At 68.7% G+C, this 96,744-nt stretch carries 90 protein-coding genes, 2 tRNA genes and 1 riboswitch; of the genes, 45 read left to right on the top strand and 47 right to left on the bottom strand.

Annotated features, from left to right (window positions below; translation table 11 throughout):
• The 9 genes from AC1D2E_RS04785 to AC1D2E_RS04825 all read left to right on the top strand — a co-directional run.
• Positions 1–1,903 (top strand): YadA family autotransporter adhesin (locus AC1D2E_RS04785; protein WP_478196358.1); only part of this gene is annotated, 1,903 nt, incomplete at its 5' end.
• A 384-nt stretch (positions 1,904–2,287) separates the two neighbouring features.
• A complete protein-coding gene (locus tag AC1D2E_RS04790; protein ID WP_478196359.1) occupies positions 2,288–3,208 on the top strand; it encodes a hydroxymethylglutaryl-CoA lyase in 921 nt (306 codons plus the stop codon).
• Between the two features lie 82 nt (positions 3,209–3,290).
• On the top strand, positions 3,291–3,779 hold the full coding sequence (locus AC1D2E_RS04795; protein WP_478172391.1) for a YbaK/EbsC family protein: 489 nt from the start codon (positions 3,291–3,293) through the stop codon (positions 3,777–3,779).
• Positions 3,780–3,832: 53 nt separating this feature from the next.
• The gene (locus AC1D2E_RS04800; RefSeq protein WP_478196430.1) at positions 3,833–4,033 is read left to right on the top strand and encodes a DUF1289 domain-containing protein; all 201 of its coding nucleotides are present in this window, start codon (positions 3,833–3,835) and stop codon (positions 4,031–4,033) included.
• Positions 4,030–4,671: a 2-hydroxychromene-2-carboxylate isomerase gene (locus tag AC1D2E_RS04805; protein ID WP_478196360.1), complete on the top strand. Its 642-nt coding sequence runs from the start codon at positions 4,030–4,032 to the stop codon at positions 4,669–4,671. Before AC1D2E_RS04800 ends, AC1D2E_RS04805 begins: the two co-directional genes overlap by 4 nt.
• A 141-nt stretch (positions 4,672–4,812) precedes the next feature.
• Complete coding sequence (locus AC1D2E_RS04810) at positions 4,813–6,504, top strand: MFS transporter (protein WP_478196361.1); 1,692 nt, start codon at positions 4,813–4,815, stop codon at positions 6,502–6,504.
• 241 nt (positions 6,505–6,745) lie between these two features.
• On the top strand, positions 6,746–12,631 hold the full coding sequence (uvrA, locus tag AC1D2E_RS04815) for an excinuclease ABC subunit UvrA (protein ID WP_478196362.1): 5,886 nt from the start codon (positions 6,746–6,748) through the stop codon (positions 12,629–12,631).
• A 234-nt stretch (positions 12,632–12,865) separates the two neighbouring features.
• Positions 12,866–13,912: a histone deacetylase family protein gene (locus AC1D2E_RS04820; protein WP_478196363.1), complete on the top strand. Its 1,047-nt coding sequence runs from the start codon at positions 12,866–12,868 to the stop codon at positions 13,910–13,912.
• Positions 13,913–14,019: 107 nt separating this feature from the next.
• Entirely contained in the window at positions 14,020–14,976 is a 957-nt protein-coding gene (locus AC1D2E_RS04825; RefSeq protein WP_478196364.1) for a Bug family tripartite tricarboxylate transporter substrate binding protein, read from the top strand.
• A gap of 9 nt (positions 14,977–14,985) precedes the next feature.
• Here the strand turns inward: AC1D2E_RS04825 and AC1D2E_RS04830 are convergent, their stop codons facing one another.
• Positions 14,986–15,828: a GNAT family N-acetyltransferase gene (locus tag AC1D2E_RS04830; RefSeq protein ID WP_478196365.1), complete on the bottom strand. Its 843-nt coding sequence runs from the start codon at positions 15,826–15,828 to the stop codon at positions 14,986–14,988.
• A 51-nt stretch (positions 15,829–15,879) separates the two neighbouring features.
• On the opposite strand from AC1D2E_RS04830, the gene AC1D2E_RS04835 reads away from it, so the two are divergent.
• Both AC1D2E_RS04835 and AC1D2E_RS04840 read left to right on the top strand, forming a co-directional pair.
• Positions 15,880–16,098: a SlyX family protein gene (locus AC1D2E_RS04835; RefSeq protein ID WP_478196366.1), complete on the top strand. Its 219-nt coding sequence runs from the start codon at positions 15,880–15,882 to the stop codon at positions 16,096–16,098.
• Between the two features lie 88 nt (positions 16,099–16,186).
• Positions 16,187–17,044 carry a DUF4399 domain-containing protein gene (locus AC1D2E_RS04840; protein ID WP_478196367.1) on the top strand — a complete coding sequence of 286 codons (858 nt, stop codon included), beginning with the start codon at positions 16,187–16,189 and terminating at the stop codon, positions 17,042–17,044.
• Here AC1D2E_RS04840 and AC1D2E_RS04845 read toward each other — a convergent pair.
• The 3 genes from AC1D2E_RS04845 to AC1D2E_RS04855 form a co-directional block, all read right to left on the bottom strand.
• Positions 17,031–17,819, bottom strand: a complete 789-nt coding sequence (locus tag AC1D2E_RS04845; protein WP_478196368.1) for an HAD-IIB family hydrolase — start codon at positions 17,817–17,819, stop codon at positions 17,031–17,033. The genes AC1D2E_RS04840 and AC1D2E_RS04845 overlap by 14 nt on opposite strands.
• Positions 17,820–17,968: 149 nt before the next feature.
• Positions 17,969–19,597: a peptide chain release factor 3 gene (locus AC1D2E_RS04850; RefSeq protein ID WP_478196369.1), complete on the bottom strand. Its 1,629-nt coding sequence runs from the start codon at positions 19,595–19,597 to the stop codon at positions 17,969–17,971.
• A gap of 96 nt (positions 19,598–19,693) precedes the next feature.
• Positions 19,694–20,332 (bottom strand): hypothetical protein, encoded by a 639-nt coding sequence (locus AC1D2E_RS04855; RefSeq protein ID WP_478196370.1) that lies wholly within the window; start codon positions 20,330–20,332, stop codon positions 19,694–19,696.
• A gap of 95 nt (positions 20,333–20,427) precedes the next feature.
• Positions 20,428–20,497: riboswitch (S-adenosyl-L-homocysteine riboswitch) on the top strand.
• A gap of 63 nt (positions 20,498–20,560) precedes the next feature.
• Here AC1D2E_RS04855 and ahcY point away from each other — a divergent pair.
• From ahcY to AC1D2E_RS04875, 4 genes are read left to right on the top strand one after another with little or no spacing between them, the layout of a single operon-like run.
• Positions 20,561–22,000 (top strand): adenosylhomocysteinase, encoded by a 1,440-nt coding sequence (gene ahcY, locus AC1D2E_RS04860; protein WP_478196371.1) that lies wholly within the window; start codon positions 20,561–20,563, stop codon positions 21,998–22,000.
• Positions 22,001–22,008: 8 nt separating this feature from the next.
• Entirely contained in the window at positions 22,009–22,806 is a 798-nt protein-coding gene (locus tag AC1D2E_RS04865) for a TlyA family RNA methyltransferase (RefSeq protein ID WP_478172378.1), read from the top strand.
• Positions 22,784–23,617: a methylenetetrahydrofolate reductase [NAD(P)H] gene (gene metF / locus AC1D2E_RS04870; RefSeq protein WP_478196372.1), complete on the top strand. Its 834-nt coding sequence runs from the start codon at positions 22,784–22,786 to the stop codon at positions 23,615–23,617. The genes AC1D2E_RS04865 and metF overlap by 23 nt, the downstream gene beginning before the upstream one ends.
• Complete coding sequence (locus tag AC1D2E_RS04875) at positions 23,614–24,267, top strand: septal ring lytic transglycosylase RlpA family protein (protein ID WP_478196373.1); 654 nt, start codon at positions 23,614–23,616, stop codon at positions 24,265–24,267. The genes metF and AC1D2E_RS04875 overlap by 4 nt, the downstream gene beginning before the upstream one ends.
• On the opposite strand, the gene AC1D2E_RS04880 is transcribed toward AC1D2E_RS04875, so the two are convergent.
• Positions 24,264–25,214 carry a 23S rRNA (adenine(2030)-N(6))-methyltransferase RlmJ gene (locus tag AC1D2E_RS04880; protein WP_478196374.1) on the bottom strand — a complete coding sequence of 317 codons (951 nt, stop codon included), beginning with the start codon at positions 25,212–25,214 and terminating at the stop codon, positions 24,264–24,266. The two genes, AC1D2E_RS04875 and AC1D2E_RS04880, sit on opposite strands and share 4 nt — an antisense overlap.
• 241 nt (positions 25,215–25,455) lie before the next feature.
• On the opposite strand from AC1D2E_RS04880, the gene rplM reads away from it, so the two are divergent.
• The 3 genes from rplM (at position 25,456) to erpA (ending at position 26,781) form a co-directional block, all read left to right on the top strand.
• On the top strand, positions 25,456–25,887 hold the full coding sequence (rplM, locus tag AC1D2E_RS04885; protein WP_478196375.1) for a 50S ribosomal protein L13: 432 nt from the start codon (positions 25,456–25,458) through the stop codon (positions 25,885–25,887).
• A 12-nt stretch (positions 25,888–25,899) separates the two neighbouring features.
• Positions 25,900–26,292 (top strand): 30S ribosomal protein S9, encoded by a 393-nt coding sequence (gene rpsI / locus AC1D2E_RS04890; protein ID WP_093109516.1) that lies wholly within the window; start codon positions 25,900–25,902, stop codon positions 26,290–26,292.
• Between the two features lie 117 nt (positions 26,293–26,409).
• Positions 26,410–26,781: an iron-sulfur cluster insertion protein ErpA gene (gene erpA, locus AC1D2E_RS04895; protein ID WP_478196376.1), complete on the top strand. Its 372-nt coding sequence runs from the start codon at positions 26,410–26,412 to the stop codon at positions 26,779–26,781.
• Positions 26,782–27,007: 226 nt separating this feature from the next.
• Here erpA and AC1D2E_RS04900 read toward each other — a convergent pair whose 3' ends face one another.
• The gene (locus AC1D2E_RS04900) at positions 27,008–28,114 is read right to left on the bottom strand and encodes an anhydro-N-acetylmuramic acid kinase (protein WP_478196377.1); all 1,107 of its coding nucleotides are present in this window, start codon (positions 28,112–28,114) and stop codon (positions 27,008–27,010) included.
• A gap of 39 nt (positions 28,115–28,153) precedes the next feature.
• On the bottom strand, positions 28,154–29,506 hold the full coding sequence (locus AC1D2E_RS04905; protein WP_478196378.1) for a peptidoglycan DD-metalloendopeptidase family protein: 1,353 nt from the start codon (positions 29,504–29,506) through the stop codon (positions 28,154–28,156).
• Between the two features lie 157 nt (positions 29,507–29,663).
• Between AC1D2E_RS04905 and tyrS the strand changes: the two genes are divergently transcribed.
• Positions 29,664–30,896: a tyrosine--tRNA ligase gene (tyrS, locus tag AC1D2E_RS04910; RefSeq protein WP_478196379.1), complete on the top strand. Its 1,233-nt coding sequence runs from the start codon at positions 29,664–29,666 to the stop codon at positions 30,894–30,896.
• 1 nt (position 30,897) lies between these two features.
• On the opposite strand, the gene AC1D2E_RS04915 is transcribed toward tyrS, so the two are convergent.
• Positions 30,898–31,506, bottom strand: coding sequence for an OmpA family protein (locus tag AC1D2E_RS04915; protein ID WP_478196380.1), 609 nt, complete (start codon positions 31,504–31,506; stop codon positions 30,898–30,900).
• Positions 31,503–32,006, bottom strand: a complete 504-nt coding sequence (locus tag AC1D2E_RS04920) for a FecR family protein (RefSeq protein WP_478196381.1) — start codon at positions 32,004–32,006, stop codon at positions 31,503–31,505. Before AC1D2E_RS04920 ends, AC1D2E_RS04915 begins: the two co-directional genes overlap by 4 nt.
• Positions 32,007–32,146: 140 nt before the next feature.
• Here AC1D2E_RS04920 and AC1D2E_RS04925 point away from each other — a divergent pair, with 140 nt between their 5' ends.
• Positions 32,147–33,067 (top strand): cation diffusion facilitator family transporter, encoded by a 921-nt coding sequence (locus AC1D2E_RS04925; RefSeq protein ID WP_478196382.1) that lies wholly within the window; start codon positions 32,147–32,149, stop codon positions 33,065–33,067.
• A complete protein-coding gene (gene dtd, locus AC1D2E_RS04930) occupies positions 33,064–33,504 on the top strand; it encodes a D-aminoacyl-tRNA deacylase (RefSeq protein ID WP_478196383.1) in 441 nt (146 codons plus the stop codon). Before AC1D2E_RS04925 ends, dtd begins: the two co-directional genes overlap by 4 nt.
• A gap of 97 nt (positions 33,505–33,601) precedes the next feature.
• On the opposite strand, the gene ybeY is transcribed toward dtd, so the two are convergent.
• Positions 33,602–34,054, bottom strand: a complete 453-nt coding sequence (gene ybeY / locus AC1D2E_RS04935; protein WP_478172366.1) for an rRNA maturation RNase YbeY — start codon at positions 34,052–34,054, stop codon at positions 33,602–33,604.
• Position 34,055: 1 nt separating this feature from the next.
• Positions 34,056–35,003: a PhoH family protein gene (locus AC1D2E_RS04940; protein ID WP_478196384.1), complete on the bottom strand. Its 948-nt coding sequence runs from the start codon at positions 35,001–35,003 to the stop codon at positions 34,056–34,058.
• Positions 35,004–35,039: 36 nt separating this feature from the next.
• Here AC1D2E_RS04940 and ruvA point away from each other — a divergent pair, with 36 nt between their 5' ends.
• Positions 35,040–35,612, top strand: a complete 573-nt coding sequence (gene ruvA / locus AC1D2E_RS04945) for a Holliday junction branch migration protein RuvA (protein WP_478196385.1) — start codon at positions 35,040–35,042, stop codon at positions 35,610–35,612.
• Positions 35,613–35,831: 219 nt separating this feature from the next.
• Here ruvA and AC1D2E_RS04950 read toward each other — a convergent pair whose 3' ends face one another.
• Positions 35,832–36,266 (bottom strand): hypothetical protein, encoded by a 435-nt coding sequence (locus AC1D2E_RS04950; RefSeq protein WP_478196386.1) that lies wholly within the window; start codon positions 36,264–36,266, stop codon positions 35,832–35,834.
• Between the two features lie 86 nt (positions 36,267–36,352).
• Between AC1D2E_RS04950 and ruvB the strand changes: the two genes are divergently transcribed.
• On the top strand, positions 36,353–37,408 hold the full coding sequence (ruvB, locus tag AC1D2E_RS04955) for a Holliday junction branch migration DNA helicase RuvB (protein WP_286525515.1): 1,056 nt from the start codon (positions 36,353–36,355) through the stop codon (positions 37,406–37,408).
• A 12-nt stretch (positions 37,409–37,420) separates the two neighbouring features.
• Here the strand turns inward: ruvB and AC1D2E_RS04960 are convergent, their stop codons facing one another.
• On the bottom strand, positions 37,421–39,142 hold the full coding sequence (locus AC1D2E_RS04960; protein ID WP_478196387.1) for a lysoplasmalogenase family protein: 1,722 nt from the start codon (positions 39,140–39,142) through the stop codon (positions 37,421–37,423).
• Between the two features lie 112 nt (positions 39,143–39,254).
• Between AC1D2E_RS04960 and AC1D2E_RS04965 the strand changes: the two genes are divergently transcribed.
• On the top strand, positions 39,255–40,133 hold the full coding sequence (locus tag AC1D2E_RS04965) for a UDP-2,3-diacylglucosamine diphosphatase (RefSeq protein ID WP_478196388.1): 879 nt from the start codon (positions 39,255–39,257) through the stop codon (positions 40,131–40,133).
• On the top strand, positions 40,130–41,299 hold the full coding sequence (locus AC1D2E_RS04970; RefSeq protein ID WP_478196389.1) for a glycosyltransferase: 1,170 nt from the start codon (positions 40,130–40,132) through the stop codon (positions 41,297–41,299). The genes AC1D2E_RS04965 and AC1D2E_RS04970 overlap by 4 nt, the downstream gene beginning before the upstream one ends.
• 20 nt (positions 41,300–41,319) lie before the next feature.
• Here AC1D2E_RS04970 and AC1D2E_RS04975 read toward each other — a convergent pair.
• Positions 41,320–41,396: transfer RNA gene (locus AC1D2E_RS04975), tRNA-Met, on the bottom strand.
• Positions 41,397–41,455: 59 nt separating this feature from the next.
• Between AC1D2E_RS04975 and AC1D2E_RS04980 the strand changes: the two genes are divergently transcribed.
• Positions 41,456–43,003, top strand: coding sequence for a sigma-70 family RNA polymerase sigma factor (locus tag AC1D2E_RS04980; protein WP_478196390.1), 1,548 nt, complete (start codon positions 41,456–41,458; stop codon positions 43,001–43,003).
• A gap of 3 nt (positions 43,004–43,006) precedes the next feature.
• Here AC1D2E_RS04980 and AC1D2E_RS04985 read toward each other — a convergent pair whose 3' ends face one another.
• From AC1D2E_RS04985 to AC1D2E_RS05000, 4 genes are read right to left on the bottom strand one after another with little or no spacing between them, the layout of a single operon-like run.
• Positions 43,007–43,786, bottom strand: coding sequence for an enoyl-CoA hydratase (locus AC1D2E_RS04985; RefSeq protein ID WP_478196391.1), 780 nt, complete (start codon positions 43,784–43,786; stop codon positions 43,007–43,009).
• A gap of 39 nt (positions 43,787–43,825) precedes the next feature.
• Positions 43,826–45,619: a M61 family metallopeptidase gene (locus AC1D2E_RS04990; protein WP_478196392.1), complete on the bottom strand. Its 1,794-nt coding sequence runs from the start codon at positions 45,617–45,619 to the stop codon at positions 43,826–43,828.
• On the bottom strand, positions 45,619–46,341 hold the full coding sequence (locus tag AC1D2E_RS04995; RefSeq protein ID WP_478196393.1) for a DsbC family protein: 723 nt from the start codon (positions 46,339–46,341) through the stop codon (positions 45,619–45,621). The genes AC1D2E_RS04990 and AC1D2E_RS04995 overlap by 1 nt, the downstream gene beginning before the upstream one ends.
• Before the next feature lie 16 nt (positions 46,342–46,357).
• Positions 46,358–47,473, bottom strand: a complete 1,116-nt coding sequence (locus AC1D2E_RS05000; RefSeq protein WP_478196394.1) for an FAD-dependent monooxygenase — start codon at positions 47,471–47,473, stop codon at positions 46,358–46,360.
• Between the two features lie 75 nt (positions 47,474–47,548).
• Between AC1D2E_RS05000 and AC1D2E_RS05005 the strand changes: the two genes are divergently transcribed.
• The 3 genes from AC1D2E_RS05005 to AC1D2E_RS05015 all read left to right on the top strand — a co-directional run bounded on the left by AC1D2E_RS05005 (position 47,549) and on the right by AC1D2E_RS05015 (position 50,272).
• Positions 47,549–48,430, top strand: coding sequence for an MOSC domain-containing protein (locus tag AC1D2E_RS05005; RefSeq protein WP_478196395.1), 882 nt, complete (start codon positions 47,549–47,551; stop codon positions 48,428–48,430).
• Positions 48,431–48,497: 67 nt separating this feature from the next.
• Positions 48,498–49,589 carry a redox-regulated ATPase YchF gene (ychF, locus tag AC1D2E_RS05010; RefSeq protein WP_478196396.1) on the top strand — a complete coding sequence of 364 codons (1,092 nt, stop codon included), beginning with the start codon at positions 48,498–48,500 and terminating at the stop codon, positions 49,587–49,589.
• Between the two features lie 8 nt (positions 49,590–49,597).
• On the top strand, positions 49,598–50,272 hold the full coding sequence (locus AC1D2E_RS05015) for a glutathione S-transferase (RefSeq protein WP_478196397.1): 675 nt from the start codon (positions 49,598–49,600) through the stop codon (positions 50,270–50,272).
• A gap of 7 nt (positions 50,273–50,279) precedes the next feature.
• Here the strand turns inward: AC1D2E_RS05015 and AC1D2E_RS05020 are convergent, their stop codons facing one another.
• The gene (locus tag AC1D2E_RS05020; protein WP_478196398.1) at positions 50,280–50,753 is read right to left on the bottom strand and encodes a YqaA family protein; all 474 of its coding nucleotides are present in this window, start codon (positions 50,751–50,753) and stop codon (positions 50,280–50,282) included.
• A gap of 167 nt (positions 50,754–50,920) precedes the next feature.
• Here AC1D2E_RS05020 and dusB point away from each other — a divergent pair, with 167 nt between their 5' ends.
• The 3 genes from dusB to purH are packed head-to-tail and all read left to right on the top strand — an operon-like array spanning position 50,921 to position 53,846.
• Positions 50,921–51,979: a tRNA dihydrouridine synthase DusB gene (dusB, locus tag AC1D2E_RS05025; protein ID WP_478196399.1), complete on the top strand. Its 1,059-nt coding sequence runs from the start codon at positions 50,921–50,923 to the stop codon at positions 51,977–51,979.
• Positions 51,980–52,031: 52 nt separating this feature from the next.
• The gene (locus AC1D2E_RS05030) at positions 52,032–52,268 is read left to right on the top strand and encodes a Fis family transcriptional regulator (protein WP_028249493.1); all 237 of its coding nucleotides are present in this window, start codon (positions 52,032–52,034) and stop codon (positions 52,266–52,268) included.
• Between the two features lie 6 nt (positions 52,269–52,274).
• The gene (gene purH / locus AC1D2E_RS05035; protein WP_478196400.1) at positions 52,275–53,846 is read left to right on the top strand and encodes a bifunctional phosphoribosylaminoimidazolecarboxamide formyltransferase/IMP cyclohydrolase; all 1,572 of its coding nucleotides are present in this window, start codon (positions 52,275–52,277) and stop codon (positions 53,844–53,846) included.
• Here purH and AC1D2E_RS05040 read toward each other — a convergent pair whose 3' ends face one another.
• The 3 genes from AC1D2E_RS05040 to thiD all read right to left on the bottom strand — a co-directional run bounded on the left by AC1D2E_RS05040 (position 53,847) and on the right by thiD (position 56,750).
• A complete protein-coding gene (locus AC1D2E_RS05040) occupies positions 53,847–54,317 on the bottom strand; it encodes a hypothetical protein (protein WP_478196401.1) in 471 nt (156 codons plus the stop codon).
• A 5-nt stretch (positions 54,318–54,322) separates the two neighbouring features.
• A complete protein-coding gene (gene hemL / locus AC1D2E_RS05045) occupies positions 54,323–55,609 on the bottom strand; it encodes a glutamate-1-semialdehyde 2,1-aminomutase (protein ID WP_478196402.1) in 1,287 nt (428 codons plus the stop codon).
• A 175-nt stretch (positions 55,610–55,784) separates the two neighbouring features.
• Positions 55,785–56,750 (bottom strand): bifunctional hydroxymethylpyrimidine kinase/phosphomethylpyrimidine kinase, encoded by a 966-nt coding sequence (gene thiD / locus AC1D2E_RS05050; protein WP_478196431.1) that lies wholly within the window; start codon positions 56,748–56,750, stop codon positions 55,785–55,787.
• A gap of 111 nt (positions 56,751–56,861) precedes the next feature.
• Between thiD and AC1D2E_RS05055 the strand changes: the two genes are divergently transcribed.
• The 6 genes from AC1D2E_RS05055 to AC1D2E_RS05080 all read left to right on the top strand — a co-directional run bounded on the left by AC1D2E_RS05055 (position 56,862) and on the right by AC1D2E_RS05080 (position 66,874).
• Positions 56,862–57,032, top strand: coding sequence for a rubredoxin (locus AC1D2E_RS05055; RefSeq protein ID WP_081781356.1), 171 nt, complete (start codon positions 56,862–56,864; stop codon positions 57,030–57,032).
• Between the two features lie 76 nt (positions 57,033–57,108).
• Entirely contained in the window at positions 57,109–57,504 is a 396-nt protein-coding gene (locus tag AC1D2E_RS05060) for a response regulator (RefSeq protein WP_286370044.1), read from the top strand.
• Positions 57,504–57,869: a response regulator transcription factor gene (locus AC1D2E_RS05065; protein ID WP_028249487.1), complete on the top strand. Its 366-nt coding sequence runs from the start codon at positions 57,504–57,506 to the stop codon at positions 57,867–57,869. The genes AC1D2E_RS05060 and AC1D2E_RS05065 overlap by 1 nt, the downstream gene beginning before the upstream one ends.
• Positions 57,870–57,888: 19 nt before the next feature.
• Positions 57,889–58,422 carry a chemotaxis protein CheW gene (locus AC1D2E_RS05070; RefSeq protein ID WP_478196403.1) on the top strand — a complete coding sequence of 178 codons (534 nt, stop codon included), beginning with the start codon at positions 57,889–57,891 and terminating at the stop codon, positions 58,420–58,422.
• Between the two features lie 99 nt (positions 58,423–58,521).
• The gene (locus tag AC1D2E_RS05075; protein WP_478196432.1) at positions 58,522–60,786 is read left to right on the top strand and encodes a methyl-accepting chemotaxis protein; all 2,265 of its coding nucleotides are present in this window, start codon (positions 58,522–58,524) and stop codon (positions 60,784–60,786) included.
• Between the two features lie 16 nt (positions 60,787–60,802).
• Positions 60,803–66,874 (top strand): hybrid sensor histidine kinase/response regulator, encoded by a 6,072-nt coding sequence (locus AC1D2E_RS05080; RefSeq protein WP_478196404.1) that lies wholly within the window; start codon positions 60,803–60,805, stop codon positions 66,872–66,874.
• A gap of 120 nt (positions 66,875–66,994) precedes the next feature.
• Here AC1D2E_RS05080 and AC1D2E_RS05085 read toward each other — a convergent pair whose 3' ends face one another.
• The 10 genes from AC1D2E_RS05085 to AC1D2E_RS05130 all read right to left on the bottom strand — a co-directional run bounded on the left by AC1D2E_RS05085 (position 66,995) and on the right by AC1D2E_RS05130 (position 75,907).
• Positions 66,995–67,390, bottom strand: a complete 396-nt coding sequence (locus AC1D2E_RS05085) for a PIN domain-containing protein (protein ID WP_478196405.1) — start codon at positions 67,388–67,390, stop codon at positions 66,995–66,997.
• On the bottom strand, positions 67,387–67,665 hold the full coding sequence (locus AC1D2E_RS05090) for an AbrB/MazE/SpoVT family DNA-binding domain-containing protein (protein ID WP_478196406.1): 279 nt from the start codon (positions 67,663–67,665) through the stop codon (positions 67,387–67,389). The genes AC1D2E_RS05085 and AC1D2E_RS05090 overlap by 4 nt, the downstream gene beginning before the upstream one ends.
• A gap of 59 nt (positions 67,666–67,724) precedes the next feature.
• A complete protein-coding gene (locus tag AC1D2E_RS05095; RefSeq protein ID WP_478196407.1) occupies positions 67,725–68,396 on the bottom strand; it encodes a GntR family transcriptional regulator in 672 nt (223 codons plus the stop codon).
• A gap of 44 nt (positions 68,397–68,440) precedes the next feature.
• On the bottom strand, positions 68,441–69,724 hold the full coding sequence (locus AC1D2E_RS05100) for an FAD-dependent oxidoreductase (protein ID WP_478196408.1): 1,284 nt from the start codon (positions 69,722–69,724) through the stop codon (positions 68,441–68,443).
• The gene (locus AC1D2E_RS05105; protein WP_478196433.1) at positions 69,721–69,963 is read right to left on the bottom strand and encodes a (2Fe-2S)-binding protein; all 243 of its coding nucleotides are present in this window, start codon (positions 69,961–69,963) and stop codon (positions 69,721–69,723) included. The genes AC1D2E_RS05100 and AC1D2E_RS05105 overlap by 4 nt, the downstream gene beginning before the upstream one ends.
• Positions 69,964–69,980: 17 nt before the next feature.
• On the bottom strand, positions 69,981–71,084 hold the full coding sequence (locus AC1D2E_RS05110) for an NAD(P)/FAD-dependent oxidoreductase (RefSeq protein ID WP_478196409.1): 1,104 nt from the start codon (positions 71,082–71,084) through the stop codon (positions 69,981–69,983).
• Positions 71,085–71,094: 10 nt separating this feature from the next.
• On the bottom strand, positions 71,095–72,030 hold the full coding sequence (locus tag AC1D2E_RS05115; protein WP_478196410.1) for a 4-hydroxyproline epimerase: 936 nt from the start codon (positions 72,028–72,030) through the stop codon (positions 71,095–71,097).
• 10 nt (positions 72,031–72,040) lie between these two features.
• Complete coding sequence (locus AC1D2E_RS05120; RefSeq protein WP_478196411.1) at positions 72,041–73,183, bottom strand: branched-chain amino acid ABC transporter substrate-binding protein; 1,143 nt, start codon at positions 73,181–73,183, stop codon at positions 72,041–72,043.
• A 46-nt stretch (positions 73,184–73,229) separates the two neighbouring features.
• A complete protein-coding gene (locus AC1D2E_RS05125) occupies positions 73,230–74,144 on the bottom strand; it encodes a dihydrodipicolinate synthase family protein (protein ID WP_478196412.1) in 915 nt (304 codons plus the stop codon).
• Between the two features lie 242 nt (positions 74,145–74,386).
• Positions 74,387–75,907, bottom strand: coding sequence for a cryptochrome/photolyase family protein (locus tag AC1D2E_RS05130; RefSeq protein WP_478196413.1), 1,521 nt, complete (start codon positions 75,905–75,907; stop codon positions 74,387–74,389).
• Between AC1D2E_RS05130 and AC1D2E_RS05135 the strand changes: the two genes are divergently transcribed.
• From AC1D2E_RS05135 to AC1D2E_RS05160, 6 genes are all read left to right on the top strand, one after another.
• Entirely contained in the window at positions 75,906–76,505 is a 600-nt protein-coding gene (locus tag AC1D2E_RS05135; protein ID WP_478172328.1) for a YqgE/AlgH family protein, read from the top strand. The genes AC1D2E_RS05130 and AC1D2E_RS05135 overlap by 2 nt on opposite strands.
• 11 nt (positions 76,506–76,516) lie before the next feature.
• Positions 76,517–76,939, top strand: a complete 423-nt coding sequence (gene ruvX, locus AC1D2E_RS05140) for a Holliday junction resolvase RuvX (protein WP_478196414.1) — start codon at positions 76,517–76,519, stop codon at positions 76,937–76,939.
• Entirely contained in the window at positions 76,936–77,433 is a 498-nt protein-coding gene (pyrR, locus tag AC1D2E_RS05145; RefSeq protein WP_478196415.1) for a bifunctional pyr operon transcriptional regulator/uracil phosphoribosyltransferase PyrR, read from the top strand. Before ruvX ends, pyrR begins: the two co-directional genes overlap by 4 nt.
• A 173-nt stretch (positions 77,434–77,606) precedes the next feature.
• Complete coding sequence (locus tag AC1D2E_RS05150; protein WP_478172325.1) at positions 77,607–78,569, top strand: aspartate carbamoyltransferase catalytic subunit; 963 nt, start codon at positions 77,607–77,609, stop codon at positions 78,567–78,569.
• A gap of 144 nt (positions 78,570–78,713) precedes the next feature.
• Positions 78,714–79,985, top strand: coding sequence for a dihydroorotase (locus tag AC1D2E_RS05155; RefSeq protein WP_478196416.1), 1,272 nt, complete (start codon positions 78,714–78,716; stop codon positions 79,983–79,985).
• Positions 79,982–80,728 carry a lysophospholipid acyltransferase family protein gene (locus AC1D2E_RS05160; protein ID WP_478196434.1) on the top strand — a complete coding sequence of 249 codons (747 nt, stop codon included), beginning with the start codon at positions 79,982–79,984 and terminating at the stop codon, positions 80,726–80,728. The genes AC1D2E_RS05155 and AC1D2E_RS05160 overlap by 4 nt, the downstream gene beginning before the upstream one ends.
• A gap of 168 nt (positions 80,729–80,896) precedes the next feature.
• Here AC1D2E_RS05160 and AC1D2E_RS05165 read toward each other — a convergent pair whose 3' ends face one another.
• Positions 80,897–81,961: an NUDIX domain-containing protein gene (locus tag AC1D2E_RS05165; RefSeq protein ID WP_478196417.1), complete on the bottom strand. Its 1,065-nt coding sequence runs from the start codon at positions 81,959–81,961 to the stop codon at positions 80,897–80,899.
• Positions 81,962–82,080: 119 nt separating this feature from the next.
• Here AC1D2E_RS05165 and AC1D2E_RS05170 point away from each other — a divergent pair, with 119 nt between their 5' ends.
• The gene (locus AC1D2E_RS05170; RefSeq protein ID WP_478196418.1) at positions 82,081–82,389 is read left to right on the top strand and encodes a cell envelope biogenesis protein TolA; all 309 of its coding nucleotides are present in this window, start codon (positions 82,081–82,083) and stop codon (positions 82,387–82,389) included.
• A 142-nt stretch (positions 82,390–82,531) separates the two neighbouring features.
• Here the strand turns inward: AC1D2E_RS05170 and AC1D2E_RS05175 are convergent, their stop codons facing one another.
• The 14 genes from AC1D2E_RS05175 to AC1D2E_RS05240 all read right to left on the bottom strand — a co-directional run.
• Positions 82,532–82,660, bottom strand: a complete 129-nt coding sequence (locus AC1D2E_RS05175) for a hypothetical protein (protein ID WP_478196419.1) — start codon at positions 82,658–82,660, stop codon at positions 82,532–82,534.
• A gap of 26 nt (positions 82,661–82,686) precedes the next feature.
• Positions 82,687–83,139, bottom strand: a complete 453-nt coding sequence (locus AC1D2E_RS05180; RefSeq protein WP_478196420.1) for a chromate resistance protein ChrB domain-containing protein — start codon at positions 83,137–83,139, stop codon at positions 82,687–82,689.
• Positions 83,136–84,050 carry a Fe-Mn family superoxide dismutase gene (locus AC1D2E_RS05185; protein ID WP_478196421.1) on the bottom strand — a complete coding sequence of 305 codons (915 nt, stop codon included), beginning with the start codon at positions 84,048–84,050 and terminating at the stop codon, positions 83,136–83,138. The genes AC1D2E_RS05180 and AC1D2E_RS05185 overlap by 4 nt, the downstream gene beginning before the upstream one ends.
• Positions 84,051–84,060: 10 nt before the next feature.
• Positions 84,061–85,419, bottom strand: a complete 1,359-nt coding sequence (gene chrA / locus AC1D2E_RS05190) for a chromate efflux transporter (RefSeq protein WP_478196422.1) — start codon at positions 85,417–85,419, stop codon at positions 84,061–84,063.
• Positions 85,416–86,360: a chromate resistance protein ChrB domain-containing protein gene (locus tag AC1D2E_RS05195; protein WP_478196423.1), complete on the bottom strand. Its 945-nt coding sequence runs from the start codon at positions 86,358–86,360 to the stop codon at positions 85,416–85,418. Before AC1D2E_RS05195 ends, chrA begins: the two co-directional genes overlap by 4 nt.
• A gap of 169 nt (positions 86,361–86,529) precedes the next feature.
• Positions 86,530–86,844 (bottom strand): hypothetical protein, encoded by a 315-nt coding sequence (locus AC1D2E_RS05200; protein WP_478172317.1) that lies wholly within the window; start codon positions 86,842–86,844, stop codon positions 86,530–86,532.
• An 80-nt stretch (positions 86,845–86,924) separates the two neighbouring features.
• A tRNA-Arg gene (locus AC1D2E_RS05205) sits at positions 86,925–86,999 on the bottom strand.
• 133 nt (positions 87,000–87,132) lie between these two features.
• Positions 87,133–91,206 (bottom strand): translocation/assembly module TamB domain-containing protein, encoded by a 4,074-nt coding sequence (locus AC1D2E_RS05210; protein WP_478196424.1) that lies wholly within the window; start codon positions 91,204–91,206, stop codon positions 87,133–87,135.
• Complete coding sequence (locus tag AC1D2E_RS05215; RefSeq protein WP_478196425.1) at positions 91,207–93,090, bottom strand: autotransporter assembly complex protein TamA; 1,884 nt, start codon at positions 93,088–93,090, stop codon at positions 91,207–91,209.
• A gap of 63 nt (positions 93,091–93,153) precedes the next feature.
• Positions 93,154–94,065: a 2OG-Fe(II) oxygenase gene (locus tag AC1D2E_RS05220; RefSeq protein WP_478196426.1), complete on the bottom strand. Its 912-nt coding sequence runs from the start codon at positions 94,063–94,065 to the stop codon at positions 93,154–93,156.
• Positions 94,066–94,177: 112 nt separating this feature from the next.
• Positions 94,178–95,365: a vWA domain-containing protein gene (locus AC1D2E_RS05225; RefSeq protein WP_286525477.1), complete on the bottom strand. Its 1,188-nt coding sequence runs from the start codon at positions 95,363–95,365 to the stop codon at positions 94,178–94,180.
• A gap of 6 nt (positions 95,366–95,371) precedes the next feature.
• Positions 95,372–95,983 (bottom strand): GNAT family N-acetyltransferase, encoded by a 612-nt coding sequence (locus AC1D2E_RS05230; RefSeq protein ID WP_478196427.1) that lies wholly within the window; start codon positions 95,981–95,983, stop codon positions 95,372–95,374.
• A gap of 2 nt (positions 95,984–95,985) precedes the next feature.
• On the bottom strand, positions 95,986–96,264 hold the full coding sequence (locus tag AC1D2E_RS05235) for a hypothetical protein (protein ID WP_478196428.1): 279 nt from the start codon (positions 96,262–96,264) through the stop codon (positions 95,986–95,988).
• A 61-nt stretch (positions 96,265–96,325) separates the two neighbouring features.
• On the bottom strand, positions 96,326–96,744 hold a 419-nt coding region (locus tag AC1D2E_RS05240), incomplete at its 5' end, for an AAA family ATPase (protein ID WP_478196429.1).

A 96,744-nucleotide genomic window follows, 5' to 3' on the forward strand; every position in this document is an offset into this window, starting at 1 on the left:
GGGCACTGCCGAAGGCAGCATCACCACGATCCAGGGTGACATTTCGACGATCAACACCAACGTTGCCGGCAACACGACGGCCATCACCAACCTGGACGGCCGTGTCACGACCGTCGAAGGCGACGTGACCAACCTGACCAACAACATGAACAGCGGTTCGGTGGGTCTGGTGAAGCAGGACGCGACGACCCATGCGATCACGGTGGCAGGCGACAAGGCAGGCACCTCGGTGGACTTCGCCGGTACCGAAGGCGCACGCACCCTGAGCGGCGTGAAGGATGGCACGCTGGCGGCGGGCAGCAAGGAAGCCGTGAACGGCGGTCAGTTGTTCACGACCAACGAGAACGTGGCGGCCAACACGGCCAACATCGCGACCAACACGACCAACATTGCCGGCAACACGACGGCCATCACCAACCTGGACGGCCGTGTCACGACCGTCGAAGGCGACGTGACGAACCTGACCAACAACATGAACAGCGGTTCGGTGGGTCTGGTGAAGCAGGACGCGACGACCAAGGCCATCACGGTGGCAGGCGACAAGGCAGGCACCTCGGTGGACTTCGCCGGTACCGCGGGCGCGCGCACCCTGAGCGGCGTGAAGGCCGGTACGGCCGACACCGACGCGGTGAACGTGTCGCAGCTGAAGTCGACCGGCTTGGTCGATGCAAATGGCAACACGCTCAATGCGGTGACGTACGACAGTGCGGCCAAGGACAGCATCACGCTGGGTGGCGCCGGTGCCACGGCCCCGGTCAAGCTGAAGAATGTCGCTGACGGTACCGACGAGACCGACGCCGTCAACGTACGCCAGCTCCAGTCGATTGGCCTGATCGATGGCAACGGGAAATCGCGGGAAGCCGTGACCTACGACGCCGACTCCAACCGCGGCGTGGTGACCTTCGGCGGCGGTGCGAACGGCACCTTGCTGACCAACGTGCGCGATGGCCAGATCGATACCGGCAGCCGTGATGCGGTGAACGGGGGCCAGATCGCTTCGCTGCGCGAAAGCCTGCAGAACCAGATCACCAACATCGATGGCCGCGTCACGAACGTCGAAGCCAACGGCGTCGGTGGTGGCAGCCCGTCTTACATCGACGGCAACGCCAAGGGTAGCAGCGACAACAAGGCCAATGCCGGAGACACGGCGGGTGTGGCGGTCGGCTACAACGCCACTGCAGCCGGCGACAACGCGTCAGCGTTGGGCCAGAACGCCACGGCCCTGGGCAGCTACGGCACGGCCGTCGGTAACGACAGCTACGCCGCGGGCGCCAATGGCACGGCCCTGGGTGGCAACGCCAAGGTGTTGGCCGACGGCAGCGTGGCGGTGGGTGCCAACACGGTGGTCTCGGCTGCCGCGACCAATGCGGTGGCCATGGGTGCCGATGCGCAGGTGAATGCGGCGTCCGGTACGGCCATCGGCCAGGGTGCTTCGGTGACTGCCGCGGCCACGGGTGCAGTGGCCCTGGGTCAGGGCTCGGTGGCTGACCGTGCCAATACGGTGTCGGTGGGCTCGGCAGGCAACGAGCGTGCGATCGCCAACGTGGCGGATGCCGTTATGGCCACCGATGCCGTCAACAAGCGTCAGCTCGACTCGGTCGCGGAGAGCGGCCAGGCCTACACCGACGCGCGTGTGAATCAGGTGCAGTCGGAAATCGCAAGCGTCAAGCGAGATTCCAACGCAGCGGCCGCGTCGGCCATGGCGGTGGCGACCTTGCCGCAGTCGATCATCCCGGGGCGTGGCATGGCTTCGGCCGCGCTGAGCAACATGGGCGGTGAGTCGGCCCTTGCTATCGGCGTGTCCAAGGTGGCAGAGAACAGCCGCTGGGTCACCAAGCTGTCCGGCACGGTCAACACGCGTGGCAATCTCGGCGTGAGCGCGGGCGTCGGATTCCACTGGTAAACCGAGCCCGGATCCGAGCAAGGAAGGGGCGTCACGCATTGCGCGTGACGCCCCTGCGTTCGTTTTTGCCGCCGCGTGCGATCGCGCCGGGCGGACCCGCCAGGATATTTTCGATCCAGTCGCGGTTGAAGCCGATCTCATGGTGCAAGGTCGGGGCGGTGCGGCACAGGTCGTGGACGGTGAATGGCTCCAGCCGTCTTGGCGTCCCGCGAGACGGCCTGCGCAAGCCGGTCCAAGGTCGTCTTGGAGAGGCGGCGATCGGCGTCGCAGCGCCACGACGGAGCTCCCGGTCGCCTCGGAACGACCTGCGGCCACTCCCACTTCTCAACTGATCAGATGCTGTGAAAATGGCGCCAGTCCATCCTCATCGACCACGAGCGCCCCATGAAACTTCCCTCCAGAGTCAAGATCGTCGACGTCGGCCCGCGCGACGGCCTCCAGAACGAGAAGCAACCTGTGTCGGCCGAGATCAAGATCGGCCTCGTGCACCGCCTGCAGGATGCCGGCCTGAAGGAGATCGAGGTCACCAGCTTCGTTTCGCCCAAGTGGGTGCCGCAGATGGCCGACAACGCCGAAGTCATGCACGGCATCCGGCGCAAGCCCGGCGTGCGCTATTCGGTGCTGACGCCCAACATGAAGGGCTTCGAGGCCGCGATTGCCGCGCCGCGCGAAGAATGGCCCGACGAGATCGTGGTCTTCGGCGCCGCCAGCGAGGCCTTCAGCCAGCGCAACATCAACTGCTCGATCGCCGAGAGCATCGAGCGTTTCCGGCCGGTGGTGGCGGCGGCACGCGAACACGGCATCTACGTGCGCGCCGCGATGTCGTGCGCCGTGGGCTGCCCCTACGAAGGCGAGATCGCGCCGTCGCGCGTCGACATGCTGGCCGGCCTCATGAAGGAGATCGGCGTGCAGCACGTCGGCGTGGCCGACACCATCGGCGTCGGCACGCCGCTGAAGGTGCAGCGAGCCATCGAGGCCACGCTCAAGCACTTCGGCATCGACGACATCTCGGGCCACTACCACGACACCTACGGCCAGGCGCTGGGCAACACGCTCGCCAGCCTGGAGATGGGCGTCTGGCAATACGACACTTCTTCGGCCGGCCTCGGCGGCTGCCCCTATGCCAAGGGAGCGACCGGCAATGTCGCGACCGAGGACGTGGTCTACATGCTGCACGGCATGGGCATCGAGACCGGCATCGACCTCGACCTGCTGATCGACGCCGGCGTCTACATCAGCGAGGCGCTCGGGCGCGAGCCGAATTCGCGCGCCTCGAAGGCGATCCGCACGAAGAGGTCCGCATGAGCGTCGCCGGGCCGCTCCCAAGACGCGAAAGCCCCCTCGGGGGGCAGCGCAGCACACGCAGTGGCAAGCGTGGGGGCCAGTGATGTGCGGTGCCGAACTGACTTCCCTGCCCGAGGGCGTGCAGCGCGTCGCCCGCCTGCTGCAGGACAGGGGCCATCCCCACGCGCCGCAGATGCTCGACGACGCCGCGCGCACCGCCCAGCAGGCGGCCGATGCGCTGGGTATCGAGGTGGCGCAGATCGCCAAGAGCATCGTCTTCCGGCGCAAGTCCGACGATGCGGCCGTGCTGGTCGTGACCTCGGGCGACAAGCGCGTGGACGAGAAGAAGGTCGAGGCCCTGGTCGGCAAGCTGGGTCGCGCCGATGCCGACTTCGTCAAGTCCCGCACCGGCTTCTCGATCGGCGGCGTCTCGCCCTTTGCGCACGCCACGGCACCGGTGATCCTGATCGACCGCGAGCTGTTTCGCTTCGAGGAGATCTGGGCAGCGGCCGGCCATCCGCATGCGGTCGTGCGCCTGCACCCGCAAGACCTCGAGGGCCTGACCGGCGCACCGGTCGCGGACGTGGTGTGAGCATCGCCGCCACGCTGTCGACCCTGCCGGAGCGCGCCGAGGCCGCACGCGCCATGGCCCGCGACCTGCCGTCGCCCTGCATCTCGATCTGCCGCATGGACCTGGCCACGGGCTTCTGCGAAGGCTGCCTGCGCACCCTCTCCGAGATCGCCGCCTGGAGCCGCATGGACGACGCCGGCAAGCGCAGCGTCTGGCGCGCCATCGAACTGCGCGCCGAAGCCGGCTTCGGCCCCGCGGCCGGAGACGCGCCATGAAACACATCACCTTCCATCTCGACTTCATCTCGCCCTACGCCTACCTGGCCTTCGAGCAGCTGCCGCAGACGCTCGAGGGCCTGAGCTACAGCGTGGCCTACCGGCCGGTGCTGCTCGGCGCGCTGCTGAAGCACCACGGCCAGCTCGGCCCGGCCGAAATCCCGGCCAAGCGCAGCTGGACCTATCGCCACGTGCTGTGGCTCGGCCAGGCGCACGGCATCCCGATCCGGATGCCCGCGACGCACCCCTACAACCCCCTGCCGCACCTGCGGCTGGCGCTGGCGACCAGCACCGATGGCGACATCAATCGCCATGTGGCCGAGACTGTCTTCCGCGATGTCTGGTGCACGGGCGGCGAGCCCGGCGACGCAGCGCGCCTGGCGACGCTCGCGGCATCGCTGCGGCAGCAGCGGGAAGCCGGCGGCGAGGCGGTCAAGGCGCAGCTCAAGGCCAACACCGACGACGCCATCGCGCGGGGCGTGTTCGGGGTCCCGGCCTTCGAGGTCGACGGTCGCCTGTTCTGGGGCTTCGACGGCCTGGCGATGCTGCGCGCGTACCTCGATGGCGAGCCCTGGTTCGACGGGCCGGACTGGGCCGGCGCCGACCAGCGGCCTTCGCTGCGCCGCAGCAATCCCTAGTTTCCTGCAATCTGAAACGTAAGCTGCGGGTTGCACCTTAAACCGTCAGCCGCCGTTCAGTTTCGCGACAGCCTCGGGTCAGTCGCCGCTCCAAGAATGCGTCACGTCCCACGCCGTGGGCGCAATTCAACAGGAGACGACATGGCAGCAGTACTAGATTCAGGGGGAGCGTCGCGCGTTCCCCGGCCCATGAGCCAGGAAGAGAAGAAGGTCATCTTCGCCTCGTCGCTGGGGACCGTGTTCGAGTGGTACGACTTCTATCTCTACGGTTCGCTCGCGCCCGTGATCGCGCGCCAGTTCTTCAGCGGCCTCGATGCCGGCGCGGCCTTCATCTTCGCGCTGCTGGCCTTCGCCGCCGGCTTTCTGGTGCGTCCCTTCGGCGCCATCGTGTTCGGCCGGCTTGGCGACATGATCGGCCGCAAGTACACCTTCCTGGTCACGATCCTGATCATGGGCCTGTCGACCTTCATCGTCGGCCTGCTGCCGAGCTACGCGACCATCGGTGTCGCGGCGCCCGTCATCCTGATCGCGCTGCGCATGCTGCAGGGCCTTGCGCTCGGCGGCGAGTACGGCGGGGCCGCCACCTACGTGGCCGAGCATTCGCCGCACGGCAAGCGCGGCGCCTACACCTCGTGGATCCAGACCACCGCCACGCTCGGCCTGTTCCTGAGCCTGCTGGTCATCCTCGGCGTGCGTGAGGGCGTGGGCGAGGCCGCCTTCGCCGAATGGGCCTGGCGTGTTCCCTTCCTGGTGTCGATCCTGCTGCTGGGGGTGTCGGTGTGGATCCGGCTCTCGCTGTCGGAGTCTCCCGCGTTCCAGAGGATGAAGGCCGAGGGCAAGACCTCGAAGGCCCCGCTGTCCGAATCCTTCGGCCAATGGAAGAACCTGAAGATCGTGATCCTGGCGCTGATCGGCCTGACCGCCGGCCAGGCCGTGGTCTGGTATTCGGGCCAGTTCTACGCCCTGTTCTTCCTGACGCAGCAGCTCAAGGTCGACGCGACCACCGCCAACCTGATGATCGCCGCCGCGCTGTTGCTCGGCACGCCCTTCTTCGTSATYTTCGGCASSCTGTCCGACAAGATCGGCCGCAAGCCGATCATCATGGCCGGCTGCCTGCTGGCCGTGGTGACCTACTTCCCGGTCTTCAAGATGCTGACCGAGAGCGCCAATCCGGACCTGGCCCGGGCCCAGGCCACGGCCGGCGTCGTCGTGACCGCCGATCCGCGCTCCTGCTCGTTCCAGGGCAACCCTGTGGCTCGCGAGATCGACTTCAGCAGCTCCTGCGACATCGCCAAGCGCTACCTGGTGCAGAACTCGGTGAGCTACGAGCGCGCCGACGGCCCACCGGGCTCGCCCGCCGTCGTCAAGATCGGCGAGCTGGCGATCACGGCGCCCCAGGGCAACGTGGTCAGCCACAAGTTCGACGAGGCCTCGACCAAGGAGATCGCGGCCTTCAAGAAGAGCGTCGCCGCGCAACTGAAGACCGCAGGCTATCCGACCAAGGCCGACCCGGCCAAGATCAACAAGGTCATGACGGTGGTGCTGCTGTTCTGGCTGGTGCTGCTGGTGACGATGGTCTACGGCCCGATCGCCGCCATGCTGGTCGAACTGTTCCCGACCCGCATCCGCTACACCTCGATGAGCCTGCCGTACCACATCGGCAACGGCTGGTTCGGCGGCCTGCTGCCGACCACCGCCTTCGCGATCGTGGCCAGCACCGGCAACATGTACAACGGCCTCTGGTACCCGATCGTCATCGCCGCGATGACGCTGGTGGTCGGCACCCTCTTCGTCCGCGAGACCAAGGACGTGGACATCTACGCGAACGACTGACCGTTCGCAGGCTCGAGGGCTTCGGCCCTCGGTTCAACAAAGAGGCTTCCCGCCCACCCGGCGCGAGGCCTTTTTCTTGAACGGCGCAGGAGACTCGATCCTGCGAAACAGCCCGGCCTGTTTCCGCATGTAAGCGGATCGTCCGCGCCGGAAGTCCCTGCGCCAGCGTGGACCATCCGGGGCTGAGCGCCCCGGCCCCGCCGGTGTTCCTAGAATGTCTGCCCCACCCCCCAAGGCATTCATGACACAGGGCTCCATCCGGATTCGCGGTGCACGTCAGCACAACCTCCAGAATCTCGACCTCGACATCCGCACCGGCGAGATGACGGTGGTCACCGGGCCGAGCGGCTCGGGCAAGTCGAGCCTGGTGTTCGACACCCTCTACGCTGAAGGCCAGCGGCGCTACGTCGAGACCTTCTCGGCCTACGCGCGTCAGTTCCTCGACCGCATGGACAAGCCGGCGGTCGACAAGGTCGAGGGCGTGCCGCCCGCGATCGCCATCGACCAGACCAATCCGGTGCGCTCCTCGCGCTCGACCGTCGGCACGATGACCGAGCTCAACGACCACCTGAAGCTGCTGTTCGCACGCGCGGCCCAGCTGTTCGACCGCGAGACCGCGCTGCCCGTGCGTCACGACTCGCCCGATTCGATCTACGCCGAATTGCTGGCGCGCGCGGCCGCGGCCGGCGATCCGCGCGTGGTGCTGACCTTTCCGGTCGAACTGCCGGCCAGCACCTCGACCGAGGAAGTCACGCAGTGGCTGTCCGCCAGCGGCTTCACGCGGGTGCAGGCCGAGCGCGAGGTGGCGACGCCGACCGGCCCGCGCAAGGTGCTCGACGTGGTGGCCGACCGCTTCCGCATGGCCAACGCCGAGCGCGTGCGCGTGGTCGAGGCGATCGAGGTGGCGCTCAAGCGCGGCAGCGGGCGGTTGACCGTCTATGCGGTGCCGGCGCAGGAGGGTGTCGAGCCAGAGGTGTGGAAGTTCTCCACCGGCCTGCATTGCCCCGAGAGCGACATCCGCTACGCCGATCCGATCCCCTCGATGTTCTCGTTCAACTCGGCGGTCGGCGCCTGCGAGACCTGCCGCGGCTTCGGCCGCGTGATCGGGGTCGATCTCGGCCTGGTGATACCGAACGAAAAGCTCACCTTGCGCGCCGGCGCGATCAAGACCATCCAGACGCCGGCCTGGAAGGAGGCGCAGGACGACCTCATGCGTCACGCCGAGGCGGCCGGCATCCCGCGCGACACGCCGTGGAACAAGCTCACGGCCGAGCAGCAGCACTGGGTGATCGAGGGCTCGCCGAACTGGAAGGGCAAGTGGAACCAGCAGTGGTACGGCGTGCGCCGCTTCTTCGCCTACCTCGAGAGCAAGGCCTACAAGATGCACTTCCGCGTGCTCTTGTCCAAGTACCGCAGCTACACGCCGTGCCCGGTCTGCGCCGGCGCGCGGCTCAAGCTCGAGAGCCTGCTGTGGCGCATCGGCAGCAAGGAAGACGCCGATGCCGTGCTCGCGCCGGCCAGGCGCTTCATGCCGGTCGGCGTGAAATGGTCGCGCGAACAGCTCGAGGCCCTGCCGGGCCTGTGCCTGCACGACCTCATGCTGCTGCCGATCGAGCGGCTGCGCCGTCTCTTCGACGGCATCGAGAGCCACGGCAACAGCAGCGGCGCGAGCGAAGGCGACGTGCAAGCGCTCAGGCTGCTGTTCGACGAGATCACGACCCGGCTGCGCTACCTGCACGACGTCGGCATCGGCTACCTCACGCTCGACCGCCAGAGCCGCACGCTGAGCGGCGGCGAGGTGCAGCGCATCAACCTCACGACCGCGCTCGGCACCTCGCTGGTCAACACGCTGTTCGTGCTCGACGAGCCCAGCATCGGCCTGCATCCGCGCGACATGAACCGCATCACCGAGGCCATGCTGCGGCTGCGCGATGCCGGCAACACGCTGGTGGTGGTCGAGCACGATCCGGCCGTGATGCTGGCCGCCGACCGCGTGATCGACATGGGCCCCGGCCCCGGCGTGCGCGGCGGGCAGATCGTGTTCGACGGCAGCACCGATGCATTGCGTGACGCCGACACGCTGACCGGCCAGTACCTGGGCGGGCGCAAGCAGATCGGCATGGGTTTCCGCCGCATGGTCAGCGACAACACGCCGCGCCTGATCCTCGAGGGCGTGCGCGAGCACAACCTGCAGGACATCACGGTCGAGTTGCCGCTGTCGCGCCTGGTCTGCATCACCGGCGTCAGCGGCTCGGGCAAGTCGACCCTGGTGCAAGACGTGCTGGCGCCGGCGCTGATGCGCCACTTCGGCAAGGCCACCGAGACGCCGGGCGCGCACGACCGCCTGCTCGGCGCCGATCACCTGAGCGACGTGGTCTTCGTCGACCAGTCGCCGATCGGCAAGACCGCGCGCTCCAATCCCGCGAGCTATGTCGGCGCCTGGGACGCGATCCGCGAGATCTTCGCCACCGCGGCGCTGTCGCGCCAGCGCGGCTACACGGCGTCGAAGTTCAGCTTCAACAGCGGCGACGGCCGCTGCCCGACCTGCGGCGGCTCGGGCTTCGAGCATGTCGAGATGCAGTTCCTGTCGGACGTGTATTTGCGCTGCCCCGACTGCGACGGCAAGCGCTACCGGCCCGAGATCCTCGAAGTGACGATCGAGCGTGCCGGGCGCAACCTGAACGTCGCCGACGTGCTCGACCTCACGGTGGCCGAGGCGGCTGCCGTGTTCGGCGCCGGGCCGCCCCAAGCCGAACAAGCCCCCACGGGGGGCAGCGACCCGCGCAGCGGCGGAGCGTGGGGGCCCAAGATCGCTGCAGACCGCGAGGTGCTGCGCGTGCTGCAGCCGATCGTCGACGTCGGCCTCGACTACGTGAAGCTGGGCCAGCCGGTGCCGACGCTCTCGGGCGGCGAGGCGCAGCGGCTCAAGCTCGCGGGCTTCCTGGCCGAGGCCGCCAAGAGCGGCAGCGCCAGCAAGCAGCCGCTGGCGCGCAAGGGCACGCTGTTCCTGTTCGACGAGCCCACCACCGGCTTGCACTTCGACGACATCGCGCGCCTGATGCGCGCGCTGCGCAAGCTGCTCGACGCCGGCCATTCGCTGGTCGTGATCGAGCACAATCTCGACGTCATCCGCGCCAGCGACTGGATCGTCGACCTCGGGCCCGAAGGCGGCGAGGGCGGCGGCCAGGTGGTCGCGGTCGGCACGCCCGAGCAGGTGCGCGAGAACCCGGTCTCCCTCACCGGCGCGGCGTTGGCCGACTACGAGCTGGCCATCGGACCCGGAGCCTACAAGGTGGCGGAACGGGCCGCGCGCTCCTATGCGGCGCGGGCGCAGCCGACGGCAGGGCGCGAGGCGATCCAGATCGTCAACGCGCGCGAGCACAACCTCAAGAACCTGTCGGTCGACATCCCGCGCGGCAAGTTCAGCGTGGTCACCGGCGTCAGCGGCTCGGGCAAGTCGACCCTGGCCTTCGACATCCTGTTCAACGAAGGGCAGCGGCGCTATCTCGAATCGCTCAATGCCTATGCGCGCAGCATCGTGCAGCCTGCGGGGCGGCCCGAGGTCGATGCGGTCTACGGCATTCCGCCGACCGTCGCGATCGAGCAGCGGCTGTCGCGCGGCGGCCGCAAGAGCACGGTCGGCACCACCACCGAGGTCTGGCACTTCCTGCGGCTGCTGTATGTCAAGCTCGGCATCCAGCACTGCATCCACGACGGCGCGGCGGTGCAGCCGCAGACGCCCGACAGCATCGCCGCGCAGCTGCTGAAGAACTTCAGGGGCCAGCACATCGGCCTGCTGGCGCCACTGGTGAGCAACCGCAAGGGCGTCTACACCGAGCTGGCCGACTGGGCCCGGCCGCGCGGCTTCACCCACCTGCGGGTCGACGGCGAATTCCTGCCGACCACGGGCTTCCCGCGCATCGACCGCTTCAAGGAGCACAGCATCGAGCTGCCGGTGGCCAGCCTCGACGTGCTGCCCGCGCAGGAGACCGAGCTGCGCCAGGCGCTGACGCGGGCGCTCGAGCATGGCAAGGGCGTGGTCCACGTGCTGAGCGATCTCACGGGCTTGCGCGCCGCGATGATGGCCGGCGCGCCGACGCTCGGCATCGGCCACGCGCATGTGTTCTCGACCCTGCGCGCCTGCCCGGTCTGCAGCACCAGCTACGCGGAGCTCGATCCGCGCCTGTTCTCCTACAACAGCAAGCACGGCTGGTGTCCCGATTGCGTCGGCACTGGCGTCAAGCTTACCAAGGAGCAGCGCAAGGTCTACGACGACTCGGTGATGGCCGACGACCAGAAGGGCCGCGAGCAGACCTTCGCCGAGCCCGAGGCGGAGGACGTGGGCGATGCCGTGTGCCCGACCTGCGAAGGCACGCGGCTCAATGCCACGGCGCGGGCCGTGCTGTTCGGCGAAGGCGGGGGCATCGGCATCACCGAGCTGGCGCGCATGAGCGTGACCGACATCCGTCTCTGGTTCGAGCGGGTGGCGCTCAGCGGCCGCCAGGCCGAGATCGCGCGCGACCTGGTGCCCGAGATCAAGAGCCGGCTCGAGTTCCTCGAGGAGGTCGGGCTCGGCTACCTCACGCTCGACCGTGGCGCGCCCACCTTGAGCGGCGGCGAGGCGCAGCGGATCCGGCTCGCGGCGCAGCTCGGCAGCAACCTGCAGGGCGTCTGCTACGTGCTCGACGAGCCGACCATCGGCCTGCATGCGCGCGACAACCAGATCCTGCTCGACGCCCTGCACAAGCTCGGCGACAAGGGCAACACGCTGGTGGTGGTCGAGCACGACGAGGACACGATCCGCCGCGCCGACCACATCATCGACATCGGCCCGAGCGCGGGCAAGCGCGGCGGCCGGCTGGTGGCCGAAGGCAGCGTCGCCGACATCGAGGGCGCGAGCGATTCGCAGACCGGCCGCTACCTGCGCGACGCGATCCGGCATCCGCTGCAGGCCAGGCGCAACGTGCCGGCGCCGGAGCCCGGCGCACCCGATTGGCTCAGCGTGCGCGGCGCCGACCTGCACAACCTCAAGGACGTGGCGGTGTCGCTGCCGCTGCACCGGCTGGTGGCGGTCACCGGTGTCAGCGGCTCGGGCAAGTCGACCCTGGCGCGCGACGTGCTGCTGGCCAACGTGTATGCGGTGGTGGTGCAGCGCATGACCAAGGCCGGCCGCGATGCCGATGCCGCGGGCAGGCATCCGAAGTGGGTGGGTTGCAGCGCGGTGGATGGCTACGAAACCATCGACCGGGTGCTCGAGGTCGACCAGACGCCGATCGGCAAGACGCCGCGCAGCTGCCCGGCGACCTACATCGGTTTCTGGGACACGATCCGCAAGCTCTTCGCCGACACGCTCGAAGCCAAGGCGCGCGGCTACGGCCCGGCGCGCTTCAGCTTCAACACCGGCGAGGGCCGCTGCCCGGGCTGCGACGGCGCCGGCGTGCGCACCATCGAGATGAGCTTCCTGCCGGATGTGAAGGTGCCGTGCGAGGTCTGCCACGGCGCGCGCTTCAATCCCGAGACGCTGGCCGTCAGCTGGCGCGGCAAGAGCATCGGCGACGTGCTGCAGATGGAAGTCGACGAGGCGGTCGAGTTCTTCGCCTCGATGCCCAATATCAGCCATCCGCTGCAGCTGCTGAAGGACGTCGGGCTCGGCTACCTGACGCTGGGCCAGCCCTCGCCGACGCTGTCGGGCGGCGAGGCGCAGCGCATCAAGCTGGTGACCGAGCTCAGCAAGGTGCGCGACGATGTCACGCGGCGCGGCAACAAGGCGCCGCACACGCTGTACGTGCTCGACGAGCCGACCGTCGGCCTGCACATGGCCGACGTCGAGAAGCTGATCCACGTGCTGCACCGGCTGGTCAACGGCGGCCACAGCGTGGTGGTGATCGAGCACGACCTCGACGTCATCGCCGAAGCCGACTGGCTGATCGACCTCGGGCCGGAAGGCGGCAATGGCGGTGGGCGCGTGGTGGCTGCGGCGCCGCCCGAAGAGGTGGTCAAGTTGGGCACTCATACGGGCGTGGCGCTTGGGCCGGTGCTGGCGCGTTCTCGGGAGCGGCATGAGGTGCTGACGTTGCCGGTGCGGGAGACAGGAGCGAAGCCCGAGCCGATGCGGCGCGAAGCCTGATCGCGCCGGCTCCTTGGTTCTCTCGCCGGGAGGGCGCCCGGCATGCGGTACGGGCCGAACGACCCCACTGCGCCRGCCCTTCGGGCTGCCTTGCGGACCCCGCGTACCGCGAGCAGCGCAGGGCAGCCGCGAAGCGGCCGGTGACGTCGGCCGGTCCGGGGCATACCGCCCGCCGCCGCCGCCGCCGCCGCCCCAAGCCCACGCTCTTCGGCTCTTCCGCGTTACCCTACAGCGATGCTTACGATCTACAACGACCGCCACGCCCTGCACCACGGCAAGGTAGAGATGTTCCGCGGCGAACTCGTGCCCTGCTTCGAGGTTCCGGCGCGTGCCGACTATGTGCTGCAGGAACTCAAGCAGCGCAGGCTCGGTGCGATCGAAGCGCCTGAGGCCTTCGACGATGCCGCGATGGCGCGGGTCCATGCGCCGCGCTACCTCGATTTCCTGTCGACGGCATGGGACGAATGGGTCTCGCTCGACCCGGCCAACGCCATACGCGACGCGCTGCCTTCGTACTGGCCGATCCGTACCTTCCGCTCCGACGTGCTGCCCGCGAGCTTCCCCGCACGCATGGGCCTGTTCTCGTACGACGCCGGCACGCCGCTGACCGCGGGCACCTGGACCGCGGCACGCGCGGGCGCCTGCTGCGCATTGACCGCCGCGGCACGCGCGCTGCAAGGCGAGCGTGCCGCCTTCGCGCTCACGCGCCCGCCGGGCCATCACGCGGGCGCCGACTTCTTCGGCGGCTATTGCTTCCTCAACAACGCGGCGATCGCCGCACAGGCATTGCGTGATGCCGGCATCGACCGCGTCGCCGTGCTCGACATCGACTATCACCACGGCAACGGCACGCAGGCCATCTTCTACGAACGTGCCGACGTCCAGTTCACCAGCCTGCATGGCGATCCGCACACCGAGTACCCGTACTACCTCGGTTATGCCGACGAGCGCGGCGCGGGAGAGGGCCTGGGCTTCAACCACAACCTGCCGCTGGCGCGCGGCAGCGGCTTCCCGCTCTGGCGCGAAGCGCTGGCGACCGCGCTGCGGGGCATTGCGGACTTCAGGCCCGGCGCACTGGTGGTCTCGCTCGGGCTCGACACCTTCGCGGGCGATCCGATCGCCGGCTTCACGCTCGCCACGCCCGACTACCTGCGGATCGGCGAGGACCTTGCCCGCGCCGGATTGCCCACAGTGTTCGTCTTCGAGGGCGGCTACGCGGTGGCCGAGGTCGGCGCCAATGCGGTCAACGTGCTCGACGGATTCATGCAGCAGGCCGGCTGAGGGAGCGCGCTGACGCACCGGCGACTCGACTGGGGAGATACCCGCTTGCCCCGCGAAAGTCCCTGCGGCCCAATGCGGCCATTCGAATCCGTTCCGGAGTGCCTCCCATGTTTCGTCGTTCCCTCCTGTGTGCCGCGCTGCTCGGCGTGGCCGCCACCGCGGTCCACGCCCAGACCTTCCCGACCCGGCCGATCAAGCTGATCGTCGCCTTCCCCGCCGGCGGCCCGACCGACATCACGATGCGGCAGCTGGCCGACAACGCCTCGAAGATCCTCGGCCAGCCGATCGTGGTCGACAACAAGCCGGGCGCCGGCGGCACGCTGCCCGCGCAAGCGCTGCAGACCGCGCCGGCCGACGGCTACACCATCGGCCAGATCCCGCTCGGCGTGTTCCGCCTGCCCTACACGACCAAGATCAACTGGGATCCGGTCAAGGACATCAGCTATGTGATCAACGTCACCGGCTACGCCTTCGGCATCGCGGTGCCGGCCGACAGCCCCTTCAAGACCTGGAACGATTTCGTCGCCTATGCCAAGGCCAATCCGGGCAAGCTGACCTACGGCTCGACCGGCAATCTCACCAGCCCGCACCTGACCACCGAACTGGTGGCGCAGCAGCTCGGCATCCAGTTGCAGCACGTGCCCTACAAGGGCAGTGCCGACCTGGCGCAGGCGGTGCTCGGCAACCACCTGATGGCGATCGCCGATTCGACAGGCTTCGCGCCGCTGGTGGAGTCCGGCAAGCTGCGGGTGCTCAACACCTGGGGCGAGAAGCGGCTGGCCAAGTTCCCCGACGCGCCGACGCTGAAGGAACTGGGCATCGACATCGTGCAGAACTCGCCCTTCGGCATCAGCGCGCCCAAGGGCACGCCGCCCGAGGTCGTGAAGAAGCTGCACGACGCATTCAAGCAAGCGATGGAAGAGCCCAGCTATGTGGCCGCGCTGGGCCGCTACGACATGCTGCCGATCTACATGAGCTCGGCCGACTACGCGAAGTTCGCGCAGACCACCTACACCCGCGAGAAGGCGCTGATCGAGAAGCTCGGGCTGGGCAAGCCGCAATGAGCGGGCCGGCTACCCGAGCTCGAAGCTCGTGAGCCCGTAGACCCGCTGCAACTCGCAGGCCGGCGCAGCGCCGGCGTACATGCGCGCGGTCTCGAACACGCTGCGCATTCCCGCAGCCTGCGCCATGGCCACTGCCTCGGCGTTCGGCAGCGGGACGTCGAGGTAGACCGCGTCGCCTGCCGGCACCGCCGCGCACAAGGCCACGAAGAGGGCGTGTGCGACCTGCGGGTCGTCCGCGACCAGTGGCCCGATCTTGTGGCCCTCGCGGCAGCGCCGGATCAGGCCCCATCCCGCAAGCCGGCCGCCGTCGAGCCAGGCCAGGCCGGTCGCGTCGGGCACGCGGATCCAGGCGCGCAGGAAGGCTTCGCGCGCTGCCGGGAACACGCGGCGGTCGTCGGCCTGCAGCAGGGCGTCGTCGACGCTGGCCAGCGGGACGACCTGCGGCGGCGTGGCGCTGCCGCCGCGGGCCACGCCAGCGAAGCGGGCGTTGTTCCAGGCCAGTTCGAAGCCGCTGCGACGGTAGTTGTCCTGCTGTGCGGGCACGCCGTCGAGTCCGACCACCTGGCCGGCGAGCCGCGCCATGCCCGCGCGCCAGAGGCGGATGCCGATGCCCCGGCCGCGCCAGGCCGGCGCCACGATGTAGAGGCCGATGAAGCCGAAGCGCCCCGCGTACGACACTGCGCTGATGCAGCCCACCGCCTCCCCTCGATGCTCGGCGACCAGGAACCCGCCGGGGTCCGCGGCGTGGAAGCAGGCGGCGTCGTGCAGGCCGGGGTTCCAGCCTTCGCGGGCGGCCATCTCGGTCACGAGCGGCATCTGGTCGAGCTCGAGCGGGCGAATCTTCGGGTCCATGCGCGGCATTCTGGCCGATGCGCGCGTCCGCTTCCTGTCCAATAGCGCCCCATGGACACCTCGCAAGACACGCAACGCCGGCTGACCGACCTCGAGATCAAGTCGAGCTTCACCGAAGACCTGCTGGACCAGCTGAACCTGACCATCTACCGTCAGCAGGAGCAGATCGACAGCCTGCTGCGCCAGGTCGCGCAACTGCGCCAGCAAAGCCCCGATCCGGGCGCAGGAGGGGCGCGCAACCTGCGCGACGACTTGCCGCCGCACTACTGAAGACCTATTTCACGCCGCCGCCATTCATGCCATCCTCGTCGCTGTACGTCCTGATACACAATTGAACAAAGCACTGAAGGAGTGGGGAATGCGACATCCAGAGCGTCACCGAAGGCGGGCCGCGGGCGTGGCGGCGGCTGCCGCGCTGCTGCTAGGGGCGGGTGGCGCCGGCGCCCAGGCGTCCGATGCGCCGCCGGCCTCCGCGGCCGCGCCGGGCGACGGCACGGCCCTGGCGGTCCACCCCTGGGTGGTCCCGCCGCCCAACTGGTCGCCCGAGGCCTACTTCACCAACCTCAAGGACGGCAGCACGCTGGAGGCGCCATTCGTGGCGCGATTCGGTCTCTCGATGCGCGGCATCGTGCCGGCCGGCAGGTCCGCGGGCACGGCGGGGCACCACCATCTGCTGATCGACCAGCCGCTGCCGCTCGACTTCACCAAGCCGCTGCCTTTCACCGAGCACTACATCCACTTCGGCAAGGGCCAGATGGAGACCGTGGTCGATCTGCCGCCGGGCAGCTACACGATGCGGCTGGTGCTGGCCGACCAGGGCCACATTCCCTATTTCGTCTACAGCAAGCCGCTCAAGTTCACGGTCAGCAAGCAGAGCAAGGGCATCACGCCGGCCAGCCTGCTCGGGACGCCGCGCATCGAACTGCTGAGCCCCGCGGACCGGAGCACGGTGCAACTGCCGTTGCGCGTGCAGTTCCACGCCAGCGGCCTGAACATCTCGAGCGCCGCGCCCAAGGTGCCGGACACCGGCCACTTCCGCCTGGTGCTGGAGCGCCAGGGCCAGAAGACCGAGGTGATCGAACTCGATGGCGGCCAGACCGAGCTGTGGCTCCATCCGCCCAAGGGCAGCTACAACGCGCGGCTCGAACTGATGAGCAACACGGCGGCCGGCAACGTGGTCGCCCGCGCCAGGCCGGTCGCCTTCACCGTGCCCTGAGCACCGCGGCCGCCACCTCGGCGAAGCCGGCGCCGCGCTCCTGCTGCGTGACATAGCGCGGCAGGTGCGACAGGGCGGCCTCGAAGCGACGGACATTGGCGACGCCGATGCTGTGCTCGAAATGCTCGAACATCAGCGCATCGTTGGTCGAGTCGCCGACATAGGCCCAGCGCGGCATCTCGTCGTCGAGCCGGCGGCCCCACAGCTCTCGCACGATCCAGCGCGCGCCCTCGAGCTTGTCGTGCTCGCCGTACCAGCCGTTGACGTGGATGCTGCTGACGGTGGCGTGCATGCCCTCGCTCTGCATCAGCGCGGCCACGGCGGCGATCTGCGCGTCGTCGAGCTGCGTGAATTCGCTGTGGTCGATCGCGATGTCGCACTCGCGGCCGGCCGAGTCGGTGGCGCGCCGGGCGCCGGGGATCTCGCGCTCGATGCGGTCCAGCACGGCCTGCATGCGGGCGAAGTTGCGTGCGCGCGTGGGCGCGTCCTGCTGGTAGCGCCTCTCGATCGCGCCACCGGGCAAGGGCAGCAGCGCGACGGCGCCGTTCTCGGCCACGATGGCGTCCACCGGCCAGACGCTCGCGAAGGGCTCGCTCCAGCCGACCGGGCGCCCCGTGATCGCCACGCGATGCAAGCCCGCGGCTCGAAGGTCGGCGAGACCCGCGAGCGCATCGGCGCTGATCGCGCCCTCGGTCGTCAGCGTGTCGTCGATGTCGGTGAAGACGCCGACCAGCGCGCGCCGCGCCGCCGGCGGCCACTCGATCAGAGGAGTCATCTCAGTTCTTCACCACGCGATCGCGTGACCCGCGACGCACGAATCCGGCGCGGCCAAGCCCAGAGATACCGCGGATCTGGCTTTGCCAGGCCGCTGGTATCGCCCCCTTCAAGGGGGCAGCGCCGCAGGCGCTTCGGGGGTGTTTCATTTCAGGACGCCGTCTGAAGCGACAGCCCCGCATGCTCGCGCAGCGGATGGAAGTGGATCTTCGGGAAGCGCTCCTGCGCCAGCCGCACGTCGTAGGGCGAGGTGCACAGGTAGGCCAGCGTGTTGGCGGCGTCGAGTGCCATGCGCTGCGGATAGGCATCGACGAAGGACCGCAATTCGGCCGGCGTGTCGGCCGTGATCCAGCGCGCGCCGGTGTATTGGCAGCCCTCGAGCCGGATGTCGGCGTCGTACTCGGTCTTGAGCCGATGCTGCACCACTTCGAATTGCAGCTGCCCGACCGCGCCGAGCAGCATCGGGCCGCCGACCTCGGGCCGGAACACCTGGATCGCGCCTTCTTCGCCGAGCTGGGCCAGGCCCTGCTGCAGCTGCTTGGTGCGCAGCGGATTCTTCAGGATCACGGTCATGAAGAGCTCGGGCGCGAAGAAGGGCAGGCCGGTGAACTGCAGCGAGGCGCCGTCGGTGATGGTGTCGCCCAGCTGCACGCCGCCGTGGGTCGTGAAGCCGACGATGTCGCCGGCATAGGCTTCCTCGACCGCCTCGCGCCGCTGGCTCATGAAGGTCACGACGCTGGTCGGCCGCAGCTCTTTCGCGGTCCGCTGCACGCGCAGCTTCATGCCCGGCGTGTAGCGCCCCGAGGCCATGCGCACGAAGGCGATGCGGTCGCGGTGGTTGGCATCCATGTTGGCCTGCACCTTGAACACCACGCCGGCGAAGTCGCGGTCCTCGGGCTGGATCTCGCGCACCACCGGCTGCCGGTTGACCGTCGTGGTGCTGGTGCGCGGCTGCGGCGGCGGTGCCAGGTCGACCAGCGCGTCGAGCACTTCCATGACGCCGAAATTGTTGACGCCGGAGCCGAAGAACACCGGCGTCTGCTTGCCGGACAGGAAGGCCTCGCGGTCCCAGCTCGGCGAGGCGCCGGTGGCCAGTTCCATGCTCTCCATCGCGTGATCGAACTCGCGGCCGAAGCGCTTGTTCAGTGCCTCGCGGTTGGTCAGCGGGATGGTCTCGAAGTCCTGTGGCAGCTTCTCCTGGCCCGACTCGAACACGGTCATCGCCTGGGTGCGCAGGTTGATGATGCCGCCGAAGGTCTTGCCCTGGCCGACCGGCCAGGTCATCGGCACGCAGGGCATGCCGAGCTCGCGCTCGATCTCGTCGAGCAGCTCGAGCGGCTCGCGCACCTCGCGGTCCATCTTGTTGACGAAGGTGATGATCGGCGTGTCGCGCTGCCGGCAGACCTCGATCAGCCGCCGGGTCTGGGCCTCGACGCCGTTGGCGGCATCGATCACCATCAGCGCCGAGTCGACCGCCGTGAGCACGCGGTAGGTGTCTTCGGAGAAGTCCTTGTGGCCGGGCGTGTCGAGCAGGTTGATGACGTGGTCGCGGTAGACCATCTGCATCACCGACGAGGCGACCGAGATGCCGCGCTGCTTCTCGATCTCCATCCAGTCGGAGGTGGCGTGGCGCGAGGCCTTGCGCGCCTTCACCGAGCCGGCGATCTGGATCGCGCCCGAGAATAGCAGCAGCTTCTCGGTCAGCGTGGTCTTGCCGGCGTCGGGGTGGGAGATGATCGCGAAAGTGCGGCGGCGTTTGGTTTCGGAGGCGAAGTTCATGGTGAACGCGGTGCGCGCTCACGGGCGCGGGCTGCTGGAAGCAAAGCCCGCAATTTTACCGGCCGGGCCGCCGCCGTGCCGGCCGGCCCCTTCGATTCACATCGGCGGCGTGAAGCCGTTGCGGCCCACCAGCACGCTCGAGGCGGTCGGCTTGCCGTCCTTGACCCGGGCCGTGACCACGACCTGGGCGCCCTGAACCACCAGCGCCGCCTGGTCGTCCTGCGCCGGCTTGAAGGCGACGATCGGCGTGCCGCGCGGAACGATCAAGGTCTGTTCGCCGTCCTTGTACCTGAGCACGATCTTCCGTCCGCCGGGCGTCGACGCGGGCGCCGCCGCGAGCGTGGCGACGGTGGCGTTGGTCATCGTGCCGTTGGGCACCGTGTCCCAGGCACGGAAGCCCTCGCCGGTGCCGCGCATGGCTTCCGGAAACACATGGACTTCCACCGCGCGCTGGGTGCCGTCGGGCTGCGGCGTCGCGCCGGCGCCGATGAAGCTGCGGGGCTTGATGTCGCTGAGGCTGATCGGCCGTACTTCGGTGACCCGCATGTCGGTGGTGCGCGCCATCGTGACGACTTCGCCGCTGTGGTCCTTCACGGTCAGCGAATCGGCATCGACATGCGCGATGACGCCACGCACGCGTACCGGCGGCGCATCGGCTTGTGCCGCGGCGCCGGAGGACAGCGCAACCGACGTGACGGCCGCGAGTGAAAGGGCGAGGATTCTGGCTTTGGGCATGGTGGGGATGCGGTGCGGCGGTGATGGGACGGGCAGTCTAGGGCGATCCGCCGGACCCTGCTGGCGGGCCGGCCGCGCGACGCGCTAAAATGCCCCGTTCCGAGGAGCGTTGCAGCGCCGACAGGCGTGAGGCTCGGACCATCATCGCAACCACGCTCACCCGCTGTTCTCGCGGTGAGTCCCTTCCCCGAACGCAGTGGCCACTGTCAAACCTGCTTTGGAGCCAACATGAGCGCTGTTCTCAAACCGTCCCCCGTTTCGACCGCCGACCAGGCGATCGCCGACCTGTCCCTTGCCGCCTGGGGCCGCAAGGAAATCCGCATCGCCGAAACCGAGATGCCCGGCCTGATGGCGATCCGCGAGGAATTCGCCAAGAGCCAGCCGCTCAAGGGCGCGCGCATCACCGGCTCGCTGCACATGACGATCCAGACCGCGGTGCTGATCGAGACGCTGCAGGCGCTCGGCGCCACCGTGCGCTGGGCCTCGTGCAACATCTTCTCGACCCAGGACCACGCCGCCGCCGCCATCGCCGCCGCCGGCACGCCGGTGTTCGCGATCAAGGGCGAGTCGCTGACCGACTACTGGGACTACACCCACGCCATCTTCGACTTCGGCCCCAAGGGCGCGAAGGGCGAAGGCCCGAACATGATCCTCGACGACGGCGGCGACGCCACGCTGCTGATGCACCTGGGCCAGCGCGCCGAGAAGGACCAGAGCGTGCTCGCCAATCCGACCAGCGAAGAAGAGCGCATCCTCTACGCGGCGATCAAGGCCAAGCTGGCGGTCGATGCCACCTGGTACAGCCGCAAGTCGGCCGAGATCATCGGCGTGACCGAGGAAACCACCACCGGCGTGCACCGCCTGAACGAGATGAGCGCCAAGGGCACGCTGCTGTTCCGCGCCATCAACGTCAACGACTCGGTCACCAAGAGCAAGTTCGACAACCTTTACGGTTGCCGCGAATCGCTGGTCGACGGCATCAAGCGCGCCACCGACGTGATGATCGCCGGCAAGGTCGCCTGCGTGGCCGGCTACGGCGACGTCGGCAAGGGCTCGGCCCAGGCCCTGCGCGCGCTGAGCGCCCAGGTCTGGGTGACCGAGATCGACCCGATCAACGCCCTGCAGGCCGCGATGGAAGGCTACAAGGTCGTGACCATGGAGTACGCCGCCGACAAGGCCGACATCTTCGTCACCACCACCGGCAACCGCGACGTGATCCGCCACGAGCACATGGCCGCCATGAAGGACCAGGCGATCGTCTGCAACATCGGCCACTTCGACAACGAGATCGACGTCGCCTCGATCGAGAAGTACGAATGGGAAGAGATCAAGCCGCAGGTCGACCACATCACCTTCCCCGACGGCAAGAAGATCATCCTGCTGGCCAAGGGCCGCCTCGTGAACCTGGGCTGCGGCACGGGCCACCCGAGCTTCGTGATGTCGTCCTCGTTCGCGAACCAGACCATCGCCCAGATCGAGCTCTTCACCAAGCCCGATGCCTACCAGGCCGGCAAGGTCTACGTGCTGCCCAAGCACCTCGACGAGAAGGTCGCGCGCCTGCACCTGAAGAAGGTCGGCGCCATGCTGACCACGCTCACCGACACGCAGGCCGCCTACATCGGCGTCGACAAGAACGGCCCTTACAAGCCGGACACCTACCGCTATTGAGGAGCGCTTTGCGCGCCGATCAATTGCTCGTCGAACGCGGCCTGGCCGCATCCCGCTCGCAGGCCGTGCGGCTGATCGCGGGCGGCCTGCGCTGGCGCGACGGCGCCGACTGGCGCGTCGTCGGCAAGAACCGCGACGAGATCCCCGAGGGCGCCGAGCTCGAGTTGCTCGATGCCGCCGAGGCGCGCTACGTCTCGCGCGGCGGGCTCAAGCTCGAGGGCGCGCTGGCCGCGACCGGCATCGACCCGCGCGGCCGGCGCTGCCTCGACGTCGGCCAGTCGACCGGAGGCTTCACCGACTGCCTGCTGCAGCAGGGCGCCGCGCACGTGGTGGGCGTCGACGTCGGCCATGGCCAGTTGCACGCGCGGGTGCGGGACGATGCGCGCGTGACCGCGATCGAAGGCGTCAACGCCCGCACGCTCGACGCCGCGGCCTGGAGCGCCGAGTCGCCCGAGGACGCGGACTTCGGCCTGATCGTCGGCGACCTGTCCTTCATCTCGCTGACGCTGGTGCTGCCCGCGCTGGTGCCGCTGCTGCAGCCGCAGGGCGAGCTGCTGATGCTGGTCAAGCCGCAGTTCGAGTTGCAGCCGGGGCAGGTCGGCAAGGGCGGCATCGTGCGCGATCCGGCGCTCTACGCCGTGGTCGAGCAGCGACTGCGCGATGCCTGCGCGGCATTGCAGCTGCGCGTCGTGCATTGGCTCGACAGCCCGATCGCCGGCGGCGACGGCAACCGCGAGTTTTTCATTCATGCCGTCCGGGCGGACGGCGAACCAGGAGCCGGCCGTGCGCCTACCGCTCAGCTTTGAGTTCTTTCCGACCAAGACGCCCGAAGGCGCCGTCAAGCTGCGTGCCGTGCGCCAGCAGCTTTATGCCCAGGAGCCCGAGTTCTGCTCCGTGACCTACGGCGCCGGCGGCTCGACGCACGAGGGCACCTTCGGCGCGGTGCGCGAGATCCTGTCCGAAGGCGTGGCCGCGGCCTGCCATTTTTCCTGCATCGGCGCCACCAAGGCCACCGTCCGCGCGCAACTGGCCGAACTCAAGGCGATGGGCGTCAAGCGCCTGGTCGCCCTGCGTGGCGACTTGCCGAGCGGCTACGGCCTGGGCGGCGAATTCCACTATGCGAGCGATCTCGTGGCCTTCATCCGCGAGGAGACCGGCCGCGACTTCCACATCGAGGTCGCCTGCTACCCCGAGGTGCATCCGCAGGCCCGTTCGCCCGAAGCCGACCTGCAGGCCTTCGCGACCAAGGTGCGGGCCGGCGCCGACTCGGCCATCACGCAGTACTTCTTCAGCCCCGAGGCCTACTGGCGCTTCGTCGACGATGCCCGCGCGCTGGGGCTCGACACGCCGATCGTGCCGGGCATCATGCCGATCACCAGTTCCACCCAGCTGATGCGTTTCTCGGATGCGTGCGGGGCGGAGATCCCGCGCTGGATCCGCTTGCGGCTGCAGAGCTTCGGCGACGACACGGCCTCGATCAAGGCCTTTGGTCTGGACGTCGTCGCGGCCCTCTGCGATCGGCTGTGCGCGGCCGGCGCACCGGCGCTGCATTTCTACACGATGAACCAGTCGGTGGCCACGCTCGGTGTGCTGCAGCGGCTGGGTTGGGCTGCATGACATTGCGCGGCGGCCTCGCGGCGTTGCTCGCGGCCGGGCTGCTCGCGGCCTGCTCGGTGCAGCCGCCCTCGCAGGGCCAAGCGGCCGGCGATGTCCCGCAGGGGCGCTTGCGCCCGCTGGCGAAGCAGCCGGCCCTGCCGCCCGGCGCGCCGCCGCGCTCCGCGGTGCCTTCGGTGCGCTACGACCTCGCGGCGTCGGGCACCGGCGAGCCGGACGACGGATTTCCCGGTGACCAAGGTCGCGAAGTCTTCGAGCGCGGCGGCGCCTCCTGGTACGGCATCCAGTTCCATCAGCGCAAGACCGCGAGCGGCGAGCGCTTCGACATGACGGCCCTCACGGCGGCCCACAAGACGCTGCCCTTCAACACCCGCGTCTGCGTGCGCAGCCTGGTCAACGGCCGCGAGGTGCTGGTGCGCATCAACGACCGCGGGCCCTATTCCTCGGGCCGCGTGATCGACCTGAGCCGCGCCGCGGCCGAAGCGATCGGCATGCTCGGCATGGGCATCAAGACGGTGGCGCTGTCGGTCGTCGACAACGAGACCGATCGCTGCGGCGGAAGCGAGGCCGGCCCGGCCGAGACCCCGCCTCAGGCAGCGCCGGAGGCGGCGCAGAAGCCCACCCCGAAGGTCACGCCGCGCAAGCGCCGCTAGCCTCCGCTGTCGAGCGAGAAGGTGGCGTTGCGGTCCTGCGCCAGGCGCTCGACCATCTGCGGCAGGGCGGCCGCCAGCAGCGGTTTGAGCGTGTAGGGCGGGTTGATCAGGAACATGCCGCTGGCCGGCAGCCCCGGCCGGTGCGTGGCGCCCGTGGCATCGGTCGTGATCTTGCTCGACTTGACCGTCAGCGTGGCGTGCAGCCACGACTTGCCGGCCTTGGTCGCCATCGTCTTGAGCCGGCGCGGCAGGTCGTGCGCCTCCGGCCGCGGGATGATCGGGTACCAGACGGCGTAGGTGCCGGTGGCGAAGCGCTTGAGCGCCTCGGCCACGAAGTCCAGCACCCGGGCGTAGTCGCTCTTGATCTCGTAGCTCGGGTCGCACAGCACCAGCGCGCGGCGCGAGGGCGGCGGCAGGAACTTGGTGGCACTGCCGAAGCCGTCGTCGCGCAGCACCGCGATCTGGCGGCCGGCCTCGAGCTGGGCGATGTTGGCGTCGAGGGTCCGGGCGTCGGTCGGATGCAGCTCGAACAGCTTGAGCTTGTCGTGCTCGCGCAGCAGGTGGTGCACGATGAAGGGCGAGCCCGGGTAGATCTTGGCGCCGCCCTTGGGGTTGAAGTCGCCGACCACCTGGAGGTAGCGGGCGAGGGCGTCGGCCAGTGGCGCCTCGGGTGCCGTGGCGGCGGATTTGGGGGGCTTGCCTGCTCCCGGCGCGGCCGCCGGGGCTGCCTTCGGGGGCGCCAGCAGGCGCAGGATGCCCTCGGCCGCCTCCCCGCTGGTGCCGGCGTAGTCGCCGTCGAGCCGGTAGAGGCCGGCGCCGGCGTGGGTGTCGACCACGGTGAGGGCGGTGTCCTTCTCGAGCAGGTGATCGAGCGTGGCAATCAGCACCGTGTGCTTGAGCACGTCGGCGTGGTTGCCGGCATGGAAGGCGTGGCGGTAGCTGAACATGCCCCCGATGGTAACGGCCCCTCGCCCCGAAAAGGGCGCCGGATTGCGGCGCAGGCGCCATTCTTCGTATAATGGAGGGCTTCGCAGCGCTTTTGTGGCCCCGCGGCGAAGAACGATACCCGCTTCGGCGGGGATCAGACCACCACCTAAGAGATTCCCGCCAGAGGAACGCCGACCGTGGAAAAGGGCCAGACGTTCGCGGGCTCACGTGGGGCCCGCCAAACCCTCGAAAGAGAAACTCATGACCAAAACGTTCAGCGCCAAGCCCGCTGACGTGACGCACGAGTGGTTTGTGATTGACGCGACCGACAAGGTCCTCGGACGAGTAGCCAGCGAAGTTGCTCTCCGTTTGCGCGGCAAACACAAGGCCATTTACACGCCTCACGTCGATACCGGTGACTTCATCGTCATCATCAACGCCTCGCAACTGCGTGTCACCGGCGCCAAGCCGATCGACAAGGTGTACTACCGTCACTCGGGCTACCCGGGCGGCATCAGTGCCACCAACTTCCGCGACATGCAAGCCAAGTTCCCGGGCCGTGCCCTGGAAAAAGCCGTCAAGGGCATGCTGCCCAAGGGCCCGCTCGGCTACGCGATGATCAAGAAACTCAAGGTGTACGGTGGTGCAGAGCACCCGCACACCGCCCAACAGCCCAAAGTGCTGGAACTGTAAGGAGCCTTGAGAATGATTGGTGAATGGAACAATGGCACCGGCCGTCGCAAATCGAGCGTCGCCCGCGTGTTTCTGAAAAAAGGCACCGGCAAGATCACGGTCAACGGCAAGGACATCCAGGATTTCTTTGGCCGCGAGACCTCGATCATGATCGCCAAGCAACCCCTGTTCTTGACGAACAATGTCGAAACCTTCGACATCATGGTCAACGTGGCAGGCGGCGGCGAATCGGGTCAGGCCGGCGCGACGCGCCACGGCATCACCCGTGCCCTGATCGACTACGACGCGACGCTCAAGCCGGTGCTGAGCCAGGCCGGCTTCGTGACGCGCGATGCGCGTGAAGTCGAGCGCAAGAAGGTCGGTCTGCATTCCGCACGCCGCCGCAAGCAGTTCTCCAAGCGCTAAAGCGCTTTGGGCTTACCGCTCGCAATGTCAAGAAACCGCCCTCGGGCGGTTTTTTGTTGATTGAAGTAGCATTCGTCGATCGGCCGCATTGTTCGGCCCCACAGGAGTCCCCTCACAATGAGCGCCGTTGCAGAAACCCTCCAGACCCCGGCCACGATGCCCGAGCCGATCGTCTTCACCGACAGCGCGGCGGCCAAGGTCGCCGACCTGATCGCCGAAGAGGGCAACCCCGATCTCAAGCTGCGCGTGTTCGTGCAGGGTGGCGGCTGCTCCGGCTTCCAGTACGGCTTCACCTTCGACGAGATCACCAACGAAGACGACACCACGATGACCAAGAACGGTGTCTCGCTGCTGATCGACGCCATGAGCTACCAGTACCTGGTCGGCGCCGAGATCGATTACAAGGAAGACCTCCAGGGTGCCCAGTTCGTGATCAAGAACCCGAACGCCACCAGCACCTGCGGCTGCGGCTCGAGCTTCTCGGCCTGACGTCCTTCAGGCGCGTGCCTCCACGAAGCCGCCTCCGGGCGGCTTTTTGCTGCCCGCCCTCTGATCGATTGCCCGCGCGCAGCCGACAAACCCTGGGACTTCGGCCGGCGCAGCCAGGCCCGCCGGTGAAACACCGCGGAACCGGCTCCGCCGGGCCGCCGGTGTTGCCCCCGGTAGGGGGTGGGCGCCCGACACGAAGTGCGGGCAACCTGGGGGCGAGCCAAATTCAGGGGTAGATGGCGCCGAGCACGCGGGCGCCGCGGGCGCCCGTGACGCTGGCGAGATTGCCGGCTTCGCCATTCAGCGTGGCGCGCGCCAGCCAGGCGAAGGCCGCCGCCTCGACCTCCTGCGGCGGCAGGCCGCGCTCCGCCGAGGACACCACTTCGATGGCCGGCAGCAGGGCGCGCAAGCGCGCCAGCAGATGCAGATTGAGAGCGCCGCCACCGCAGACGATCAGAGTCTGGCTGTCGGCGCCATGGCGTTGCAGGTCCATCGCGCAGGTGCGGGCGGTCAGTTCGGTCAGGGTGGCCTGGACGTCGACCGGGCTTGCCGTCGACGTGCCGAGGTGGGCGGCCAGCCAGTTCGGATGAAACAGGTCGCGACCCGTGCTCTTCGGCGGCGCCTTGGCGAAATAGGCCTCCGCGAGCATGCGCGAAAGCAGGTCGGGGAGCACCCGGCCACCCGCGGCCCACTGGCCTGCGGCGTCGAAGGGCTGGCCGTTGTGCGTCTGGCTCCAGTGATCGATGAGGGCATTGCCCGGCCCGCAGTCGAAGCCCAGCACGGTGCCGGTGCCGGCCGGCAGGATGCTCAGGTTGGAGATGCCGCCGATGTTCAGGACCGCCACCGCCCGGTCGTCGCGGGCGAACAGGGCCCGGTGGAAGGCCGGCACCAGCGGAGCGCCCTGGCCACCCGCGGCCAGGTCGCGGCTGCGAAAGTCGGCGACCACCCGGATGCCGGTCAGTTCGGCGAGCAGCGAGGGGCTGTTGATCTGCAGGGTGTAGCCGACCTCGTCGAATTCGCCGGGCCGGTGCCGGACGGTCTGGCCATGGGCGCCGATGGCGGCGATGGCATCGGGCGCCAGTCCGGCGTCGTCCAGCAACTGCTGCGCCACCCGGGCGTACACGCGGGCCAGTCCGTTGCCGGCCAGCGCGGCCCGATGCAGTTCGTTGCTGCCCGCGGTGTTGAGCGCCATCAGCTCGGCGCGCAGGCTCATCGGGAAAGGGGCGGCCGCGTAACCCTGCACGGCGATGCCGCCGTTCGAGAAATCCGCCAGCACGCCATCGACGCCGTCCAGCGAGGTGCCCGACATCAGGCCGATGAACAGTTCAGCCATGGGTTCGGGGTGCTGGGAGCGGGGCCTGGCGGCCGTTCGTCAGTCGGCGCTGGCCTGGACCACCGAGAAGGCGGCCGACAGCTCGTTTCGGGTGGCGAGCGCGAGGCGCTCGAAGGCCGGGCGGGAGGCCGCGGTGATCGGAACGCCGCCGTCCTGCTGGGCGATCGTGGCCGGGTCGTGGTACTCGCCATTGACCCGGAACTCGAAATGCAGGTGCGGGCCTGTGGCCCAGCCGGTCGAACCGACGGCGCCGAGCGTCTGGCTCTGGCTGATGCTCTGGCCGACCCTGACGTCGACCCGGCTCAGGTGGGCGTAGGCGGTTTCCTGGTTGTTGCGGTGCTTCAGGACCACGATGTTGCCGTAGCCGTTCTGCGTGCCGGCGAACTCGACCGTGCCGTCGCCGACCGCGCGCACCGGCGTGCCGGTCGGGGCAGCGAAATCGATGCCGTGGTGCTGGCGCCAGCTGTTGAGGATCGGGTGCATGCGCATCGCGAAGCCGCTGGTCACGCGCGAGAACTCGACCGGCGAGCTCAGGTAGGCGCGGCGCAGGCTGTCACCGTTGGGGCGGTAGTAGCCGCCCTTCTGGCCGGGCTCCTGGAACCACAGCGCCTGGTAGAGCTTGCCATTGCTCTCGAACTCGGCCGACAGCACGCGGCCGGTGCGCAGGGTCTGGCCGTCGGCATCCTGCGTCTCGTAGACCACCGCGAAGCGGTCGCCTTTGCGCAGGGCGCGGAAGTCGACGTCGCCCGAGAAGATGTCGGCCAGCTGGCTGGCCACCGGGTCGGGGATGCGAGCGTCGTCGGTGGCGGCGAACAGCGACGTGCGCACGATGCCGCTGGCGAGCCGGGTGCCCGGCGTCAGGGCGTCGGTTTCGGTGCGGGCGCGGAAGCCGGTGGGCGTCTTTTCGACCACCAGCCGCTTGAAGCCGCCGTCGCCATCGGGAATCCAGCGGGCGCTGAGCTTCTTCAGTGCGTTTTCCTGGGTCGCTTCGGCGGTCACGGTGCGGCCGGGACGGCTCAGCAGTGCGGCCCGGGCCTCGGCATTGCCGCGCACGAAGGCGGCCGCGGCCGGATCGGACAGGCCGAGGCGCTGCAGCAGGGCCTCGGCGGTGTCGCTCGAGCGCGTGATTTCGGTCCGGAACAGGGTGAAGCTGTGGGCGTCCAGCGCTTCGAGCTGGTCGGCGAAGGAGGTGGAAGGGGCGACGGCCTCGAAGACCTGCTTGACGGGAAGCTCGGCCGCATCGGGGCCGAGGGAGGCGACGGCGAAGGCACCACCGCCGGCGAACAGCAGCACGGCGGCGATCGCAGCCGTGATCTGCTTGGGATAGGTCCGGAATGTGTGAGCCACGCGCGAAGCAATCAGCTCCTCGGCGGCAAGAATGCCGTTGATCAAACTTCGAATTCCAGCTCAGGTTCTGCAAATCCGTACTGCGAAGGCCGTGTCGGACGGGCGGCAGGACGGTGCGTTCAATGCGCCGCTTAGAATCCGGCGCTTGGAAAAGTCGGGCTGAGTATAGCTTCGGCCATAGAGAAAACAGCCAAAGAGCGCAATGAACCCCGGTTTTGTTACAACCACAAGTCTGTCCGAAGGTGTAGGACAGGCCCTCGAAATTTCACTCCGTGGGACCGACGAGTTGCTCCCCCAGGACGAGTGGGTGCGCAAGCTCCAGCGCGCCGAGGCGACCGGCGCCCCGCTGCGCATCAAGCTGGGACTCGACCCGACCGCGCCGGACATCCACATCGGCCACACCGTGGTGCTCAACAAGATGCGCCAGCTGCAGGATCTGGGCCATACGGTGATCTTCCTGATCGGCGACTTCACCACCACCATCGGCGATCCGTCCGGCCGCAACAGCACGCGGCCGCCCCTGACCCGCGAGCAGATCGAGGCCAACGCCCAGACCTACTACAAACAGGCCAGTCTCGTGCTCGACCCGTCGAAGACCGAGATCCGTTACAACTCCGAGTGGAGCGACCCGCTGGGGGCCCGCGGGATGATCCAGCTGGCGGCCAAGTACACGGTGGCGCGGATGATGGAGCGCGACGACTTCAACAAGCGCTTCAAGGCCGGGCAATCGATCTCGGTGCACGAATTCCTGTACCCGCTGATGCAGGGCTACGACTCGGTGGCGCTCAGGTCGGACCTCGAACTCGGTGGCACCGACCAGAAGTTCAATCTGCTGGTCGGGCGGCATCTACAGCAGGAATACGGGCAAGAGCCGCAGTGCATACTTACTATGCCACTGCTGGAGGGGCTCGATGGCGTCGAGAAGATGTCGAAGAGCAAGAACAACTACATCGGCATCAGCGAGGATCCGAACACCATGTTCGCCAAGGTGCTGTCGATCTCCGACACCCTCATGTGGCGCTGGTACACGCTGCTGAGCTTCAAGTCGCTGGCCGAGATCGAGGCGCTCCGGGCCGAGGTCGATGCCGGGCGCAATCCGAAGGATGCCAAGGTCGCGCTGGCCAAGGAGATCACGGCGCGCTTCCACAGCGCCGCGGCGGCCGAGGCGGCCGAGCAGGATTTCATCAACCGCAGCAAGGGTGGCGTCCCCGACGACATCCCGGAAGTCGCGCTGGCCGGCGCCCCCCTGGGCATCGCCCAGTTGCTCAAGCAGGCCGGCCTGGCGCCCTCGACCTCCGAGGGCAACCGCCTGATCGACGGCGGCGGCGTCCGCGTCGACTCCACCGTGATCAGCGACAAGGCGCTCAAGCTGCCGCAGGGCACCTACGTGGTCCAGGTCGGCAAGCGTAAGTTCGCGAAAGTCACCCTGACCTGAGCTACCGGACTTCGATGGTCACCCTGCGGTTGCGCGGCTCGTCGACTTCATCGGCCGTGCGCACCGCGAGCTCGCGTTCGCCGCGGCCCACGGCTTCGATGCGGTTCGGCGGGAAGTCGCGCGCGAGGAAGAGCTGCCTGATTTCCAGTGCACGGGTGAGCGACAGGGTGTCGTTGCGCGTGAGCGTGCCGACCGTGTCGGTATGGCCCGTGACCACGATCTCGCCGCCGCTGCGCGCCAGGGCGGTGGCCAGTGCCTCGTTCATGGCGACCTGCGACGCCGCGGTGAGCACGATGCCGCCGGCTTCGAAATACACGGTGTAGCGTTGCGCCGGCGGCGGCATCAGGTCGAAGAGCGCCTTGTAGTCGCGCTTCAGGCGCTCGGGATCGACCTTGTCGATCGTCGGCGCTCCGTGGGCGCCTCGCTTGGCTGTCGCGCGTTCGTAGGGCTGAGACAGCGTCTCTTCGCCCGCCTCCGTGCGCACCACCACGGCGGACGGCTTGCCGTCGGCCTGGGGCAGCAGCACCACGCGGGTACCGGGTGAGGCGCAGGCCGCAAGCAGCGCGGAAGAAACAACGACCAGCAGAAGGAGAAGACGGCGAACTGTCACGGCTGCGGATCTGCCTCGACGATGAAATCGGTGCCGCGGATGCCGATCACCGCGGTTTGCGTCTCGACACGCACGGCATCGGGGTGGGTCCTGCCAATGAGTCCGGTGACCATCCGCAGGGTCCCGCGCAGCAGCGAGACCAGCATGCTCCCGTCCTGCGTGGTCGAGTCGAAATGGAACTGCTTGAGGTCGACCCGCGACGACGGACCGACCACCAGCGTCGTGCCGTCGCGCAGCACCACGCTGGCGCCCGACTCGGCACCGGTCTGGAGGCGGTCGATGGGCGCCACGGCGTCGCCGGCACTCGCGGCCCGCGGCCTGCCATCGCTGCCGAGCAGCTGGACGTCACCGCGCACGGATTTCACGATGCCGGCGCGTTCCTCGCTTGCCGTGGGCCTTGGCGCTTCGGCCGAAGGGGCGCTGCCTGCACTTGTCTGGGCCGCCGCACCGGAGACGGCAAGGGCGAGGCCGCACAGGACCAGGGTTGATTTTTTGTTCACGAGCACGCTTCCGCAACGATAGGGGACCTTGCGGTCGATGGTATGCGAGGGCAGGTGGACCGCGATAATTCGGCAGCGCCGCGTCTGCGCCATTGTTCGCACTTTGCGCTCCAGTTACCTTTTTAGTTACCTTTCATCCCTTGAAATTCGCCGCGCTAAGTCCTGCCCAACTGCTCCGGGCGTCGATCGGGGTCGCCGTGGTCACGATCCTTCTCAAGGGTGCGGCAGGCTACGTCACCAACTCCATGGGGCTCATCTCGGACGCCATGGAGTCGTTCGTCAACCTTGCCAGCGCCACCTTCGCGCTGGCGATGGTCACGGTCGCGGCGCGCCCGGCCGACGATGACCATCCCTACGGCCATCACAAGGCGGAGTATTTCTCGTCCGGCTTCGAGGGCATCCTGATCATCGGCGCCGCGATCGCGATCATCTGGGTGGCGGTGCTGCGCCTGCTCTCGCCGCAGCCGCTGGAGCAGCTCGGCTGGGGGCTGGGGCTGTCGATCCTGAGTTCGGCCTTCAACGGGGCGCTGGCCTTCGTGATGTTCCGGGCTGCGCGCACGCACCGCTCGATCGCGCTCGAATCCGATGCGCGCCATCTGGTCACCGACGTCTGGACCTCGGCCGCGGTGGTGGTCGGGATCGTGGCGGTCAGCTTGACGGACTGGCTCTGGCTCGACCCGGTGCTGGCCATCGGCGTGGCGCTGAACATCGTGCGCGAGGGCGTGAAGCTGGTGTGGCGCGCCTCGCAGGGGCTGATGGACGAGGCGCTCGAGCCCGAATCGCTGGCACAGCTGCAGGCCACGCTGGAGCGCTTCGCGGCCGAGGTGCCGGAAGGCGCGCAGCTGCGCTTCGACGACGTCGTCACGCGCCGTGCCGGCCAGCGGCGCTTCGCCGATCTCCACATGCACGTGCCGGGCGGCTGGTCGCTGCAGCGCGCCGCGGGCCTGCGCGATGGCCTCGAGCAGGCACTGATGGATGCCTTGCCCGGCCTGCGCGTGACCATCCAGTTGCTGCCGCTGGGCATGGAAGCGCGGGCCACCCGGAAGGACGAGGCCGAATGAAGGCGCTGCTGCAGCGCGTGCGCAGCGCGCGGGTCGATATCGCCGGGCACACCGTGGGTGCGATCGACGCGGGGCTGCTGGTGCTGCTGTGCGCCGAGCGCGGCGATGCCGACGCGCTGGCCGACCGGTTGCTGGCGAAGATCCTGAAGCTGCGTATCTTCGCCGACGATGCCGGCAAGATGAACCGCAGCCTGCAGGACGTCGGCGGCGGGCTGCTGGTGGTGAGCCAGTTCACGCTGGCGGCCGATGTGAGCGGCGGCAACCGGCCGAGCTTCACGCAAGCGGCGCCGCCCGACGAAGGGCGGCGGCTCTATGCGTACTTCGTGGCCCGGGCGCGCGAAGCGCATCCGGTGGTGGCGACCGGCGAGTTCGGCGCCGACATGCAGGTGTACCTGGTCAACGACGGGCCGGTCACGATCCCGCTGGAGATGGCCTGATCAATTCGGATGCAATCTGATCAGTTGAGGACAGAGCAAAAATTGCTGCGCAATTTCTTGATCTGTCCCGCAATGTCTCAGGCTGTCCCGCAATGTCTCAGTAGGGGTTGCGGATGCCGAGGCCGGCCAGGATCTCGATCTCGCGGGCTTCCATCGCCTCGGCGTCTTCCTCGCCGGTCTCGTGGTCCCAGCCCTGCGCATGCAGCGTGCCGTGGACCAGCAGATGGGCGTAGTGCGCGGCCAGCGTCTTGCGCTGTTCCTTCGCCTCCCGGGCGACGACCGGCGCGCACAGCACCAGGTCGGCCATCACGATCGGAGACTGCGCGTAGTCGAAGGTCAGCACGTTGGTCGCGTAGTCCTTGCCGCGAAACTCGCGGTTGAGCTGCTGGCCCTCGTCGGCATCGACGATGCGCACGGTGATCTCGCCGTCGGCATCGAGCGCGTGCCGGATCCAGCGCACGACGCTGTGCCGCGGCAAGGCGGCACGATGGCGCTCGACGCCCTTGAAGCGGGCGAACTGCAAGGACAGCGACAGGTCTGCGAGCGCCATGTCAGCGGCTCGCCGTGCGCTTGCGCGCGTTGTCGTACGCATCGACGATGCGCGCGACCAGCGGATGGCGCACCACGTCGGCGCTCGTGAAACGCGTGACGGCGATGCCGTTGACGCGCTTGAGCACGCGCTCGGCGTCGATCAGCCCGCTGGGCTGGGACTTCGGCAGGTCGATCTGGCTGACGTCGCCGGTCACCACCGCCTTGGCGCCGAAACCGATGCGGGTCAGGAACATCTTCATCTGCTCGACCGTCGTGTTCTGCGCCTCGTCGAGGATCACGAAGGCGTTGTTGAGGGTGCGGCCGCGCATGAAGGCCAGCGGCGCGATCTCGAGCGCATTGCGTTCGAAGGCCTTCTGCACGCGATCGAAGCCCATCAGGTCGTACAGCGCGTCGTACAGGGGCCGCAGGTAGGGGTCGACCTTCTGCGTCAGGTCGCCGGGCAGGAAGCCGAGCCGCTCGCCGGCCTCGACCGCGGGACGGGTCAGCACGATGCGCTGCACCGCGCTGCGCTCGAGCGCGTCGACCGCGCAGGCCACCGCCAGGTAGGTCTTGCCGGTGCCCGCCGGTCCGATGCCGAGCGTGATGTCGTGGTTGGCGATGTTGTCCAGGTAGACGCTCTGGTTGGGCGTGCGCGCGCGCAGGTCGGTGCGCCGCGTGGCCAGCATGATGGCGCCATCCTCGGCCTCGGCCATCGAGCCGTCGCTGGCCAGGGTCAGCTGGACCACCGCCGGATCGATCACGCGCTGGGCGATCTCGTAGAGCGCCTGCAGCACTTCCATGGCGCGCTGGGCCTTGACCTTGGGCCCGTCGATCTTGAATTGCTCGTGGCGGTGCGCGATCTTGACGTCGAGCGCCTCCTCGATGCGCCGCAGGTTGGCGTCGAGCGGGCCGCAGAGGTGGCCCAGCCGCGTGTTGTTGGGCGGAGCGAAGGTGTGTCGCAGAATCACGCGGAATTCATTTTCATAAAAGCGAGAAGGGCACCCATGATAGGCAAACTCACCGGCATCCTGGCCGAACGCAATCCGCCGCAGGTGGTGGTGGACTGCAACGGGGTCGGCTACGAGGTCGATGTGCCGATGAGCACCTTCTACAACCTGCCGGCGGCCGGCGAGCGGGTGTCGCTGCTGACGCACTTCGTGGTGCGCGAGGATGCGCAGATCCTCTATGGCTTCGCCACCGCGCAGGAGCGCGCCGCATTCCGGCTGCTGATCAAGATCTCCGGCGTCGGGCCGCGCACCGCGCTGGGCGTGCTGAGCGGCATGAGCGTGGGCGAACTCGCGCAGGCGATCACGCTGCAGGAGGCCGGCCGGCTGGTGAAGATCCCGGGCATCGGCAAGAAGACCGCCGAGCGGCTGCTGCTGGAGTTGAAGGGCAAGCTGGGCGCCGACATCGCGGTGTCCGCGCATGCCGCCACCGACGCCCAGGCCGACATCCTGCAGGCGCTGGTCGCGCTGGGCTACAGCGACAAGGAGGCCGCGGCCTCGCTCAAGGCCCTGCCGAAGGACGTGGCGGTGGGCGAGGGGATCAAGCTGGCGCTGCGGGCACTGGCCAAGTAGGCGGCTCAGGCCGGCGCCGGGCCGAGGAGCGTGGGGGCGATCCAGGCCGGCGCCGGGCCGCCCCAAGGCGGCCTGCGGCCCCCTCGGGGGGGCAGCGACGCACGCAGTGAGGAGCGTGGGGGCGATCAGGCCGGCGCCGGGCCGCCCCAAGGCGGCCTGCGGCCCCCTCGGGGGGCAGCGACACACGCAGTGAGGAGCGTGGGGGCAATTCCCCCCCCTTCAGCGCGAATCCTGCAGCGCGAGGGCCAGCGCGAACAGCACGGTCTGGAGCACCACCACGAGGCCGTGGCGCTGCATGGCCAGCCGCGCGGCCGTGACGCGATCGGCCAGCGGGCGCGGGACATCGGCGCCGCGTCGAAGGCCCAGCTTGTCGAGCGTGCCGTCGAGCACCGGCAGCGTGGCGATGGCGCCGTGCGCCAGGCCATCGAACAGGGCCATGTCCAGCCGCAGCCGCAGCGTCAGGTAGCGCTCGGGCAGCCCGGCCAGCGCGATCGCCGCGAAGGTCGCCCATGAAACCGCCGGCAGCGAGCGGCCGGTCAATGCCAGCACCAGGCCCGCGATCAGCGCGAGCGCCAGTCCCCAGACCGCGATCGCGCCGCTGGCGCGCAGCAGGCCCGCGGTGGCGGCACAGAGCGCACGGTCGTTGTCGTTCATGGGCGGATCGGCCTCCTTTCGCTGGCGCATTCTGCCGCAGCGGGGCTGCGACAAGCTCTAAACTGCGTCCTCTTTCGATTCGCCCCATGACCATCCAGACCGACGACTTCGCCCCGGCCCCGCAACGCGTGGTGTCGGCCGCACCCGCTTCGCCCAACGAGGAGGCGATCGAGCGTGCGCTGCGGCCCAAGCTGCTCGACGAGTACGTCGGCCAGGCCAAGGTGCGCGAGCAGCTGGAGATCTTCATCGGCGCGGCCCGCCATCGCGCCGAGGCGCTCGACCACGTGCTGCTGTTCGGCCCGCCCGGCCTCGGCAAGACCACGCTGTCGCACATCATCGCGGCCGAGCTCGGCGTCAACCTGCGCCAGACCTCGGGCCCGGTGCTCGAGAAGCCGAAGGACCTGGCGGCGCTGCTGACCAACCTCGAGCGCAACGACGTGCTCTTCATCGACGAGATCCATCGGCTGTCGCCGGTGGTCGAGGAGATCCTCTACCCGGCGCTGGAGGACTACCAGATCGACATCATGATCGGCGAGGGCCCGGCCGCGCGCAGCATCAAGCTCGACCTGCAGCCGTTCACGCTGGTCGGCGCCACCACCCGCGCCGGCATGCTGACCAATCCGCTGCGCGACCGCTTCGGCATCGTGGCCCGGCTCGAGTTCTACACCGCCGAGGAACTGGCGCGCATCGTGCGGCGCAGCGCCGGCCTGCTCGGCGTGCCGATGGACGACGAGGGCGGCCTTGAGATCGCGAAGCGTTCGCGCGGCACGCCGCGCATCGCCAACCGGCTGCTGCGCCGCGTGCGCGACTACGCGCAGGTCAAGAGCGACGGCCGCATCACGATCGATGTCGCGCACAAGGCACTGGCGATGCTCGACGTCGATCCTCAAGGCTTCGACCTGATGGACCGCAAGTTGCTCGAGGCCGTGATCCACCGCTTCGACGGCGGACCGGTCGGCCTCGACAACATCGCGGCGAGCATCGGCGAGGAGTCGGGCACCATCGAGGACGTGATCGAGCCCTACCTGATCCAGCAGGGCTACCTGCAGCGCACGCCGCGCGGGCGGATCGCGACGCTGGCGGCGTACCGGCACCTCGGAGTGGCGCCGCCGCAGCGGGATGGGGACATGTTCGGCAGTTGAGCCGCGTTGCCCTCAGCGTGCACGCACCTTCGCCGCGATCAGCCACTGCGCCGCGTAGTAGCTCGCCAGCACCCACAGCGACGCCACCGGCAGCGGCTGGACGAAGCGGTGGGTCGCCAGCAGTGCATCGCTGGCCATGAAGAGGCAGGCGCCGAGCGCGACCTGCCGGGCCGCCGCGTCGCCCAGCACCGCCGCGCGACCGAGCGCCTGGGCCGCCATGCAGGCGATCACCACGACATAGATCCCGACCGGGATCCGCAGGCCGGCGGGCAGCCCGCCCCACCACAGGAAGCCATACATCAGGACGCCGACCGCCAGCGTGGCGGCCAGCGCGCGCCGGCGCGGAAAAAGGCCCACGCCGTCGGCGAACAGCGCGATATAGGCCAGGTGCGCGAGCAGGAAGGCCAGCAGGCCGGGGACGAACAGCTTCGGCCACATCAGCAGCACGTCGCCGGCCAGCGATGCCGCCAGGCCGGCGAGCAGCAGCAGGGCGAAGCGGCCCGGCATGGCGTCGGTGCGCGCGCGCATCGATGCGAAGACGATCAGGATCGCGAGCGCCAGCGGCTTGGCGACGAGGTGCAGGCCGGAGAGCCCGAGCGCGCCGCTCGCGGTCGCCAGGGCGGCGGCATCGACGAACAGCACGCCGATCACCGGCAGCCGGCCCTGCAGCACCGCGCCGGTGGCCCAGAGCCCGGCGGTCAGCGCACCGAGCCAGACCAGCGAGGTGCCGAAGGCGAGCGTGTCCGAAAACCACAGGAAGGCGGTGGCGCCGCCCAGCAGCAGGACGAACTGCAGCGCCGCGAAGGCCTGCACGCGGCCCGAGGCCGGTGGCTCGTAGCGCTGCACTTGCTGGATGTCGAAGGCCGGCTTCGGATCGCTGGCCGACAGGTCGGCCGGCTGCCAGCCCGGCGGCTTGAACCAGAGCCGCAGCTTGTCGCTCCAGCGCCGGGTGCGCCAGCTGTCGCGCGCGAGCGACGCATAGACCTCGGCATTGGCCCACACCGGGTCCCAGCTCCGCAGCGGGCTGCGGGTGCCGTAGACGCAGCGCTCGTCTTCTTCCTTGAAGGTGCCGAACAGGCGGTCCCAGACGATCAGCACGCCGCCGTAGTTGCGGTCGATGTAGCGGTCGTTGACCGCATGGTGCACGCGGTGGTTGGAGGGCGAGCAGAACCAGCGGTCGAACCACCCGAGCTTGCCGACCTGCTCGGTGTGGACCCAGAACTGGTAGAGCAGGTCGGCCAGCGCAACCACGCCGAAGACCAGGGGCGGCACGCCGGCGATCGCCATCGGCAGGTAGAAGATCCAGCCGAACAGCACGCCGCTGGAGGTCTGGCGCAGCGCGGTCGAGAGGTTGTAGTGCTGGCTCTGGTGGTGCACCACGTGCGCCGCCCACAGCAGCGCGCTCTCGTGGCCGAAGCGGTGCAGCCAGTAGTAGCAGAAGTCGTAGAAGACCAGCGCCAGGAGCCAGCCGTACCAGCGGGTCCAGAAGTCCAGGTCGGGGAACAGCGCGAAGGCCGACCAGCAGGCGGTGTAGATGCCGATGCGCAGCAGCCCGGTGAGGGCGGCGCTGATCTGGCTCAGCATGCCCAGGCCGATGCTGTTGAGCGTGTCGGGCAGGCGGTAGGTGTCGTGGCCGCTGCCGCGCCGTGCGCGAAGCCGGCCGACCCAGAATTCGATGCCGATCAGCAGGAAGAAGACGGGGGTGGCGAGGACGATGATCTGGCCAGGTCGCATGAACGGGATTCTCGGCTGGGCGACCGTCGAAACACCCCCAGGCTTCCCCTGTCACCGGGGCGTCACCGGGGTGCCGCAGGCGCGTCATGCAGGACTGCGATCGTGCCCGTCCATGCAACGCGACGACGCTTTCCTGCGCGCATGGCGCGACACGACCGGTGCGGCCAGCGGCGTCACCGACGACGAAGTCACCCGGCCTGCGCAGATCTACCGCACCCTCTGGATCTCCGACCTGCACCTGGGCACGCCAGGCTGCCAGGCACGGGCACTGCTCGATTTCCTGAAGCACACGGAATGCGAGACCCTGTTCCTGGTCGGCGACATCATCGACGGCTGGCAGCTGCGCCGCCACTGGTACTGGCCGCAGGCGCACAACGACGTGATCCAGAAGCTGCTGCGCAAGGCCCGCAAGGGCACGCGCGTGATCTTCATCCCGGGCAACCACGACGAGTTCGCGCGCAAGTACCTGCAGCATAACTTCGGCGGCATCGATGTCGCCGAAGAGTGGATCCACGAGACCGCCGACGGCCGCAAGCTGTGGGTCATGCACGGCGATCTGTTCGACGGCGTGATCCAGTGCGCCAAGTGGCTGGCCCATGTCGGCGACTCGCTGTACGAGTTCACGCTGAAGCTGAACCGGCACCTCAACTCGCTGCGGGCGCGCATGGGCCTGCCCTACTGGTCGTTGTCGAAGTACCTCAAGCTGAAGGTCAAGCGCGCGGTCAGCTATGTCGGCGACTTCGAGACGGCGGTGGCACGCGAAGCCCGCCGGCGGGGCGTGCAGGGCGTGGTCTGCGGGCACATCCACCATGCGGAGCTGCGCGATATCGATGGCATCCTCTATGCCAACGACGGCGACTGGGTCGAGAGCCTCACCGCGCTGGCCGAGCATGCCGACGGCTCGCTCGAGATCCTGCACTGGGCCGGCCAGATGCCGGTTCGTTCGAGCCTCGGGACGGCGGCTTCGCGGCGCGCGGCGGTGGCCGCATGACGGCGATGTCCGGCGCACGCACCGTCGACCTCGTCTACTTCAATGCCGGCGGCGGCCATCGCGCTTCGGCGCTGGCGCTGGAAGCGGCGATCCTGCGCGCCGGCCTGCCGTGGACCGTGCGGCGGGTCAACCTGCGCGAGGTGCTGGATCCGAAGGACAGCTTCCGCAAGCTGACCGGCATGGACCCCGAGGACGTCTACAACAAGCGGCTCGCGCGCGGCTGGACGCTCGGCTTGGCGCAGGAACTCAAGCTGCTCCAGGGCATGATCCGCTGGGGCCACGCGCCGCTGCTGCGGCAGCTGCAGCAGCACTGGCTGGCGACCGAGCCCGACATGGTCGTGTCGCTGATCCCGAACTTCAATCGCGCGCTGTGCGAGTCGCTGGCTTCGACCTTGCCGGGCGTTCCCTACGTGACCGTGCTGACCGACCTGGCCGACCATCCGCCGCATTTCTGGATCGAGGAGGGCCTGGACCAGCACCTGGTGTGCGGTTCGGCGAAGGCGGTGCAGCAGGCCCGATCGGCCGGCTATGCGGACGATCGGATCCATGCCAGTTCCGGCATGCTGATGCGCTCGGCCTTCCATGAACAGCCTCCGATCGACCGCGCCGCGGAGCGCTCGCGGCTGGGTTTGGAGGCGGAGCGGCCGACCGGCATCGTCCTGTTCGGCGGCCAGGGCTCGAAGGCGATGCTCGGAATCGCGAAGCGCCTGCCCGACACCCCGCTGATCCTCGCCTGCGGCCACAACGCGGCGCTGGCCCGGACCCTGCGCGCATTGCCGGCGCGCGCGCCGCGGCTGGTGCTGGAGTTCACGCCCGACATCGCGCGCTACATGCAGCTGGCCGACTTCTTCATCGGCAAGCCCGGGCCGGGCAGCCTGAGCGAGGCGGTGCAGATGCAGTTGCCCGTGATCGTGGTGCGCAACCGCTGGACCCTGCCGCAGGAACGCTACAACGCCCAGTGGGTGCGCGAGCAGGGCGTCGGGTTGGTGTGCGGCAGCTTTGCCGGGGTGGACCAGGCGGTCGACGCGCTGACCGGACAGCTGGGCCGCTACCGGGCGGCGACGCGGAAGGTGCGCAACCGGGCGATGTACGAGTTGCCCGCGATCCTGGAGGAAATCCTGGCGCAGGCCGAGGCGGTGAAAAAAGAAAGCCTGCTATCGGTTTGATAGCAGGCTTTCTTCGTATATGGTGGCTCTTCACGGACTCGAACCGCGGACCTGTGGATTATGATTCCATCGCTCTAACCGAYTGAGCTAAAGAGCCGAGCCCAGGATTATAGCTGTTTTGGCGGCGACTCCAGCCGCGTCCCCGGAAATCTGCCGATGCCTTCGTCCGCTGCGAACCCCGATCGCCTCGACGCCCTGCCGGACGACCAACTGATGCTGGCCTATGCCGCCGGCGACACCCAGGCCTTCGACGCGCTCTACGAGCGGCACGAAAGCGCGCTGTTCCGCTTCGTGCGCCGCCTGCTGGGCATGCGGCTGGCGGCCGAGGTGGACGAGGTGTTCCCGGCGACCTGGACGCGCATCGTCTCGGCGCGCGACAGCTTCTCGCCCCAGGGCGCCAGCTGGCGCATCCGGGCCTTCACGACGGCCCACGACCTGGCGATGGACCGGCTGGTCATCAGCGGCCGGCAGGTCGCGTTCTATGCGCACGACGAGGATGGCGATGGTCTCGAAGCCGCGCAGCTCTTCAGCCGCGGCTTGCTGCGCGATGGCGCTGCGGCCCGCGATGCCGCGCATCCGTCGGCGGAGGAACTGGCGTTCTGGCAGGCGGCCGGCCGGCGATTGCTGGCCTGCCTCGACGAACTGCCGGACGAGCAGCGCGCGGCCTTCCTGCTGCACCACGAGGAAGGCTTCACGGTCGAGGCGATGGCGGCCGCCGTCGGCACCGACGCCGAGACGGTCCGCAACCGCCTGCGCGCCGGCCTGAAGAAGCTGCACGGCTGCATGGAACGCTATCTGTCGGTGCCGGGGCTGCGCATGAACGCCGCCGACGATTCGCCTGACGCCCCTCTGCGACGTGCGCTGGCGCATGCGCCCGACCAGGGCGCGCTGCCGGACTGGCGGCTGGGCAAGGCGATCCGGAGGCAAGCGCACGACGCCATCGGCGCGACCGACCCGGACACCGATTCGGCCGAGCTGGAGCGCGCGGCGCGCCCGCGATGGCGCTGGAAAGCGGTCTTGGCGACCACCCTCGGGGCATTGCTGATCGGCGTGTTCTGGTGGCGCGCATCGGCGCCCGGTCACAAGCTCGAGGCCCGGATATCGCAGAGCGAGCCCGTGCCTGCGTCATCCGCGCCGTCTGCTCCGCCGGCGAAGCCAGCAGCGGCGCCCGTCCCGCCAGCGCAATCCGTTTTCCCGCCGGCGCCATCGTCGCCGCCACCAGCGCCGCTGCCGCCGCCGCCGCCGCTGCCCTTCGTCATGGACATCGTCCCGCCTGCACCGCCTCCGGTCCCGGCCCCCAAGGCCGTGCCGACGGTGCGCACCGACGAAACGGAGCCCCCCACTTTCGAGGCGCTGTCCACCTGGACCCGCCTCACGGTCAGCCGCCGCGGCGGCGAGAGCCGCAGCCTGTCCCGGGCCGAGGCGCGCGAACTCAACGCCCTGCTGGGCTCCGCCGCGCTGTCGGCGGTCGGACCCCGGCCGCTCGGCGGCGTGCCCGAGTGGCGCGTGACGCTGGAGCGCGGCGCCGAGTCGCTGGCGGTGTTCGAGATCGCCGGCGCGCAGGTGCGTTGGCGCGAAGGCCGGATGCCGCCCGCCACGGGCGTGCCGTCGGCGCAGGCGCTGGCGGCATTGCGCCAGGCCCTGCAGGCGGTGGTGCAGCCCCCCGAAGCAGCCCTGCCGCCGGAGCGGCCGCGCAATCCCTAGCGCCTACTGGTGCTTGAAGTCGGGCGTGCGCTTGGCCAGGAAGGCGTCCATGCCTTCCTTCTGGTCGGCGGTCGCGAACAGCGCATGGAACAGCCGGCGCTCGAACATCACGCCGTCCGACAGCCCGCTCTCGAAGGCCCGGTTGACCGATTCCTTGGCCGCCATCACTGCGATCTGCGAGAAGCTCGCGATGGTCAGTGCGGCGCCCAGTGCCTCCTCGGCCAGTTTGTCGTAAGGCACGATGCGGCTCACCAGCCCGGCGCGCTCGGCCTCGGTGGCGTCCATCATGCGGGCCGTCAGCGCCATGTCCATGGCCTTGGCCTTGCCGACCGCGCGCGGCAGCCGCTGCGTCCCGCCGGCGCCCGGGATGACGCCGATCTTGATCTCGGGCTGGCCGAACTTCGCGTTGTCGGCCGCGATGATGAAGTCGCACATCATCGCCAGCTCGCAGCCGCCGCCCAGCGCGAAGCCGCTCACCGCGGCGATCACCGGCTTGCGGATCTGGCGGATGGTCTCCCAGTTGCGCGTGATGTAGTCGCCCTTGTAGGCGTCAAGGAAGCTGTACTTGGCCATCGCCGCGATGTCGGCGCCAGCGGCGAAGGCGCGCTCGCTGCCGGTCAGGATGATGCAGCCGATGGCCGGGTCGGCGTCGAAGGCCTTGAGCGCCTGGCCCAGTTCGGTCATCAGCGCGTCGTTGAGCGCGTTCAGCGCCTTCGGTCGGTTCAGCGTGATGATGCCGACCTTCTCGGCCTCGATGCGCACTTCGATGTTCTCGTAGCTCATGCATGTCTCCTTGAAACGAACAAATGGGGGATGCGCCGGCTACTGCGAATGCAGCCAGGCGGCCAGCTTCGCGGGATCCTGTGCGAACAGGCGCCAGGTCGTGACGCCCGCGGGCAGCGTGAGCGGCAGTCGCAGCAGGCGGCGATCGCGGGCGATCAGGGCGGTGGCCTTGCGCAGCGGCCCGAGATAGAGCGCGAGGTCGTCGAGCCGCGTCAGGCGCCAGCCCTGCGCCGGCCGGCCCCTGGCCGCCGGCAGCTCGATGCCGAGCCACTCGTCGTTGGCCGAGAAGCCCGCCTGCTCGGCGGCGCCGCCGCGCAGCACCACCTTGATCTGCACGCTGCCGCTCGTTTCGGCGACGCGCACGCCCAGTTCCTGCGCGCGCTGGGCCGGATCGTCGAGTGCCGCCACGCCGTGGGCGCGCAGCAGGTCCGACAAGGGCAGTTCGTCGGTCGAGTGGACCCAGCTTGCAATCTCCTTCGCGAACGATCGGCCGCCGACCGTCTCGAGCGCGTCGGCGATGTCGGCTTCGGCGATCGGCCCCCCGCCGGTCTGCTGCCAGAGCAGGCGCATCACGTCGTCGAGCGTGCCCTTGCCTTCGGATCGCAGCGTGAGGTCGAAGCACATCGCGACCAGTGCGCCCTTGGTGTAGTAGCTGACCGTGGCATTGGGCGTCTGCTCGTCCTGACGGTAGTATTTGATCCAGGCGTCGAAGCTGGCCTGGGCCACCGACTGCAGCTGCCGGCCCGGCGTCTGCAGCACCTGGTTGATGGTCTTGTTGACGAGGCGCAGGTAGGTGGCGTCGTCGACGCGGCCGGCACGACGCAGCAGCAGGTCGTCGTAGTAGCTCGTGAAGCCCTCGAAGAACCACAGCAGCCCGGTGTAGTTCTCGCGCCCGTAGTCGTAGCGCGCGAACTCGACCGGACGCAGCCGCTTCACGTTCCAGGTGTGGAAGTACTCGTGGCTGACCAGGCCCAGCAGCGTCGTATAGCCCTCGGGCTGCTTGCGGGCGTCGCGCTGCGGCAGGTCGCGCCGGGTGCAGATCAGCGCCGTCGAATGGCGGTGCTCGAGCCCGCCGTAGCCGTCGTCGACCGCGTTGAGCATGAACACATAGCGGTCGTGCGGCGGCTTCGGCCCGCCGCGCTTGCCGACCTTGTCGCCGTGCCAGAAGCGCATCTGCGCCTCGCAGATGGCGCGGGTGTCGGCGATCAGCCGCTCGCCGTCGAAGGAGGCCGGCGCGCCGGCGACCACGAAGCGGTGCGGGACGCCGCAGGCCTCGAACTCGGCGCTCCAGAACGGCCCCATCTCGACCGGGCTGTCGGCCAGTTCGTCGTAGTGGGACGCGAGGTAGCTGCCGAAGCCATGGCGGTCGACGCGCGACGGCTGCAGCGCGGTGGCGCAGGACCAGCGCGCGCCGTCCGCGACCGCCGGCGGTGCCACCACCTCGAGCAGGTGCGGCGTGTCGGCCTGGCCTTCGACCTGCAGGCACACGCTGGTGCCGTTGAAGAAGCCGCGGTCGGCGTCCAGCCAGGCGGTGCGCACCGAGTTGTCGTAGGCGCAGATCTCGTAGCGCAGCACCAGCGGCTTGCCGGGCGTGCAGTCGATCTCCCAGCCGGCCTTGTCGAGCTGGCGCACCGCCAGCTTTCGTCGTCCCTGCTGGGCCCGCAACTGCTGGAGGTTTTTCGAGAACTCGCGCAGCAGGTAGCTGCCCGGGATCCAGGCGGCGAGCGTCACCCGCTGCAGCACGGCCGGTTCGGCGACGGTCAGCGTGATCGCGAACAGGTGCGCCTTGCGGTCCGCGCACTCGACACGGCAATGGATGGCCGGCGTGGCCATCAATCGAGCGCGGCGAGTTGCTTCTCGACCTGCGCGGCCGGGATCGCGCCCGGCGTGCGCGTGCCGTCGCTGAAGATCAGCGTCGGCGTGCCGGTGATGTTGTACTTCTGGCCGAATTCGCGGTTGCGCGTGAGCGCCGCGGTGTCGCACTCGGCGGCCGCGGGGGCGACGCCGCGCTGCATCCAGTCGTCCCACGACCTGGCCTTGTCCTTGGCGCACCAGATGTTGCGCGCCTTGACCACCGAATCGGGTCCCAGCACCGGATAGAGGAAGAGCTGGATCGTGACGTTGTCGACCTTGGTCAGATCGCGCTCGAACTGCTTGCAATAGCCGCAGTTGGGGTCGGCGAACACCGCCAGCCGGCGCTTGCCGTTGCCGCGCACGATCTTGATCGCGTCCTTGGCCGGCAGCTTGTCGAAGCCCACCTGGCTGAGCTTCTCGATCCGCTCCTCGGTCAGGTTGCGGCGCTCCTTGACGTCGATCAGGTTGCCCTGCAGCAGGTAGTTGCCCTGCTCGTCACTGTAGAAGATCTCGAAGCCGTTGACCCGCACTTCATAGAGGCCGGGGATCGGCGCCTTCGTGATCTCGTCGATCTTGGCGAACTGAGGGATCTTTGCGGCGAGGTTCTTGCGGATCTCGGCCTCGCCGGCCGTCGCCGTCAGCGCCGTTGCGAACATCAGGATGGCCAGGGCGGCGAAGAGGGGGCGGGCAGGGTGCTTCATGGTGTGTTCCGGGAATTCACTGCAGGCCCATGGCCTGGCGTGCGATCCAGTTCTTGACGAGCCGCGTGCGGTCGAAACCGCGCATGCCCCAGTTGCGCAGCGCCGGCAGGGGGTCTGCGCTGTGGGCGAAGAGTTGCTGCAGGCCGTCGGTGGCCAGGCTCATCGACAGCACGTCGGTGCGGCGCGCGCGCTCATAGCGCCGCAACAGCCGGGCGTCGCCCACGCTGCGCCAGTAGTCGCGGGTCCGGATGACCTCGGCCAATGCCGCGACGTCGGCCAGGCCGAGGTTGAGGCCCTGGCCGGCCAGGGGATGGACCGTGTGGGCGGCGTCGCCGGCCAATGCCCAGGCCGTGCCGTCGTCGAAGCTGCCGGTCCAGCGGTCGGCGATGGCGCGCTGCAGCGGCCAGGCCGAACGCTCGCTGGTGAGCTTGAAGGCGCCGAGCGCATCGTGGCTGGCTTCGCGCAGTGCGGTGCTGAATTCGTCGGCCGACTGTGCCAGCAGGGCCGGCGCCCGGAACTGGTCGACCGACCAGACGAGCGCCAGCGATCGATCGGTGTCGCCCAGTGGCAGCAGCGCCAGCACTTCGCCCTTGTCGTTGAACCATTGACGCGCGATGCCGTCGTGCGCCTGCTCGGCCTCGAGCCGGGCCGCGATGGCGTGCTGCGCATAGCGGGTGACTTCATAGCCGACACCGAGTGCGTCGCGGGTGGCGCTGATGCGGCCTTCGCAGACCACCGTCAGCGCTGCCGGCACCGGCGCGGTCACGACGTCGATCCGGGGCTGGAAGCGCACCGCATCGCCGAGCTGCTGCTCGAGCGCGGGCACATCGACGATCCAGGCCAGCGCATCGACCTTCTGGCGCGCTGCCGAAAACTGCACCCGGCCGCCTTCGTCGCCATGCACCAGCATCTCGCGCACCGGCGTGGCGTGCGCGGCATCGGGCCAGGCGCGAAGCGATTCGAGCAGGGTCTTCGAGGCGGCGTTGAGCGCGTAGGCGCGGACGTCCTGGCCGGCCGGCTGCGCGGCCGGCGCCACCAGCGCCACGCGCACGCGTTCTCGGGCCAGCAGCAGCGCCAGCGTGCGGCCGACGATGCCCGCGCCGCGAATGCAAACCTCAGGAGGGAGAGCCATCGCCGGATTGTAGGAGCAGGCTCAGCCGGCGGCGGGGTGCGGGACAATCGCGCTTCTTGAAAAAGGATCCAACCCGTGAACGTTGCCGATTTCGACCTCCACGCCACCATCGCCCGCCTGTTCGTCTACCCGGTCAAGTCCTGCGCCGGCGTCGAGCTCGACGAGGCCCTGCTGATCGAGACCGGCCTGGAGTTCGACCGCGCCTGGATGGTGGTGGATGCGGCGGGCGAGTTCGTCACCCAGCGCGAGCTGCCGCGCATGGCGCTGATCCGGCCGCAGCTGAAGCAGTCCGAAATGGTGTTGCGTGCGCCGGGCATGCTGGCGCTGCACATCGCCTTCGACCGGGTCGAGCAGCCAACGCGGGTCAAGGTCTGGCAGGACGAGGTGGCGGCCTACGACATGGGCGACCTCGCGGCCCAGTGGTTCAGCGACTTCCTGTCGGAGCCCGGCCACCCGCGGCCATTGCGCATGGTGAGGTTCGACCCGGAGCAGCAGCGCCTGTCGAGCCTGAAGTGGACCGAAGGCGTCGAGGCGCCGAACCAGTTCGCCGACGGCTTCCCGCTGCTGGTGGCGAGCGAGGGCTCGCTGGCCGAGCTGAACGCGAAGCTGGTCGCGGCCGGCCACCCGGCGGTCGGCATCGAGCGCTTCCGGCCCAACATCGTGCTGGCGGGCGTGGAAGCGCACGACGAGGACCGGGTCGAGACGATGCACATCGCCACGGCCGAGGGCGAGGTGCTGCTGCGCCCCGTCAAGCCCTGCTCGCGCTGCCCGATTCCCGACATCGACCCGAAGACCGCGCTCAGCAGTCCGGAAGTGGGCGACATGCTGCGCAGCTACCGTTCGGATGCGCGGGTCGGCGGCGCGATCACTTTCGGCATGAACGCGATCGTGCTGCAGGGCCTCGAACATGCGCTCAAGGTCGGCCAGCCGGTAGGCGCCAACCTCCGCTTCGAGTGAATCCAAGGGTCGACGGACCGAACGCCTAAAATACCCGGTTCCCCCCAGAATTCTGAAAGCACCCGCCATGAGCCTCCAGTGCGGCATCGTCGGCCTGCCCAACGTCGGCAAGTCCACCCTCTTCAATGCCTTGACCAAGGCAGGCATCGCGGCCGAGAACTATCCCTTCTGCACCATCGAGCCCAATGTGGGCGTGGTCGAGGTGCCCGATCCGCGGCTCGCGCAATTGAGCGAGATCGTCCAGCCCGAGCGCGTGGTGCCGGCGATCGTCGAGTTCGTCGACATCGCGGGCCTGGTGGCCGGTGCCAGCCAGGGCGAAGGCCTGGGCAATCAGTTCCTGGCCCACATCCGCGAGACCGACGCGATCGTCAACGTGGTGCGCTGCTTCGAGGACGACAACGTGATCCACGTGGCCGGCAAGGTCGACCCGATCTCCGACATCGAGGTGATCCAGACCGAGCTCTGCCTGGCCGACCTGTCGACCGTCGAGAAGGCGCTGCACCGCCACACCAAGACCGCCCGCTCGGGCGACAAGGAGGCCATCAAGCTGGTGGCCCTGCTCGAGAAATGCCAGGCGGCGCTGAACCAGAACAAGCCGGTGCGCGCGATCGAGTTCAGCAAGGAAGACAGGCCGCTGGTCAAGCAGTTCTCGCTGATCACCGCCAAGCCCGCGATGTTCGTCGGCAATGTGGCCGAAGACGGCTTCGAGAACAACCCCTTCCTCGACCGCCTGCGCGAATACGCGGCGGCGCAGAACGCGCCGGTGGTCGCCATCTGCGCCAAGATCGAAGCCGAACTGGCGGACATGGACGACGAGGACCGCGCCATGTTCCTGGCCGAGATCGGCCAGGAGGAGCCGGGCCTGAACCGCCTGATCCGCGCCGCCTACACGCTGCTGGGTCTGCAGACCTACTTCACGGCCGGCGTCAAGGAAGTGCGCGCCTGGACCATCCACATCGGCGACACCGGCCCGCAGGCGGCCGGCGTGATCCACACCGATTTCGAGAAGGGCTACATCCGCGCCCAGACCATCGCCTTCAACGACTTCATCGCCTTCAAGGGCGAGCAGGGCGCCAAGGACGCGGGCAAGATGCGTGCCGAGGGCAAGGACTACGTCGTCAAGGACGGCGACGTCATGAACTTCCTGTTCAGCTCCTGAGCGGCCCCATGATCCAGGTCCATCACCTCAACAACTCGCGCTCGCAGCGCGTGCTCTGGCTGCTCGAGGAACTCGAACTGCCCTACGAAGTCGTGCACTACCAGCGCGACGCCCAGACCATGCTCGCGCCGCCCGAGCTCAAGAAGGTGCATCCGCTCGGCAAGTCGCCGGTGGTGACCACCGACGAGGGCCTGACGCTGGCCGAATCGGGCGCCATCATCGAGACCCTGGTCGAGCGCTACGGCGACGGCCGGCTGGCGCCCGCGGCCGGAACGCCCGAGGCCCTGCGCTATCGCTACTGGCTGCACTACGCGGAAGGCTCCGCCATGCCGCCGCTGCTGCTCAAGCTGATGTTCGACCGGGTCGAGCAGGCGAAGATGCCTTTCTTCGCCAGGCCGATCGCGCGGGGCATCGCGCAGAAGGCCAAGGCCGCCTTCATCCTGCCGAACCTGAAGACGCACCTCGACTTCATGGAAGGCGAACTCGCCAAGACCGAATGGTTCGCCGGCGAAGCGTTCAGCGGCGCCGACATCCAGATGAGCTTTCCGGTCGAAGCCGCGCGGGCCCGCGGCGGGCTCGACGCCTCGCGGCCGAAGTTGATGGCCTGGCTCGAGCGCATCCATGCGCGGCCGGCCTACCGGCGGGCGCTGGAGCGCGGCGGGCCCTACGGCTTGCTGAGTTGAGGCCCGTTCAAGTGTTGGGCCAGATGTACAGCAGCGCCACCGTCATCGTCACGTAGCGCGCGAACTTGCCGATCGCCATGTAGAGCACGCAGGGCCAGAACGGCAGCTTGAGCCAGCCGGCGACCGCGCAGAGCGGATCGCCGACGATCGGCAGCCAGGCCAGCAGGCAGGCCTTGGGCCCGAGCCGCTCGAGCCAGCCCAGTACGCGCACGTGGTGCTTGGAGTGCGAGTACTTGTCGGCCACCTTGTGGGCGCCGTAGCCCATCCACCAGTCGACCACGCCGCCCAGGGTGTTGCCGATCGTGGCGACGGCGATGGCCGACCAGAACATGTCGGGGTTCAGCTTGAGCAGGCCGAACAGCACCGGCTCCGATCCGACCGGCAGCAGCGTCGCCGACACGAAGGCGGCGATGAACACCGTGCTGAGCCCGTACTGCGGAAGCGCCAGGAGCGCAAGGAAGGAGTCGAGCCAGGCTTGCATGTGTGCGCGGAGTATAGAAAGCTACCGATCGCTTCTGCCGTAGGCGAGAACCCTCGGTACGGCCGTCGAGGAGGCGCGGAGGGTGCAAATCGTTTCAGCCGAAGGGCCGGCACGCCGCTACAATCGTGCCTCATTTTTCAGCAGCCCAGCGCTCGCCACCTTCCTCCATGACCCTGCAGATCGGCCACATCGCGCTGGAAAACAGCCTGTTCGTCGCCCCGATGGCGGGCGTCACGGACCGGCCGTTCCGGATGCTGTGCCGCGAACTCGGCGCCGGCTATGCGGTCAGCGAGATGGTCACGTCGCGCAAGGAATTGTGGGGCACGCTGAAGACCTCGCGTCGCGCCAACCATGAAGGCGAGCCGGGCCCCATTTCGGTGCAGATAGCCGGTACCGACGCGGCGATGATGTTTGAGGCAGCGCAATACAACATCGAGCGCGGTGCGCAGATCATCGACATCAACATGGGTTGCCCTGCCAAGAAAGTCTGCAACAAGTGGGCCGGGTCGGCGTTGATGCGCGACGAGCCGCTGGCCCTCGAGATCGTCGAGGCCGTGGTGCGCGCCGCGCTGCCGTACCGGGTGCCGGTCACGCTCAAGATGCGCACCGGCTGGAGCGAGGACCGGCGCAACGCGGTGACGCTGGCGCGGCGCTTCGAGGCCGCCGGCGTGCAGATGCTCACGGTGCATGGCCGCACGCGCGAGCAGGGTTACAAGGGCCAGGCCGAATACGACACCATCGCGGCGGTCAAGGCCGCGGTGCGGATCCCGGTGGTCGCCAATGGCGACATCGTGTCGCCCGAGAAGGCGCGCGACGTGCTTGCCGCGACCGGGGCCGACGCTGTGATGGTCGGCCGCGCGGCACAGGGCCGGCCATGGATCTTCCGCGAGATCGCGCATTTCCTCGCCACCGGCACGCACCTGGCGCCGCCGCTGGTGGCCGAGGTGCGGCGCCTGATGCTCGACCACCTGCAGCAGCACTATGCGCTGTACGGCGACTACAGCGGCGTGCGCACGGCACGCAAGCACATCGGCTGGTACGTGCGGGCGCTGCCGGGCGGCGAGGCGTTCCGCGGCGAGATGAACCTGATCGAGGACTGCGACGCGCAACTGCGCGCGGTGGCCGGCTTTTTCGACGCGCTCGCGGGACGCATGGACCGCATCCCGCCGGCCTCGGCGGATGCGCTCGAAACCCTGGACGAGCCGTCGGCCGACGCGCTTGCGTGATGCCGGAGAGAACACGAGAGAAGGCACAGCAAGAGGAGAAAACAAGAAGACCATGAGCAAGAAACATATCGAAGACTGCGTGCGCAGCAGCCTGGACAGCTATTTCCGCGACCTCCGCGGCACCGAACCCGACGGCATGTACGAGATGCTGGTGCGCGTCGTCGAGAAGCCCCTGCTCGACGTCGTCATGACGCGCGCCGAGGGCAACCAATCCAAGGCCGCGCAATGGCTCGGCCTCAACCGAAACACCCTGCGCAAGAAGCTGGTCGAACACAAACTGTTGAAGTAACCCCTGATGAACGCACTGATCTCCGTATCCGACAAGACCGGCATCCTCGAATTCGCCCAGGCGCTGCACGCGCTCGGCATCCAGCTGCTGTCCACCGGCGGCACTGCCAAGCTGCTGGCGGATGCCGGCCTGCCGGTGACCGAAGTCGCCGACCACACCGGCTTCCCCGAAATGCTCGACGGCCGCGTCAAGACCCTGCATCCGAAGGTGCACGGCGGCCTGCTGGCGCGGCGCGACGTGCCGGCGCACATGGCGGCCTTGAAGGAACACGGCATCGACACCATCGACCTGCTGGTGGTCAACCTCTATCCCTTCGAAGCCACGGTCGCCAAGCCCGGCTGCACGCTCGAGGATGCGATCGAGAACATCGACATCGGCGGCCCGGCGATGGTTCGCAGCGCGGCCAAGAACTGGAAGGATGTCGGCGTGCTGACCGATGCCTCGCAGTATCCGCAGGCGCTGGCCGAACTCAAGGCCGAGGGCAAGCTCAGCGACAAGACCAAGTTCGCTTTCTCGGTCGCTGCCTTCAACCGCATCAGCCAGTACGACGGCGCGATCAGCGACTACCTCTCGGGCATCCAGGAGGACGGCACGCATGCGTTGTTCCCGGCGCAGAGCAACGGCCGCTTCGTCAAGCTGCAGGACCTGCGCTACGGCGAGAATCCGCACCAGCAGGCCGCGTTCTACCGCGACCTGTATCCGGCGCCGGGCTCGCTGGTCAGTGCCAGGCAGTTGCAGGGCAAGGAACTCAGCTACAACAACATCGCCGATGCCGATGCCGCGTGGGAATGCGTGAAGAGCTTCGACACGCCGGCCTGCGTGATCGTGAAGCATGCCAACCCCTGCGGCGTCGCCCTCGGCAAGGACCCGCTCGAGGCCTACAGCAAGGCCTTCAAGACCGATCCGACCTCGGCCTTCGGCGGCATCATCGCCTTCAACCGGCCGATCGACCGGGCCGCGGCCGAAGCAGTCAGTAAGCAGTTCGTCGAGGTGCTGATGGCGCCGGGCTACTCGGCCGAGGCGCTCGAGGTTTTCAAGAGCAAGGTCAACGTGCGCATCCTCGAGATCGCGCTGCCGCCGGGCGGCAAGACCGACTGGGACAACGGCCGCAACGCGGTCGACGTCAAGCGCATCGGCTCGGGCCTGCTGATGCAGACCGCCGACAACCGCGAGCTGGCCATCGACGAGCTCAAGGTCGTCAGTAGGAAGCAGCCGACGCCGCAGCAGCTGCAGGACCTGCTGTTCGCCTGGAAGGTGGCCAAGTTCGTCAAGAGCAACGCCATCGTGTTCTGTGCCGACGGAATGACGATGGGCGTCGGCGCCGGTCAGATGAGCCGGCTCGACTCGGCCCGCATCGCCAGCATCAAGGCCCAGCACGCGGGCCTGTCGCTGGCCGGCACCGCGGTCGCGAGCGACGCCTTCTTCCCGTTCCGCGACGGCCTCGACGTGGTGGTCGACGCCGGTGCCACCTCGGTCATCCAGCCGGGCGGCTCGATGCGCGACCAGGAAGTGATCGATGCCGCCGACGAGCGCGGCGTGGTGATGGTGCTCTCAGGCGTTCGCCACTTCCGGCATTGATCAGCTGCCGTCGGAAAAGCGGTACTTCAGCTGGAAGCTGATGGCGCCGTAGAGACGGTTTTTTATGCTGGGGATGATCGCRATGTTGAGTCCCCAGTGCTTGCCCTCGAACGCCGCGGTCGGGATCAGTGCCGCGAACCAGCCGCCGTCGTTGGTCATCTGGTAGCCGTCGAAGCCGCCCACCACGGCGCCCAGCTTCACGCCGTGGAACTCGAAGGGCATCACGTACAAGCCGATGTAGTTCGAGCGGTCGCGGTCGCTGTTGCGAAACGCGCCGGCCGTGATCGAGTAGGTCTGGTCGATCGGCCACTCGACGCCGATGCCCGGGTTGGCGTCTTCCAGTCCCTTGTTGCGATCGAAGTGCAGCGAGTAGAAGCCCGGGTTGACCCAGACCTGGCTGATATCGACCTGCGCGAGCGCCAGGCCGGGCAGCATCAGGCTCGCGCCTGCCAGGAGCGATCGCAGCTTCACGGCGCCTACAGCGTCTTGAAGACCTGGCGTGCCGCCTCGACGGTGGCGGCGATGTCGTCCTCGCTGTGCGCGGCGCTCACGAAGCCGGCCTCGTAGAGCGCCGGCGCGATGTAGACGCCGCGCTCCAGCAGGCCGTGGAACAGCGTGTTGAACTTCGCGCCGTCGCTCTTCATCACGGCCGTGTAGTTCTGCGGCAGCGCGTCGAGCAGGAAGAAACCGAACATGCCGCCCTCGCTGTCGGCGCTGAAGGGCACGCCTTCGGCGGCTGCTGCCGCCTTCAGGCCGTCGACCAGCGAGCGGGTCTTCGCAGCCAGCGCTTCGTAGAAGCCGGGCCTGGCGATCTCCTTCAGGGTGGCCAGCCCGCAGGCGGTTGCCACCGGATTGCCCGAGAGCGTGCCGGCCTGGTAGACCGGCCCCATCGGCGCCAGCTGTTCCATGATCGCGCGCGGACCGCCGAAAGCCGCCAGCGGCATGCCGCCGCCGATCACCTTGCCGAGCACCGTGAGGTCGGGCGTGACGCCGAGCACGCCCTGGGCGCCGCGCAGCCCGACGCGGAAGCCGGTCATCACCTCGTCGAACACCAGCAGCGCGCCGTACTGCGTGCACAGCTCGCGGCAGCGCCGGGCAAAGGCCGCGCTGGCGCGCACGAAGTTCATGTTGCCGGCGATCGCCTCGATCATCAGGCAGGCGATCTCGTGGCCGTGCAGCGTGAAGGCTTCCTCGAGCTGCGCGAGGTTGTTGTACTCGAGCACCAGCGTGTGCTGCACCACCTCGGGCGGCACGCCGGCCGAGGTCGGATTGCCGAAGGTCGCGAGGCCCGAACCGGCCTTGACCAGCAGGGCGTCGGCGTGGCCGTGGTAGCAGCCCTCGAACTTGATGATGTACTTGCGGCCTGTGGCGCCGCGGGCCAGGCGCAGCGCGCTCATCGCGGCCTCGGTGCCCGAGCTCACGAGCCGCACCATCTCCATCGACGGCACCAGCGCGAGGATGGCTTCGGCGAGCTCGATCTCGCGCTCGGTCGGGGCGCCGAAGGAGAAGCCCTCGGTGACGGCGCGCTGCACCGCCTCGACCACCGCCGGATGGCCATGGCCGAGGATCATCGGGCCCCAGGAGCCGATGTAGTCGATGTAGCGCTTGTCGTCGGCGTCCCAGAAATAGGCGCCCTGTGCGCGCTTCACGAAGCGCGGCGTGCCGCCGACCGCCTTGAAGGCCCGCACCGGCGAATTCACGCCCCCGGGGATGACGGCGCGGGCGCGCTCGAAGAGGATTTCGTTCTGGTCAGTGGCGTTCATGGCGTTGTGCGTTCGTTGTTCATGTGCATTCGTCTACCAGGTCGTGCGCGCGGCTGGCAAAGCCAGTCCGCCCTTCGTGGAATACCGCGGAACCGGCTCCGCCGGGCCGCTGGTATTGCCCCCGGCAGGGGGTGGGCGGCTACACGCGGTGAGCCAACCTGGGGGCGAGCAACATCTAATGGCGGGTGTCGTGCGGAGGGAGGGCGAAGTCGGTCGGGGACGCGAGGTCGTCATTGTCCTCGCCCTCGTCCTCCTCCGGCTGGGCCCAGAACAGGCGGTCGGGCAGCACATGGCCCATGCCGGGACGGAAGCCGGCGTCGAGGCAGCGGTCCATGTAGCTCAGCGCCTCGCTGGTGGCAGCGACCAGGTCGGTGCCGCTCGCGAGCAGCGCCGCGAGCGCGGCCGACAAGGTGTCGCCGGCCCCTGCGAACACGGCGTCGAGCCGCTCGTACTTCTCGCTCGCGAGCACCGCCTGCGGGGAGGCCAGCACGTTGTCGATGAACTGGTCGGGCAGCATCAGCCCGGTGACCAGCGTGTAGGGCACGCCGACCTCGCCCGCGGCCATCGCGATGTCGCGCGCGGTGGGCGGCCGCTCGCCGGTCCAATCGGGCAGCAGCCAGCGCCACAGCGTGCTGTGGTTGCCGACCAGCACCGTGGTCTGCGGCAGCACCAGTTCGCGGAAGGCGTCGAGGTAGGCCTCGATCTGGGCGTCTTCCCACCACGAGAGGTTCGGCATGTAGGCGACGACCGGCACCTCGGGGTAGTCGGTCGCGGTCTCGGCCACGGTGCTGAGGTTCTCGGGCGAGCCGACGAAGCCGACCTTGATCAGTTGGACCTCGACGTCCTCGAGGATCGAGCGCGCCTGCTCGGCCACCGCCTCCTCGTCGAAGGCGAAGTGGTCGAAGATCTCGGCCGTGTCGCGTGCATACGCGCCGGTGACCACCGCCAGCATGTGGGCGCCGACCGAGGCCATGGCCAGGGCGTCGCCGCCCAGGCCGCCGGCCCCGCTCGGGTCGCTGGCATTGAAGACCAGCACGCAGGGCGGATTCAAATCGCCTTCCGCGACGTCTTCCTCGTCCGAGGGGTCGCTAAGATCACTGGTTTTGCGATCGTGCTCTGGTGGTAGTAGGTAAGTTTTCATACTCAAATCAGGGCTCACTGGATGGTGGCATATCTGAGACGCTTGTCACGTGATTTGCTGATACGTTTGGATACGATCGTTGCATTTGATGAACAGGGACCTTAAGCTGCGATGAATACGAAAACCTGGATGTGCCTGATTTGCGGTTGGATCTATGACGAATCGGTCGGCGTGCCGGAAGATGGTATTGCGGCCGGCACGGCATGGGCGGATGTTCCGATGAACTGGACCTGCCCGGAATGCGGGGCACGCAAGGAAGATTTCGAGATGGTTGAGATCTGAAGCATGGCATAGGGCCGGGCTTCCTGTGCCTCTGATGGGTACAGCGGTCGACAAGTGTCACAAGGAGCGGTGCGAAATGAGCGCGAATGGATCCGGCTACAAGGTGCTCGTCATCGACGACAGCAACACCATTCGGCGCAGCGCCGAGATCTTCCTCAAGCAGGGCGGCCACGAAGTCCTGCTGGCCGAAGACGGCTTCGACGCCTTGTCGAAGGTCAACGACCACAAACCGCACCTGATCTTCTGCGACATCCTGATGCCGCGCCTCGACGGCTATCAGACCTGCGCCATCATCAAGCGCAACGCCACCTTCTCCAACGTCCCTGTCGTCATGCTGTCCTCCAAGGATGGCGTCTTCGACAAGGCGCGCGGTCGCATGGTCGGCTCGCAGGACTACCTCACCAAACCCTTCACCAAGGACCAGCTGCTGCATGCCGTGCAGCAGTTCGGTCTCGTTCAGGAAGCCCAGTAATGGCGATTCGCAAAGTGCTAGTGGTCGACGATTCGAAGACGGAACTGGTGTTCCTGACCGACCTGCTCCAGAAGAACGGCTTCTCGGTCAAGACGGCCGAGAACGCGGACGACGCCATGCGCCGGCTCGAGGAAGAGCAGCCCGACCTGATCCTGATGGACGTCGTGATGCCGGGCCAGAACGGCTTTCAGCTCACGCGCGCCATCGCCCGCAACCCGCAGTACGCGGCGGTGCCGATCATCCTGTGCACCAGCAAGAACCAGGAAACCGATCGCGTCTGGGGCATGCGGCAGGGCGCGCGCGATTACATTGTCAAGCCGGTGAACGCCGCCGAGCTGATGGCCAAGATCAGCGCCCTGGCCTGATCGATCGATCCGTTCGCCCATGGCCAACCGCGACGCTCTCCGCGCTTTCCAGTCCCGGCTCRCCAGCCGCCTGCAGGCCGCGCGCACCTCGGATGTCTCTGCCTCGTGGCTCGCGGTGGAGGCGGGCGAATCGAAGTACCTGTTTCCGCTCGGACACGCCGGCGAGATCTTTCCCTGGGTGGCGCCGCAGTCCGTGCCCTACACCGAGCCCTGGTTCCTCGGCGTGGCCAACCTGCGCGGCGGGCTCTACGGCGTCGTGCAGCTGGCTGGCTTCGCCGCCGGTGCCGCCGTGGCGCCGGTGTTGAACGAAGCGACCCGCGCCCAGTCTCGGCTGGTCGCGCTCAACGAGATGCTGGAAGTCAACTGCGCCCTGCTGATCGACCGCCTGGTCGGCCTGCGCGGCGTCGACGCCTTTGTCGCCTCCGAGGCACCGCGGGACGAATCCCTGCCCTGGCTCGGACATTCGTACACCGACGCCGCAGGCGGCCGTTGGCAGGAAATCAACCTGCAGGCGCTTTCGCAGCATCCCCAGTTCCTGAGCATCGGCGCCTGAAGGCCAGCCGAGCACCGTTTACAACCTGAAGGACCGACCGTGAGCTCGATCGCCGACAAGTTCAAGAAATTCCTGCCCCAGGGCGGCAACAGCGTGGCCATGGGCAGCGACAGCGCAGCCACCCTGTCGATGGACAGCCTCGACACCTTGCAGACGAGCGAGGAAAGGGGCGAGCCGCTGCGGCGCGATGCCGTGCCCGAGCCCGAACTTTCGCCGGTGGCGGAGGCCGCCGACGCCATGGTGCAGAGCGCGGAAGAAGGTGCGCCGCCAGGGGGCGAGGCGGGTGCGGTGCCGCCACCGGTCGCGCGTTCGAGGCGCTCGCAACGCGCCAGCCCGGCGCGCCAGCAGCGGATTCTCGCGCTGGCCCTCGCGGGCGTGGTGCTGCTGCTGCTGCTGGTCGCCGGCTCCGCCATCCTGCGCGCCGAACGCCTGGCCCAGCAGGTGGCGGCCACCGGCCAGTCGCTGATGCAGTCGCAGCGCCTTGCCAAGTCGGTGTCGCAGGCGCTGGTCGGCAACGTCGCCGCCTTCGCCGAAGTGCGCGACAGCGCCGACGACCTGACCCGCCGCGTGCAGGGCCTGTCGAACGGCGACGATGCGCTCAAGCTGGAGCGCGTCGGCAGCCAGTACGACACCGAGCTCGGCAAGATCGCACCGCTGGTCGACCGCGCCGACAAGAGCGCCAAGGCCGTGCTGGCGCAGCAGAAGATCCTGACGCAGGTCGGCACCGCGCTGCGCGACATCAACCGCCAGTCCTCCGACCTGCTCGAGATGGCCGAGACCGTGGCCTCGCTCAAGATGCAGCAGAACGCGACCATCCCCGAGATCTCGGCCGCCGGCCAGCTGGTGATGCTGACCCAGCGCATCGGCAAGTCGGCCAATGAATTCCTGACGGTCGAGGGCGTGAGCCCCGATGCCGTGTTCCTGCTCGGCAAGGACCTGAACAGCTTCCAGGAAATCACCCGCGGCCTGCTCGACGGCAGCCCGCAGCAGCGCCTGCCGGGCACGCGCGACGCGCAGACCCGCCAGCAGCTCGAAGCCATCCTGAAGACCTACGAATCGACCCGCACGCAGGCCGGCGCCATCCTGGGCAACCTGCAGGGCCTGGTCGCCGCACGCGAAGCGCAGGCCGCGATCCTGGCCGACAGCGAACCGCTGCGCACCGCGCTCGGCGACCTGCAGGAAAAGCTCTCGGCCCGCACCGGCCTCGGCGCCGGCACGGTGGTGATGCTGTTCGTGCTGTCGCTGGCCGCCCTGGCGCTGGCCGGCGCGATCGGTTTCGTGCAGGTGCGCGAAGGCCGCGAACGGGCCGCCGCGGCGGAACGCGATCGGGTCGAGGCCGAGCGCGTGAGCGAGGACGCGAGCCGCGTCAACGCCGCCAACCAGGCCGCCATTCTTCGGCTGATGAACGAACTGCAGACGGTGGCCGAAGGCGACCTGACGCAGGAAGCCACGGTGACCGAGGACATCACCGGCGCCATCGCCGACTCGGTGAACTACACGGTGGAAGAACTCCGCCTGCTGGTCGGCAACGTGCAGAACACGGCCACGCGCGTGGCGCAGACCACCTCGCAGGTGGAAAGCACCTCGACCGAGCTGCTGGCGGCCTCGACCGAACAGCTGCGCGAGATCCGCGAGACCGGCCAGTCGGTGCTGACCATGGCCGAGCGAATCAACGGCGTGTCCTCGCAGGCGCAGGAATCGGCCACGGTGGCGCGGCAGTCGCTGCAAGCCGCTTCGTCGGGCCTGCAGGCGGTGCAGAACGCGATCGGCGGCATGAACTCGATCCGCGACCAGATCCAGGAAACCTCCAAGCGCATCAAGCGCCTCGGCGAATCCTCGCAGGAGATCGGCGAAATCACCGAGCTGATCTCGGACATTACCGAACAGACCAACGTGCTGGCGCTCAACGCCGCCATCCAGGCCGCATCGGCCGGTGAAGCCGGTCGCGGCTTCTCGGTGGTGGCGGAGGAAGTGCAGCGGCTGGCCGAACGTTCCGCCGACGCGACGCGCCAGATCTCGGCGCTGGTGAAGGCGATTCAGACCGACACCCAGGATGCGGTGGGCGCCATGGAGCGCTCCACGCAGGGTGTGGTCGAAGGGGCGAAGCTGTCCGACAACGCCGGCACCGCGCTGTCGGAGATCGACCGCGTGTCGCGCCGACTGGCGGACCTGATCGAGCAGATTTCGCAATCCGCCTCCCGCGAAGCCGATTCGGCCAACGTGGTGGCTGCCAACATCCAGCACATCTTCGCCGTGACCGAGCAGACCGGCGAGGGCACGCGAACCACCGCGCAGCAGGTGCGCGAGCTCTCGCACATGGCCGAAGAGTTGCGCCAGTCCGTGTCTCGTTTCAAGATTGCCTGAACGCCGAGCGCCCAACGTGTCGATCCAAAGCCCCGCCACCGCCCACACAGCCGGCAACGCGCCGGCCACCGAGGATCTTGGGCCACTGGCCTGGGTATTGGGAGAAATCCAGAAGACGCTGGAAGGTGTCGGCAAGACGCTGCACCGCTTCGCCCGCGAAGCCGCCACCGCGTTGCCGGGTTCCGAGCTCGACACCGCGCCGCTGCGCCAGGCGCGCCTGCACCTGCACCAGGCGGTCGGCGCGCTGCAGATGGTGGGCCATACGGCGCCGGCCCTGGTGCTGGGCGCGATGGAGTTCGCGGTCCAGAGCTTCGCCACGGAGCCCTTGCGCTGCACCGAGGCCGCGGTCCAGAAGATCGATCGCGCCGGTTTCGCGGTCGCCGACTTCCTGAACGCGACGATCGCCGGCAAGGTGGTCTCCTCGGTGGCGCTGTTCCCGCAGTACCGCGAGGTGCTCGAACTGGTCGGCAACGAGCGGGTGCACCCGGCCGACCTCTGGAGCATGACCTGGCGCTGGGTCGAGATCAAGCCGGCGCCGACCCAGACCGCGCTGGTCTATGACCCGGCCGTCCGTTCCAAGCTCGACCGCGAAGTGCTCAAGGTCGTCAAGAGCGGCGACGACCATGCGGCCCGCCGGCTGCAGGCCCTGTGCCTCGGGCTCGGGCGTGGTGCGTCGATTCCGCGCGTCGCGAGTTTCTGGACCCTGGCGGCCGGCTTCTTCGAAGCGCTGGCGCTGGCGCTGGTTCCGGCCGACGCGCACGTCAAGCGCGCCGCCTCGCGCGTGCTGCTGCAGTACGCCACCCTGGCGCGCGGCGACAACACCGTGTCCGACCGGCTGGGCCAGGACCTGCTGTTCTTCTGTGCGCAGGCCGTGCCCGGCCCGCGCGACGAGGCGGCCACGCTGCGCGCCGTGCGCAACGCCTGGGGGGTTGCCAACGAACAGACCGTCGACTACACGATCGAGCAATTCGGCCGCTTCGACCCGGTGGTGCTGGCGCAGGCGCGCAAGCGCATCGAGTCGGCCAAGGAAATGTGGTCGGCGCTCTCGGGCGGCGACGTGGGCCGCACGCGGCAGGTCGCCGACACCTTCGTCCAGCTGGGCGAATCGCTGCAGAAACTGCACCCGCCGAGCGCACCGATGGTGCAGGCGCTCAACAACGCCGTCGAGGCCTCGCTGCGTTCGGGCCAGCCGCCGGCGACCGAACTGGCGATGGAAGTCGCGACCTCGGTGCTGTATCTCGAGGCGGCCTTCGAAGACCTCGATCCGCACGACCGCCAGCTCACCGCCCGCACCGTTCAGCTTGCGGGCCGCATCGAGCGGGCCCGAGAAGGTGGCCGTTCGGAGCCGCTCGAGCCCTGGATGGAGGAGCTCTACCGCCGCGTCAGCGACCGCCAGACCATGGGCACCGTGGTCGGCGAACTGCGCAGCCACCTGAGCGAGCTCGAGAAGTCGCTCGACCAGTTCTTCCGCCGGCCGGCAGAAAAAGGCCTGCTGCGCACCGTGCCGACCCAACTGCTGCAGATGCGCGGCGTGTTCTCGGTGCTCGGCCTCGACCAGGCCGCGCAGACCGTCCAGCGCATGCGCGAAAACGTCGACCAACTGCTGGCCGAGGAATCCCCGGCCGACGAGATCCGCGCCTTCGATTCGCTCGGCAACAACCTGGGCGCGCTGGGCTTCCTGATCGACATGCTGAGCTACCAGCCGGCGCTGGCCAAGCGGCTGTTCGTGTTCGATGCCGAACTCGGCGAGCTCAAGCCCCTGATGGGACGCCAGGGCGCCGAGGCCGGCGCGCCGGAAGCCGCCGCGGCGCCGGTGTCCTTCGCCTCGGCCTCGGGGCCGGTCGCCGTTACCGAGACCGTGCTGAGCGTCGAAGAGGTGGATGCGCAGATCGCCGCCAAGCTGGCGGCGCTCGCGGCCCCGGGCAGCCGCAGCAAGCCGGCGCCGTCGCCGATCGAGGAATTCAGCCGCGCGACCGCCAACTGGACCGCGAAGATCACCGGCCCGGCGCCGCTCGAAGGGCTGCTGCCCGACACCGAGGTCACCGAGCTCGAGGAGGACGACCTCCAGAACATCTTCCTGGACGAGGCGCGCGAAGTGCTGCACAACGGCCTGGCTGCGGTGTCGGCGCTGTCGTCCCGTCCGGACGACGACGGCGAACTGACGGTGCTGCGCCGCGCCTTCCACACGCTCAAGGGCAGCTCGCGCATGGTCGGGCTGATGGATTTCGGCGAAGCCGCCTGGTCCTTCGAGCAGGTGCTCAACACCTGGCTGGCCGACCAGCGGCCGGCCACGCCGGAACTGGTCGCCGGCACCCGCAGTGCGCTGACGGATTTCGCGAAATGGGTGGAAGCGATCGCCGCCAACCAGCCGCACGGCTGGCATTCGGCGCCGTTCCGCAACATGGCCGAGGCGCTGCGCACCGGCGAGCCGCTGATGGCCGCGCCGCGCGTGGCCGATGCCGACGCGCTGGTGGCCGCGGCTCGCCACATCGCCGCCGAAACGCTGGCGGAGGCGCCGCCGTCGGCCGCGGCCCCCGAGGTGCTGCCGCCGCTTCCCGATCTGGAACTCGGTCCGATCGAGCCCGACCTGCCGCCGGCCGAGGAGCCGGCAACGGCAACGCCGTCCGCCGAAGCGCCCGACGCCGGAGCGATCCTGAAGGAGCCCTCTCGCGAGGCGCTGGAGGCACCGCGCGTGCCGGACGACTTCACCTCGACCGACTTTCTCGATTTCGACGGCAGCCCGGCGCCGGAAGAAGCGCCGGTGGACCTGGGCGCGCTCGAGGAGGTCGATTTCCTCGAGACCGTGCACACCTCGCTCGAGCCCGCGGCCTACGCGCCGCAAGCGCAGTCTGAGCCGGCGCCGGTGCCGGAACCGCAAGCGCCGCGGGAAGCCGAGCCGGCCCTGGACTTCTCGTTGCGGCTGGAACCCGAAGCCCCGGCCGAGGCACCGCAGGCCGCACATGTCGAGGTCGAGGTCGAACCGGTGATCGAAGGGTTGGCGCTGGCGCCGGTCGCGGAAGCGGCCGAAGAAGAGCTTCGGCCGGAAACCGAGTCCGAACCGGTCGCGGAGCCGGTAGCGGACGCAGAACCAGAACCAGAACCTGTCGCCGCGTCCGTGGTGGCTGCGATCGAGCCACCGGCCGCCGTTCCGCCGCTCGAGTTCGAGCCCGAACGCCCGGCCCTGCCGAGCGCCGAGGAGCAGGTCAAGGTCATCGGGCCGCTGCGCATCGGCATCGCGCTCTACAACGTCTATCTCAACGAAGCCGACGAGTGGTCGCGCCAACTGGCCACCGAGGTGGGCGAATGGGCGCTCGAATCGCACCAGCGGGTGTCCGACTCGACGATCGGGCTGGCGCATTCGCTGGCCGGCAGTTCGGCGACGGTCGGATTCCACAGCCTGTCGGGCATGGCGCGCCTGCTCGAGGCCGCGCTGCAGCACCTGCAGATGCAGGGCCGCGGAACGCCCCAGCAGGGCGCGGTGCTGGTCGGCGCCGCCGAGGAACTGCGCCGCTTGCTGCACCAGTTCGCGGCCGGTGTCCTCAAGGATCCGGTCGAAGGCACGCTGCGGGCGCTGCGCGAGGTCGCGGCCTCGATGCTGCCGGCCGAAGCGGCCGAGGCCCGTCCGACCTATCCGCACCTGGTGCGCGACGCCATGGCCGACGTGGCGCTCGACGACGGCGAGGATGCCATCGACGTTGCCGACGCGGTCGACGTCGATCTGTTCCCGATCTTCGAGGAGGAGGCGGCCGAGTTGCTGCCGGCGCTCGGTGCCGCATTGCGCGAATGGGCGCAGCATCCCGAGAATCCCGCGCCGCGCGCGTCCATGCTGCGGACCCTGCACACGCTCAAGGGCAGTGCCCGGCTGGCCGGCGCGATGCGCCTGGGCGAGCGCGCGCACCGCATGGAATCCGAGATCGAATCGCTCGGCGCCATGGGCGCCGACCGGGCGTCGATCGAGCAGCTGCTGACACGCTTCGACACGCTGCAGGCGACCTTCGATGCGCTGCGCGCCGCCGACGACGCGATCCAGACCGAGCTGGTGCAGCGCGCCGTCGCTGCGCCGCCCTTGCCGGTCGCGCCCAGGATCGAGGAAGCGCTGCCCGCCGAGGTCGCGAAAGCCGTGCCGCCGGAAGCGGCCGTGGCCGAGGCCGGACCGGTCGCCGCGCGCGGCACGGTGGCCGTGCCGTCGCCATCGGCGCTGACGCCGCTGCGTGCCGTTTCGAGCCAGGCGGTGCGCATCCGCACCCACCTGCTCGATCGGCTGGTGGCGCAGGCCGGCGAGGTCATCATCACGCGGTCGCGGCTCGAAGCCGAGATCGGCCAGCTGCGAAGTTCGCTCAGCGACCTGACCGGCAACCTCGACCGCCTGCGTCAGCAGTTGCGCGACATCGAAGTCCAGGCCGAGAGCCAGATGCAGTCGCGGCTGGCCCAGGCCAAGGACTCGCAGCAGGGCTTCGACCCGCTCGAGTTCGACCGCTTCACGCGGGTGCAGGAACTGACCCGCATGATGGCCGAGTCGGTCAACGACGTGGCGACCGTGCAGCGCACGCTGCAGAAGACGGTGCAGGCGACCGAGGACGACCTCAGCGCCCAGGCGCGCCAGACGCGCGAATTGCAGCGCGGGCTGCTGCGTACGCGCATGGTGGAGTTCGAGGGCATTTCCGAGCGGCTCTACCGCGTGGTGCGCCAGGCGTCCAAGGACACCGGCAAGCAGGTGCGGCTGGACATCACCGGCGGCTCGATCGAAATGGACCGCGGCGTGCTGGACCGCATGACGCCCGCCTTCGAGCACCTGCTGCGCAACTGCGTGGCGCACGGTATCGAGGATGCGGCGGTGCGCGAGCGGGCCGGCAAGGACGCCGGCGGCCTGATCGTCATCGAGCTGCACCATGAAGGCAACGACGTCTCGGTGAGTTTCCGCGACGACGGCGCCGGCCTGAACCATGAGCGGATCGTGGCGCGCGCCCGGACGCTCGGCCTGGTGGCCGAAGGCCAGCAGCTGAGCCCGGCGGAAGCGGCCGAACTGATCTTCCAGCCGGGGTTCTCGACCGCCGAACAGGTGTCCGAGCTGGCCGGCCGCGGGATCGGCATGGACGTGGTGCGGGCCGAAGTCGCCGCGCTCGGCGGCCGCATCGAGACCCACAGCCAGCCTGGCCAGGGCACGGTCTTCAAGCTGGTGCTGCCGCTGACCACCGCGGTGACGCACGTGGTCATGCTGCGCGCCGGCGGCACCTCGATCGGCGTGCCTTCCAATCTGGTCGAGCTGGTGCTGCGCGCGAGTGCCTCGGACCTCGAGTCCGCCTACCTCGATCAGCGCTATCCCTTCGGCGGCGAGCAGGTGCCCTTCTACTGGGCCGGGGCGCTGCTGCGGTCCTCGGCTCGCAGCGAGCGGGCACCGGCCAAGGCCAACACCATCGTCATCGTGCGAAGCGCGGCGCAGCGCGTCGCCCTGCACGTGGACGAAGTCCTGGGCAACCAGGAAGTGGTGGTCAAGAACCTGGGCCCGCAGCTGTCGCGGCTGCCGGGCATGGCCGCCATTTCGGTGCTGGCCTCGGGCGCGGTGGCGCTGATCTACAACCCCGTGGCGCTGGCCGCGGTGCATGGCGAGAAGGCGCGCGAATTCCAGGCCGCCGCCCGCCGCCAGCCGGCGGTGCGCGGTGCCGAGCCCGTGGCCGCGCTGCCGCCGGTGGTGCCGCAGGTGCCGCTGGTGTTGGTGGTGGACGACTCGATCACGGTGCGGCGCGTCACGCAGCGCTTGCTGCAGCGCGAAGGCTACCGCGTGGCGCTGGCGGCCGACGGCCTGCAGGCGCTCGAGCGGCTGCAGCAGGAGCGGCCGGCGGTGGTGCTGTCCGACATCGAGATGCCGCGCATGGACGGCTTCGACCTGGCGCGCAACATCCGCGCCGACCGGTCGCTGGCCGACCTGCCGATCATCATGATCACTTCGCGCATCGCCGAGAAGCACCACGAGCACGCGCGGGCGCTGGGCGTGAACCACTACCTCGGCAAGCCCTACTCGGAAGACGAACTGCTGCGGCTGGTGCGCAGCTACACGGGCGTCGATCTGCCGGCGGCGCTGGCAGCCTGATAGGAGAGCCCCCACGCTCCCTCACTTCGTGTGGTTGCTGCCCCCGAGGGGGCGTCAGCGTCTGTGCGAAGCGCGGACTACGCCGCGCTGGCGGCCCGGCGCCGGCCTGAGCGAAGCCGGTCACAACACCCGCACGCCGGGCAGCTTGCGCATGCCGCGGTCGAAGGTGGCCGTGAACTCGCACCCCTGCTGCGCATGCCTGGCGACGACCAGGCAGTCCGAGAAGCCGCACGCGCCCTGCTCGAACAGCGCGACCGCGTGTGCAATCGCTTCACGATCCTCGAAGGCGAAGGCCGTCTCTTCCAGGAGACTGCGTACGGCGATGAGCTGTGCCGCCTTGTCTTGATCGAACACTGATCGCAAGGTCCATACCGCTTCCGCCAGGACCACATCCGTCACCAGCAGTGACCCGGGCGTCGTGCCATGTTCGGCCAGCAGCGCATCGATGCGCTTGCTCTGGGCCGGATCATCGTCGAGCCACAGGCGCAGCAGGATGTTCGTGTCGATCCCGATCATCGGCCTGACGGCTTCCGTCTGCGCGAAGCCGCCGCGTGCTTGTCTCGCAAGTGCGCCGCAATCCCCTCGTCCATTTGCTCGACCGTTGGCGGCACGGCGTGGGGGGACTTGAGGAGGCCGCGAACCCGGCGCGCGTCGGGCCTGACTGCCCGTACCGTGATCGTGTTGTCCTCGAGGATCTGGAAATCGAGCATGGACCCTGCATCGAGCCCAAGCCGAACCCGGATCTCCTTGGGCAATGTGATCTGGCCTTTGCTGGTGAGTGTGGCAAACATCGCTGGAAATCCTTTCGCGGGAATTCCTTACATTGTATGAATGTAAGGAATTCGACGCGCTACTTGTCGATCACCCGGCGCGCGAATCGCTCCAGGTAGTCCAGCAGCCGATTGGCGCCGGCCACGGCCGCCGCTTCGTCGCAGGTCGCAATCCCCTGGGCCAGCTCCATGTGCGCGTTCGCGCCTTCGGTGATGTCGCCTTCATGCTGGTAGGCATACCAGAAGCGCCGGCATTGGACGATCAACGGCACGACGGCCTTGACCGCCGAGTCGTTGTGGCTGGCTTGGTGATTGGCTTGATCGAGTTCCTGGTCGGCCAGCATGTAGTCGTCGAGATTGCCGCGCGCAGCCGCCTTCACCATGCGCTCGGCGCAGCGCACGATTTCCTTTCGCTGGATGGCGGTGGCGCGGCGAGCCGAGCAGGCTGCGATCAGGTTCTCCAGCACCCTGCGTGTCTGGATCACATCGAGATGGTCCGCCAGATCGATCTGGGAGACCAGCAGTCCGCGTCGAGGCTGCTGCACGATGAGGCCGATCGAGATCATGCGCAGCAGCGCTTCGCGCACCGGGGTGCGGCCGAGACCGGTGGAGTCGGCGATGTCGGCTTCGACCACAGGGCTTCCGGGCTCGAGTTGCAGCGTCGAGATCAGCGTCTCGATGGCGTCGTAGGCCATGTCTGCGGCGCGTCGCTTGGGTGCGGTGGCTCGGGGCGATTTCAAGGCGAGGGGCATGGTCGGAGACGGCGTCCTGTGGAAGTCTGCGGGGAATTGTCCGCCTATCCCTCGGGGTCTGGATTCGAAATGCCCGCGAGCGTCGCGATGCGGGCCGGCGAGAACGGGGGGCGCGGTTCGGGCGCTGTCCAGCCGAGGAGAAACTGCGCCGCCGCACCGCAGACGCGGCCTTGGCATGCACCCATGCCGCAGCGGCTGTGCAGCTTGGCCTCGGTCCAGCCCGTGCAGGGCGTCAATGCCGCGTAAGGCACGTCTTCGCAGCGGCAAACGAGCGTGTCGGGAGCGGGCAGGCGCTTGAGTGCGGGGGCGAGCGCAAAGCTGCGCTGCAACTGCGCGGCGAAGGCGTTCCAGCGCGCGCGTTCGGGCCCGCAGGCTTGCGCCGCGGCGGTATGGCCCACGGCCGCGTGACCGGCGATCGCGCCTTGCACCAGCGCGCGCTCGCTGCCGCCGATGCCGGTGCATTCGCCCGCCGCATAGATGTCGGCGACCGAGCAATGCTGCATTCCATCGACTGCCAGCGCCTGCATGCCGCCCGGGACCGGTGCCAGGGTGCAGCCCAGCGCCCGGCCGAGCTCTGTGTTCGGCACCAGACCGAAGCCGCAGGCGATGCGTTCGCAGGCCATGTCCGTCTGGCGGCCGTTGCGCAGGATGCGTGCTGCGCTGACCCGGCCGCTGCCCAGGGCCGCGACGACCCGCGCGGCGGTTCGGTACTGCCGGTCGACCAGGGGCAAAGCCTGCGCGGCCTTGCCCGGCCAGCCGGCCAAGCGCAGCGCGAATCCGGCGACCGCTGCGAAGCTGGCTTGTTCGGCAATGCGCACGACCTGCGCGCCGGCCTGGCGTGCGGCGGCCGCGGCGGCCAGCAGCAGCGGGCCGCTGCCGGCCACCACGATGCGCTCGCCGGCCACGGGCAAGCCGGCCTTGAGGAGGGCCTGCAGCGCGCCGGCACCGGTCACGCCAGGGAGCGTCCAGCCCGGAAACGGCAGCAGCAGTTCGCGGGCGCCGGTGCACAGGATGAGCTTCTTCCAACGCAGCCGCCAGCCGCGTTGCGCATCTTCCAGCAACAGTTGGTTCGGCGCCGTCGCGGCAACGATGCGCGTTCCGCTGCAGATCCGCACGTTGGTGCAACGGGAGACCGCGTCGCGCCATTTCCCGGCTGCCGCAGGCAGGTGCGCGCCGGGTCCGTCGCGCCAGATCTGGCCGCCCGGCACCGGGTTGTCGTCGACCACCACGATGCGGGCGCCACTGGGCGCAGCGGCCACGGCCGCGGCCATGCCGGCCGGCCCCGCGCCGATGATCAGCACGTCGCAGTGCTCGGTGAGGACGCTCATCGCAGTGTCTCCACCCGCATGCCCTCGGCGCAAACGGTTTGGCAGGCCAGGCGTCGGCGGCCATCGATGTCGACCCGGCATTCCTGACAGATACCCATGCCGCAGAAAGGCGCACGCGCCTCGCCCCGCACCGAGCGGCGCGCGGTTCCCAGGCCGGATGCGTCGGCGATGCGCAGTGCCGACGCGACCGAACTGCCCGGGGGAACGGACACCGGCCAGCCATCGATGTGCAGGGCCAGCATGGCCGGCGCCGTCGTCATGCGGCCTCCAGGAAGCGCGCCGGGGCGTAGGGCGCGGGGTCGAAGGCCGGCGTACCTCCGGTCATGAGGGCCGCCAGCAGATCGGCGCTGCCGGTGGCCGTGGTGACGCCCAGGCCTTCATGGCCCACGGCAAGCCAGAGCCCTTCGCGCCAAGGATGACGGCCCAGCATCGGCAGGCTGTCGGGCGTTGCGGCACGCAGTCCGGTCCAGGATCGGATCGCGTTGAGATCCGCCAGGCCCGGCATGTAGCTCAGTGCGCGCTGCAGCATCTGCTCCAGCATGGCCGCCTCCACGGCAGTGTCCGTGATGTCGAACTGGCGCGAGGAGCCCAGCAGCAACTGGCCGGTGGGTCGGGGCTGCAGGTTGAACGCGACCGAAGGCCCCTCGCTGTGGTGGGCGCTTGTGACGTAGCCCAGTTCTACCAGCTGGTGGTGCGCAGTGCCGGGGTAGCGGTCGGTGATCAGCAGGTGGCCCTTCTTGGGCCTGATCGGCAGTTCCGGGCACAGCGTGGTGGCCTGGATGCCATTGGCCAGCAGAAGGTGGGGCGCATGCCGGCGGCTGCCGTCGGCGAGCCGGACACCACGCTCTTCGATCGCCACCACCTCGGCGCGTTCGACCTGGATGCGGCCATCGGTGTGCCCGAGCAGCCAGCGCGCTGCGTTGGGCGCATAGACGATGCTGTCGCCGGGCACCTCGAGTGCGCCCGCCAGGCCGGAGCGCAACGCGGGCTCGGCCGCGGCCAGCGCGCCGGCGCCGAGCAGGCGGCAGTCGATGCCGTGATCGGCAAGGCGCGCGCGCTTCTCTTCGGCGGCGGCCATTTCCTCGCCGTTTGCGGCAATCCAGAGCGTGCCGCAGCGCGTGAACGCGCAATCGCTGCCCATTCGCGGCGCCAGCGCATGCCACAACGCAAGCGAGTGCCGGCAGAGCGCGAGTTCGGCCGGGTTGTCGTCCATCACCACCAGATGGCCCATGCCGGCGCCTGTCGCTGCGCCCAGGCCGGCATCGAGCACCCTCACCTGAAGGCCGGCCTGAGCCAGCGCCCGGGCACAGGCCGCGCCCACKATGCCGGCGCCAATCACGAGAACGTCGTCGGCGTTCATCTGCACTGCTTCAGAGCCGAATGCCCCAACCGAAGAGGTCGTCGTCATCGATCAGGAGCGTGGCCTCGGCGCTGATGTGGGCGCGGCCGCGGATGGTCGGGACGACCCGCCCATCCACCAGTTCATAGCTGGCCTCGAAGCGACTGCCGATCACGCTGGCCTGGCGCCAGACTTCGCCGGGTGCGAGCTTGCCGTCGGCTGCAAGGCAGGCGACCTTGGCGCTCGTGCCCGTGCCGCACGGCGAGCGGTCATAGGCCAGGCCGGGACAGAGCACGAAGTTGCGGCTGTCTGCGCCCTGGTCGTCGTCGGCGAACAGCTCGATGTGGTCGATCTCCGCGCCATCGTCACCCTGGATGCCCTGTGTTGCCAATGCCTGACGCAGTGCCGACGAATAGGTGGTGAGTGCGGCCAGGTTGTCGCTCGCCACGCGCTGCCCATGATCGCTCGCAAGGAAGAACCAGTTGCCGCCCCAGGCCACATCGCCGTGCACCGTGCCATGGCCCGGCACGGCCACCGCAACCTGATGCAGGTGCCGGTAGGCGGCGACGTTGCGCACACTGACCTGGCCGTCGTCGTGCAGGGTCGCCGTCACCGTGCCCACCGGCGTCTCGATGCGATGGCTGCCGGTTCCGATGCGGCCCATGTGCGCCAGGCTCGCGACCAAGCCGATGAGGCCGTGTCCGCACATGCCGAGATAACCGGCGTTGTTGAAGAAGATCACGCCCGCCGCGGCATCGGGTGCCACGGGCTCGCACAACAGCGCGCCGACCACGACATCGCTGCCGCGCGGTTCCAGCACCGTGGCTCTGCGCCACGCGTCGTGTGCACCGGCCAGCAGCGCGCGGCGTTCGGCCATGCTGCCGCCGCCGAGATCGGGAAATCCGCCGATGACCAGCCGGGTGGGCTCGCCGCCCGTGTGGGAGTCGATGACCTGGATGCGTTGCATGCTGGGGCCCTCAATAGCTGTCGAGCGGCACCGGCGCCGCGTTCTTGAAGGTGAACACCGTGATGGGCGCCTGCTTCAGGTTGCCCTTGTCGTCATAGCTGTAGCTGGCGGCCACGCCCTTGTAGGTCGCCTTGTGAAGTTCCGCGCCCACTTTGTCGGGATCGATGGAGTTGGCCTTCTGCATGGACTCGCCGATGAACATGAGCTGGTCGTAGTACGAGGCCGCATAGGCGTCGGCATCGACATTGAAGCGCTTCTTGAACTTCGCCTTGAAGGCCGGGCCGTTCACCGCCTTCTCGAGGATCGAGCCGCCCTGGGCGCAGAAGACGGTGTCGTTGACCGCATCGCCGCCCAGCTTGCCCATCTCCGGGCTGCACAGCGTGTCGCCGCCGAGCAGCTTCGCGGAGATGCCGAGCTGCTTCATCTGGCGCGCCATGGGTGCGCCCTGCGGTGCGTAGCCGCCGAAGAAGATCGCTTCGGGCTGCTTGGCCTTCAGGTTGGTCAGGATGGCGGTGAAGTCGACCGCCTTGTCGGTGGTGAACTCCTGCCGCACCATGGCGAGGCCCTGCGCCTTCGCCTCCTTGGTGAACTCCTCGGCGAGGCCCTGGCCGAACGCGGTCCGGTCGTCGATCACGCCCACCGTCTTCACCTTGAGCACCTTCGCCGCATAGACCGCCATGGCGGATCCGATCTGGTTGTCGCCGGCGATGATGCGATAGAGGTTCTTGTAGCCGCCCTGCGTCACCTTGGGGTTGGTGCCCACGGTGGACACCAACACACCCCCGTCGCCGTAGACCCGCGAGGCCGGAATGGCGACGCCCGAACAGTAAGGTCCCAGGACAAACTTGACGCCGTCGTCGACGAACTTTTGCGCGACGCTGACGCCCGTCTTGGCGTCGCACTGGTCGTCTTCGGATCGCAGCTCGAACTTCAGCGTCTTGCCGCCGGCCACGATCTTCTTCGCGTTGAGCTCCTCGATCGCGAGGCGCAGCCCGTTTTCATTGTCCTTGCCCGCGTAGGCGTTGGGACCCGACAGCGGACCGCTGTGGCCGATCTTGACCACCTGCTCCTGGGCCCGCGCGGGGCCCGCGAGGGCGAGTGCCGCGAATGCCGCAAGGCCGAGAACCGGAATCGTGTGTGCTTGGGGCTTCATGCTTGTTCCTGGGCGGGAGACGGTGAATGGGCGGCTTGAAGAGGATTCAGCTGACCGAGCGGTACTCGGCGGGCCRCGTCGCGAGCGCCTTCTTGACGATGGCCTCGACGGCTTCGCGCTCGCTGCCGACCAGCGGCAGGCGCGGGCGGCGCATGTGCTCGGTGCCCACGCCCGCCAGCACGTCGATCAGCTTCAGGTTCTGCACCAGCTTGGTGGACACGTCCAGGTGCAGCATGGGTGTCATCCACTGGTAGAGCTTGAGCGCCTCGGCGAACTTGCCGGCCTTCATCAAGTCGTAGAGCGCCACGGTTTCACGCGGGAAGGTGCAACCGACGCCGGCCAGCAAGCCGTCGCAGCCCAGCGCCAGGCCTTCGTAGGCGAGGTCGTCGACGCCCAGGAACAATTGGTAGCGCTGGCCCAGGGCATTGCGCAAATCGGTGATGCGGCGGATGTCGCCACAGCTTTCCTTGATGGCAACAATCCATTCGCAGTCGGCCAGCTCGGCCATGTGCGCGGGCAAGAGGTCGACCCGGTAGGCGATTGGGTTGTTGTAGACCATCACCGGTTTTTGCGCCGCGTTGGCCATGGTGCGCACGTTCAGCATGGCTTCGCGCGCGTCGGCCACGTAGATGACCGAGGGCATCACCATATAGCCGGCCACGCCGAGCTTGTTGGCGCCGTCGATGTAGCGCAGCGCCTCGCGCGTGCTGGTCTCGGAGACGTTGGCCAGCACCGGCACGCGACCGTCGCTCGCGTCCAGCGCGATCCTCGCGACGTCCAGCTTTTCCTCGAGAGTCAGGGTGCTGGCTTCGCCCAGCGACCCGCAGGTGACGATGCCGTGGACGCCGTTGCGGATCTGGAAGTCGATGTGCTTCGCGGTTCCCTCGGCGTCGATGCGCTCGTCGGCGTGGAACTTGGTGGTGACGGCAGGGAAGATGCCCTGCCAGCGGGGATGGGTCATTGCAGTGCTCCTGTAAACGGGGGATGGGTTCGAAGTGATTTGTTAATATATTAGAAAGATATTTTAAATATCTTCTCAGGGTTTCTGTCAGCTTGATTGATGGGGACTTCTGTGCCTGAGAAGGAGCGCGGCGGCAGAGTCCGCGCGTCTTCAAAAGCAAAGAGCCCGCAGCGAGCGGGCTCTGGATATGTCATCGGAGGACGGAAGACGGCGAGCAGCTGGGGGCGCGCCCGAGACCTGTCCTATGGCCGGAGTCGCCCAGCACCCGCCGCGCGCTCCCCCTGCCGCACCACCGCGTAGCGCTGCAGCGTGCGCTCGCGGGCCTCGGCGTGGTCGACCACCGCCTTCGGGTAGTTCCGCCCGAGCTCGACGCCGGCGGCCAGGAGCTCCACCGGACTGGCGGTCCAGGGCGCATGGATCGCCGCGTTCGACAGCTTCGCCAGCTGCGGCAGGTAGCGGCGGATGAACTTGCCCTCCGGGTCGAAGCGTTCGCTCTGCGTGACCGGGTTGAAGATCCGGAAGTAGGGTTGCGCGTCGCAGCCGCTCGAGCTCGCCCACTGCCAGCCGCCATTGTTCGACGCCAGCTCGAAGTCGTTGAGATGCTCGGCGAAGTAGCGCTCCCCGCGGCGCCAGTCCAGCCCCAGGTCCTTGCAGAGAAAGCTCGCCACCACCATCCGCAGGCGGTTGTGCATGTAGCCGGTCTGGTTGATCTGCGCCATGGCCGCGTCGACCAGCGGGTAGCCGGTCTGCCCCTTGCACCAGGCACCGAACAACTGGTCGGCGTGCTTGCCGTGGTGCCACTGGATCCGGTCGTATTCGGGCTTGAAGCTGCGTGACTGGCCGCCTTCGGCCACGTGCGGATGGTGGGTGAGGATCTGGAAATAGAAATCGCGCCAGATCAGCTCGCTGAGCCAAGTCGCCGCGCCCGCGTCCCCTTGCAGCGACAGCTGGTGCGCCACGCCCGCCAGCTGGCGGATCGACACGGTGCCGAAGCGCAGGTGGACGCCGAGATAGCTCGGCCCGCGCACCGACGGATAGTCGCGGGCGGTGTCGTAGCGGTCGATGCGCTGGAAGAAGTCGTCGAACAGCGCGGCGCCGCCCTGGCTGCCGGTCGGGATGTCCAGCGCCGACAGGTTGCTCTTCTCGAAGCCGAGCGCGGCCAGCGCCGGCACCGGCGCGCGCAGCGTGTCCGGCACGGGCGCCAGCGCGTCGGCATACCTGCGGACTGGGTAGGGTTTCAGGTAGAAAGCATCGACCTTGGCCAGCCAGGCTCGCTTGTAGGGCGCGAACACGCCGTAGGGCTGGCCGGACTGGGTCAGCAGCTCGTCGCGTTCGAAGATGGTCTGGTCCTTGCAGACGTGGAAGGCCACGCCGGCGTTCGCCAGCGAACCCAGCACCCTGGCATCGCGGGCCAGGGCGTCGGGCTCGTCGTCGCGGTTCGCGAACACCGCCTGGGCGTCGAGCGAATGCGCCAGCTGCGCAATCTCGTCCTCGGCCACCGCATGGCGCACGACCAGCCCGCCGCCCAGGGCCTCGAGCTCCGCCTGCAGCTCGACCAGGGACTCTCGGATGAACTCCACCCGCCGGTCGACGCGCGGCAGCGGGTCGAGGATCGCCCGATCGAAGACGAACACGCAGACCACCTGCCGGCAGGCGCGCAGCGCCTGGTAGAGCGCCGCGTTGTCGTCCACGCGAAGATCCCGTCTAAACCACATCAGTCCCTTGGGATAGATCTTGTCGACGGCCGGTAAAATCGGGGGCATGGCCCTTGATTCTGCACCGATGAACCTCACGCATCATTTCCTGATCGCGATGCCGGGGCTCGAAGACAAGGCCTTCAGCCGCAGCGTGGTCTACCTCTGCGAGCACAGCGAGCGCGGCGCGCTCGGGCTGGTGATCAACAAGCCCAGCGACATCAATCTCGGCGCGCTGTTCGAGAAGATCGAGCTGCACCTGTCGCGCCCCGAACTGGGCAATGCGCCGGTGTTCCAGGGCGGCCCGGTGCAGACCGAGCGCGGCTTCGTGCTCCACGAGCCGGTGTTCGCGGACGCCGACAAGCCCAACGAATCCGTCTACGCATCGACCATGACGATCCCGGGCGGCCTCGAGATGACCACCTCCAAGGACGTGCTCGAGGCGCTGGCCACCGGCGCCGGTCCGCGCAAGGTGCTGGTGTCGCTCGGTTACTCGGCCTGGGGCGAGGGCCAGCTCGAATCCGAACTGGCCGAGAACAGCTGGCTCACCGTGGGCGCCGACCCGGCCGTGATCTTCGACACCCCGGTCGAGCAGCGCTACGACAAGGCGCTCTCGCTGCTGGGCCTGGAGGCCTGGACCCTGTCGCCCGATGCGGGGCATGCATGAGCGTTCCGGCGATGCCTGACCGCGCTGTTCCTGCTCCGTCCGTCCCCTCCCATTTCCAAAGCTTCCTGGCCTTCGACTTCGGCCAGAAGCGCACCGGGGTCGCCAGCGGCAACAGGCTGCTGCGCACGGCCACCCCGCAGGCCACCATCAAGGCCGAGGGCGATGCCCGCTTCGCGCAGGTCGAGGCCCGGATCCGCGAATGGCAGCCTGACGCGCTGGTGATCGGCGTGCCCTACCACCCCGACGGCGCGCCCCACGAGAACACCCGGGCGGCCCAGCGTTTCGCGCGGCAGCTCCACGGGCGCTTCCACCTGCCGGTGTACGAGGTCGACGAGCGCTACAGCACCACCGAGGCGCTGGCCGGCGGCGCCCGCGACGCCGATGCCGCCTCGGCCTGCATCATCCTTGAACAGTTCCTGAGGAGTCTCCCGTGAACGCAATCCCCGACGCCGAAGCGCTCTATCTCGAGCTGCTGCGCGGCGTGAAATCACTCATGCGCCCCGACACCCGCCTGGTCGGCATCACCTCGGGCGGCGCCTGGCTGGTCGAGCGGCTGCAGAAAGACCTGGGCCTGCCCGGCGCGCCCGGCGTCATCTCCTCGGCGATGCACCGCGACGACTTCGCCCGCCGCGGCCTGGCCGCCAGCGCGCAGACCACGCTGCCCTTCGACGTCAACGGCGCCGACGTGCTGCTGCTCGACGACGTGCTCTACACCGGCCGCACCATCCGCGCGGTGCTCAACGAGCTGTTCGACTTCGGTCGTCCGGCCTGCGTGCGGCTGGCGGTGCTGATCGACCGCGGCGGCCGCCAGCTGCCGGTGGCGGCCGATTTCGCGGCGCAGAGGCTGGAACTGCCCGCGACGCAATTGCTGGCCCTGGCCCGCAGCGACGGCGGCGCCTTCGCCTTCAAGGTGGAGGAAAGCAAATGAACCCCCACGCTCATCACTTCATGTATTCGCTGCCCCCCGAGGGGGCACAGGCCTTCCTTGGGGCGGCCCGGCGGGAGGCCTGAAATGAAAAGCCCCCACTCTCATCACTTCATGTATTCGCTGCCCCCCGAGGGGGCGCAGGCCTCCCTTGGGGCGGCCCGGCGGGAGGCCTGATGCTCTACAAACGAAACCCCCAGCTCAACAAGAACGGCGAGCTGATCCACCTGCTGTCGATCGAGGGCCTGCCGAAGGACATCGTCACCCACATCCTCGACACCGCGGCCAACTTCACCAGCGTCAGCGACCGCGAGGTCAAGAAGGTGCCGCTTTTGCGCGGCAAGAGCGTGTTCAACCTGTTCTTCGAGAACTCGACCCGCACCCGCACCACCTTCGAGATCGCGGCCAAGCGCCTGTCGGCCGACGTCATCAACCTCGACATCGCGCGCTCCTCGGCGACCAAGGGCGAGTCGCTGCTCGACACCATCGCCAACCTGAGCGCCATGGCCGCCGACCTGTTCGTCGTGCGCCACAGCGAGTCGGGCGCGCCCTACCTGATCGCTCAGCATGTGGCGCCGCACGTCCACGTGGTGAATGCCGGCGACGGCCGGCATGCGCATCCGACGCAGGGGCTGCTCGACATGTACACGATCCGCCACTACAAGAAGGACTTCTCCAACCTCACGGTGGCGATCGTCGGCGACGTGCTGCATTCGCGCGTGGCGCGCTCCGACATCCACGGGCTGACCACGCTGGGCTGCGCCGAGGTCCGCGTGGTCGGCCCCAAGACCCTGGTGCCGAGCGACATGGCGCAGATGGGCGTGCGCGTATGCCACACGCTCGAGGAAGGCATCAGGGACTGCGACGTGGTCATCATGCTGCGGCTGCAGAACGAGCGCATGAGCGGCGCGCTGCTGCCGTCGTCGCAGGAATTCTTCAAGACCTTCGGCCTCACGCCGGAGAAGCTGCAACTGGCCAAGCCGGATGCGATCGTGATGCATCCGGGGCCGATCAACCGGGGTGTCGAGATCGACTCCGCGGTGGTCGATGGCCGCCAGAGCGTGATCCTGCCGCAGGTCACTTTCGGCATCGCCGTGCGAATGGCGGTCATGAGCATCGTCGCAGGTAACGAAGCATGAAATGGCGGGTGCTCGGCTACTGCGCGGGCCGATCTCGCGCCTGCGCTGCTCGCCGTGCGCGAGCACGAGCGCTGCTCGACGCGACCTCGACCCGCTCGCTACGCCGCTCCCCCGCCATTTCCCGCCGCTGAGTAGAGAACCAACATGAATATTCTGATCGTCAACGGCCGGGTGCTGGACCCGGCTTCCGGGCTCGACCGCCAGGCCGACATCGCGATCGCCGACGGCCTGGTGCAGGCCATCGGCGATGTCTCGTCCGAATTCCGCGCCGAGCGCACGCTCGACGCCCAGGGCTGCCTTGTCGTGCCCGGCCTGGTCGACCTGGCGGCGCGGCTGCGCGAGCCGGGCTACGAGCACGAAGGCATGCTCGAGAGCGAGATGGGCGCGGCCGCGGCCGGTGGCGTCACCAGCCTGGTCTGCCCGCCCGACACCGATCCGGTGCTGGACGAGCCGGGCCTCGTCGAAATGCTCAAGTTCAGGGCCGAGAAGCTGCAGCGCGCGCGTCTGTTCCCGCTCGGTGCGCTGACGCGCGGGCTGGCCGGCGAGGTGCTGACCGAAATGGCCGAGCTGACCGAGGCCGGCTGCATCGGCTTCGGCCAGGCCGAAGTGCCGCTCGGCAACACGCAGGTGCTGCAGCGCGCGCTGCAATACGCGAGCACCTTCGGCTACACGGTCTGGCTGCGCCCGCAGGAGCGCGACCTCGGCAAGGGCGTGGCCGCCAGCGGGCCGCTGGCGACCCGGCTCGGGCTGTCGGGCGTGCCGGTCGCGGCCGAGACCATCGCCATCTTCACCATCGTCGAGCTGATGCGAAGCACCGGCGCACGGGTCCACCTGTGCCGCCTGTCGAGCGCGGCGGGGGTCGCGCAGGTGCGCGCGGCCAAGGCCGAGGGCCTGCCGATCAGCTGCGACGTCAGCATCAATTCGCTGCATCTCGTCGACACCGACATCGGTTTCTTCGACAGCCGCGCGCGCCTCAACCCGCCGCTGCGCCAGCAGCGCGACCGCGATGCGCTGTCGGCCGGCCTGGCCGACGGCACCATCGACGCGCTGGTGTCCGACCACACGCCGGTGGAAGCGGATGCCAAGACGCTGCCCTTCGCCGAAAGCGAGCCCGGCGCCACCGGCCTCGAGCTGCTGCTGCCGCTGGCGCTGAAGTGGGGCGAACAGAGCGGCGCCGGCCTGCGGCGCGCGATCGAGGTCGTGACGGCCACGCCCGCCCGGCTGCTGGGCGCTCCGGGCGTCGGCCAGCTCGCCGCGGGCGCAGCCGCCGACCTCTGCGTGGTCGACCCGACGCACGAATGGCAGGTCACGCCCGAGGCGCTCCAGAGCCAGGGCAAGCACACCCCCTTCGGCGGCTACGCCATGCGCGGACGGGCCCGCCACACGCTCATCGGCGGCCGGGTGGTGCACGGCTGATGCAGTCCCTGTCGGCCGGCTGGAGGCTGCTGCGCGCGACCGCGCATGTGCTTTCGGGCTGGTGGACCATCCGCAGGCGCTTCCCGCACCTGTCGCCGGCGGAGCGCGAGCTGCGCGTCCAGCAATGGGCCGAGCGCATGCTGAGCCTGATGGGCATCCGGCTCACGGTGCTCGGCACGCCGCCCGTGCACGGGCCGGTGCTGGTGGTGTCCAACCACCTGTCATGGCTGGACATCCTGACGATCCACGCGGCGCGGCATGTGCGCTTCGTCTCCAAGGCGGGGGTGGGCCACTGGCCGTTGATCGGCACCTTGTCCACCGGCGCCGGCACCCTCTACATCGAGCGCGAGCGCCGGCGCGACGCGGTGCGCGTCGTCCACCACATGACCGAGGCGCTGCGCGCGGGCGACGTGATCGCGGTCTTTCCCGAGGGCACGACCAGCGACGGCCACGGCCTGCTGCCCTTCCATGCCAACCTGTTGCAGGCGGCGATCTCGTCCGGCGCGCCGGTGCAGCCGGCCGCGCTGCGCTTTGCCGATGCGGCCACCGGCGAGACCAGCCATGCCGCGCGCTATGTCGACGACGACAACCTGCTGAGTTCGCTGTGGAGCACGCTGAAGGCGCCGCCCTTGCTGGCGATCGTCCGATTCGGCGAGCCCCAGCCCTCGCTGGGTCGCGATCGCCGAGGCTGGGCGAAGAGCCTGCACGCCGACATCCAGGCGCTGCGGCGCGAACTCAAGTAGCGCCTGCGGGCAAAAAAGCAGCGCCCCGAAGGGCGCTGTGCAACGGCGCCGGATGGCGCCGGGAGGAGGAATCGTTGCGTGTCTCCGGTCGCTGGGTGTGCTTGCACGATAGGCGAGCGCAGGCCCGCCGCCTGCCGGAGAAGGCAATGCAAGCGCGTGGGCGACTGCCTACAGGCCGGCCGGTGCCGGCAGCAGGCCCAGGTAGTGGTCGAGCATCTGGAAGTGGTCGTCCAGGAACCGGTCTTCCAGCGCGCGAAGTTGGTCGATCGGGGTCCATTCGGCGGCCGCTGCGTCGTCGTCGGCCCGCAGTTCCGGCAATTCGCGGTCGCCCAGGTCGAAGAAGTGGCCGTGGGTGATGGTGCGGCCGCGCGCGCTGCGGTCGGGGCGGTCGAAGACGTCGGTGGCCTTCAGGCAGGCGCGCAGCGTGGCGGCTGGCAGCGCGAGATGCGTTTCTTCCTCGAGCTCGCGCAGGGCGGCCTGCTGCGTGGTCTCGCGCTGCTCCAGGAAGCCGCCTGGTACCGCGAACAATCCCTTGCCGGGGGCCTGGCCGCGGCGGATCAGGAGAACATGGCGGCCGCACTTCACGACGCAGTCGACCGTGACGAGGACCGGCGGATACGGCGCCGAAGCCCAGGAGGCCTCGTACTGGCGCAGCATCTCGGCCTCCTCGGCCAGGGCCTCGAAGAGCGGCCCGGTGCGCCATGCGCGCAGGAACTCGACGCTGCCCGGCGGCAGTTCGCCGGCCAGCTCGACCAGCGCCGTCGCCGGCGCCGCGAACAGCGCGTCGCGCATCCGGCTGGTGCGCCGCACCGGCACGTTGGCCGCCCGCCGCAGGGTCCAGTCCGGGAAGGCTTCGAGGTAGTCGCGGGTGGCATCCCTGGGGTGGCCGACCAGCGTCACCGTCGGCGACCCGGTCGTTTCGGCGCCGCCCGGCGCGTGCGCCACGGCATGGCGCACGTCAGCGATCCAGCGGGCGTCGTCGAAATAGTCGCGCACCGGCAGGCAGTGCAGCCGCTGTCGCTCGGCTTCCGGGAACGCCAGCCGGACCATCTCGGCGCGCTCCTCCCAGGTGAAAGGATGCTTGGGCGAGCGTGCCTGGAAGGCCGAGCCGATCACCACGACGACGCGCGGGGTGGCGTCGAGCGCCAGCTTCACGAGCGACAGGTGGCCGTTGTGAAAGGGCTGGAAGCGGCCGATGACGACGGCGACACCGGGAGAGTTGTGAATTTGCACTGACAGGCCTGAAATGTCGGGTTACTTGGCTCATTGCACCAAATGCGTATATCCAGAGGGCGTTCCTCGCTTTATGCTGGCTCCCGGATTCTTTCCTAACCATCCATCAAGGAACGCCAATGAGCAAAATTCTCGCCATCATGATCGCCGGCCTCTTTGCCGCAGGTGCCTACGCGCAAGCCCCCAAGGGAGCCTCCTCGGAGAGCTCGCCGATCATGAACAGCAAACCCCAGGAACGCGCCGAAGCCAAGGTCGAAGCCAAGCCGCAGGGCAAGGTGAAGGCGGCCGGCGGCGACACGCTGAAGACCGGTGAAAGCGATGCGATCGGCACCGGCAAGGCCGCCGAAGCCGGCCAGAAGAAGGAAGCGACCCGCACTGCGAAGCATCCGAACCGCAAGCAGAACCCGCAAGGCGGCACGCCGCAGTGATCGAGCGCTCGATAGCGGTGAGCTATCGAGCATCGTCTCTCAGCACTGGCTGACCGGGACATCCTCGCGGAAACCGGCAGCGCGCGAGCCTTCCCGTCCGGCGCGCCCGGACGAGGTCTCCCCCTCGAAAGGCGCAGTGGGATCAGCAGAACATGAACGCCAGGATGGCGGCGTCGTCGGCCCAGTTCAGGAGTGCGTACCCAGCCAGCCGGTAAGCCAGAACCGTCGCTTGGTCGATCAGGGATTGCGCGCGCATTGGGAGTGCATGCATCGAGGCGCGCCACGTCCTGTCCGGCATCACATCTTCGGTGGCCAGTTGTGAGCTTCCTCCTGGCAGTCTTTGCACCACGCATAGAACGCGTCGTACATCACCATCCCGTGCTCGAGCATCTCGTGGTCGTCGCTGAAGTTGCGCGACAGACCGAGCGATAGCGCATACAGGCCCGCCGACTGCGGAGTCAAATCGAGCCGAGAGGTGTCTGCGCCTCGCACGATGGCCGCCAACTGCTGCAAGGCAGGTTCCCGCAGGTCGTATTTCTCGAGGAACGCGTCAAAGCTGCAAAGGTCTCCGACGTGCGTCATCTCGACGCCAGGGATGTCGTACGGCACGGCGCCTGTCCTCTCGGCCGTCGCCAGGACTTGGTCAGCCGGGACGTAAAGGAACTGAGGTGCGTCGTCGATGAAGCGCGCGATGAGCCACGGGCATGCAATGCGGTCGATCTTGGGCCGCTCACGAGTCACCCATTTCATGATGCTGTTCCTTTGGGTTCCACCGCCAGACCTGCAGCCTGCCAGCCGTCGATGCCGCCGCGCAGGTAGCGCGCGCGCAGACCCGCCGCACGCAGGCGCAGTGCGGTCGCACGCCCGACCTCGTGTCCATAGACACAGTAGACGACCACCTCTCGGTCGGATGGCAGGTCGGATGCCCACCGGTCGACAGCGGCCGGGTCGCGCCAGGCGGCGCCGCACAATCGACTGGCCGCGTCGTTGAAGACGCCGGAGCGCCGCACGTCGACCACCACGGCACCGGCAATCTCATCCTGTGCCGCCCCGAAAGGTTCGCTGGCACCGTGGACGGCGAGCTGATAGCGCGCGTACGCCTTCGCCCAGTCGATGTTCTCCATGAACGCATCGACGTAGCTGCCCGCGGCGGCGCCGAAGTCCATGTGGTACGCGTGCTCGTACATGTCCAGTGCGAGGAGGGGGATGCCGCCGGCCAACGCGTGCGCATGGTCCGCAGCCCATTGGTTCACGAGGGTCCCGTCCCGCGGTTGAAACACGAGCAGAACCCAGCCCGACCCGCCACCCAACGCCTTGCCCATGGCGACGAATTCCTCGCGCCAACGGGCGAGGCTGCCGAAGTTCGCCTGCAGCGCCAGTTCCATGGCCGGCGTCATGGTCTGCCCGTCGCCACCGAGGCTGCCGAAGTACAGCTCATGCAAGAGCATGGCGTTGTTCGCGACGAGCTCTTCACGCTTCAAGCCGTTCAGCTGGAAGCCCGGCATGGTTGCAGGCGACAGGGCGGCCAGTTCCGAGCGGATGGCGTTCAGCCGCTGGACCGCGCCGCCATAGTTGTTCTGGTGATGGCTGCGCATCAGCTTCTCGGACAAGCCGCGCAGCGCCGCAGCTTCAAAGGGCAAGTCCTGGATTCGGTTTTCCATGGGGAACCTCTCATGCCAACAGGGGCCGCAGAAAGGTCAACGCCAGCCCGGCCAGGCCGCAGGCCAGGACCACCGGGATGACGCCGACCTTGAATCGGAACAAGGCAACGGCCGCCGCGAGGCCGATGAGCGCCGAGGGCCACTCGAAGGGGCCGGAAAGCCCTCGTGGCCAGAGCACGTGGTACGCGAAGAAGACGGCCAGGTTCACGATGACGCCCACCACGGCGGCCGTGATGCCGGTCAGCGGCGCCGTGAACTTGAGGTTGCCGTGCGTCGACTCGATGAAGGGTGCACCCAGCAGGATGAAGAAGAACGAGGGCAGAAAGGTGAAGAAGGTCACCACGGTGGCGGCCACCGCGCCCGACAGGAAGAGCGCGTCCGGGCCGAAGACAGCCTTCGTCCAGCCGCCGAGAAAGCCGACGAAGGACACCACCATGATCAGCGGGCCGGGCGTCGTTTCGCCGAGCGCCAGTCCGTCGATCATCTGCGGCGCGGTCAGCCACTGGTGGTGCTCGACCGCGCCCTGGAACACATAGGGCAGCACCGCATAGGCGCCGCCGAAGGTCATCAGCGCCGCCTTGGTGAAGAACCACGCCATCTGCGTCAGCACGGCATCCCACCCGAAGAGCGCCGTCAAGGTCCCGATGGCGGCGAACCAGAGCGCGAGGCACACCGCAAGCACGCGGCCGAAGCGGCGCCAGGTGAACAGCGCATGCTCGGGCGTCGGCGTGTGGTCGTCGATGAGGGCCGGGCCGAGCGACGTGCTCGCCTTGCCGTGCCCGCCGCCTGCCGTGAACTTCGCCGGCGCGAAGCGGCCGCCGACATAGCCGATGACGCCCGCGGCCAGCACGATCAGCGGGAACGGCAACTGCAGCGCGAAGATGGCGAGGAAGGCCGCCACGGCGATGCCCCACAGCCACGCGTTCTTCAAGGTCCTGGAGCCCACGCGCCAGGCCGCATGCACCACCAGCGCRGTGACGGCGGGCTTGATGCCGTAGAACAGGCCGGCGATGGCCGGCACRTKGCCGTACGCCATGTAGACCCACGACAGGCCGACGAGGATGAACAGCGAAGGCAGCACGAAGAGGGCACCTGCGACGATGCCGCCCCAGGTGCGGTGCGTCAGCCACCCGATGTAGGTCGCCAGTTGCTGGGCCTCGGGGCCGGGCAGCAGCATGCAGTAGTTCAGCGCATGCAGGAATCGGCTCTCCGATATCCAGCGACGACGCTCGACCAGGTCCTCATGCATGATGGCAATCTGCCCGGCCGGCCCGCCGAAGCTGATGAAGCCCAGCTTGAGCCAGTAGACGAAGGCCTCGCCAAAGGTCAGCCGCTCGGGTGCGGCGGTGATGAGGGGGTTCGTGGTCACTGGCGTACCTTCATGGCGGCGTAGAGCGTGTCGAACAGGCCAAGCGAAGCAGCGAGCAGCGCATCATCATTGTCGTGCTGCGCCTGGAGGCCGCGCACGATGGTTTCGACGCCGGCCGCCTCGTCGACAGGAATCCCGCCGACATCGATGTAATGCACGAGTTCTCCGACACGGCGGATGCCCGGGTCGTCTGCCAGGCCGAAGCTGTGCGCCACGACCTCGAAGGTGACCTTGTCGCCCACGTGCGTGAACGCCGCACCATCGAAGTCGAAGCCAAGAGCGCCTTTCGGGCACTTGCCCGGGTCCGCCAACCAGACGAAGCGCGGGGAGGAATCGACGAAGCGCTGAATCAACCAGCCTGTCGCGAGCCGGTCCACCCAGGGGCGCTTGCGCGTGGCCCACGTCCTTCCCCGGAAGGCCTCGCGTGAAAGTCTTTCGATCGTTCCCGATGCGGCCATCGGCTCACCGGGGGAGAGCTTGCGTTCAATCTCCGCCCGGAGCGTTTCCAGGCCCGCTGCCGCCCCGGCTGCGCTCTTGCCCGGGAAGAAGTCCGTCGCCTGGATGGCACGGAGCTGTTGGTCGAGGCCGCGAAGCGACTTGCGCAGGTCTGGTTCTTCAGCGGACTCGAGCGCATTTCGGGCCTCCTTCAGCGCTTGCGCAAAGTCGGCGTAGGGCTCGGAGCGGTCGAACAGGGCGAGGAAGGTTTTCTCCTGCGCTTCGTCGCGGGCCTTGAGGACCAGCATGTGGGCGTCGGCACCGCCGTCCTGGATTGCTTTTTCGATGGCCCACAGGTCCTTCGCTGACGCTGCGGTCGAGGGCAGGATGTAGACGCCGTCCCGCAGGGTTCCACAGCCCGTGGCCTTGAGCGAGCGCCAGATGCGAACCCGCAGGCCGCTGGGCGACGTGGGAAGCGATGCGGCAAGGACCAGCCAGTCATTCATGTAGCAAGTATCTCACTGTGTGATACTTGCTACAAGTGCATGGCTTTCAGGGCATGCCTTCAGACCTGACGCGGTTGAATTCCACGGCCCCACGCCTGCGGCGAAGGCGCGAACGAGGGCTGTGTCCGGCCACCCGGGCCGGCAGGCCGCTGCGCTGGTACGGATGGTTCTACGGCAGAGGGAGCTCGCGCATGAGGTTGCTGCGCACCCACGTGAACGCTCCGGACTGGACGTTGTTCGCTTGCCAGCGGCGGAATTCGGGATCGGCTGACAACGGATCCGTGACCTTGGCGTACGCCGTCGCGTTCTCGAACTGCACGGTCAGGACATAGTTGCCCAGTTCGCCTGCGGCCACGCTCCACAGTTGCGGGTCGGGCGCGCCATGCTTTTTCCAGAGCGCCGCACCCACCTTCAAGGCGTCGATGACGGCGCCGAGATCGGCTCCGGGGTTGGGTCGAAGGACATATCGCGCTTCGTAGGCCATGGAAGTCTCCTTCGTCACAGCAGGAGCCGACATTGAAGCACTCGAGCGCTTGTGGGGCAACCGTCAATTGCCGCGGTCGCTGGTGCCCTCGACAGGAATCGAACCTGTATCTGAGTCTTAGGAGGACCCCGTTCTATCCATTGAACTACGAGGACGAGTGCGCCCCGAACTTTACCATTCGGCTCCGCCGTCTCCGCTGGCCGGCGCCGCCAGGCCCGCTGGTGTTGCCCCCGGCAGGGGGTGGGCGCCCGGACATGAAGTGCCGGGCAACCTGGGGGCGAGCAACATCTAGTCGAATTGGACGGTGTAGATCAGGTCGATCGCGCTCTGCTGCCCCGCCTGCGCCCGCAGCGTCAGCCGCCGCGTCAGGTCGTAGAAGATGAAGAAGGTGCCCAGCGTGCCGCCCAGGCTGCGCTCGTAGGTGATGTAGAAATCCCGCGCGACGCGTTTGCCGACCGTGACCGCGGAGTCACGCACGTCGCCGCCGCTGCCCGGGCCCTTGAAGCCGATCTCGTCGAGGCCGAAGCGGCTCGCCAGCCCGCCTCCGCCGCTGCCGCCGAGGCCGCCGAGCAGCGCCAGCGCGGCCTGCTGCAGCAGCACCGACTCGCTGCCGCTGGTGGCCGACGCCCGCCCCAGCACCAGCCAGGTCAGGGTTTCCTGGTCCGACAGCTGCGGTTCCGAATAGAGGCGCACGCGCGGCGACTGCGCGGTGCCGGTGATGGCGACGCCGGCGCGCTGCGAGATGTTCGGCCGGATCGCCAGGATGTCGAGCTGCGGGTTGTCGAAGGGGCCGTTGAAGCGTGCGATGCCGGTCTCGATGTTGAGCGCCTGGCCGTAGGCGCGGTACTGCCCGGCGACGGTGCGGACCTCGCCCGTGATGCGCGGCGGGGCGCTCAGGCTGGCGCTGCGGATGTCGAGCTTGCCCGCCAGCCGGGTCGTGATGCCGCGCCCCTGCACCGCGAAATCGGTGCCGAGGTCGAAGCTCACCGCGATGTCCGGCGGCTTCGCGGTCTCCGCCCGGGCGATGTCGGTCTGGTTCTCGGCCGCCCGGCGCTTCGCCTCTTCGGCGGCTTCGCGGTCGATCGCCGCCGAGCGCACCACGACGTCGCTGCCCAGGCCGGGCGCGGTCTCGTCGGGCAGGATGATGACCGCGCGGTCGGTCTTGATGTCGCCGCGCAGCGTGAACTGTCCGCCGGCGAGCCGGGCTTGCAGGTCGCCCGACAGCGTGACCTGCCGATCGGCACGCACCAGCACCCGCAGCGCGCGCAGCTGGGCCTGGACCGACATCCGGATGCCGCTGCCGGCCCCGGCGGCCGGCGCGGCGCCCCAGGCCAGCTCGCCGCGCGCCGACAGCGTGCCGCCGTCGCGCGCGGCCTCGCTGGCCGCGGTACTGAGGTTGCCGCTCTGGCCCGGGATGCGGGTCTGCGCGCCGGCACCGCCCTTCAGCGTGAATTCGGTGATCTCGACCCGGTTGCCGGCGAGCGTGGCCCGCAAGCGGCCATCGCGCAGGTCGAGCCCCTCGACCAGGGCCCGCAGGGCCAGCTGGTCGGCGTTCAGGGTGCCGTTCCAGCGCGGGTCGCCACGGTTGCCGGCCAGGGTGGCGTCGGCCTCCAGCGTGCCGGCCATGCGCCAGCCCGGCGGCGCCAGCATCGACCAGACGCCCAGGTTCGGCATCCGCGCGGTGATGCGGCCCGCCAGGGGTGCGTCTTCGGCCCATTGCCAGCCGCCCTGGCGCTGCTGCACCCGCGTGCTGGCCGCGACCCGGATCTCGCCGGCCCGTTCGCTGTCCCAGGCCAGGTTGGCGCGCACGGTGTCGCCCTCGGCGTCGAGCGTGAGCTCGGCGCGGCGCAGGCCGGCCGGCGTGCTGGTGCCGGTGCCGGCGGCGGCATCCATGATGCGTTCGCTGGCGGTGCCGGTGCCGTGGCTCTTGATGCGCGTCACCAGCGCGGCCTCGCCGGCCTGCACCCGCAGATCACCGCTTTCGCGCACCAGGCGCGCCTTGGCGCGCAAGGTGTCGCCGGCGTCGATGTCCCACTCGCCGTTGAATATCAGGTCGCCGCTGAAGCCGACCTGCGCCAGCGTGTTGCCGTTGCCCAGCAGTTCCGCCCAGGCCATCGGCAAGTCTTGCAACCGGCCCTTGGACTGCAGCCGGAAGGCGCTCCGCGCCTCGGTGCCCGTGCGGCTGAAGCGCAGCGGCTGCCAGTCGATCTTCACCGTGCCGGGTGCCGGACCCTTGAGCGTCGCCGCCGCCGCGGAGGCTTCGATGTCGAGCCGCGGACTGTCGCCCGGGACCCTGCGCACCTTGGCACTGACGGGACTGCCGAGCGCCAGCACCCATGGCGCGGCGTCGGGCTTCGCTGTGTCGAGCACCTGCACGCGCAAGCTGGCGAGGGCCGCATTCCATTGGTTCGGGCGCTCGATGCCGCCGCTGGCATGCGCATCGAGGCCGATCTTGCGGCCGCCCGCGACGGCTTCGCCCTTCAGGTCCAGCGTGGCCCGGGCGAGGCTGCCGGAAAGGTCGGCGCGAACGCCGTTCAGCTGGATCGCGCTCGAGGGGCCCGGCTCGGACGGCGGCCGTGTCCATTCGAGCTTGGGCACGCTCAGCGTGGCCTGCAGCGTGGGCTCGGCCGCGCCGCGCGGAGCCGGTTCGTTGGCATTCTGCAGCCGGCGCTGGACCGCCTGCCAGCCCCCCTTCCAGCTGGCGTCGAGCCGCACGTTGCCCTGCAGCGTGCTGCCGGCGAAGACGGCGTCGAGTTCGGGCAACCCTTCGATCCAGCGCTGCAATGCCGTCGCATCCTCGACCCGGGCCTGGATCTCGCCGCTGCCCGCGGCCGGTGCCAGGCGGCCGTCGATCAGCGCCGTGGCGCCCGGCACGATCAGGTTCAGCCGGCCGCTGGCGGCCTCGTCGTCGATCCGCAACTGCAGCCGGCCGTCGATGCTGGCGCGATGGGCCTCGATCCGCAGGCTGCGCAGATCGAGGACCTGGTCCTGCCACTGGCCCTTGGCTTGCGCACGCTCCAGACGCAGGCCCTGCAGTTCGCCGCTTGCACCGGCGCCGCCTTGCGCCTGCAGCGCGACGTCGAATTGCAGTGCATCGCCGGCCTGCTCGGCCTGGATGCGGCCGCTGACCGGCGCGCCGTCGAGCCGGGTGTGGAGGGCGCCGGGCTTGACGTTTCGCACCGTGGCGTTGACCTTCCAGGGCGCCGGCGCCGGGCTCCAGCTGCCTTCGGCGTCGATGCGGCCGCCGCCGGCGCGCACGCTGGCTTCAGGCAGGGTCCAGGTGCTGCCGTCGAAGCGGGCGCGGACATCGAGCTGTTCGACCGGCAGCCGGGCTTCGTCCCACGGGCCCGGCTGGGCGTTGCGCACCTGGGCGCTGGCCTGCCAGAGTTGCTCGCCGGCGGTCGCCGCCGGATCCGGGCCGGCCTCGATCTCGCCGCTCAGCAGCGTGGCCGGCGCCTCGGGCCAGAGCCGGGCCAGGTCGATGTTCTGCAGTTCGGCCTTGGCGTCGATCACGGGCTGCGGCGCCCAGGGTGCCAGGTTCGCCTGCAGCTGCGCCTGCATCGGGTTCTCGGCGCCCTCGTCCACCGGATGGAGCTCTGCCGCCACTGCCAGCCGCGCATCGGCGCCGGCCAGCGAGCCTTTCACGCTGGCCTCGGCGCGCACGTCGAGGCTGCGATCCTGCGCCAGCAGCGCGCGCACCCGGCCGTTCAGGGTGGCGCCGATCGCCATCGGGGCCGGCCCCTGCAGGCGCAACGCGGCGCCATAGTGGCCGTCGGCGATGTCGACGCCGGCGATCTCGAGCTGGTGGTGGTCGTCGCCGTAGCGGTAGCTGCCTTCCAGCTTCGTCGCCTGCAGGGCCGGCGGCCCGGCCCAGCGCAGGTCGTCGATCCTGAAAGGCAGTTCCACCTCCACCGGCAGCACGATCTGCGCGAGTGGTTCGAGCGGCTTGCTTTGCGCGCTCGGGCGTGGCTCGATCAGCACCTGCGCCGCATGCACTTCGCCGAGCTGCACCCGGCGCCGAAGCAGCGGCGCCAGCTGCCAGCCGATGCGGGCGTCGTGCACCTCGACCGCCAGGCTCTCGCTTTCCCAGCGCAGCCAGCCGATGTGTCCGCCGGCGCGCAGCGACCCGGTGACGTCGCGGCTTTCCAGCGATTGGCCCGCCGGCAGGTAGCGCGCCGTGCGCGCCAGCGCGAAGGCCAGCGACTGGTCGGAGCCCAGCCACCACCAGGCGCCGGCGCCCAGCATGAGCACCAGCGCGACCAGGCCCGTGACGCTCCACGCCAGGGCCCGCAAGGCGCGCCGCCCGCGCGAGCGCCGCGCCGGTGCGGCGGTCGTGGTGTCGGCCGGGTCTTCGGAAGTCATCTAGAAGGTGAAGCCGAGTCGAAGATGGAAGCGGAATGCGTGGACGGCGATCCCGTAAGCCAGGTCCATCTGCACCGGCCCGATCGGGCTGGCCCAGCGGGCACCGACGCCGACCCCGACCTTCGCCTGCAGGTCGGCGGGCCGGTCGGCCACCGCGCCGGCGTCGACGAAGACGATGCTGTCCCAGGCGGTCAATTGGCCGTCGTAGACGAAAGGGCGCAGCCATTCGATGCTGGCGACGCCGAGGTAGCGGCCGGCGATCACCTGGGTGTCGGGCTTGACCGCGCCGATCGACCGGTAGCCGTAGCCGCGCACCGTGGTGTCGCCGCCGGTGAGGAAATCCAGGGTGGCGGGGATCTGGGCGCGGTCGGCGGCGCTCACCGCGCCGGCCTCGGCGCGCAGCTGGATGCGGGCGTTGCGGCGCTGCGTCCCGTCGGCGTTGCTCACGGTGCCGGCCGGGACGAAGCCCACCCAGCGCACATAGGTGCGCGTGAAGGGCAACTGCTCCCCGGTCAGGGTGTAGCCGGCGGCCAGCTCGAGCGCGACGCCCTGGCCGCGCGTGGGAGCCGCCGCGTTGTCGAAGTAGCGGCCGGTCCAGCCCCAGTTGAGACTCAGCGCCGAGGCCGAAGGCGGCGGGGCGAAGCCGTGGTTCTGCGCGTAGTCGTACTGCAGGAAGTAGCTTCGGTCGATGTGATCGCCCCCCTGGCTGCGGCCGCCGCGCAGGCGCCCGCTGTCGACCGTGAAGCTGCCCGAGACTTCGCTCTTCAGCAGGCCCGAGGCGAAGGAGCGCCAGCCGCTGTCGTCGGGGATCGCGCTCCATTCGGTGCCGAGCGATTGCTTGTCGCGGTCGAGCGAGAGTTTCGACACGGCGCGCCAGCCGAGCAGCGGCATGTCGTTGTGGGAGTGGTCGATCGACAGGCGCGCGCCGCTGTCGGTGGTGAAGCCGACGCCGACCACCACGCGCTGGAGCGGCGCCTCGCGCAGCTGGGCGATCACGGGGGCGGCCAGCGGATCGGACTGGGTGTCCAGCGTCAGGAACACCGAGTCGAAGTAGCCGCTGCTCGCCAGCCGCTGCTGGGCGTCGAGCAGCTGCTGCTGGTCGTAGTCGGCGCCGAAGGGCACGCGCGCCAGCCGGCGCACGTTGTCGGCGGGGTAGCGCTGGCTGCCGTTCACGACCAGTGGCCCGAAGCGGAAGGCGGGACCGGAGGCATAGGTCGCGCTGAGCTTCGCTTCGCTGCGGTCGGCGTCGATCTGGGCCTGGCTGGTGAGCAGGCTGCCGGTCGGGAAGCGCCGGGCCATGAGGGTGCGCAGCGCGGCCGTCTTGGCGTTCTCCCAGGCCTGCTGGCTGAAGGGCTGGCCCGCGCGCAGCGCCCAGCCGGTGCGGATGCCGTCGCGCTGCGACTCGGCGCGGGGGTCCTCCGCGATCGGCCCGCTGAAGTCGATCTGGACATTGCTCACCTGTGTGACCGGGCCGGGGTCGACCGTGATCCGGACCTCCCGCGGCGCCTTGCCGCCGGGCGTATCCCGGAGCTCGAGCGTGAGGGTGGGCGTGAAGTAACCGAGGGTGTTGAGCAGCTCGCGCGCGTTGGCTTCCGCGGCCACCATCAGCCGCGAGATCTCGATCGCGCCGAGATCGTCGACGGCGCGAAAACGCTGGATCTCCAGATGGCGTTCGAGGTATTCGCGCACCTTGTCGGGCGCCTGGATATCGACCGTGAAGGCCTCGCCGGCCGAACGGCCCTCGCTGGCCACGGCGCTGGGGGGCGCGTCCGATTCTGCTGCGTCCTTCTTGGGCAACAGACTGCAGCCTGACAAGAAGAGAACGGCTGCAAACAAAAACGCCGGCGACCACGCCGGCGCATGAGATCGGACCACCCTATGCATGCGGGCATTTTGACAGCATGGGCAGGCCCGTCCGCGGGCGTGCCCGGCATCCCGCCTCGCTGCTCAGCGCCGGATGGTCTTCCTCGCCAGTCCCCAGAGCACCGGCGGGGTGATCATGCGGGCCACCGCCTTGATCTGGTCGATGCGGTGCTTCTGCATGAAGACGGTACCGGCCTCCACGCCATGCTGCCTGCCGGCCGGTTCGCTGGTGTAGAAGTACGCCGCCACCGAACGGCGGGGGCGGCCATCGGGCGCCTGCAGCGGCTGCGTGTGTCCGTGGTAGCTGTTGGGGCCGTGCGGCAGCAGGATGGTGCGGCCGAACTCGGGCTGGACGGTCTCGACGCAGTGCTTCTTGTCCCAGAGTTCCAGCCCCGAACCCCAGTCGGGCTCCCACCCCTTGTTGAGGTAGGTGATGAAGACCATCTCGTTCTTCAGCCCCAGGTGCGGGTGGCGATTGAAGTCCCGGTGTACCGCGAAGGTCGCGCCGGTCCTGGTTTCGTGCAGGCCGCCGCCGAACAGCCTCGGATCCGGCAGCAGGTAGGGGACCCCGATGATCGATGACAGCCAGTCGCCGAACCAGCCCGAATTGATCAGGTCGAAGTAGAGTTGCGTGGCCGGGCCGAGCCGGACGTTGAAGCCGGAGCGCCGAAGCCGCTCGTACTTGCTCTGGACGTCGGCCCAGCTCGTTTTCTCCAGCAGATCGAACTCTTCGACCACCAGATCCAGCAGCGCCGGATGGAAGAGGCCGTCGACGACCACGTGCGGATAGGGCTTGGCGTCGCGCAGTTGCTGCTGAAGGCTCGCACGCGCCTCCGCGCCGAGAAATGCGGGGTTGACGAGCTCGTCCAACGGCAGGCGCACACCCCGGATGCTGAGGAAGTCCCCCGAAGACGCCCGCAGGGGGGCTGGAGAGTCCGGCGGCGACGCTTGCTCGTGAACCGGCGGCTCGAACTCATGCGACAACAGGGCAGACATCGTTCCCTCCAAGAATTGAGGGCTATTATGAATCGTTAAGTGTTAGAGGTAACCGAACGATTCGATCTTTTGTCACATTTTTGGGGCTTTCCGTGCCCGGCAATGACGCTACTTACTTGGACAGCATGCGCATGGCGTCTTCCAGCCCGCGCAGCGTCAGGGGATACATCCGGTGCGACACCAGCTGCTGGATCACCGCGATGCTCTGGCGGTACTGCCAGACGCCCTGGGGTTCGGGGTTGATCCAGGCGAACTTGGGGAAGGCGTGGGTCAGGCGCTGCATCCATTCGGCGCCGGCTTCCTCGTTGTTGTATTCGACGCTGCCGCCCGGCTGCAGGATCTCGTACGGACTCATCGTGGCGTCGCCGACGAAGATCAGCTTGTAGTCCTTGTTGTACTTTCGAATGATGTCCCAGGTGGCGAACTTCTCGGAGAAGCGGCGCCGGTTGTTCTTCCACATGAAGTCGTAGACGCAATTGTGGAAGTAATAGAACTCCAGGTGCTTGAACTCGGTCTTGACGGCCGAGAACAGCTCCTCGACGCGCTGGATATGCTCGTCCATGGTGCCGCCGACGTCCATCAGCAGCAGCACCTTGACGTTGTTGTGGCGCTCGGGCCGCATCTTGATGTCGAGGTAGCCGGCGTTGGCGGCGGTCGAATGGATGGTGTCGTCGAGGTCCAGCTCTTCTTCATGCCCCTCGCGCGCGAATTTGCGCAGACGCCGCAAGGCGATCTTGATGTTGCGGGTGCCGAGTTCCTGGCTGTCGTCGTAGTCCTTGTAGGCCCGCTGGTCCCACACCTTGACCGCGCTCTTGTTCTTGCCCGCGCCGCCGATGCGCACGCCCTGCGGGTTGTAGCCGCCGTGGCCGAAGGGCGAGGTGCCGCCGGTGCCGATCCACTTGTTGCCGCCCTCGTGGCGCTCCTTCTGTTCCTCGAAGCGCTTCTTGAGCGTCTCCATGAGCTCGTCCCAGCCCATCTTCTCGATCTTGGCCTTTTCCTCGGCCGTGAACTCGCGCTCGAGCGTCTTGCGCAGCCAGTCGAGCGGCACTTCCTTGGTGAAGTCGGCCAGCATCTCGACGCCCTTGAAGTAGGCGGCGAAGGCGCGGTCGAACTTGTCGTAGTGCTTCTCGTCCTTCACCAGCGCGGTGCGAGACAGGTAGTAGAAGTCGTCGAGGCCGTAGGCGCCGTCGGAATTGGGGCCGACCACGTCGGCCTGCAGCGCCTCCAGCAGGGTCAGGTATTCCTTGACCGACACCGGCAGCTTGGCCGAACGCAGCGTGTAGAAGAAGTCGATCAGCATGGCGAATCACTCCTGGGAGGAAGGGGCGCGGGGCTTGTCCAGCAGGTAGAGGAGCTGGGCCCGCACCTCGGGCCATTCGCCCGAGCGCAGGCTGTACATCACGGTGTCGCGGATGGTGCCGTCGCGGCGCAGCGCATGGCCGCGGATCACGCCGTCCTTGCGGGCGCCGAGCCGCTCGATCGCGCGCTGCGAGGCGTGGTTGAAGTTGTCGGTGCGCCAGCCCACCACGTGGCAGCCCAGGGCTTCGAAGGCGTGCGTGAGCATCAGCAGCTTGCAGGTGGTGTTGACGTGCGTGCGCTGGCAGCGCCTGGCGTACCACGTGTAGCCGATCTCGACGCGCTTCACGGTCGGCAGGATGTCGTGGAAGCTGGTGCTGCCGAGCACCGTGCCGCTGGCTTCGTCGGTGACTGCGAAGGCGAAGCGGTTGCCGTCCTCGCGCATCTTCAGTGCCGCCTCGATGTAGCTGCGCGTGTTCTCGGGTTCGGGCACCGAGGTGACGCGGAGGTTCCAGAGCTCGCCGTCGGCCGCGGCGGCGCACAGGCCGTCTTCGTGGGACAGCGCCAGCGGCACCAGCGCGATGCCGCGCGACCTCAGCGTGACGGGTTCGACGAATGCCATCCTCAACTCCTCGGGGAACCGTACTTGCGCGTGTACCAGGCACGCGCCAGCTGGGCACCGCCGCCGCCGCCAAGGCCGATCAGCAGGATGCCGAAAATCGCGTTGTGGGTGTAGCCGCCCGGACCGAAGGCATCGAGCCCCAGCGCCAGGCCGAGCCAGCGGCCCAGCAGCGCGCCGGCGACGAACAGCACCGCCTGCGCCACGCCGAGCAGCATCAGCTGGCGCGTGGAATGCTTGGCCCGGCCCGGCGCTGCGCTCACTTCGGCCCCCACGCTCGGCACTGCGTGTCCTCGCTGCCCCCCGAGGGGGCGCGAGCTTGCTTGGGGCGGCCCGGCGCTGCGCTCATCGGTTGTTGCGCTGCATGAACACGAGCTTCTCGAACAAGGTCACGTCCTGCTCGTTCTTGAGCAGTGCGCCGACCAGCGGCGGCACCGCGACCTTGTCGTCCTTGCTCTGCAGCGCCTCCAGCGGGATGTCCTCGGCGACCAGCAGCTTGAGCCAGTCGAGCAGCTCGGAAGTCGAAGGCTTCTTCTTGAGGCCGGGCAGGTTGCGGACGTCGTAGAAGGTCTTCATGGCGGCCGTCAGCAGCTCTTGCTTGAGGCCGGGGAAGTGCACCGCGACGATGCTCTTCATCGTGTCGGCGTCGGGGAACTTGATGTAGTGGAAGAAGCAGCGGCGCAAAAATGCGTCGGGCAGCTCTTTTTCGTTGTTGGAGGTGATGAACACCAGCGGCCGGTGCTTGGCCTTGATGAGCTCACGTG

It is taken from the genome of Variovorax sp. P1_H2 (assembly GCF_056405295.1).

Excerpts from the sequence above, each read along its gene's own strand:
- AC1D2E_RS04790 (WP_478196359.1), top strand. The coding sequence starts at position 2,288 with ATGAAACTTCCCTCCAGAGTCAAGATCGTCGACGTCGGCCCGCGCGAC.
- AC1D2E_RS04795 (WP_478172391.1), top strand. The coding sequence starts at position 3,291 with ATGTGCGGTGCCGAACTGACTTCCCTGCCCGAGGGCGTGCAGCGCGTC.
- AC1D2E_RS04800 (WP_478196430.1), top strand. The coding sequence starts at position 3,833 with ATGGCCCGCGACCTGCCGTCGCCCTGCATCTCGATCTGCCGCATGGAC.
- AC1D2E_RS04805 (WP_478196360.1), top strand. The coding sequence starts at position 4,030 with ATGAAACACATCACCTTCCATCTCGACTTCATCTCGCCCTACGCCTAC.
- uvrA (WP_478196362.1), top strand. The coding sequence starts at position 6,746 with ATGACACAGGGCTCCATCCGGATTCGCGGTGCACGTCAGCACAACCTC.
- AC1D2E_RS04820 (WP_478196363.1), top strand. The coding sequence starts at position 12,866 with ATGCTTACGATCTACAACGACCGCCACGCCCTGCACCACGGCAAGGTA.
- AC1D2E_RS04825 (WP_478196364.1), top strand. The coding sequence starts at position 14,020 with ATGTTTCGTCGTTCCCTCCTGTGTGCCGCGCTGCTCGGCGTGGCCGCC.
- AC1D2E_RS04830 (WP_478196365.1), bottom strand. The coding sequence starts at position 15,828 with ATGGACCCGAAGATTCGCCCGCTCGAGCTCGACCAGATGCCGCTCGTG.
- AC1D2E_RS04835 (WP_478196366.1), top strand. The coding sequence starts at position 15,880 with ATGGACACCTCGCAAGACACGCAACGCCGGCTGACCGACCTCGAGATC.
- AC1D2E_RS04840 (WP_478196367.1), top strand. The coding sequence starts at position 16,187 with ATGCGACATCCAGAGCGTCACCGAAGGCGGGCCGCGGGCGTGGCGGCG.
- AC1D2E_RS04845 (WP_478196368.1), bottom strand. The coding sequence starts at position 17,819 with ATGACTCCTCTGATCGAGTGGCCGCCGGCGGCGCGGCGCGCGCTGGTC.
- AC1D2E_RS04850 (WP_478196369.1), bottom strand. The coding sequence starts at position 19,597 with ATGAACTTCGCCTCCGAAACCAAACGCCGCCGCACTTTCGCGATCATC.
- AC1D2E_RS04855 (WP_478196370.1), bottom strand. The coding sequence starts at position 20,332 with ATGCCCAAAGCCAGAATCCTCGCCCTTTCACTCGCGGCCGTCACGTCG.
- ahcY (WP_478196371.1), top strand. The coding sequence starts at position 20,561 with ATGAGCGCTGTTCTCAAACCGTCCCCCGTTTCGACCGCCGACCAGGCG.
- AC1D2E_RS04875 (WP_478196373.1), top strand. The coding sequence starts at position 23,614 with ATGACATTGCGCGGCGGCCTCGCGGCGTTGCTCGCGGCCGGGCTGCTC.
- AC1D2E_RS04880 (WP_478196374.1), bottom strand. The coding sequence starts at position 25,214 with ATGTTCAGCTACCGCCACGCCTTCCATGCCGGCAACCACGCCGACGTG.
- rplM (WP_478196375.1), top strand. The coding sequence starts at position 25,456 with ATGACCAAAACGTTCAGCGCCAAGCCCGCTGACGTGACGCACGAGTGG.
- rpsI (WP_093109516.1), top strand. The coding sequence starts at position 25,900 with ATGATTGGTGAATGGAACAATGGCACCGGCCGTCGCAAATCGAGCGTC.
- erpA (WP_478196376.1), top strand. The coding sequence starts at position 26,410 with ATGAGCGCCGTTGCAGAAACCCTCCAGACCCCGGCCACGATGCCCGAG.
- AC1D2E_RS04900 (WP_478196377.1), bottom strand. The coding sequence starts at position 28,114 with ATGGCTGAACTGTTCATCGGCCTGATGTCGGGCACCTCGCTGGACGGC.
- tyrS (WP_478196379.1), top strand. The coding sequence starts at position 29,664 with ATGAACCCCGGTTTTGTTACAACCACAAGTCTGTCCGAAGGTGTAGGA.
- dtd (WP_478196383.1), top strand. The coding sequence starts at position 33,064 with ATGAAGGCGCTGCTGCAGCGCGTGCGCAGCGCGCGGGTCGATATCGCC.
- ybeY (WP_478172366.1), bottom strand. The coding sequence starts at position 34,054 with ATGGCGCTCGCAGACCTGTCGCTGTCCTTGCAGTTCGCCCGCTTCAAG.
- ruvA (WP_478196385.1), top strand. The coding sequence starts at position 35,040 with ATGATAGGCAAACTCACCGGCATCCTGGCCGAACGCAATCCGCCGCAG.
- AC1D2E_RS04950 (WP_478196386.1), bottom strand. The coding sequence starts at position 36,266 with ATGAACGACAACGACCGTGCGCTCTGTGCCGCCACCGCGGGCCTGCTG.
- ruvB (WP_286525515.1), top strand. The coding sequence starts at position 36,353 with ATGACCATCCAGACCGACGACTTCGCCCCGGCCCCGCAACGCGTGGTG.
- AC1D2E_RS04960 (WP_478196387.1), bottom strand. The coding sequence starts at position 39,142 with ATGCGACCTGGCCAGATCATCGTCCTCGCCACCCCCGTCTTCTTCCTG.
- AC1D2E_RS04965 (WP_478196388.1), top strand. The coding sequence starts at position 39,255 with ATGCAACGCGACGACGCTTTCCTGCGCGCATGGCGCGACACGACCGGT.
- AC1D2E_RS04970 (WP_478196389.1), top strand. The coding sequence starts at position 40,130 with ATGACGGCGATGTCCGGCGCACGCACCGTCGACCTCGTCTACTTCAAT.
- AC1D2E_RS04980 (WP_478196390.1), top strand. The coding sequence starts at position 41,456 with ATGCCTTCGTCCGCTGCGAACCCCGATCGCCTCGACGCCCTGCCGGAC.
- AC1D2E_RS04985 (WP_478196391.1), bottom strand. The coding sequence starts at position 43,786 with ATGAGCTACGAGAACATCGAAGTGCGCATCGAGGCCGAGAAGGTCGGC.
- AC1D2E_RS04990 (WP_478196392.1), bottom strand. The coding sequence starts at position 45,619 with ATGGCCACGCCGGCCATCCATTGCCGTGTCGAGTGCGCGGACCGCAAG.
- AC1D2E_RS04995 (WP_478196393.1), bottom strand. The coding sequence starts at position 46,341 with ATGAAGCACCCTGCCCGCCCCCTCTTCGCCGCCCTGGCCATCCTGATG.
- AC1D2E_RS05000 (WP_478196394.1), bottom strand. The coding sequence starts at position 47,473 with ATGGCTCTCCCTCCTGAGGTTTGCATTCGCGGCGCGGGCATCGTCGGC.
- ychF (WP_478196396.1), top strand. The coding sequence starts at position 48,498 with ATGAGCCTCCAGTGCGGCATCGTCGGCCTGCCCAACGTCGGCAAGTCC.
- AC1D2E_RS05015 (WP_478196397.1), top strand. The coding sequence starts at position 49,598 with ATGATCCAGGTCCATCACCTCAACAACTCGCGCTCGCAGCGCGTGCTC.
- AC1D2E_RS05020 (WP_478196398.1), bottom strand. The coding sequence starts at position 50,753 with ATGCAAGCCTGGCTCGACTCCTTCCTTGCGCTCCTGGCGCTTCCGCAG.
- dusB (WP_478196399.1), top strand. The coding sequence starts at position 50,921 with ATGACCCTGCAGATCGGCCACATCGCGCTGGAAAACAGCCTGTTCGTC.
- AC1D2E_RS05030 (WP_028249493.1), top strand. The coding sequence starts at position 52,032 with ATGAGCAAGAAACATATCGAAGACTGCGTGCGCAGCAGCCTGGACAGC.
- purH (WP_478196400.1), top strand. The coding sequence starts at position 52,275 with ATGAACGCACTGATCTCCGTATCCGACAAGACCGGCATCCTCGAATTC.
- hemL (WP_478196402.1), bottom strand. The coding sequence starts at position 55,609 with ATGAACGCCACTGACCAGAACGAAATCCTCTTCGAGCGCGCCCGCGCC.
- thiD (WP_478196431.1), bottom strand. The coding sequence starts at position 56,750 with ATGAAAACTTACCTACTACCACCAGAGCACGATCGCAAAACCAGTGAT.
- AC1D2E_RS05055 (WP_081781356.1), top strand. The coding sequence starts at position 56,862 with ATGAATACGAAAACCTGGATGTGCCTGATTTGCGGTTGGATCTATGAC.
- AC1D2E_RS05060 (WP_286370044.1), top strand. The coding sequence starts at position 57,109 with ATGAGCGCGAATGGATCCGGCTACAAGGTGCTCGTCATCGACGACAGC.
- AC1D2E_RS05065 (WP_028249487.1), top strand. The coding sequence starts at position 57,504 with ATGGCGATTCGCAAAGTGCTAGTGGTCGACGATTCGAAGACGGAACTG.
- AC1D2E_RS05075 (WP_478196432.1), top strand. The coding sequence starts at position 58,522 with ATGGGCAGCGACAGCGCAGCCACCCTGTCGATGGACAGCCTCGACACC.
- AC1D2E_RS05085 (WP_478196405.1), bottom strand. The coding sequence starts at position 67,390 with ATGATCGGGATCGACACGAACATCCTGCTGCGCCTGTGGCTCGACGAT.
- AC1D2E_RS05090 (WP_478196406.1), bottom strand. The coding sequence starts at position 67,665 with ATGTTTGCCACACTCACCAGCAAAGGCCAGATCACATTGCCCAAGGAG.
- AC1D2E_RS05095 (WP_478196407.1), bottom strand. The coding sequence starts at position 68,396 with ATGCCCCTCGCCTTGAAATCGCCCCGAGCCACCGCACCCAAGCGACGC.
- AC1D2E_RS05100 (WP_478196408.1), bottom strand. The coding sequence starts at position 69,724 with ATGAGCGTCCTCACCGAGCACTGCGACGTGCTGATCATCGGCGCGGGG.
- AC1D2E_RS05115 (WP_478196410.1), bottom strand. The coding sequence starts at position 72,030 with ATGCAACGCATCCAGGTCATCGACTCCCACACGGGCGGCGAGCCCACC.
- AC1D2E_RS05120 (WP_478196411.1), bottom strand. The coding sequence starts at position 73,183 with ATGAAGCCCCAAGCACACACGATTCCGGTTCTCGGCCTTGCGGCATTC.
- AC1D2E_RS05135 (WP_478172328.1), top strand. The coding sequence starts at position 75,906 with ATGGCCCTTGATTCTGCACCGATGAACCTCACGCATCATTTCCTGATC.
- AC1D2E_RS05130 (WP_478196413.1), bottom strand. The coding sequence starts at position 75,907 with ATGCCCCCGATTTTACCGGCCGTCGACAAGATCTATCCCAAGGGACTG.
- ruvX (WP_478196414.1), top strand. The coding sequence starts at position 76,517 with ATGCCTGACCGCGCTGTTCCTGCTCCGTCCGTCCCCTCCCATTTCCAA.
- AC1D2E_RS05150 (WP_478172325.1), top strand. The coding sequence starts at position 77,607 with ATGCTCTACAAACGAAACCCCCAGCTCAACAAGAACGGCGAGCTGATC.
- AC1D2E_RS05155 (WP_478196416.1), top strand. The coding sequence starts at position 78,714 with ATGAATATTCTGATCGTCAACGGCCGGGTGCTGGACCCGGCTTCCGGG.
- AC1D2E_RS05170 (WP_478196418.1), top strand. The coding sequence starts at position 82,081 with ATGAGCAAAATTCTCGCCATCATGATCGCCGGCCTCTTTGCCGCAGGT.
- AC1D2E_RS05175 (WP_478196419.1), bottom strand. The coding sequence starts at position 82,660 with ATGCATGCACTCCCAATGCGCGCGCAATCCCTGATCGACCAAGCGACG.
- AC1D2E_RS05180 (WP_478196420.1), bottom strand. The coding sequence starts at position 83,139 with ATGAAATGGGTGACTCGTGAGCGGCCCAAGATCGACCGCATTGCATGC.
- AC1D2E_RS05185 (WP_478196421.1), bottom strand. The coding sequence starts at position 84,050 with ATGGAAAACCGAATCCAGGACTTGCCCTTTGAAGCTGCGGCGCTGCGC.
- AC1D2E_RS05195 (WP_478196423.1), bottom strand. The coding sequence starts at position 86,360 with ATGAATGACTGGCTGGTCCTTGCCGCATCGCTTCCCACGTCGCCCAGC.
- AC1D2E_RS05200 (WP_478172317.1), bottom strand. The coding sequence starts at position 86,844 with ATGGCCTACGAAGCGCGATATGTCCTTCGACCCAACCCCGGAGCCGAT.
- AC1D2E_RS05210 (WP_478196424.1), bottom strand. The coding sequence starts at position 91,206 with ATGACTTCCGAAGACCCGGCCGACACCACGACCGCCGCACCGGCGCGG.
- AC1D2E_RS05215 (WP_478196425.1), bottom strand. The coding sequence starts at position 93,090 with ATGCATAGGGTGGTCCGATCTCATGCGCCGGCGTGGTCGCCGGCGTTT.
- AC1D2E_RS05220 (WP_478196426.1), bottom strand. The coding sequence starts at position 94,065 with ATGTCTGCCCTGTTGTCGCATGAGTTCGAGCCGCCGGTTCACGAGCAA.
- AC1D2E_RS05225 (WP_286525477.1), bottom strand. The coding sequence starts at position 95,365 with ATGCTGATCGACTTCTTCTACACGCTGCGTTCGGCCAAGCTGCCGGTG.
- AC1D2E_RS05230 (WP_478196427.1), bottom strand. The coding sequence starts at position 95,983 with ATGGCATTCGTCGAACCCGTCACGCTGAGGTCGCGCGGCATCGCGCTG.